This window comes from Streptomyces hazeniae, assembly GCF_031845485.1.
GTDB classification, from domain to species: domain Bacteria; phylum Actinomycetota; class Actinomycetes; order Streptomycetales; family Streptomycetaceae; genus Streptomyces; species Streptomyces hazeniae.
This window is the reverse complement of record NZ_JAVREQ010000002.1, coordinates 114,766-230,108: the sequence shown is the minus strand read 5'-3', so window position 1 is coordinate 230,108 and position 115,343 is coordinate 114,766. Positions and strand designations below refer to the sequence as shown.

97 protein-coding genes, 1 tRNA gene, 1 pseudogene and 1 riboswitch (2 of these 100 only partly in view) are annotated in these 115,343 nt (G+C 73.9%); of the genes and pseudogenes, 43 read left to right on the top strand and 56 right to left on the bottom strand.

Going from position 1 to position 115,343, the window contains the following annotated elements; all coding sequences use genetic code 11:
* Together RM572_RS04790 and RM572_RS04785 are read left to right on the top strand one after the other, a co-directional pair.
* Positions 1-782 carry the 3' portion of a diacylglycerol/lipid kinase family protein gene (locus RM572_RS04790; protein WP_311672000.1) on the top strand. It extends 187 nt beyond the left edge of the window, so 782 of the gene's 969 nt are visible here — the last part of the coding sequence; its start codon lies beyond the left edge, outside the window; the stop codon is at positions 780-782.
* A 322-nt stretch (positions 783-1,104) separates the two neighbouring features.
* On the top strand, positions 1,105-1,368 hold the full coding sequence (locus tag RM572_RS04785; RefSeq protein ID WP_023528300.1) for a WhiB family transcriptional regulator: 264 nt from the start codon (positions 1,105-1,107) through the stop codon (positions 1,366-1,368).
* 221 nt (positions 1,369-1,589) lie between these two features.
* Here RM572_RS04785 and RM572_RS04780 read toward each other — a convergent pair whose 3' ends face one another.
* From RM572_RS04780 to RM572_RS04755, 6 genes are all read right to left on the bottom strand, one after another.
* Positions 1,590-3,065, bottom strand: a complete 1,476-nt coding sequence (locus RM572_RS04780; protein ID WP_311672085.1) for a PAS domain-containing sensor histidine kinase — start codon at positions 3,063-3,065, stop codon at positions 1,590-1,592.
* Between the two features lie 389 nt (positions 3,066-3,454).
* Positions 3,455-4,564: an SIS domain-containing protein gene (locus RM572_RS04775; RefSeq protein WP_311671999.1), complete on the bottom strand. Its 1,110-nt coding sequence runs from the start codon at positions 4,562-4,564 to the stop codon at positions 3,455-3,457.
* Positions 4,565-4,605: 41 nt separating this feature from the next.
* Complete coding sequence (locus RM572_RS04770) at positions 4,606-6,234, bottom strand: glycoside hydrolase family 3 protein (RefSeq protein ID WP_311671998.1); 1,629 nt, start codon at positions 6,232-6,234, stop codon at positions 4,606-4,608.
* Positions 6,235-6,242: 8 nt separating this feature from the next.
* A complete protein-coding gene (locus tag RM572_RS04765) occupies positions 6,243-7,115 on the bottom strand; it encodes a carbohydrate ABC transporter permease (RefSeq protein WP_311671997.1) in 873 nt (290 codons plus the stop codon).
* Entirely contained in the window at positions 7,112-8,131 is a 1,020-nt protein-coding gene (locus tag RM572_RS04760; protein ID WP_311671996.1) for a carbohydrate ABC transporter permease, read from the bottom strand. Before RM572_RS04760 ends, RM572_RS04765 begins: the two co-directional genes overlap by 4 nt.
* Before the next feature lie 105 nt (positions 8,132-8,236).
* Positions 8,237-9,514 (bottom strand): extracellular solute-binding protein, encoded by a 1,278-nt coding sequence (locus RM572_RS04755; protein WP_311671995.1) that lies wholly within the window; start codon positions 9,512-9,514, stop codon positions 8,237-8,239.
* A gap of 186 nt (positions 9,515-9,700) precedes the next feature.
* Here RM572_RS04755 and RM572_RS04750 point away from each other — a divergent pair, with 186 nt between their 5' ends.
* The 6 genes from RM572_RS04750 to RM572_RS04725 all read left to right on the top strand — a co-directional run bounded on the left by RM572_RS04750 (position 9,701) and on the right by RM572_RS04725 (position 16,863).
* Positions 9,701-10,468: a GntR family transcriptional regulator gene (locus RM572_RS04750; RefSeq protein WP_311671994.1), complete on the top strand. Its 768-nt coding sequence runs from the start codon at positions 9,701-9,703 to the stop codon at positions 10,466-10,468.
* Positions 10,469-10,659: 191 nt separating this feature from the next.
* Positions 10,660-10,938, top strand: a complete 279-nt coding sequence (locus tag RM572_RS04745; protein WP_311671993.1) for a DUF3311 domain-containing protein — start codon at positions 10,660-10,662, stop codon at positions 10,936-10,938.
* The gene (mctP, locus tag RM572_RS04740; protein WP_311671992.1) at positions 10,935-12,536 is read left to right on the top strand and encodes a monocarboxylate uptake permease MctP; all 1,602 of its coding nucleotides are present in this window, start codon (positions 10,935-10,937) and stop codon (positions 12,534-12,536) included. Before RM572_RS04745 ends, mctP begins: the two co-directional genes overlap by 4 nt.
* 62 nt (positions 12,537-12,598) lie before the next feature.
* The gene (locus tag RM572_RS04735; RefSeq protein WP_311671991.1) at positions 12,599-13,114 is read left to right on the top strand and encodes a GNAT family N-acetyltransferase; all 516 of its coding nucleotides are present in this window, start codon (positions 12,599-12,601) and stop codon (positions 13,112-13,114) included.
* A 65-nt stretch (positions 13,115-13,179) separates the two neighbouring features.
* Positions 13,180-13,329, top strand: a riboswitch (cobalamin riboswitch).
* Positions 13,330-13,447: 118 nt separating this feature from the next.
* A complete protein-coding gene (locus RM572_RS04730; protein ID WP_394813520.1) occupies positions 13,448-15,847 on the top strand; it encodes a ribonucleoside-diphosphate reductase subunit alpha in 2,400 nt (799 codons plus the stop codon).
* Positions 15,848-15,906: 59 nt separating this feature from the next.
* Positions 15,907-16,863 carry a ribonucleotide-diphosphate reductase subunit beta gene (locus RM572_RS04725; RefSeq protein WP_394813526.1) on the top strand — a complete coding sequence of 319 codons (957 nt, stop codon included), beginning with the start codon at positions 15,907-15,909 and terminating at the stop codon, positions 16,861-16,863.
* Between the two features lie 72 nt (positions 16,864-16,935).
* Here RM572_RS04725 and def read toward each other — a convergent pair whose 3' ends face one another.
* The 8 genes and pseudogenes from def to RM572_RS04685 form a co-directional block, all read right to left on the bottom strand.
* Positions 16,936-17,568 carry a peptide deformylase gene (gene def / locus RM572_RS04720; protein WP_311671989.1) on the bottom strand — a complete coding sequence of 211 codons (633 nt, stop codon included), beginning with the start codon at positions 17,566-17,568 and terminating at the stop codon, positions 16,936-16,938.
* A gap of 174 nt (positions 17,569-17,742) precedes the next feature.
* A complete protein-coding gene (locus RM572_RS04715) occupies positions 17,743-18,744 on the bottom strand; it encodes a tetratricopeptide repeat protein (protein WP_027766137.1) in 1,002 nt (333 codons plus the stop codon).
* A 118-nt stretch (positions 18,745-18,862) separates the two neighbouring features.
* Entirely contained in the window at positions 18,863-20,143 is a 1,281-nt protein-coding gene (locus RM572_RS04710) for an HD domain-containing protein (protein WP_311671988.1), read from the bottom strand.
* A gap of 449 nt (positions 20,144-20,592) precedes the next feature.
* Positions 20,593-22,032 (bottom strand): annotated as a pseudogene (locus tag RM572_RS04705) (HD-GYP domain-containing protein); the annotation flags it as partial.
* Between the two features lie 189 nt (positions 22,033-22,221).
* Positions 22,222-22,539 carry a mycothiol system anti-sigma-R factor gene (rsrA, locus tag RM572_RS04700; protein WP_136182471.1) on the bottom strand — a complete coding sequence of 106 codons (318 nt, stop codon included), beginning with the start codon at positions 22,537-22,539 and terminating at the stop codon, positions 22,222-22,224.
* A complete protein-coding gene (locus tag RM572_RS04695) occupies positions 22,536-23,207 on the bottom strand; it encodes a sigma-70 family RNA polymerase sigma factor (RefSeq protein WP_311671986.1) in 672 nt (223 codons plus the stop codon). Before RM572_RS04695 ends, rsrA begins: the two co-directional genes overlap by 4 nt.
* 237 nt (positions 23,208-23,444) lie before the next feature.
* Positions 23,445-24,098 carry an alpha/beta hydrolase family protein gene (locus RM572_RS04690; protein ID WP_311671985.1) on the bottom strand — a complete coding sequence of 218 codons (654 nt, stop codon included), beginning with the start codon at positions 24,096-24,098 and terminating at the stop codon, positions 23,445-23,447.
* 136 nt (positions 24,099-24,234) lie between these two features.
* The gene (locus tag RM572_RS04685; RefSeq protein WP_311671984.1) at positions 24,235-25,059 is read right to left on the bottom strand and encodes an SOS response-associated peptidase; all 825 of its coding nucleotides are present in this window, start codon (positions 25,057-25,059) and stop codon (positions 24,235-24,237) included.
* Between the two features lie 96 nt (positions 25,060-25,155).
* On the opposite strand from RM572_RS04685, the gene RM572_RS04680 reads away from it, so the two are divergent.
* The 3 genes from RM572_RS04680 (at position 25,156) to rsgA (ending at position 28,353) form a co-directional block, all read left to right on the top strand.
* The gene (locus RM572_RS04680; protein ID WP_311671983.1) at positions 25,156-25,869 is read left to right on the top strand and encodes a M50 family metallopeptidase; all 714 of its coding nucleotides are present in this window, start codon (positions 25,156-25,158) and stop codon (positions 25,867-25,869) included.
* A gap of 78 nt (positions 25,870-25,947) precedes the next feature.
* Positions 25,948-27,330 (top strand): 3-phosphoshikimate 1-carboxyvinyltransferase, encoded by a 1,383-nt coding sequence (gene aroA / locus RM572_RS04675; protein WP_311671982.1) that lies wholly within the window; start codon positions 25,948-25,950, stop codon positions 27,328-27,330.
* Positions 27,331-27,342: 12 nt separating this feature from the next.
* Entirely contained in the window at positions 27,343-28,353 is a 1,011-nt protein-coding gene (rsgA, locus tag RM572_RS04670) for a ribosome small subunit-dependent GTPase A (protein ID WP_311671981.1), read from the top strand.
* Between the two features lie 78 nt (positions 28,354-28,431).
* Here the strand turns inward: rsgA and RM572_RS04665 are convergent, their stop codons facing one another.
* On the bottom strand, positions 28,432-28,995 hold the full coding sequence (locus RM572_RS04665) for a TetR/AcrR family transcriptional regulator (protein ID WP_311671980.1): 564 nt from the start codon (positions 28,993-28,995) through the stop codon (positions 28,432-28,434).
* 158 nt (positions 28,996-29,153) lie between these two features.
* Between RM572_RS04665 and hisN the strand changes: the two genes are divergently transcribed.
* Positions 29,154-29,948, top strand: a complete 795-nt coding sequence (hisN, locus tag RM572_RS04660) for a histidinol-phosphatase (protein ID WP_027766146.1) — start codon at positions 29,154-29,156, stop codon at positions 29,946-29,948.
* 168 nt (positions 29,949-30,116) lie between these two features.
* A complete protein-coding gene (locus RM572_RS04655; RefSeq protein WP_311671979.1) occupies positions 30,117-30,530 on the top strand; it encodes a CBS domain-containing protein in 414 nt (137 codons plus the stop codon).
* Positions 30,531-30,762: 232 nt separating this feature from the next.
* Here RM572_RS04655 and RM572_RS04650 read toward each other — a convergent pair whose 3' ends face one another.
* On the bottom strand, positions 30,763-32,232 hold the full coding sequence (locus RM572_RS04650) for a catalase (protein ID WP_311671978.1): 1,470 nt from the start codon (positions 32,230-32,232) through the stop codon (positions 30,763-30,765).
* A 154-nt stretch (positions 32,233-32,386) separates the two neighbouring features.
* On the opposite strand from RM572_RS04650, the gene RM572_RS04645 reads away from it, so the two are divergent.
* A complete protein-coding gene (locus RM572_RS04645) occupies positions 32,387-32,803 on the top strand; it encodes a Fur family transcriptional regulator (RefSeq protein WP_311671977.1) in 417 nt (138 codons plus the stop codon).
* 110 nt (positions 32,804-32,913) lie between these two features.
* On the opposite strand, the gene RM572_RS04640 is transcribed toward RM572_RS04645, so the two are convergent.
* The 3 genes from RM572_RS04640 to RM572_RS04630 form a co-directional block, all read right to left on the bottom strand.
* Positions 32,914-32,987: transfer RNA gene (locus RM572_RS04640), tRNA-Met, on the bottom strand.
* A 152-nt stretch (positions 32,988-33,139) separates the two neighbouring features.
* A complete protein-coding gene (locus RM572_RS04635) occupies positions 33,140-34,843 on the bottom strand; it encodes a tetratricopeptide repeat protein (RefSeq protein ID WP_394813519.1) in 1,704 nt (567 codons plus the stop codon).
* 172 nt (positions 34,844-35,015) lie between these two features.
* The gene (locus tag RM572_RS04630; protein WP_394813518.1) at positions 35,016-37,931 is read right to left on the bottom strand and encodes a UPF0182 family membrane protein; all 2,916 of its coding nucleotides are present in this window, start codon (positions 37,929-37,931) and stop codon (positions 35,016-35,018) included.
* Positions 37,932-38,043: 112 nt separating this feature from the next.
* On the opposite strand from RM572_RS04630, the gene RM572_RS04625 reads away from it, so the two are divergent.
* Positions 38,044-38,619: a PPA1309 family protein gene (locus RM572_RS04625; RefSeq protein ID WP_311671975.1), complete on the top strand. Its 576-nt coding sequence runs from the start codon at positions 38,044-38,046 to the stop codon at positions 38,617-38,619.
* Positions 38,620-38,718: 99 nt separating this feature from the next.
* Here RM572_RS04625 and RM572_RS04620 read toward each other — a convergent pair whose 3' ends face one another.
* From RM572_RS04620 to RM572_RS04605, 4 genes are all read right to left on the bottom strand, one after another.
* Positions 38,719-39,819 carry a YlbL family protein gene (locus tag RM572_RS04620; RefSeq protein ID WP_311671974.1) on the bottom strand — a complete coding sequence of 367 codons (1,101 nt, stop codon included), beginning with the start codon at positions 39,817-39,819 and terminating at the stop codon, positions 38,719-38,721.
* A gap of 26 nt (positions 39,820-39,845) precedes the next feature.
* Entirely contained in the window at positions 39,846-40,115 is a 270-nt protein-coding gene (locus RM572_RS04615; protein WP_311671973.1) for a hypothetical protein, read from the bottom strand.
* Positions 40,116-40,310: 195 nt separating this feature from the next.
* Positions 40,311-40,769, bottom strand: a complete 459-nt coding sequence (locus tag RM572_RS04610; protein ID WP_394813517.1) for a molybdenum cofactor biosynthesis protein MoaE — start codon at positions 40,767-40,769, stop codon at positions 40,311-40,313.
* Positions 40,770-40,874: 105 nt separating this feature from the next.
* Positions 40,875-41,969: an SDR family oxidoreductase gene (locus RM572_RS04605; RefSeq protein WP_311671971.1), complete on the bottom strand. Its 1,095-nt coding sequence runs from the start codon at positions 41,967-41,969 to the stop codon at positions 40,875-40,877.
* 202 nt (positions 41,970-42,171) lie between these two features.
* Here RM572_RS04605 and RM572_RS04600 point away from each other — a divergent pair, with 202 nt between their 5' ends.
* Positions 42,172-43,665 (top strand): zinc-dependent metalloprotease, encoded by a 1,494-nt coding sequence (locus tag RM572_RS04600; protein WP_311671970.1) that lies wholly within the window; start codon positions 42,172-42,174, stop codon positions 43,663-43,665.
* Complete coding sequence (locus RM572_RS04595) at positions 43,662-44,192, top strand: NUDIX hydrolase (protein ID WP_311671969.1); 531 nt, start codon at positions 43,662-43,664, stop codon at positions 44,190-44,192. Before RM572_RS04600 ends, RM572_RS04595 begins: the two co-directional genes overlap by 4 nt.
* 78 nt (positions 44,193-44,270) lie before the next feature.
* Here the strand turns inward: RM572_RS04595 and RM572_RS04590 are convergent, their stop codons facing one another.
* The 4 genes from RM572_RS04590 to RM572_RS04575 form a co-directional block, all read right to left on the bottom strand.
* On the bottom strand, positions 44,271-45,026 hold the full coding sequence (locus RM572_RS04590; protein ID WP_311671968.1) for an AIM24 family protein: 756 nt from the start codon (positions 45,024-45,026) through the stop codon (positions 44,271-44,273).
* 17 nt (positions 45,027-45,043) lie between these two features.
* Positions 45,044-45,727: an AIM24 family protein gene (locus RM572_RS04585; RefSeq protein ID WP_027766157.1), complete on the bottom strand. Its 684-nt coding sequence runs from the start codon at positions 45,725-45,727 to the stop codon at positions 45,044-45,046.
* A gap of 11 nt (positions 45,728-45,738) precedes the next feature.
* A complete protein-coding gene (locus RM572_RS04580; protein WP_311671967.1) occupies positions 45,739-47,391 on the bottom strand; it encodes a TerD family protein in 1,653 nt (550 codons plus the stop codon).
* Between the two features lie 69 nt (positions 47,392-47,460).
* Positions 47,461-48,018, bottom strand: coding sequence for a M48 metallopeptidase family protein (locus tag RM572_RS04575; protein ID WP_311671966.1), 558 nt, complete (start codon positions 48,016-48,018; stop codon positions 47,461-47,463).
* 136 nt (positions 48,019-48,154) lie between these two features.
* Between RM572_RS04575 and RM572_RS04570 the strand changes: the two genes are divergently transcribed.
* Complete coding sequence (locus tag RM572_RS04570) at positions 48,155-49,276, top strand: ThiF family adenylyltransferase (protein WP_311671965.1); 1,122 nt, start codon at positions 48,155-48,157, stop codon at positions 49,274-49,276.
* Between the two features lie 30 nt (positions 49,277-49,306).
* Positions 49,307-50,695, top strand: a complete 1,389-nt coding sequence (locus RM572_RS04565; protein ID WP_311671963.1) for an ABC1 kinase family protein — start codon at positions 49,307-49,309, stop codon at positions 50,693-50,695.
* A 123-nt stretch (positions 50,696-50,818) separates the two neighbouring features.
* Here RM572_RS04565 and RM572_RS04560 read toward each other — a convergent pair whose 3' ends face one another.
* From RM572_RS04560 to RM572_RS04535, 6 genes are all read right to left on the bottom strand, one after another.
* Positions 50,819-51,145, bottom strand: coding sequence for a hypothetical protein (locus RM572_RS04560; protein ID WP_027766162.1), 327 nt, complete (start codon positions 51,143-51,145; stop codon positions 50,819-50,821).
* Complete coding sequence (locus RM572_RS04555) at positions 51,142-51,504, bottom strand: WhiB family transcriptional regulator (RefSeq protein WP_136182497.1); 363 nt, start codon at positions 51,502-51,504, stop codon at positions 51,142-51,144. Before RM572_RS04555 ends, RM572_RS04560 begins: the two co-directional genes overlap by 4 nt.
* Positions 51,505-51,642: 138 nt before the next feature.
* On the bottom strand, positions 51,643-51,966 hold the full coding sequence (locus RM572_RS04550; RefSeq protein WP_311671962.1) for a hypothetical protein: 324 nt from the start codon (positions 51,964-51,966) through the stop codon (positions 51,643-51,645).
* A 236-nt stretch (positions 51,967-52,202) separates the two neighbouring features.
* The gene (locus RM572_RS04545) at positions 52,203-53,318 is read right to left on the bottom strand and encodes an LCP family protein (protein WP_311671961.1); all 1,116 of its coding nucleotides are present in this window, start codon (positions 53,316-53,318) and stop codon (positions 52,203-52,205) included.
* Positions 53,315-55,423 carry a bifunctional polysaccharide deacetylase/glycosyltransferase family 2 protein gene (locus RM572_RS04540; RefSeq protein ID WP_311671960.1) on the bottom strand — a complete coding sequence of 703 codons (2,109 nt, stop codon included), beginning with the start codon at positions 55,421-55,423 and terminating at the stop codon, positions 53,315-53,317. The genes RM572_RS04545 and RM572_RS04540 overlap by 4 nt, the downstream gene beginning before the upstream one ends.
* A gap of 598 nt (positions 55,424-56,021) precedes the next feature.
* The gene (locus RM572_RS04535; protein ID WP_311672082.1) at positions 56,022-58,175 is read right to left on the bottom strand and encodes an ATP-dependent DNA helicase UvrD2; all 2,154 of its coding nucleotides are present in this window, start codon (positions 58,173-58,175) and stop codon (positions 56,022-56,024) included.
* Positions 58,176-58,525: 350 nt separating this feature from the next.
* On the opposite strand from RM572_RS04535, the gene RM572_RS04530 reads away from it, so the two are divergent.
* The 7 genes from RM572_RS04530 (at position 58,526) to RM572_RS04500 (ending at position 68,097) form a co-directional block, all read left to right on the top strand.
* Positions 58,526-58,780 (top strand): mycoredoxin, encoded by a 255-nt coding sequence (locus tag RM572_RS04530; protein WP_027766167.1) that lies wholly within the window; start codon positions 58,526-58,528, stop codon positions 58,778-58,780.
* Positions 58,781-59,017: 237 nt separating this feature from the next.
* On the top strand, positions 59,018-60,436 hold the full coding sequence (locus RM572_RS04525; protein WP_311671959.1) for a Gfo/Idh/MocA family protein: 1,419 nt from the start codon (positions 59,018-59,020) through the stop codon (positions 60,434-60,436).
* Between the two features lie 122 nt (positions 60,437-60,558).
* Positions 60,559-61,443 carry an SIS domain-containing protein gene (locus tag RM572_RS04520; protein WP_311671958.1) on the top strand — a complete coding sequence of 295 codons (885 nt, stop codon included), beginning with the start codon at positions 60,559-60,561 and terminating at the stop codon, positions 61,441-61,443.
* 5 nt (positions 61,444-61,448) lie between these two features.
* Positions 61,449-62,315, top strand: coding sequence for a class II fructose-bisphosphate aldolase (locus RM572_RS04515; protein ID WP_311671957.1), 867 nt, complete (start codon positions 61,449-61,451; stop codon positions 62,313-62,315).
* A 151-nt stretch (positions 62,316-62,466) separates the two neighbouring features.
* Entirely contained in the window at positions 62,467-63,252 is a 786-nt protein-coding gene (locus tag RM572_RS04510) for a DeoR/GlpR family DNA-binding transcription regulator (protein ID WP_311671956.1), read from the top strand.
* 168 nt (positions 63,253-63,420) lie between these two features.
* Positions 63,421-66,369: an ATP-binding protein gene (locus RM572_RS04505; protein ID WP_311671955.1), complete on the top strand. Its 2,949-nt coding sequence runs from the start codon at positions 63,421-63,423 to the stop codon at positions 66,367-66,369.
* A gap of 204 nt (positions 66,370-66,573) precedes the next feature.
* The gene (locus RM572_RS04500; RefSeq protein ID WP_311671954.1) at positions 66,574-68,097 is read left to right on the top strand and encodes a S8 family serine peptidase; all 1,524 of its coding nucleotides are present in this window, start codon (positions 66,574-66,576) and stop codon (positions 68,095-68,097) included.
* Positions 68,098-68,246: 149 nt separating this feature from the next.
* Here the strand turns inward: RM572_RS04500 and nudC are convergent, their stop codons facing one another.
* The 5 genes from nudC to RM572_RS04475 form a co-directional block, all read right to left on the bottom strand.
* Positions 68,247-69,206, bottom strand: coding sequence for an NAD(+) diphosphatase (nudC, locus tag RM572_RS04495; RefSeq protein WP_394813516.1), 960 nt, complete (start codon positions 69,204-69,206; stop codon positions 68,247-68,249).
* Between the two features lie 6 nt (positions 69,207-69,212).
* Positions 69,213-70,631, bottom strand: coding sequence for a dipeptidase (locus tag RM572_RS04490; protein ID WP_311671953.1), 1,419 nt, complete (start codon positions 70,629-70,631; stop codon positions 69,213-69,215).
* A 100-nt stretch (positions 70,632-70,731) separates the two neighbouring features.
* Entirely contained in the window at positions 70,732-74,151 is a 3,420-nt protein-coding gene (locus RM572_RS04485) for an ATP-dependent DNA helicase (protein ID WP_311671952.1), read from the bottom strand.
* Between the two features lie 69 nt (positions 74,152-74,220).
* Complete coding sequence (locus RM572_RS04480; protein ID WP_394813515.1) at positions 74,221-77,844, bottom strand: ATP-dependent helicase; 3,624 nt, start codon at positions 77,842-77,844, stop codon at positions 74,221-74,223.
* A gap of 282 nt (positions 77,845-78,126) precedes the next feature.
* Positions 78,127-78,495, bottom strand: a complete 369-nt coding sequence (locus RM572_RS04475) for an MGMT family protein (RefSeq protein ID WP_394813514.1) — start codon at positions 78,493-78,495, stop codon at positions 78,127-78,129.
* Between the two features lie 263 nt (positions 78,496-78,758).
* On the opposite strand from RM572_RS04475, the gene RM572_RS04470 reads away from it, so the two are divergent.
* Positions 78,759-81,533 (top strand): lysylphosphatidylglycerol synthase domain-containing protein, encoded by a 2,775-nt coding sequence (locus RM572_RS04470; protein WP_311671950.1) that lies wholly within the window; start codon positions 78,759-78,761, stop codon positions 81,531-81,533.
* Between the two features lie 123 nt (positions 81,534-81,656).
* On the opposite strand, the gene moeZ is transcribed toward RM572_RS04470, so the two are convergent.
* The 7 genes from moeZ to RM572_RS04435 all read right to left on the bottom strand — a co-directional run bounded on the left by moeZ (position 81,657) and on the right by RM572_RS04435 (position 91,268).
* Positions 81,657-82,835 (bottom strand): adenylyltransferase/sulfurtransferase MoeZ, encoded by a 1,179-nt coding sequence (gene moeZ, locus RM572_RS04465; protein ID WP_311671949.1) that lies wholly within the window; start codon positions 82,833-82,835, stop codon positions 81,657-81,659.
* Positions 82,836-82,931: 96 nt separating this feature from the next.
* Positions 82,932-83,687 (bottom strand): spherulation-specific family 4 protein, encoded by a 756-nt coding sequence (locus tag RM572_RS04460; protein ID WP_311671948.1) that lies wholly within the window; start codon positions 83,685-83,687, stop codon positions 82,932-82,934.
* Entirely contained in the window at positions 83,675-84,598 is a 924-nt protein-coding gene (locus RM572_RS04455; protein ID WP_136182511.1) for an NAD-dependent epimerase/dehydratase family protein, read from the bottom strand. Before RM572_RS04455 ends, RM572_RS04460 begins: the two co-directional genes overlap by 13 nt.
* Before the next feature lie 133 nt (positions 84,599-84,731).
* Positions 84,732-86,627 (bottom strand): hypothetical protein, encoded by a 1,896-nt coding sequence (locus tag RM572_RS04450; protein WP_311671947.1) that lies wholly within the window; start codon positions 86,625-86,627, stop codon positions 84,732-84,734.
* The gene (locus RM572_RS04445) at positions 86,624-88,579 is read right to left on the bottom strand and encodes a DUF3492 domain-containing protein (protein WP_311671946.1); all 1,956 of its coding nucleotides are present in this window, start codon (positions 88,577-88,579) and stop codon (positions 86,624-86,626) included. Before RM572_RS04445 ends, RM572_RS04450 begins: the two co-directional genes overlap by 4 nt.
* Before the next feature lie 191 nt (positions 88,580-88,770).
* Entirely contained in the window at positions 88,771-90,279 is a 1,509-nt protein-coding gene (locus RM572_RS04440) for a DUF3152 domain-containing protein (protein WP_311671945.1), read from the bottom strand.
* Positions 90,279-91,268, bottom strand: coding sequence for an alpha/beta fold hydrolase (locus RM572_RS04435; protein ID WP_311671944.1), 990 nt, complete (start codon positions 91,266-91,268; stop codon positions 90,279-90,281). Before RM572_RS04435 ends, RM572_RS04440 begins: the two co-directional genes overlap by 1 nt.
* 168 nt (positions 91,269-91,436) lie before the next feature.
* Between RM572_RS04435 and RM572_RS04430 the strand changes: the two genes are divergently transcribed.
* The 4 genes from RM572_RS04430 (at position 91,437) to RM572_RS04415 (ending at position 93,374) form a co-directional block, all read left to right on the top strand.
* Positions 91,437-91,661 carry a hypothetical protein gene (locus RM572_RS04430; RefSeq protein ID WP_311671943.1) on the top strand — a complete coding sequence of 75 codons (225 nt, stop codon included), beginning with the start codon at positions 91,437-91,439 and terminating at the stop codon, positions 91,659-91,661.
* Between the two features lie 240 nt (positions 91,662-91,901).
* Positions 91,902-92,522: a TetR/AcrR family transcriptional regulator gene (locus RM572_RS04425; RefSeq protein WP_027764450.1), complete on the top strand. Its 621-nt coding sequence runs from the start codon at positions 91,902-91,904 to the stop codon at positions 92,520-92,522.
* Between the two features lie 152 nt (positions 92,523-92,674).
* Complete coding sequence (locus tag RM572_RS04420; protein WP_210732912.1) at positions 92,675-92,902, top strand: DUF3107 domain-containing protein; 228 nt, start codon at positions 92,675-92,677, stop codon at positions 92,900-92,902.
* Between the two features lie 193 nt (positions 92,903-93,095).
* Complete coding sequence (locus RM572_RS04415) at positions 93,096-93,374, top strand: hypothetical protein (protein WP_311671942.1); 279 nt, start codon at positions 93,096-93,098, stop codon at positions 93,372-93,374.
* Positions 93,375-93,417: 43 nt separating this feature from the next.
* Here RM572_RS04415 and RM572_RS04410 read toward each other — a convergent pair whose 3' ends face one another.
* The gene (locus tag RM572_RS04410; RefSeq protein WP_311671941.1) at positions 93,418-94,164 is read right to left on the bottom strand and encodes a ferritin-like fold-containing protein; all 747 of its coding nucleotides are present in this window, start codon (positions 94,162-94,164) and stop codon (positions 93,418-93,420) included.
* 517 nt (positions 94,165-94,681) lie between these two features.
* On the opposite strand from RM572_RS04410, the gene RM572_RS04405 reads away from it, so the two are divergent.
* Together RM572_RS04405 and RM572_RS04400 are read left to right on the top strand one after the other, a co-directional pair.
* Positions 94,682-96,250: a DEAD/DEAH box helicase gene (locus RM572_RS04405; protein WP_311671940.1), complete on the top strand. Its 1,569-nt coding sequence runs from the start codon at positions 94,682-94,684 to the stop codon at positions 96,248-96,250.
* A 266-nt stretch (positions 96,251-96,516) separates the two neighbouring features.
* Positions 96,517-97,383, top strand: a complete 867-nt coding sequence (locus RM572_RS04400) for an alpha/beta fold hydrolase (protein WP_311671939.1) — start codon at positions 96,517-96,519, stop codon at positions 97,381-97,383.
* A 52-nt stretch (positions 97,384-97,435) separates the two neighbouring features.
* Here the strand turns inward: RM572_RS04400 and RM572_RS04395 are convergent, their stop codons facing one another.
* On the bottom strand, positions 97,436-98,053 hold the full coding sequence (locus tag RM572_RS04395) for a TetR/AcrR family transcriptional regulator (RefSeq protein WP_311671938.1): 618 nt from the start codon (positions 98,051-98,053) through the stop codon (positions 97,436-97,438).
* A 117-nt stretch (positions 98,054-98,170) separates the two neighbouring features.
* On the opposite strand from RM572_RS04395, the gene RM572_RS04390 reads away from it, so the two are divergent.
* Positions 98,171-99,676 carry an FAD-dependent oxidoreductase gene (locus RM572_RS04390; RefSeq protein WP_311671937.1) on the top strand — a complete coding sequence of 502 codons (1,506 nt, stop codon included), beginning with the start codon at positions 98,171-98,173 and terminating at the stop codon, positions 99,674-99,676.
* Positions 99,677-99,761: 85 nt separating this feature from the next.
* Here the strand turns inward: RM572_RS04390 and RM572_RS04385 are convergent, their stop codons facing one another.
* The 4 genes from RM572_RS04385 to RM572_RS04370 all read right to left on the bottom strand — a co-directional run bounded on the left by RM572_RS04385 (position 99,762) and on the right by RM572_RS04370 (position 102,986).
* On the bottom strand, positions 99,762-100,370 hold the full coding sequence (locus tag RM572_RS04385) for a MarC family protein (protein WP_311671936.1): 609 nt from the start codon (positions 100,368-100,370) through the stop codon (positions 99,762-99,764).
* 250 nt (positions 100,371-100,620) lie between these two features.
* Positions 100,621-101,466 (bottom strand): PHP domain-containing protein, encoded by an 846-nt coding sequence (locus RM572_RS04380; protein ID WP_027764457.1) that lies wholly within the window; start codon positions 101,464-101,466, stop codon positions 100,621-100,623.
* A 159-nt stretch (positions 101,467-101,625) separates the two neighbouring features.
* Positions 101,626-102,264, bottom strand: coding sequence for a DUF6758 family protein (locus RM572_RS04375; RefSeq protein ID WP_136182522.1), 639 nt, complete (start codon positions 102,262-102,264; stop codon positions 101,626-101,628).
* Positions 102,265-102,398: 134 nt separating this feature from the next.
* Complete coding sequence (locus RM572_RS04370) at positions 102,399-102,986, bottom strand: suppressor of fused domain protein (protein WP_311671935.1); 588 nt, start codon at positions 102,984-102,986, stop codon at positions 102,399-102,401.
* A 551-nt stretch (positions 102,987-103,537) separates the two neighbouring features.
* On the opposite strand from RM572_RS04370, the gene RM572_RS04365 reads away from it, so the two are divergent.
* Together RM572_RS04365 and RM572_RS04360 are read left to right on the top strand one after the other, a co-directional pair.
* Entirely contained in the window at positions 103,538-104,680 is a 1,143-nt protein-coding gene (locus RM572_RS04365; RefSeq protein WP_311671934.1) for a magnesium and cobalt transport protein CorA, read from the top strand.
* Between the two features lie 82 nt (positions 104,681-104,762).
* A complete protein-coding gene (locus RM572_RS04360) occupies positions 104,763-105,326 on the top strand; it encodes a hypothetical protein (RefSeq protein WP_311671933.1) in 564 nt (187 codons plus the stop codon).
* A gap of 22 nt (positions 105,327-105,348) precedes the next feature.
* On the opposite strand, the gene RM572_RS04355 is transcribed toward RM572_RS04360, so the two are convergent.
* Complete coding sequence (locus RM572_RS04355; RefSeq protein ID WP_311671932.1) at positions 105,349-105,813, bottom strand: GNAT family N-acetyltransferase; 465 nt, start codon at positions 105,811-105,813, stop codon at positions 105,349-105,351.
* Positions 105,814-105,968: 155 nt separating this feature from the next.
* Between RM572_RS04355 and RM572_RS04350 the strand changes: the two genes are divergently transcribed.
* From RM572_RS04350 to RM572_RS04335, 4 genes are all read left to right on the top strand, one after another.
* Positions 105,969-106,409 carry a hypothetical protein gene (locus RM572_RS04350; RefSeq protein WP_311671931.1) on the top strand — a complete coding sequence of 147 codons (441 nt, stop codon included), beginning with the start codon at positions 105,969-105,971 and terminating at the stop codon, positions 106,407-106,409.
* An 87-nt stretch (positions 106,410-106,496) separates the two neighbouring features.
* Positions 106,497-106,928, top strand: coding sequence for a protein-tyrosine phosphatase family protein (locus RM572_RS04345; RefSeq protein ID WP_311671930.1), 432 nt, complete (start codon positions 106,497-106,499; stop codon positions 106,926-106,928).
* A gap of 89 nt (positions 106,929-107,017) precedes the next feature.
* Positions 107,018-107,932, top strand: coding sequence for a hypothetical protein (locus RM572_RS04340; RefSeq protein WP_311671929.1), 915 nt, complete (start codon positions 107,018-107,020; stop codon positions 107,930-107,932).
* Positions 107,932-108,153, top strand: a complete 222-nt coding sequence (locus RM572_RS04335) for a hypothetical protein (protein ID WP_311671928.1) — start codon at positions 107,932-107,934, stop codon at positions 108,151-108,153. The genes RM572_RS04340 and RM572_RS04335 overlap by 1 nt, the downstream gene beginning before the upstream one ends.
* A 9-nt stretch (positions 108,154-108,162) precedes the next feature.
* Here the strand turns inward: RM572_RS04335 and RM572_RS04330 are convergent, their stop codons facing one another.
* Positions 108,163-108,930 carry a hypothetical protein gene (locus RM572_RS04330; protein ID WP_311671927.1) on the bottom strand — a complete coding sequence of 256 codons (768 nt, stop codon included), beginning with the start codon at positions 108,928-108,930 and terminating at the stop codon, positions 108,163-108,165.
* A gap of 261 nt (positions 108,931-109,191) precedes the next feature.
* Here RM572_RS04330 and RM572_RS04325 point away from each other — a divergent pair, with 261 nt between their 5' ends.
* The 3 genes from RM572_RS04325 to RM572_RS04315 are packed head-to-tail and all read left to right on the top strand — an operon-like array spanning position 109,192 to position 112,468.
* Positions 109,192-110,553: a magnesium transporter MgtE N-terminal domain-containing protein gene (locus RM572_RS04325; protein ID WP_311671926.1), complete on the top strand. Its 1,362-nt coding sequence runs from the start codon at positions 109,192-109,194 to the stop codon at positions 110,551-110,553.
* A complete protein-coding gene (locus tag RM572_RS04320) occupies positions 110,546-111,262 on the top strand; it encodes a DUF1003 domain-containing protein (RefSeq protein WP_311671925.1) in 717 nt (238 codons plus the stop codon). The genes RM572_RS04325 and RM572_RS04320 overlap by 8 nt, the downstream gene beginning before the upstream one ends.
* 45 nt (positions 111,263-111,307) lie before the next feature.
* The gene (locus RM572_RS04315; RefSeq protein WP_311671924.1) at positions 111,308-112,468 is read left to right on the top strand and encodes an Mrp/NBP35 family ATP-binding protein; all 1,161 of its coding nucleotides are present in this window, start codon (positions 111,308-111,310) and stop codon (positions 112,466-112,468) included.
* A gap of 122 nt (positions 112,469-112,590) precedes the next feature.
* On the opposite strand, the gene RM572_RS04310 is transcribed toward RM572_RS04315, so the two are convergent.
* From RM572_RS04310 to RM572_RS04300, 3 genes are all read right to left on the bottom strand, one after another.
* On the bottom strand, positions 112,591-113,283 hold the full coding sequence (locus RM572_RS04310; RefSeq protein ID WP_311671923.1) for a hypothetical protein: 693 nt from the start codon (positions 113,281-113,283) through the stop codon (positions 112,591-112,593).
* A gap of 322 nt (positions 113,284-113,605) precedes the next feature.
* Positions 113,606-114,082 (bottom strand): sec-independent translocase, encoded by a 477-nt coding sequence (locus RM572_RS04305; RefSeq protein ID WP_311671922.1) that lies wholly within the window; start codon positions 114,080-114,082, stop codon positions 113,606-113,608.
* 174 nt (positions 114,083-114,256) lie between these two features.
* Positions 114,257-115,343, bottom strand: partial view of a S1C family serine protease gene (locus RM572_RS04300; protein WP_311671921.1) — the 3' portion only. 584 nt of this gene lie beyond the right edge of the window; 1,087 of the gene's 1,671 nt are visible here — the last part of the coding sequence; its start codon lies off the right edge, out of view; its stop codon occupies positions 114,257-114,259.

Sequence of the window (115,343 nt, the reverse complement as noted above, 5' to 3'; positions counted from 1 at the left end):
GCGGCGACGGCACGGTCAACGAGGTGGTGAACGGCCTGCTGCACGGGGGACCCGACCCCGAGCGCCTGCCCCGGCTCGCCGTGGTGCCCGGCGGCTCGACCAACGTCTTCGCGCGCGCCCTCGGGCTGCCCAACGACGCGGTCGAGGCCACGGGCGCCCTGCTGGACGCGCTGCACACCGGGACCGAGCGCACGGTCGGTCTGGGCCGTGCCGACGGCGTGCCGGGGACGGACGACGCGGGCGCTCCCCCGCGCTGGTTCACCTTCTGCGCCGGCTTCGGATTCGACGCCGGCGTGGTGGGCCGGGTGGAACGGCAGCGTGAGCGGGGCAGACGTTCGACGCATCCCCTGTACGTGCGGCAGGTGCTGCGGCAGTTCCTCCGGGAACCGCATCGCCGTCACGGAACCATCACTCTCGAACGGCCGGGCGAGAAGAGCACCGAAGGGCTGGTGCTGTCCATAGTCTGCAATACCGCGCCCTGGACCTACCTGGGGAACAAACCGGTCTACGCGGCCCCGCACGCATCCTTCGACACCGGCCTCGACCTGCTCGGACTCTCCCGTCTGACCTCGGCGGCGGTGGGCCGGTACGGCACCCAGCTGCTCACCTCGTCGCCCGAGCGCGGGCCTCGCGGCAAGCACGCTCTGTCGTTGCACGATCTGACATCCTTCACCTTGCATTCGCAGGTTCCACTGCCCTTCCAGATGGACGGTGACCACCTGGGACTCCGTACGAGCGTGGGGTTCGCAGGCGTACGCCGAGCACTGCGTGTGATTGCGTAAGTCGAAGGCCAGAAAGTCCTTCCACTCGAACGTTTAAACCAGCTTCCACCCCCTGGAAGTACGGCTGTGAGCCAAGCGACACCAAGGAATCAAAAAAAACTTTCCTGAAGGGGTTGTATCCGCCGCCGAGGTTTGCGAGTCTCTTCATGGCGATCGGGACAGCCCCTCACCGGGCCCCCTTGAGAGCCCCGAATCCCCCTCATCCGGTCCGGTGGGACCCGCATCACATCGACGTGGTACCCCTTCCGCCGCAAAGGGATTCGTGAAAGCGTTCACATTCACAAGCATACTCACGCCCGTAATACGAGGAGAGGTAGCAGCCATGGACTGGCGTCACAACGCCGTTTGCCGCGAGGAAGACCCCGAGCTGTTCTTCCCCATCGGCAACACCGGTCCTGCGCTGCTGCAGATCGAGGAAGCCAAGGCCGTCTGCCGCCGCTGCCCCGTCATGGAGCAGTGCCTGCAGTGGGCCCTGGAGTCCGGTCAGGACTCCGGTGTCTGGGGTGGCCTCAGCGAGGACGAGCGCCGCGCGATGAAGCGCCGCGCCGCCCGCAACCGGGCGCGGAACAACGCCGCGTCCGCCTGACGGCCCCCACCCACCGGCTGCAATCCCGAGCCGCAGCGCGCAGTGCTCTCGTCAAGCACCGCACCACGCATGGCTACGAGCCCCGGAAGCGACTGACATCCGTCGCACTCCGGGGCTCTGTGCTGTCCGGAGCCCTTCCCGCAGCGCGGTGAGGGTCCTGAGGTGAGAGGCCGGGGGGCGTGCGGCGGGGACACCACCACCCCGGCCGCATCACTGCGCCGTCACTGCTTCTCGGACGCGACCGGCAGGTCGAGGATCACCCTCGTCCCCCGCTCCGGGGCCGGCACCATGTCGAACGTGCCGCCCAACTCACCCTCCACCAGGGTGCGGACGATCTGGAGGCCGAGATTGCCGGCGCGCTGCGCGTCGAAGTCCTCGGGCAGCCCCCGCCCGTCGTCGGAGACGGTGACCCGCAACCGCCCCTCCTCGCGGCCGACCCCCGGCGTACGGACCGCACCGACCTCCACCGTGCCGTGCTCCGCCGGCCCGAAGGCGTGCTCCAGCGCGTTCTGCAGGACCTCGGTGAGCACCATCGACAGCGGCGTGGCGACCTCGGCGTCCAGGATGCCGAACCGCCCGGTGGTGCGCCCCGTCACCCGTCCCGGGGAAAGCTCGGCGACCATCGCCAGCACCCGGTCGGCGATCGCGTCGAACTCCACGCGCTCGTCGAGGTTCTGCGACAGCGTCTCGTGCACGATGGCGATGGAACCCACCCGGCGCACCGCCTCGTTGAGCGCGTCCCGGCCACGGTCGGAGTCCATCCGGCGGGCCTGCAGCCGCAGCAGTGCCGCGACGGTCTGGAGGTTGTTCTTCACCCGGTGGTGGATCTCCCGGATGGTGGCGTCCTTGGTGAGCAGCTCGCGTTCACGGTGCCGCACCTCGGTGATGTCGCGCAGCAGCACCAGGGAACCGATCCGGGTGCCCTTGGGCTTGAGCGGGATGGCGCGGAGCTGGACCACGCAGTCGTTGCCCTCGACCTCGGCGGTGCGCGGGGCCCAGCCGCTCGCGAGCTTGACCATCGCCTCGTCCACCGGCGCGCGGGAGGGGGCCAGTTCGGCGGTGGCCTCGCCGAGGTGCAGGCCGACCAGGTCGGCGGCGAGGCCCAGCCGGTGGTAGGCGGAGAGGGCGTTGGGGCTGGCGTACTGGACGAGGCCGTCGGCGTCCAGGCGGATCAGACCGTCGCCGACCCGCGGCGAGAGGTCGGAGTCCCCCTGCCGTCCGGGGTAGGGAAACGATCCGGCGGCGATCATCTGTGCCAGGTCGGACGCGCTCTGGAGATAGGTCAGCTCCAGCCGGCTCGGGGTGCGGACGGTCAGCAGGTTGGTGTTCCGCGCGATGACGCCCAGCACCCTGCCCTCCCGGCGCACCGGGATGGACTCGACCCGGACCGGCACCTCCTCGCGCCATTCCGGGTCGCCCTCGCGGACGATCCGCCCCTCGTCCAGGGCCGCGTCCAGCAGCGGCCGCCGGCCGCGCGGCACCAGGTGGCCCACCATGTCGTCCTGGTAGGAGGTGGGGCCGGTGTTGGGCCGCATCTGGGCGACGGAGACGTAGCGGCTGCCGTCCAGGGTCGGCACCCACAGCACCAGGTCGGCGAAGGAGAGGTCGGAGAGCAGCTGCCACTCGGAGACCAGCAGGTGCAGCCACTCGAGGTCCGCGGGGCCGAGTGCGGTGTGCTGGCGGACGAGGTCGTTCATGGAGGGCACGGACCGAGCCTACCGGCGGGCCCGCGGAGGCCGCCGTGCAGGCGCCCCCGGGCTCGGCGCTGCGGACGGAGCGCGGACGAGGGCCAGGCGCGGGCCAGGCGCGCGGCGGGCTCGGGGCTCGGGACACGGCCCGTGACGGGGCCGGGAAGCACTTCGGGCCGCGGCGCCGGTACGGGACCCTCAACCCGTCCGGCACCGCAGCCCGGAGTTCCAAGACCCCGGCGCGGTCAGGGCAGATCACGCCGCGAGTCCCGTTCCGTCCTCCTGTGCGGGGAGAACGGACGCTTCCTCCGCCCCATTGTGGACTAGACCTGTACGGGTGTCCATGGGTCTGCGGCGAACGATCGATCAGACCGCCCGCCGCGCGCTGCCGCGCCCGCTCAGTGGGTCTGGGTGACCTTGGCGAGGGCGCGGGGGGCGTCGGGGTCCTGGCCGCGGGCGAGGGTGACCTCGTAGGCCAGCATCTGGAGCGGCATGATCTCCAGGATGGGCTGGAGTTCCTCGGGCAGTCCTGCGGTGGGCAGGACGAAGCCGGCGGAGGCGGCGTCCACCTGTGGTTTCGGGCCGATCACCACGAGGTCGGCGCCACGGTCGCGGAGCCGGTCCAGCACGGGCTGGAGCGCCTCGCCGCCGCGGCCGTCGGTGACGACGGCGATCACCGGGGAGATGTTGTCGACCATGGCCAGCGGGCCGTGCAGCAGGTCGGCGCCGGAGTAGGACAGGGCGGGGATGTAGCTGGTCTCCATCAGCTTCAGCGCCGCCTCCTTGGCCGTGGGGTAGCCGTAGCCGCGTGAGGTGATGACCATGCGGTCGGCGAAGCGGTAGCGGCCGGCCAGGGCCCGTACCTCCTCGCGGCGGGCGAGGACGGATTCGGCGAGTTCGGGCAGGGCCGCGGCCTGCTCCGGCCCGTCGGCGCCGCGCATGCCCGCCACCAGCAGGTACAGGGCGAGGAGTTCGGCGGTGTAGGTCTTGGTGGCGGGCAGGGCCTCCTCCGGGCCGGCCAGCACGTCGATGTGGAACTCGCTGACCTGGGCCAGCGGCGAGGCGGCGTTGTTGGTGACCGCCAGGGTGATCGCGCCCGCTTCCCGGGCGGCGCGGGTGGAGGCGACCAGGTCCGGGGAGCCCCCGGACTGGCTGACGGTGATCACCAGGCAGTCGGTGAGGTCCGCCTTCGCCTGGTAGGCGGTTGTGGTGGACATCGAGGTGAGTCCGCACGGCCTGCCCAGCAGCACCTCGATGAGGTACTTGGCGTACAGCGCCGCGTTGTCCGAGGTGCCGCGGGCGGTGAGCAGCACGAAACGCGGGGCGCGGGCGGCGATCGCCTGAGCGGTCTCCCGGATCGTCGGGGCGCCGCCCGCGCCCCGCTCCCGCTCCAGCAGCCGGCGCAGCACCTCGGGCTGCTCGGCCATCTCGGCCGCCATCAGCCGCCCGGGCACGACGGGCTCCCCGGCGGTCTCGGGAACGGACGAGGACGGCGTCGGGACGGACATGCGGAGTGCCTCCAGGTGGCGTGACAGTCGGTCTGCGGCGGTCAGCGGCCGGCGTCCGCGCCGGTCAGGACCTCCGCGGCGGCTCGGGCGCAGACGCGGGCGGCGCCGTGGGTGGCGATGTGCAGCGCGCCGGCCGGCGGAGCCTGCGGGACGCCCATCTCCACCACGACGGTGTCGGGGCGGGCGGCGAGCAGGGAGTCCAGCACTCCGGCCATCCAGGCGTGCCGGTGGACGTCGCGTACCACGGCGACGATCCTACGGTTCGCCGCGGCGCCGAGCACCTCGGCGAGCGCGGCGTCGAGGCCCCCGTCGTCGATCCGGTCCCGGCCGTAGGTGGCGGTGGTGGTGCCGGGGAGCAGCCGGGCGAGTTCGGCGGCCAGGCCCCAGGGCGTCTCGCTGCCCACGGCGATGTTGGCGACCGGGGTGAGTGCGGCGACGAACGGCGGCTCGGTCAGCGGCCGGTGGTCCGCGAGCCCGGTGACGCGCAGCGCCCGGCGCGCGGCCAGCAGGCCCACGCCCTCGTCGTGCGCGGGGGTGAGTGCGGGGCCAGACGTGCTCCCCTCCTGGGCTCCGTGCGCGCGGGGACTGCGCACGGCGCCGGGTACGCCTGACCCCGCTGCCCGCTCCCCCGCCGCCGCCCGCTCCCCCGCCGTCCAGCGGGCGAGAGCCCGGACCCGCGCCGCGGCGTCCGCGAGCCGGTCGAGCGGCAGGTCGCCGTCCCGTACGGCCCGCAGCAGCGCGTCGCGCAGCCGCAGCACGGTGTCCTCGTCGGCGAGGCCGCCGCCGACGCAGATGGCGTCGGCGCCGGCGGCGAGGGCGAGCACGCTGCCCCGTTCGATACCGAAGGAGGCGGAGATGGCCTCCATCTCCATCCCGTCGGTGACGATCAGGCCCTGGTGTCCCAGGCCGCCGCGGTCCACGGGGGCGCGCAGCAGGCCGGTGAGCGCCGCAGGGCTGAGCGTGCCCGGGAGCGCGGCGTCCAGGGCTGGCAGCAGGATGTGCGCGCTCATCACGCACTTGCTGCCGGCGGCGACGGCGGCGCGGAACGGCACGAGTTCCCGCGTCCGCAGGGTGCCGAGGTCGGCGTCGATGCGGGGCAGCGCGTGATGGGAGTCGACCGCGGTGTCGCCGTGGCCGGGGAAGTGCTTGACGCAGGCGGCGACGCCGGCGGACTGGAGGCCCTCGACGTAGGCGACGGTGTGCCGGGCGACGAGGTGCGGATCGTCGCCGAAGGAGCGGACGCCGATGACGGGGTTGTCCGGATTGGAGTTGACGTCGGCGGAGGGTGCCCAGTTGAGGTTGACGCCGCAGGCGGCCAGCCGGCGGCCGAGTTCGCGGGCGACCGCGCGGGTCAGTCCGGGGTCGTCGACGGCGCCGAGGGCGAGGTTCCCGGGGAAGGAGGAGCCGGCGCGGGCCTCCAGGCGCGTGACGTCCCCGCCCTCCTCGTCGATGGCGACCAGCACGTCCGGCCGCACCTCCCGCAGTTCGGCGGTGAGCGCGGCGAGCTGGTCCGGGGAGGAGATGTTGCGGCCGAAGAGGCCCACGGAGCCCAGGCCCTCACGGAGCTGCCGGAGCAGCCAGCCGGGGGCGGTGGTGCCGGCGAAACCCGGTTGCAGGACGGTGAGGGCGTCCCGGGTGACGGCGGAAGTGTCCCGTACGAGGGTCGTCATGGTGGGCGTCACCCCTTCACGGCGCCGGCGCTGAGGCCGCCGACGGCGCGTCGTTGCAGGAACAGGAAGAGCAGCAGGACCGGGACGGCGAAGAGCGAGGACGCGGCCATGGTCGCACCCCAGTCGTTGCCGAACGCCGACTGGAACTGCGTGAGCCACAGCGGCAGCGTGTACGCCTCGGACTCCTTGTTGAGCACCAGCACCATGGCGAACTCGTTCCAGGCGGTGATGAAGCCGAAGAGCGAGGTGGACATCAGGCCGGGCGCCAGCAGCGGGAAGATCACCCGGAAGAAGGCCTGGGTGCGGCCGCAGCCGTCGATCAGCGCCGCCTCCTCGAGCTCCTTCGGCACGGCGGCGATGAAGCCGCGCAGCGTCCAGACGGTGAAGGGCAGCACCATCACGAAGTAGATCAGCGTGAGGGTGCCGATGCTGTTGAGCATCTGCGCGTCGCGGGCGATCAGGTACATCACGATGACCATGACCTCCCAGGGGGCCATCTGCGCCATCATCACGGCCAGCACCAGCCCCTTGCGCCCCCGGAAGCGCATCCGCACGATCGCGAAGCTCGCCGCCAGCGCGACCAGCAGGGCCAGCAGCACGGCGCCGACGGTGACGGTGAGGCTGTTGGCGACGTACGTCCAGAACAGCTCCACGCCGGTGGCCGTCGTGTAGTGCTCGACGGTGGGGGTGAAGAGGAACGTCGGGTCCTTGGTGAGCACCTCGGACGCGGGTTTGAAGGACGTGGAGAACATCCAGTAGACGGGGAAGACGAAGAACAGCGCCAGCGGCAGGGCCACCAGGTTGGGCCAGAGGCGGCCGAACGCCTTCCGGCGCCGGGCGCGTTCCGCGCTGCGGTCGGTCACGGCGGTGAGTGCGCTCACTGCTCCTCCTCCTGCTTGAGGATCAGGCGGAAGTAGAAGGACATGGCCACCAGCAGGATGAGGATGGTCAGCACGGAGGCGGCCGCCGCCACGCCGAAGTTCATCTGCGACATGCCCTCGACGTAGGCGAAGACCGGGAGGGTCTCGGAGGCGCGGTCCGGGCCGCCGCCGTTCAGGGCGACGATCTGCGCGAACGCCTTGAAGACCCAGATGATCTCCAGGAAGGTCGTGATCAGGAAGAACGGCTTCATGATCGGGAACACCACGGAGCGGAAGATGCGGGAGTTCGAGGCTCCGTCCATCCGCGCGGCCTCGTACAGCTCGCCGCTGATGGTGGTGAGGCCGGCGTAGAGGTTGAGCGCGACGAACGGGACGGACGCCCAGACGATCATCAGGGTGACGATGGCGAGGGTGGAGAAGCCGGAGTCGAACCAGTTGTGCTGCTCGTAGCCGGCGAAGCCGAGGCCCCGCATCACCCAGTTCATCACGCCGAACTGGGTGTCGAAGAGCCAGCGGAAGACGGTGGCGGAGGCGACGATGGGCATCGCCCAGGCCATGACCAGGGCGAGCGAGAGCACCAGCCGCATCCGGGAGCCGAGCCGGTTGAGCAGCAGCCCGACCAGGGTGCCGAGGACCATGATCAGCACCACGTTGACGGCCATGAACACGAACGTGCGGACCACCACGGTCCAGAACATGTCGTCGGCCAGCAGCTCGGTGTAGTTGCTCAGCCCCGTCCACACCGTCTCGCGCGAGATCATCTCGATGCGGCCGAGCTGCTGCAGCGAGATCAGGACGTTGCGGACCAGCGGATAGCCGAGGAAGACCAGCAGGGAGAGCACCGCCGGTGCGACGAGCGCGTACGGCAGCCAGGCATGGGTCCGCGGGCGGCGCGGACGTCGTGGCGCGGCCCCGGCGGCCGGCGGGGCGGGCTCGGGCACCTCGGGCGGCGGCTCCTCGGCGCGGGGCGCCGCCTGCGGCGTTCCGGGGGTCGCTCCCTGGGTGTGCAGGGTCATGTCCTCATTCCTCGGGGTGAGGGGGCGGGCATCAGGGCCGTGGAGTGCCCCGGCGGCCGGGGGAGGCCGGCCGCCGGGGACGGGTGCGCTGCGGACGCGCCGACGTCAGCTGCCGTTGATGCGCTCGGTGATGACCTCGTCGGCCTCCTTGCCGGCCTGCTTCGGGTCGGTCCCCTCCAGCACCTTGGTCATGTACGTCTTGATCGGGTTGGGGTCGGTCTCGACGTTGGCCCAGCCCGGGGTGACCGGGGTGATGCGGCCGACCTCCGCGGAGGCGACCATCGCCTCGGCGAACGAGCCCTCGGCCGGGTCGACCTGTGCGGCGGGGCTGTTGGGCAGCAGGCCGCCCTCGGTGGCCTCGGCGTACTTCGTCATCCACTCCTCGGAGGTGGCCATCTGCAGCCACTCCTGGGCGAGTTCCTTGTTGGGGGACCGCTCGGAGACGGAGAGGTTGGAGCCGCCGAAGAAGACGTGACCGGGCTGGTCGGCGGTCTTGCCGGGGATCGGGAAGTAGCCGAAGTCGGCCTCGTCGCCCGCCTCCTCGATGGCGGCGACGGCGCCGCCGGCCTCCCAGCCGAGCCCGATCCAGGACGCCACGTCCCCCTTGGGCACGACGTCGGTGGACTGCTGCGGGGTGGCCTCGTCCGCGTCCTTGGGGGCGGTGGAGTGGGACTGGAGCTCCTTGTAGAAGTCCATGGCGGCCGCCGCCTCGTCGCTCGCGAGGGCGCCCTCCCACGTGTCGCCGCCCTTCTCCACGGCGAGGTTGCCGCCCTCGTCCCAGAGGAAACCGGCGAAGACGTACCAGCTCTGGCCGGGCAGGTAGAGAGGCTGCTTGTCGGTCTTCTCGCCGATCTTCTCCAGGCCGGCGAGCCACTCCTCACGCGTCTCCGGCGGCTTGACGCCCGCCTCCTCGTAGACGCTCTTGTCGTAGATGACCGCGCGGTTGGCGGCGTACCAGGGAGCGGCGAAGAGCTTGCCGTCGAGTTCGGCGGAGCTCAGCATGCCCTCGTTCCACTGGTCGTAGCCCAGTTCGCCCTTCATCGGGGTGAGGTCGGCGAGGCCGCCGGTGACCGCGTATCCGGCGGTCTGGGTGTTGCCCAGTTCCAGCACGTCCGGCGGCGAGTCCTCGGAGAGCGCGGTGGTGATCCGCTCCTGGATGCCGTTCCACTGCTGGACCTTCATCTCGACCTCGACGCCCTTGTGTTCGGCCTCGAACGCCTTGTTCAGCTCCTTGGACCACGGCTCGGGCGCCGATCCGTCCATGACCCACACGGTCAGGGTCTTCTTGCCGCCGTCCCCCGCGCTGCCGCCCTCGGTGCCGCAGGCGGTGGCGCCGGCCACCAGTGCAGCGGCCCCCACCGCCGCTATGAGCTTGCGCCTCACGCCGTCCTCCTCGATGGTGTACGCAATGGTGTAGACCAGTGCCCGCAGCTTGGCCTAGACCTATAGGGGTGTCAACGGTCCGCGGACCCGCCGACCGTTCCGTTACCGGAACGACACCTGGCCTGGTACGTCCCACCGGGCCGGGCCCGTGCCACGATGTGAACCGCAACGAAGACGGAGGAGCCGGTGACGAACGCCGCGAAGAACGGAAACGGCGGGAACGGGAACGGAAGCACGCGCACCGCGCGGGTGCCGAAGTACTACCGACTCAAGCGCCACCTGCTCGAGATGACCGAGACCCTGCCCCCCGGCACGCCCGTTCCCCCGGAGCGCACGCTGGCCGGGGAGTTCGACACCTCGCGCACCACCGTGCGCCAGGCCCTCCAGGAACTCGTCGTCGAAGGCCGGCTGGAGCGCATCCAGGGCAAGGGCACCTTCGTCGCCAAGCCCAAGGTCTCGCAGGCCCTCCAACTCACCTCGTACACCGAGGACATGCGTGCCCAGGGCCTCGAACCCACCTCGCAACTGCTGGACATCGGCTACGTCACCGCCGACGACCGGCTCGCCGGACTGCTGGACATCCCGGCCGGCGGACGGGTGCTCCGCATCGAGCGCCTGCGGCTGGCCAGCGGCGAGCCGATGGCCATCGAGACCACCCACCTGTCGCAGAAGCGCTTCCCCGCCCTGCGGCGCAGCCTGGTGAAGTACTCCTCGCTCTACACCGCGCTCGCAGAGGTCTACGACGTCCACCTCGCGGAGGCCGAGGAGACCATCGAGACCTCGCTCGCCACCCCCCGCGAGGCGGGCCTGCTCGCCACCGACGTGGGGCTGCCGATGCTGATGCTCTCCCGGCACTCCAAGGACACCGACGGGGAGCCCGTGGAGTGGGTGCGGTCGGTCTACCGCGGCGACCGCTACAAGTTCGTCGCCAACCTCCACCGCCCCGTCCGCTGACCTTCACCACGCCCCCGCCCCGGACGAACAGCCATCACCGCGCGCCTCCGACCAGCCACGACGCGTACCGGACGACCTGCGGGTTGTCCGGTCCGTTATGCGGAAGGGGGGTGACGGGGGCCGCTCCCGCTGACTAGATTCCTGCGCACCGATCAGGAGATCACTTCAGTACTTGGACGGGAGCACCACCCATGCCACCACCCACGAGCACGGGGACGATCCCCACCGTCACCCCCGCGCGCGCGCTGGCCGCCGTCTGCCTGTTCATTCCGTTCGTCGCGATGCTCTGGGTCGGCAGCTACGACTCGGTGGAGCCCACCTTCATCGGCATCCCGTTCTTCTACTGGTACCAGATGCTGTGGGTGCCCCTGGCCACCCTGCTCACGGTGATCGCCTACGTGCTGGTGCGGCGGGACAACGCCGCCCGCCGCGACGCCCGCGCGGCCGCCGAGGGGGGTGAGCGCGCATGAACGAGGACATCAACGTCGTGGCGCTCGTGGTCTTCGTCTTCTTCTTCGCGCTGGTGACGGTCATGGGCTTCCTCGCCGCCCGCTGGCGGAAGGCGGCCCATGCCGACAACCTGGACGAATGGGGCCTGGGCGGCCGGAGCTTCGGCACCTGGATCACCTGGTTCCTGCTCGGCGGCGACCTCTACACCGCGTACACCTTCGTGGCCGTGCCCGCGCTGATCTACTCGGCCGGCGCGGTGGGCTTCTTCGCGGTGCCGTACACGATCCTCGTCTACCCGCTGATCTTCCTCTTCCTGCCGCGTCTGTGGTCGGTGTCCCACCGGCACGGCTACGTGACGACCTCGGACTTCGTGAAGGGCCGCTTCGGCTCGCGCGGCCTGTCCCTGGCCGTGGCGCTGACCGGCATCCTCGCCACCATGCCCTACATCGCGCTGCAGCTCGTCGGCATCCAGGCGGTGCTGGACGTGATGGGCATCGGCGGCGGCGCGTCGACGCACTGGTTCATCAAGGACCTGCCGCTGCTCATCGCCTTCGGCGTGCTCGCGGCCTACACCTACTCCTCGGGACTGCGGGCCCCGGCCCTGATCGCGTTCGTCAAGGACTCGCTGATCTACATCGTGATCGCCGTCGCGATCATCTACATCCCGATCAAGCTCGGCGGCTTCGACGACATCTTCTCCAGCGCGGGCGAGAAGCTCTCCGAGACCGGCGGAGCACTGGTCACCGGGCCCGAGGGCCACTGGGCGTACGCGACGCTGGCACTCGGCTCCGCGCTGGCGCTGTTCATGTACCCGCACGCGATCACCGCGACGCTGTCCAGCCGCAGCCGCGAGGTGATCCGCCGCAACACCACCATCCTGCCCCTGTACTCGCTGATGCTGGGCCTGCTGGCACTGCTCGGCTTCATGGGCATCGCGGCCGGAATCTCGCTGGACAACCCGCAGCTGGTGGTGCCGCAGCTGTTCGAGAACATGTTCCCGGCCTGGTTCGCGGGCGTCGCGTTTGCCGCCATCGGCATCGGCGCCCTGGTCCCGGCGGCCATCATGTCGATCGCCGCGGCGAACCTGTTCACCCGGAACGTCTACCGCGACTTCCTCAAGCCGAACGCCACCCCGGAGCAGGAGACCAAGGTCTCCAAGGTCACCTCGCTCCTGGTGAAGGTCGGCGCCCTGGTCTTCGTCCTCACCCTGGACAAGACGGCGGCGCTCAACTTCCAGCTGCTGGGCGGCATCTGGATCGCGCAGACCTTCCCGTCCCTGGTCGGCGGCCTGTTCACGCGCTGGTTCCACCGGTGGGCGCTGCTCGCCGGCTGGGCGGTCGGCATGGTGTACGGCACCATCGCGGCGTACAACGTGTCCAGCCCGAAGCAGGATCACTTCGGCGGCAGCACGGCGGAGATCCCGATGATCGGTGAGATCGGTTACATCGGCCTCACCGCCTTCGTGCTGAACGCCGTGGTCACGGTCGTCCTGACGGTGATCCTGCGGGCCGCCAAGGTCCCGGACGGGCGGGACGAGACCACGCCCTCCGACTACCGCGCGGACGCCGGAGACCGGGGCGTCAAGGAGGAGCTGCCGGCTCCCACCGCCGCTCCCTGATCCCCGGAACCCACCCGAGCACCCCACCGGCGGCCGCCGGTGGGGTGCTGCATGCTGGGGGCATGGACGTGACGATCAGGGCGGCGCACGAGGCGGAGTACGGCGAGGTCGGAGACCTGACGGCCGACGCGTACCTGGAGGACGGGCTGCTCACCCACGGCGCGCGGGACCCGTACCTGGAGGTGCTGCGGAACGTGCCGCACCGCGCCGGGCACGCGCAGGTCCTGGTCGCCGTGGACGCGGGCACCGGCGATCTGCTGGGCACCGTGACCTTCGTCGGGGACGGCGGGGAGTACGCGAACATCGCCCGGCCCGGCGAGGCCGAGTTCCGCATGCTGGCCGTGCACCGGACGGGGCGGGGGCGCGGCGTGGGCGAGGCGCTGGTGCGCGAATGCCTGGCGCGTGCGCGGGCACTCGGCCGGGAACGCGTGGTGCTCTCCACCGAGTCGAAGATGACGACCGCTCACCGCCTGTACGGGCGGCTGCGGTTCGTGCGCACCCCCGCCCGCGACTGGGAGCCGATCCCCGGTCTGCCACTGTGGACCTTCGCGTTGGAGCTCGCCGACGCCGAGGACTGACGGGCACGGCAACCCTACCAGCGACACAAGATGTTGGGGTGCTCGCGCGGAGCACCCCAACATGTATGCTCGTCCTCGCTGTCGCCGCAGGGGAACCCGGTGCGAATCCGGGACTGTCCCGCAACGGTGTGCGGCGTGCCGTGCCCTGCCTCCACGCGTCGAACGGGCCCCGGAACGCCGCGAGTCCGAGCACCTGCCGACGGCGTCGTACACGTCCGGGCCCCGTGGGATGGGCCGGCGGACGCGAGGTGGCGCCTGCCCGCAACGGGTCGCCGTCTGCGCCCCGCCACGCCTCCCCACCGGCCCCCGCCGAGCGAGGGAGAGCACGTCACCGTGACCATCGCACCCGAGGCCGCAGCCGTCCCGTCGCCGTACCCGGCGCGTTCCGGGCCGGACGCCGACAGCGCCCTGCTGGAGCGGCTGTTGACGGAGCTGACCGCCGACCTGCCCGCGACCGACGCCGCCCGGATCGCCGCGGCCGTACGGCGCGGACGGCACCCCGGATCGACCCACGCGGACCTGCGGTCGCTGGCCGTCGAAGCGGCGGCCGGACTCATCGGCGACGAACCGGAGTACGGGCGCCTGGCGGCCCGGCTGCTGACCCGCGCCGTGCGCGAGGAGGCCGCCGGTCAGGGCGCGACCTCGTTCTCCGCCTCGGTCGCCGTCGGCCACCGCGAAGGTCTGATCGCGGACTCCACCGCCGCGTTCGTCACCGCGCACGCCGCACGCCTGGACGCCCTGGTCGACGCCGCCGTGGCGGACGGCAGCGACGACCGGTTCGGCTACTTCGGGCTGCGCACGGTGCACTCCCGCTACCTCCTGCGCCACCCCACGACCCGCCGGGTGGTGGAGACCCCGCAGCACTTCCTCCTGCGCGTCGCCTGCGGGCTGGCGGCGGACGACAGCGCGCGGGCCGTCGACGAGGTCGCCGAGCTGTACCGGCTGACCAGCTCGCTGTCCTACCTGCCGTCCTCCCCGACGCTCTTCAACTCCGGCACCCGGCACCCGCAGATGTCGTCGTGCTACCTGCTGGACTCGCCGCTGGACGAACTGGACTCGATCTACGAGCGCTACCACCAGGTCGCCCGGCTCTCCAAGCACGCCGGCGGCATCGGCCTGTCCTGGTCCCGCGTCCGTGCCCGCGGCTCGCTCATCCGCGGCACGAACGGTCACTCCAACGGCATCGTCCCGTTCCTGCGCACGCTGGACGCCTCGGTCGCCGCGGTGAACCAGGGCGGCCGGCGCAAGGGCGCCGCCTGCGTCTACCTGGAGACCTGGCACGCCGACCTGGAGGAGTTCCTGGAGCTGCGGGACAACACCGGCGAGGAGGCCCGCCGCACCCACAACCTCAACCTCGCGCACTGGATCCCGGACGAGTTCATGCGCCGCGTCGAGGCCGACGCAGACTGGTCGCTGTTCTCCCCCGCCGAGGTGCCCGAGCTGGTGGACCTGTGGGGCGACGACTTCGACGCCGCCTACCGCCGCGCCGAGGCGGACGGGAAGGCCGTGAAGTCCGTTCCGGCCCGGCAGCTGTACGCGCGGATGATGCGCACCCTCGCGCAGACCGGCAACGGCTGGATGACCTTCAAGGACGCCGCCAACCGCACGGCCAACCAGACCGCCGAGCCGGGCCGCGTCGTCCACTCCTCCAACCTGTGCACCGAGATCCTGGAGGTGACCGACGACGACGAGACCGCCGTGTGCAACCTCGGCTCGGTCAACGTCGCCGCCCACCTCGGTGACGACGGCGGGATGGACTGGGAGCGCCTGGACGCCACCGTGCGCACCGCCGTGACCTTCCTGGACCGCGTGGTCGACGTCAACTACTACCCCACCGAGCAGGCAGGCGGCTCCAACGCACGCTGGCGTCCGGTCGGTCTGGGCCTGATGGGCCTCCAGGACGTCTTCTTCCGGCTGAGGCTGCCGTTCGACTCCCCCGCGGCGCAGCAGCTGTCCACCCGCATCTCGGAACGCATCATGCTCGCCGCCTACGAGGCGTCGGCCGACCTCGCCGAGCGGCACGGCCCGCTCCCGGCCTGGGAGGCGACCCGCACCGCGCGCGGCGTACTCCACCCGGACCACTACCCGGAGGCCGAACAGACCTGGCCGGAGCGCTGGTCGGCGCTGCGGACCCGGATCGCCGCCACCGGCATGCGGAACTCGCTGCTGCTGGCCATCGCCCCCACGGCGACCATCGCCTCCATCGCCGGCGCTTACGAATGCATCGAGCCGCAGGTGTCCAACCTGTTCAAGCGCGAGACGCTGAGCGGGGAGTTCCTCCAGGTCAACGGCTACCTGGTGGAGGAGCTGAAGCGGCTGGGCCGCTGGGACGACGCCACCCGGGAGGCGCTGCGCGACGCCAACGGCAGCGTGCAGGACCTCCCGGGACTGCCCGCGGAGGTACGCGAGCTGTACCGGACGGCGTGGGAGATCCCGCAGCGCGCGCTCATCGACATGGCGGCCGCCCGCACCCCGTACCTGGACCAGAGCCAGTCGCTGAACCTGTTCATGGCGTCCCCGACCATCGGGAAGCTCAGCTCGATGTACGCCTACGCCTGGAAGCGCGGCATCAAGACGACGTACTACCTGCGGTCACGGCCGGCCACCCGGATCGCGCGGGCGGCCGGGTCGGCCACCGCTCAGGCCGCCGTACCCGCCCAGCAGAGCGCCGCGCCGGACGAGGCCGTCGCCTGCTCCCTGGAGAACCCCGAGTCCTGCGAGGCATGCCAGTGACCACCCCCAAGACGCACAAGAACCTGCTCGACCCGGGCTTCGAACTGACCCTGCGTCCGATGCGGTACCCGGAGTTCTACGAGCGCTACCGGGACGCGATCAAGAACACCTGGACCGTGGAGGAGGTCGACCTCCACTCCGACGTCGCCGACCTCGCCAAGCTCTCCCCCGGCGAACAGCACATGATCGGCCGCCTGGTGGCGTTCTTCGCCACCGGCGACTCCATCGTGGCGAACAACCTGGTGCTCACCCTCTACAAGCACATCAACTCGCCCGAGGCCCGGCTGTACCTGTCGCGGCAGCTGTTCGAGGAGGCCGTGCACGTCCAGTTCTACCTGACGCTGCTGGACACCTACCTGCCCGATCCGGACGAACGCGCCGAGGCGTTCGCGGCGGTGGAGAACATCCCGTCCATCCGGGAGAAGGCGCAGTTCTGCTTCCGCTGGATGGACTCGGTCGAGAAGGTGGAACGGCTGGAGACGCGCGAGGACCGGCGCCGCTTCCTGCTCAACCTGATCTGCTTCGCGGCCTGCATCGAGGGCCTCTTCTTCTACGGCGCCTTCGCCTACGTGTACTGGTTCCGCTCGCGCGGCCTCCTGCACGGCCTGGCGACCGGCACCAACTGGGTGTTCCGCGACGAGTCGATGCACATGTCGTTCGCCTTCGACGTGGTCGACACCGTCCGCCACGAGGAGCCCGACCTCTTCGACGACGCGCTGGAGAAGCAGGTCACCGCGATGCTGGAGGAGGCGGTGGAGGCCGAGCTGCAGTTCGCCCGCGACCTGTGCGGCGAAGGGCTGCCGGGCATGAACACCGACTCGATGCGGGAGTACCTGGAGGCCGTCGCGGACCAGCGGCTCGCCCGGCTCGGATTCCCCGTCCGGTACGGCTCGGCGAACCCGTTCTCCTTCATGGAGCTGCAGAACGTGCAGGAGCTGACGAACTTCTTCGAGCGGCGCGCCTCGGCGTACCAGGTCGCCGTCGAGGGCTCGGTGTCCTTCGACGACGACTTCTGAACACGCCGGAGTCACGCGCGGACGGGCCGGCCGGGGAGACCCGGCCGGCCCGTCCGCGCGTGACGTGAACGGTCAGTCGTTGGGGACGGTCTCGTAGCGGGGGGTGCCCTCGGCCATCTGCTTCAGGGCGTCCTTGCGCTCGCGCTTGGAGAGCCGGTCGATGTACAGGTAACCGTTCAGGTGGTCGGTCTCGTGCTGAAGGCAGCGGGCGAAGTAGCCGGTGCCGCGCACCCGGATCGGCTTGCCGTCGGCGTCCTGGCCGCGGACCACGGCGAAGTCCGGGCGGGCCAGCTCGGCGTACGCGGTGGGTACCGAGAGGCAACCCTCGCCCGAGTCGTCCAGCGACCGCCGGTCGGCCGGCAGCTCCTCCAGCACCGGGTTGACCACGACGCCGACGTGCCGGACGCCGTCGTCGTCGGGGCAGTCGTAGACGAAGACCTTGGCGTCGACGCCGATCTGGTTGGCGGCGAGCCCGACGCCCTCGGCCGCGCGCTGGCTGGCGAACATGTCGTCGATCAGCTTCGCGAGATCGTCGTCGAACGCGGTGACGTCCTTGCACTCCTTGTGCAGGACCGGATTGCCGACGACGGTGATCGGGCGAGCGGTCCCCCGCGCCCGGTACGCCTGCTCGCGCTCCTCGCAGTCCTCGGTGTCGACCACGAACTCCCCAGCCGACTCCGACCGGGTCTCCTGCTGCTGCGACATTCCGCCGTACGCCTTCCTCACGTCCTCGGGGCACCCGCCCCGGGACCTCCGCCTGGGCCGTCACCGCGCGTCCCGCGCGGGATACGCCCTACAGGGTACGGGGCGCGCCGCGACGGCGGGCCGGATACCGGTGGCCGGGCGGACCGCCGGGACGCCGCGGCCGTCGCTCCGGCCTCAGCAGACCTCTTCCAGGTCCCGCCACTCGCGGGTGTCCGGGCTGTCGGCGACCCAGCCGTCCAGCAGACCCCGCACCAGCCCGGAGGGGGCGGCGATGCCGCACTCGCGCTCCGGCACCCACAGATCGCCGGGCCCGCCCGCCGTCATGTGGCCGAGGGGCCCGGGATGACCGGGGGAACTGTGGTCGTGCGGGTCCAGGTGGACGGTGCCGTCGCCCTCGTCGCTCGGCATGCTGCTCTCGGAGCAGGACCGGCACAGCAGCCGCACGGACGAGGACCAGTCCTCCGCGGCGAATCCGGCGTCGGCCGCCAGCCGCTCCAGGGCGTCGCGGTCCTCCTCGGCGGCCGCGTCGAGCAGCACCACCCAGGTGGGCACCGGCGAGGGGGCCCACAGCTCGATCTCGTCGAAGACGGGGTAGGCCGGACCGGCCGCCGTGGTCCGCTCGCCGTGCGGCACGCCGTCGTGCAGGATCACCTCGCCCCAGCGGCGCCCGGAGGACGGCAGCGGGATGCTCTGGATCTCCAGCCGGGCCGGATCGATGCGGCGGCCCCACACCACCTCGGCCTCGCCCTCCGGGGAGAGCCGGACGGCGGCGCTCCCCAGCTGCATGCCGGTGGGCTCGCCCGCCGCGGCCGAACTGTGCGCCTCTCCGGGGACCCGCAGCCCGTACGCCTGCCAGGCGCGGCGGGCCAGCGGCCAGTCCTGGAGCGCGGTGGCGGCGATGCCGACGTTCCACCAGTCGGGGGCGCCCGCGTCACGGTCCAGCAGCGCGACGGCGCGCAGACCCGCGGCGCGCGCCTGCTCCCAGTCGTGCCGGAACTTGTGCAGCAGCGCGAGATTGAACCAGGACTCGGAGAGCCACGGCTCCAGGTCTGCGGCGCGGGTGAGCAGAGCGCCGGCGTCCTCGTAGCGCCCGTCCCCGATGAGCGTGAACGCGCGGTCGGTCGCCTGCCGCCAGGAGGCGGAGGGACGGTGCCGCACCTTGCCGAAGATCCTCACGATGTGCCGCCTGACTCCCGCCTGTCGCTGCGTGTTCGCGTCGTCGATGACGTGGGGCGCACCACTGGTCGTGGTTTCCCCTCTCGCATCCAACCATGCCCACTCGCCCTCGCGCTCACTACCCGAAAGGCGAACCCGTGGCCGCGGACGCCGACCCCGGCGCGGGCGCGGCCGGTCCGGGGAGGTCCGGGGCCACGACGCGGGCGAGGGCGTCGACCACCCGCGGGTCGTAGTCGCGGGCGGCGCCCAGCCGCAGCCGTTCCAGGGCCCGCAGGGGCGCCGCCACCGGGTCCTGCCCGGCGGTCAGCTCCTCGAAGGCGTTGGCGACCCGTACGAGACGCGCCGTGAGCGGCTGTTCACGCCACGGATCGGCCTGCCGTTCGACCACCAGGGCGACGTCCGCGCGCACACCGGTCTGCCGCACCACGGCGCCGCCGAGGAGCGCGATCCGCCGCCGTTCGGATTCCTCCAGCGGCTCGGTCGCCCCGCCGACCAGCGGGTCCACCAGGGACAGCTGGCCGATGTCGTGCATCAGGGCGGCGTACTCCAGCACGGTGAGATCCGGCTCGGCCAGCCCGAGTTCGCGGGCCATCGCCCGGCTCAGCGCGGCGACGCGGCGGGCGTGGCCCTGTGGCGTGCAGCCGGCCACCTCGGTCGCCCGGGCGAGGGAGGCGATGGTCTGCCGGTAGGTGGCCCGTACGGCGGCGTGCCTGCGTACCGCGAACTGCACCAGCAGCAGCGGCACCCAGCACACCGGGAGCGCCCACAGCCCGCCCGCGCCCACCGCGAGCGCCAGCACCGCCCCGGTGGCGGTCAGCGCCTGCACGAGTCCGAACGCGCCGCGCAGCGCGTCGTGCAGCGACGGCGGGAACGCCCGCGAGCGGCGGCCGGAGCTCACCACGGCGGCCAGCACCGCGTCCCAGCCGGCGGTGAGCAGGAGGACGAGCAGGACCAGCGGGGCGTGCCACGGCCCGCCCAGTCCGGTCGCCTCCGCCCACGTGTGCAGGGGCTGGTAGCAGGCGGCGGCGAAGGCGGCCGTCAGCAACCGTCCGGCCTCCCGGTCCGGACGGACGGGGCGCGGGGCGCGGACCAGGTGCGGGAGGGAGCCGGCGAGGGTGCCGGCCGCCGTGACGGCGACCACCTGCAGCACGCCGTGACCGGCGGGACGGCCCTCGACCTCGCCCAGCAGCGCGTAGCCGAGCGCGGCGGCGGTGGCCAGCGGTGCGACCGGGTGCGCGCCGCCGGGCAGCCGGACGCGTACGGCCTCGCCGGCGGCGACGAGCAGCGCGAACGCCAGCGCGGCGGCCGGCTGACGCACGCCGTCGCGGACGGTGACGAGCAGCCCGGCGAGTGCGAGTGCGGCCGCGGCGGCGTGCACGGCCGCGACCCGTCGCCTCACGTCGGCTCTCCGGGACCGGGAGGGGATGCGGACGTCGGCGGGCCGGAGGAGCCGGCGCCTGCGGGCGAACGTTCCTGCACGCCGTCGCGGGGGCGCGCGCCGCCCGAGCCGTCCGGCAGAGCACCGGGCCGACCCGGCGGAGCGGCCCCGGGGCCGGGATGCCCCGGACGCGCAGGAGCGGCGTGGCGCCCGCGGGCCCCGGGAGGTGCCCCGGCGGCGGACGGCGGTGTGGACTGGTCCGGCCCGGCGCCCGCCGGGCCGTCGAACGCCCGCGCCGCGTCGCGGCCCGGAGCGCCGCCGGACGCTCCGAGGCGGGCGGCGCCCGTGGTGTGGGTGGTCGGGCCGGACGGGAACGGCCGGGCCTCGGCGCCGTGGTCCCGCGCTGCGGCGGAGGCACGCCCCGCACGGTGACGGCCGTGCGCGGGGCGGCATACGGCCGTGCGCGGCGACGGTACGGCCCGGTGGGAGCGGGAGCGTGCGGCGGGCGGGGCCGCGGGTTCGGCGCGGGCGCCGTCCCGGGCGGGGTCGGCGGTGACCTCTGCGGACCACCCGTGGCGGTCCAGCGCCCGGGTGAGGGCGTCGACCATGCAGGGGTCGAAATGGGTGCCGGCGCAGCGGTGGAGTTCGGCGACGGCGTCGCCGACCGGCCGTCCGCGGCGGTAGCTGCGGTGGGAGGTCATCGCATCGAACGCGTCGGCCACGGCGACCAGCCGGGCGGGTTCGGGGATCTCGTCGCCCGCGAGGCCGTACGGGTAGCCGGTGCCGTCCAGGCGCTCGTGGTGGTGCAGGATCGCGGAGCGCGCCTCGCCGAGGAAGCGGACGCCGCGCACCATCTCGTGCCCGTACTCCGGATGCAGTTCCAGCACGCTGCGCTCCAGCGGGCTGAGCGGTCCGGCCTTGCGCAGCAGCCGGGTGGGCACGCCGAGCTTGCCGACGTCGTGCAGGATGCCCGCGAACCGCAGCGCCTCGGTCCGGCCGTCGTCCATGCCGAGTTCACGGGCGATCAGCGCGGAGGCCCGGCCCACCCGTTCGCTGTGGCCGCGGGTGTAGCGGTCCTTGATGTCCACGGCCTGCACCAGCGCCCGTACGGTCGCCCGGTGGGCGGCCCGTTCCCGCTGGTACTCGGCGAAGACCCAGCAGCACAGCGCCATGGGCAGCAGCACGGACAGGGCGGCTGCCGGGCCGTACGGGCTGCGCCACAGCACGGCCATCAGCAGCCCGGCGAGCGCGTGGACGGCGTGCGGCGGCAGCAGGGGAACGAACCGGCCACGCCACGCGGCGCGCGGGGCGCACCGTTCGGCGGCTACCAGGACGGCGCCGTCCAGGGCGGTCAGCACCGCGCAGTAGACGACCACGACCAGGGCCGCCGGGAGCAGCGCCTCCGGGAGCCCCAACGCGGCCGCCGCCTCCGCGCCGCCCGGTCCCGGTGCCGCTCCGTCGCCGGCCGCCGGGAGCAGCCGGGCCGCGGCGCCGGCGGCGTACGCGGCCAGGGACAGCCGGGCCGCACGCCACACGCGGCGGGCGCCGGCGTGCCGCGCGGGGACCCGGCCGGCGAGGGCCCCCACGACCGGGACCAGCGCCGCGCCCTCCGGCCGGAGCAGCAGGACGGCGGTGAGCAGCAGCGGCCCGCACACCTCCGGCGGCGCGCCCTCCTCGCCGCCCCACGCGCGGGCCAGGCGCGGGACCCGGCGCCCTGCCTGCGGAAGGAGCTGCGGCAGGCGGGGCAGGGTCTCGGCCCCGGCATACAGGCCGGCAAGCAGCGAGAGCGCCGCCCAGTCGATACGGGCGGGATGCAGGGGTGCGGGGAGGGCGCAGACGAGGGCGGCCAGCGCGACGGCGAGGACGAGCGCCCGCGCGCTCGCGGCGAGCCCGGCGGCCCGTGCTCCCATCGCGCCTCCTCCCCGTCCGGCACAGGGCAGGGAGAATAGGGGCGGTGGCGGGAGGCGCGGCGGGCGTGTCGGGAAATCCGCCCGGCGGAAGCCCGCGGATGTCAGCCTTTCGAGTGCTTCATGCCCGCACGGAGGTACGAGTCCTGGAGGTACGGGCGGACGCGAGCGGCAGCGCCGGTCGCGCCGGGCTCAGCGCCCGGCCCCGCCCTCGTCACCGGCGCGCGAAGCGGCGCCCGCGTCCGGGCCGATCTCCCCGGCGCGGATCTTCTCGATCCGCCCCATCACCTTGGACCGCAGGTCGGTCGGTACGTCGTCGTGCCCGCAGCATCGCTTGACGAGCTTCTTGACCTCCTGCTCCAGTCCGTACTTCTCCAGGCACGGGGAGCACTCGTCGAAGTGCACCTGGAACTTGGCGCAGTCGCTCTCGGGCATCTCCTGATCGAGGTACTCGTAGAGGTGGTCCAGGATCTCGGAGCAGTCCGTCTCGTGCGGCTCTCCGCAACTCATGAGCCCGAGCCTTTCCCGTCGTGCGACGCGTCCGTACCGGCACCGGCGGGGACGAGTCCGCGGTCGCGCGCGTAGTCCTCGAGCATGCCGCGCAGCTGGCGGCGGCCGCGGTGCAGCCGGGACATCACGGTGCCGATGGGTGTCCCCATGATGTCCGCGATCTCCTTGTACGCAAACCCCTCGACGTCCGCCAGGTACACGGCGATCCGGAACTCCTCCGGAATGTCCTGGAGGGCCTGCTTCACGTCCGAGTCGGGCAGGTGGTCCAGCGCCTGGGCCTCCGCGGAACGGAGCCCCGTCGACATGTGCGACTCGGCGCGGGCGAGCTGCCAGTCCTCGATCTCCTCGGCCGCGCTGCGCTGCGGTTCGCGCTGCTTCTTGCGGTAGGAGTTGATGAAGGTGTTGGTGAGGATCCGGTAGAGCCACGCCTTGAGGTTGGTGCCCTCCCGGAACTGGTGGAACGACGCGTACGCCTTGGCATAGGTCTCCTGCACCAGGTCCTCCGCGTCGGCGGGATTCCGGGTCATACGGAGGCCGGCGGAGTACATCTGGTCCAGGAACTGCAGGGCGTCGCGCTCGAAGCGCGCGCTGCGCTCCTCCGCGCTCTCCTGCTGCTCCGCGTCGCGCGCGCTGTTCGTGCCGTCGCCGGTGCCGGTGACCGGACCCACCTCCTCCGTAGCTCCTGCGGGCAGAAACGAGTACCCGCTCGCCCCGGAGAATAGACGACGATCCGCAGCCTCTGCCGCCGGATTCCCGGCGCCACCGGCCAACGCGAGCGTGGCCCAGTCCAGGTCAGCGGCCTGGGGACGCTGCGGGCAAGCGACAGAACCCATGGGGGCGGCTTCCTTTCGCATAGGGCGTAGACGTTCGGGCGGTGTGGTCACCGCCGCAGCCCGTACAACACCTCAGGGGGCCGCCGGCATTCCCGCGGCGATCCACGACTGCACGGCCTCGGTGAGTGTCCGCAGCGCTTCGTCCTGTGACACCGCGGCGGTCTTCGGCACGGCGAAGCCGTGGTCCCCGCCGGGGACGGCGGCGAGCCGCGTACCGGCCGGGAACTCGGCGGGCCGCCCGAAGGGGTCCCGCTCGCCCTGGACGACCAGAGTGGGCAGGCCGGCGTCGGTCAGTTCACCCGCCCGCGACTTCTCCGGGCGGCCGGGCGGGTGCAGCGGGAACGACAGCGCGAGCACGGCGGCCGCGCCGAGCGCGCCCGCCGTGCGGCAGGCGACGCGCGCCCCGGCGCTGCGTCCGCCGGCGACGAGGGGGAGCTCGCCGCCTTCCGTACGGGCCTCGAGTGCGGGCCAGAGCGCGGTCCACGCCGCGTCCAGGGTCTTCGGGGCGGGGGCGACCTTCTTCCCGGCGACCCGCCAGGGCTGCTCGACCAGGGCGACGGTGGTGCCGTGCGGTGGCAGGGCCTCGGCGAGCGCCCGGAGGTCGCGGGCCTCGATGCCGCCCCCGGCGCCGTGGCCGAGGGCGAGCACCCGGCGGGGCCGGTCTGCCGGGTACCAGGTGAGGCGGGCGTCCCCGGTGGGGGTGGCGACGGTTTCGCGTGCGGGCATGCGGCGATTCTCCACCGCGCCGGCCGCTGACCCGCGCACCGCAGGAGGCGCGCCGCCGGAACACGCGTACGGCCGCCCAACGCGCCGCGGCCCGTTCGCCGCGGGCCGTCCGCCGCAGGCCGTCCGCCGCGGGCCGTCAGAAGAGCGTCGGCTCTTCGGGGGCCGCGATCTCCTCGACCAGCTCCGGCCCGTTGTTCCGCACGTTGCTCACCTCCGTCGACACCGGGTAGGCGCGCAGCAGGCCCGCGGGCGGCGGGGCGAGCAGGGCCCGGATCTCGTCCGGGTCGGTCTTCGCCGGGTCCAGCCACGCGTCCCACCTGTCGGGGGTCAGCACCAGCGGCATCCGGGGGTGGATGTCGGCCAGCGACTGCGGACCGGCGCCCGCCTCTCCCGTCGCCCCGGCCAGCAGGCCCGTCTCGGCGGCGGTCGTCACCACCGTGCACGTCACCCACCAGGAGCGCGGGTCGTCGTCGGCCCGGGTGCGGTCGCGCCAGAACTCGTACAGCCCGGCCATCGCCATCACGCCGCCGTCGGCCGGCGTCACGAAGTACGGCTGCTTCCGCGGACGCTTCCGCTTCCCCTCCTGCTCCAGGTCCAGCTCCTTGTTCCCGGTGACCCATTCGAAGTAGCCGTCGGCGGGGAGCAGGCAGCGGCGGGCCGCGAACGGCTTGCGGTAGGCGGACTTCTCGTGGACCGTCTCCGCCCGCGCGTTGATCATCTTCACGCCCATGTCCGGCGACTTGGCCCACCCCGGGACCAGCCCCCAGCGCAGCGTCCGCAGCTGACGCACGGGGCCGGGGTCGTCCGACCCCTTCTCCGGCCTGTCGAGCACCGCGTACACGTCCTTGGTCGGCGCGACGTTCCAGTCCGCCGCGAGCGCCTCCTCCGGCTCCCACTTCTGCACGTCGAACAGCCCGACGAGGTCCTCGGGCTTCCTGCTGGCCGCGTACCGTCCGCACATGAGTGCAAGACTGCCACGGCACACCGACAACGCGGCCGTGCGCGGAGGCGGGGACCGCGTCCGGACCGCCGGGGGCCAGGGGAGGCACGTCGCAGCATGGACACCAGGGGCATCACCGACCTGTGGGACCGGGTCCTGGGCACCCAGCCCGACCCCGACCTGTGGGTCGTACTCACCACCGCCGCCGTCGCGTTCGCCGCGATCGCCCCGCACCGCGTGTGGCGGCTGTCCCGGAACGCGGTGACCATCGCGCACGAGGGCGGGCACGGCCTGACCGCGCTGCTCACCGGCCGCCGCCTGGACGGCATCCGGCTGCACTCGGACACCTCCGGCCTCACCGTCTCGCGCGGGAAGCCGCACGGCATCGGCATGGTGCTCACCGCCGCGGCCGGCTACACCGCTCCCCCGCTGCTCGGCCTCGGCGGGGCCTGGCTGCTGGCCGCCGACCACATCACCCTGCTGCTGTGGGGCGCCACCCTGCTGCTCCTGGCGATGCTGGTGATGGTCCGCAACGCGTACGGCGTGCTCACCGTGGTCCTCACCGGCGGCGCCTTCCTCCTGGTGTCGTGGCTGACCGGCCCGCAGGTCCAGGCCGCCTTCGCCTACGGCGTGGTGTGGTTCCTGCTGCTGGGCGGCGTACGGCCGGTGTTCGAGCTCCAGGCCAAACGGCGGCGCGGCGGGGCCCCCGACTCCGACGTCGACCAGCTGTCCCGGCTGACGCACGTGCCGCCGTTCCTGTGGCTGCTGCTGTTCCACGCGGTGTCGCTGTGCTCCCTCGCGGGCGGCGGGCGCTGGCTGCTCGACCTCTGAGGGCCGGCCGCCCCGTACCGGCGCCGCCCGGGCCCGTCCGGGCGCCGTGCGCAGGGGCGCAGCCTCTAGAGTTGAGCCATGACCGAGACCACCGGCCGCCCCGTCGCGGACCCCGCCCTCTGGCCCGCCCCGCTCGCCGCGGACCCCGTGGACGCGACCGTGACCGTGCCCGGGTCCAAGTCGGTCACCAACCGCGCCCTGGTGCTCGCCTCCCTGGCCGCCGAACCCGGGTGGCTGCGGCGCCCGTTGCGGTCCCGCGACACACTGCTGATGGCCTCCGCGCTCCGGACGATGGGCGTCGAGATCGAGGAGACCGCTTCCTCCAGCACCGCGCCGGTCAGCGGGACGGCCGGGAGCGGAGAGGTGTGGCGGGTCATCCCGGCCGGTCTGCACGGCCCCGCGACCGTCGACGTCGGCAACGCCGGCACCGTGATGCGCTTCCTGCCGCCCGTCGCCACCCTCGCCGACGGGCCCGTCCGCTTCGACGGCGACCCGCGGTCGTACGAACGGCCGCTGCACGGCGTGATCGACGCGCTGCGCGCCCTCGGCGCCCGCGTCGACGACGACCGGCGCGGCGCGCTCCCGCTCACCGTGCACGGCGCGGGCTCCCTGGAGGGCGGCGCCGTCGAGATCGACGCCTCCTCCTCCAGCCAGTTCGTCAGCGCGCTGCTGCTGTCCGGGGCGCGCTTCAACCAGGGCGTCGAGGTCCGGCACGTCGGCGGCAGGCTGCCGTCGATGCCGCACATCCGGATGACCGTGGAGATGCTGCGCGCCGCCGGCGCCCGGGTCGACACCCCCGAGGACGGCGGGGAGGCCGACGTCTGGCGGGTGACGCCGGGCGCGCTGCTGGGACGCGACGTGGTCGTCGAGCCGGACCTGTCCAACGCGCAGCCGTTCCTCGCCGCGGCGCTGGTCACCGGTGGCCGCGTGACCGTCCCGGACTGGCCGCGGTACACCACGCAGGCCGGCGACGCGCTGCGCGACATCCTCACCGCCATGGGCGGCTCCTGCGAACTGGACGAGCACGGTCTCACGTGCACCGGCTCGGGCCGCGTCCGGGGCGTGGACATCGACCTCGGCGAGGTCGGCGAACTGACGCCGGGCATCGCCGCCGTCGCCGCGCTCGCCGACGGCGAGTCCGTGCTGCGCGGCGTCGCGCACCTCCGGCTGCACGAGACCGACAGGCTGGCCGCACTCGCCCAGGAGATCAACGGGCTCGGCGGCGACGTCACCGAGACCGAGGACGGCCTGCGCATCCGGCCCCGGCCGCTGCATGCCGGGGTCTTCCACACCTACGACGACCACCGGCTGGCCACCGCAGGCGCGGTGCTCGGGCTGGCCGTCGACGGCGTGCGGGTGGAGAACATCGCCACCACCGGCAAGACCCTCCCGGACTTCCCGGAGCTGTGGCACGGCATGCTCGGCACCTCCGCCGCGTCCCCCGCCGGAGCACGGGCGTAGAGGGCGGCCGGGATGCGCCGCTACGGCAAGCACACCGACGAGGACGACATCCGCGTACGCCCCGGCCGCCGCGGCAGCCGGCCCCGCACCCACCGGCGGCCCAAGCACGAGGACGCGGCCGAGGGCTTCGTCGTCACCGTCGACCGCGGCCGCCTCACCTGCCTGGTCGACGGCCGCACGGTCACCGCGATGAAGGCCCGCGAACTGGGCCGCAAGGGCGTGGTCGTCGGCGACCGGGTCGCCGTGGTCGGGGACCTGTCCGGCGCGAAGGACACCCTCGCCCGCATCGTGCGGGTCGAGAAGCGGGCCTCGGTGCTGCGGCGCACGGCGGACGACGACGACCCGTACGAGCGCGTCGTCGTCGCCAACGCCGACCAGCTCGCCATCGTCACCGCCCTCGCCGACCCGGAGCCGCGGCCGCGGCTGATCGACCGCTGCCTCGTCGCGGCGTACGACGCCGGACTCGACCCGCTGCTGGTGCTCACCAAGTCCGACCTCGCGGCGGCCGACCCGCTGCTGGAGACCTACGCGCCCCTCGGCGTGCGGTACGTCGTCTGCAACCGGGAGGAACTGGCGAACGGCGACGCGGCGGAGCGGGTGCGCGAGCGCCTGTACGGCCGCACCACCGCGTTCGTCGGCCACAGTGGGGTCGGCAAGACGACACTGGTGAACGCGCTGGTGCCGCCCGCCCGGCGACGGGCCACCGGTCACGTCAACGCGGTCACGGGGCGGGGCCGGCACACGACCACCTCGGCGCTGGCGCTGCCCCTGGCCGGCGACTCCGGATGGGTGATCGACACCCCCGGGGTGCGGTCGTTCGGACTGCACCACGTGGACGCGGGGCGCGTCATCCACGCCTTCCCGGACCTGGAGCCCGGCACGGAGGGCTGCCCCCGGGCATGCAGCCACGACGAGCCGGACTGCGCGCTGGACGCGTGGGTCGCCGACGGCCGTGCGGAGCCGGCCCGCCTCCACTCCCTGCGACGCCTCCTCGCCACCCGCGAACCCCACGAGGGCGACTGACGCCGCGTCGCACCGCGGGTGCCGGAGGAGCGCGCGGGCATCGGAGGGGCGCGCGGGCATCGGAGGACGGCGCGGGCCTCAGAGGAGGGCGCGGGTGACGTCGTGGATACGGGTGCACGCCTCGTCCTCCGCGCCGGGCACGGGTACGACGACGTAGGAGAGCGCGAGGCGGAGTCCCGCGTCGCACGCGAGGTGCAGCGGCTCGGCCCGCGCCGCGTCGGCGGCGAGCGCCGCGACCAGCCGCCGCAGCAAGTCGTCCGCGAGTTCCTGCGGTGTCCCCGGCTCGCCGCGCGCCGCCGGCGGCATCCGCCCGGTCCAGCACCCGGTGAGCGCACACCGCACGATCGGCTCGCCGCCGATCGTGCGGAGCATCCACCCGGCGGCGACCGCCAACCCCTTCGGCGGGTCCGCGCCGCCCCGGACGGCCTGCGCCGCGACCGCCGCGGCACCGCGCAGGAAGCCCTCGACGCGGTGGTGCACCAGCGCCCGGCCGAGCCCGTCCTTGTTGCCGAACTCGTTGTAGAGGGTCTGCCGGGAGACACCTGCGCTCGCGGCCAGTTCGACCATGCGGACGCCCGTCCACGGCCGGGTGGACACGGCCTCGTGCGCGGCATCGAGCAGGCTTTCGCGTGCGGTCGGCATCCCCACCTCCGTGCGGCGTGCACGCGCAGCGCGCGCACGTGGCGCGGGCACAGAATCGACGCGTCCGCAGGGGCTGTCAATACGCGCCGCAGCGGGCGGCGCACCCGGACGGCTATGCTCGTGTGGCCGCCCGGGGAGACGGTCGATACTGTTCGCACATGCCGGACTACCACGATGATCTGCGCCTCGCCCATGTCCTGGCCGACGCCGCCGACGCCACGACCATGGAACGGTTCAAGGCCCTCGACCTCAAGGTGGAGACCAAGCCGGACATGACGCCCGTCAGCGAGGCGGACAAGGCCGCCGAGGAGCTGATCCGTACGTCCCTGCGGCGGGCGCGCCCGCGCGACGGCGTGCTGGGCGAGGAGTTCGGCACCGAGGGGAACGGCCCGCGCCGCTGGATCATCGACCCGATCGACGGCACCAAGAACTACGTCCGGGGCGTACCCGTGTGGGCGACCCTGATCGCGCTCACCGAGACGACGGAGGGGGGCGACCGTCCGGTGGTGGGGCTGGTCTCCGCGCCCGCGCTGCACCGCCGGTGGTGGGCCGTGCAGGGCGGCGGCGCGTACACCGGACGCAGCCTCTCGCAGGCCACCCGGATGCACGTGTCGCGCGTCGGCCGGTTCGCGGACGCCTCGTTCGCCTACTCGTCGCTCTCGGGCTGGGAGGAGCGCGGGATGCTCGGCGGCTTCCTCGACCTGACCCGGTCCTGCTGGCGTACGCGCGCGTACGGCGACTTCTGGCCGTACATGATGGTCGCCGAGGGCTCGGTGGACATGTGCGCGGAGCCGGAGCTGTCGCTGTGGGACATGGCGGCGAGCGCTGTGATCATCGAGGAGGCGGGCGGCCGTTTCACCGGACTGGACGGCAGGCCGGGTCCGCACAGCGGGAACGCGGCGGCCTCGAACGGCCTGCTCCACGACGAGCTGCTGGGGCGGCTGACGGCCTGACCGGGCCGGTTCCCTGAGCTAGTGCCGTGGCCGGGGGCGCGCGCCGACGGGCGCGCGCCCTCTTGTTGTGTCCGGGGCAGCGTGTGAGCATGAAGACTCGAACCGCTTGTGACCTTGTGAAACGCTTCGCAAGGCCCGCGACAGCTACCCGAGAGGGGCTCACACGCCATGCCCACCCTCGTACAGGACGCCATGAGCACCGTGGTTCTGACCATCGGCCCGACCCACTCGCTGCGGCAGGCCGCCGAGCTGATGTCCGCCCGGCGCGTCGGCGCCGCCGTGGTCCTCGATCCCGACGCCGGCGGCATCGGCATCCTCACCGAGCGGGACATCCTCAACTCGGTCGGCGCCGGCCAGAACCCGGAACAGGAGACCGCCCAGGGGCACACCACCACGGACGTGGTCTTCGCCGGCCCGCGGTGGACGCTGCACGAGGCCGCCCAGGCCATGGCGCACGGCGGCTTCCGCCACCTGATCGTGCTGGACGAACAGGAGCCCGTGGGCGTGGTGTCCGTCCGCGACATCGTCCGATGCTGGTCGGGCATCCCGGACGCCTACGACGCCACGGTGTCCGCGGGCTGACCCCGCCCGCAGGCACTTCCGGCCCCGACGGACCGGAGGGACCGGAGGGACCGGAGGGACCGGAGGGACCGGAGGGACCGGAGGGACCGGAGGGACCGGAGGGACCGGAGGGACCGGAGGGACCGGAGGGACCGGAGGGACCGGAGGGACCGGAGGGACCGGAGCCCCATGGCGTCCGGTCCCTCCGGCTCCTTACGGCGAGCGGATGCCCACCGGGGTGCACGACCCCGGCTCAGCCGCGAAGGGCCTGTACCGCGGCCTCCAGCCGCTTGCCGTAGTCGGGGTCCGCCTTGCGGAAGTTCTCGATGGCGCGCTCCGCGATGTGGTCGTGGGTGATGCCCGCCATGGCGCCGGCCAGATTGTCGATCAGCCGGCCCTTCTCCTCCTCCGTCATCAGCCGGTAGAGGTCGCCGGCCTGGACGAAGTCGTCGTCCTCGGCGTGGGAGGGGGCCTCGGTGTCGCCCGTCCACCCGGAGACCGCGACCGGCTCCCACAGCGGGCGGTCGGTCTGGGGCGGCCCGCCGAAGCTGTTGGGCTCGTAGTTCTTCCGCCCGCCGTGCCGTCCGTCGTACAGGAAGCCGTCCCGGCCGTGGGTGCGCGCCTCGGTGGCGTGCGGGCGGTTCACCGGGAGGTGGTCGGCGTTGATGCCGACGCGGTAGCGGTGTGCGTCGCCGTACGCGAAGAGGCGGCCCTGGAGCATCTTGTCCGGGGACGGGCCGATGCCCGGCACGAAGTGGTGCGGGGAGAAGATCGACTGCTCGACCTCGGCGAAGATGTTCTCCGGGTTGCGGTTGAGCTCCATCCGGCCGATCTCGTGCAGCGGGTAGTCCGCGTGCGGCCAGACCTTCGTCAGGTCGAACGGGTTGAAGCGGTAGGCCGCCGCGTCCTGCACCGGCATGACCTGGACGTAGACCGTCCAGCTCGGGAACTCACCCCGCTCGATGGACTCGCGCAGGTCGCGCTGATGACTGTCCGGGTCCTTGCCGGCCAGCTCGTCCGCCTCGGCCTGGGTGAGGCTCTTGACGCCCTGGTCGGTCTTGAAGTGGTACTTGACCCAGAAGGCCTCGCCGTCGGCGTTGCTCCACTGGAAGGTGTGCGAGCCGAATCCGTGCATGTGGCGGTAGGAGGCGGGGATCCCGCGGTCGCCGAAGAGCCAGGTCACCTGATGCGTGGACTCGGGCGACAGCCCCCAGAAGTCGAAGACGTTGTCCGCCTCCTGCGAGCCGGTGTACGGGTCGCGCTTCTGCGTGTGGATGAAGTCCGGGAACTTCACGGCGTCCTTGATGAAGAACACCGGGGTGTTGTTGCCGACGAGGTCGTAGTTGCCCTCCTCGGTGTAGAACTTCAGCGCGAAGCCGCGGGGGTCGCGGACCGCGTCCGCCGCACCCAGGTTGCCGGCCACGGTCGAGAAGCGGGCGAAGACCTCCGTCTCCTTGCCCACCTCGGAGAGGAACGCGGCGCGGGTGTAGGGGGTCACGTCGCGCGTGACGGTGAAGGTGCCGTACGCGCCCGCGCCGCGGGCGTGCACGATGCGCTCCGGGATGCGCTCGCGGTTGAAGTGGGCGAGCTTCTCCAGCAGGTGCTGGTCCTGGACCAGGACCGGGCCGCCGGGACCGGCGGTCTGGCTGTTCCGGTCGTCCGCGACGGGTGCGCCGGACTCGGTCGTCAGCGGGCCGGTGGTCTCGTACTGCTGCGCGGTCACATCCGCCTCCTCGGTGCTCGGGGACCCGTCCTGCGGGAAACCGTTCCCCTCGTGATCTGCACTCGATCCTACATTGGACATTGTCCAAGTCAAGAAGACTCCGAAAGCCGTACGGGGTCTGGCCATGGAACGCCCGGCTGCTAGGCTTGGGGGCATGAGCGACCTTCTGCAACGACTGAGAGAGCGCGGCTGGCGGCTCACCGCACAGCGGCGCGTCGTCGCCGAAGTGCTCGACGGCGATCACGTGCACTACACGGCCGACGAGGTCCACACGCGCGCCACGGACCGGCTCCCGGAGATCGCGCGGGCCACGGTCTACAACACGCTGAGCGAACTGGTCACACTGGGCGAGGTGCGAGAGGTCAGCACCGACGGGCGCGCCAAGCGGTACGACCCCAACGCCCGGCACAGCCACCAGCACCTGGTCTGCTCGCAGTGCGGGACGATCCGTGACGTGCACCCGACCGGCGACCCGCTCGCCTCACTGCCCGACGGGGAGCGCTACGGCTTCTCCGTGGCGGGCGCGACGATCACCTACCGGGGGCTGTGCCCCGACTGCGCCGCGACCTGACACCCGACGGCACCGTCGTCGCCGCCCTCGCGCGCGGCCCACGCAGCCACTGCGCAACACGCACACACGACGAAGGGCCCGGAACACCGTTCCGGGCCCTTCGCCTTCAGTAGCGGGGACAGGATTTGAACCTGCGACCTCTGGGTTATGAGCCCAGCGAGCTACCGAGCTGCTCCACCCCGCGTCGTTGTGTGATCACTGTAGCGGACCACACGACGCCGGTGCAAATCGCTTACCCGCTGCACCCCCGAGCACCGGACACGGGACCCCACCGACCCGGCCGACGCCCGCCCGGAGCGGCGACGCCGCCGTGAGGCGGGCCACCCCGCCCCACGGTCACGCCGAGAGCTCATCGGCAAGGGCGTCGGCCAGCCGCGCCGCGCGCTCCGCGACCTCCTCGGGCCCCAGCTCGACGGCACGGGCACACCAGCGCCGGCCCTCGGCCAGCTCACCGCGCCGGGCGGCGACCAGCGCCAGCCGGAGGGCCGCACGGCCGTGACCGGCCTCCGCCGCCCGGGTCCACCACAGCGCGGCCTCGGGCTCGCCGCCCTCACGGGCCAGCAGCAGTCCGAGGTTGAACGCGCCGTTCGGGCTGCCGCCCTCGGCCGCCGCGCGGTACCAGCGGGCGGCGTCCACGACGTCGCCGCGCGCGGAGGCGCACATCCCCAGCCGCACCTGCGCGCGCCGGTGGCCCTGCTCGGCCGCCCGCTCGTACCACTCCTCGTACTCGTCACGGCCGGGCAGCACGTCGGCGCTGCCCTCCCGCGGCTCCTGCGCCTGCTGCTCCAGCAGCACGCCCAGCCGGAAGGCGCCCTCGATGCTGCCGCCGCCCGCGGCACGCCGCAGGTAGCGCTCGGCGGCGTGGTCGTCGCCGTCCCGCTGGAGGGCGAGGCCGACCTGGAGAGCCGCCTCCGCGTGCCCGTCGTCCGCCGCGCGCCCGTACCAGATGCGCGCGCCCTGATCGTCGCCCCGGCCCACGTGGAGGATGCCGAGGTTGAAGGCGGCGTCCACACTGCCCGCCTCGGCGGCCTTCGAGAACCACGGCTCGGCACCGTCCGCGTCACCCCGCTGGAGCAGCAGGACGGCCAGCGCGTTCGCCGCCTCGTGGTGTCCGGCGTACGCGGCACGCCGGTACCACTGTTCGGCCTGGGCCGTACGGCCCTGCGCGGAGCAGAGCAGGCCGAGGTTGAACGCGCCGTTGTCGTCACCGGCGTCCAGTGCCGCGCGGTACCAGCGCTCGGCGGTCTGCCGCTCGCCACGGGAGGCGTGCAGGGCGCCGAGGGCGTTGGCGGCGTTGCCGTCCCCGCCCTCGGCGGCGCGGCGCCACCACTCGGCGGCGCCGTCCTCGTCGCCGGCGTCGCGGAGCAGGAAGCCCAGGGCGCAGGCGGCACGGGACTCGCCGTCCTTGGCGGAGGTGAGGTACCAGCGGCCGGCCTCCCGCAGCTCACCGCGGCGTTCCAGGATGGTGCCCAGGCGCAGCGCGGCGCGGCGGTGGCCGCGTGCGGCGGCCTGCCGGTACCACTGCTCGGCCTCCTTGCGGCCGCCCTCGTCCCCCCGGTCCTCGGTGATCTTCGCAAGCCGGTACGCCGCCTCGCGGTGACCCTGTTCCGCGGCGGCCCGGAACCAGTCCCGGGCGCCCTCCTCGCCGCGGTGGGCGAGCAGGTCGGCGAGAGCGTACGCCCCGAGGGCGTGGCCGGACTCGGCGGACTGCACCAGCCAGTAGTGCGCGGCCGGTTCGTCGCCCCGCTCCCGGTGATGGCGGCCCAGCGCGTGGGCCGCTGCGGCGGAGCCGGCCACGGCGGCGACCCGCCACCACCCGGCAGCCTCGTCGGGGTAACCGCGCTGGTGCAGCAGCACGCCCAGGTTGTTGGCCGCCGCGCGGTCGCCCGCGGCCGTCGCGGCGCGCAGCTTCGGCTCGGCGGCGTCGAGATCCCCCCGACGCAGCAGTTGCGCACCCAGCACACTCATCGTGTTGATGTCCGGCGTGCCACCCCCGACATCCCGATCGTCAAGTCTGACCTTGTCCCCCATAAGCCCCATCGTCGCATCACCCGCAACCCGCGTACACCTCAATACCGCTCCCCATGAGGTCACTTCAGCGTTTTGTCGACTTCCCGACACGGAGATCACTCAAACACCGAACACCGGACATCCCCCGGACAAGCGAAGGGCCCGGAGTCATTGACCCCGGGCCCTTCGTCCGATTTTCCCGTCAGGAACCGCCGCCCGCACGGGCGTCGGCCGCGTCCTGGATGGCCTCCTTCAGGTCTTCCTGGGCTCGCCCGTAGGCACCCCAGTCACCCTCGCGGAAAGCCTCCTCGCTGCGCTCGTAGGCGTCCTCGATGTCCTGGAGGGCCTGCTGGAGGTCCGGGTCGCCGGGCGGGTCGCCGCCCGGGTCCTGACCCTGGTCCTCGCCCGGGTCCTGACCCGGATCCTGACCGGGATCCTCACCCGTGTCGCCGGTCCCGTCGGCCTGGAAGACGTTGTTCAACGCCTCCTCCAGCGTGTTCTCGAACGCGACCCGTTCGCCGTAGACCGCGACGACCTTCCGCATGCGCGGATAGCTGGTGTTCGCGCCCTCGATGTAGACCGGCTCGACGTAGAGCAGACCGCCCCGGAGCGGCACCGTCAGCAGGTTGCCGTACTCGATCTCGGAGTCGCCGCGTTTGAGGATGTTGAGGTCGTCGGCGATCTCCGGATCGGAGTTGATCTTGCTCTGCACCTGCTGCGGTCCGGCCACCGTGGTGTTGGACGGCAGTCTCAGCAGGTCGATCCGCCCGTAGTTCGGACTCGTCGCGTTCGCGTCCACCGCCATGAAGGCGCCGAGCGTCTCACGCTCCACCGGGTTGAAGGTGGTGGTCAGCGAGAACGTCTGCTCCTTCTCCCCCGGCAGCTTCATGCTCAGGTAGTACGGCGGAACGGCCGTGCTGCCCTCGCGCGTGGGGTCGTCCGGGATCTGCCAGCGCTCGCTGCCGCTGTAGAACTGCGAGGCGGACGTGACGTGGTAGCGGGTGAGCAGCTCGCGCTGGACCTTGAACAGGTCCTGCGGATACCGCAGGTGCTCCTTGAGGTCCTTGCTGATCGCGCTCTTCGGCTCCACGGTGCCGGGGAAGGCCTTCATCCAGGTCTTCAGCACCGGGTCCTTCTTGTCCCACTGGTAGAGCTCGACCTCGCCGGTGTAGGCGTCGACGGTGGCCTTCACCGAGTTGCGGATGTAGTTGACCCGGTTCTGCTGGGCGACGACCGAGCGCTGGCTGTCGGTCAGGGCGTCGGTGGTGGTGTCGCCCAGCGTGGTGCGCGAGGAGTACGGGTAGTTGTTGGTCGTCGTGTAGGCGTCGACGATCCACTGGACCTTGCCGTCCACGATCGCCGGGTAGGGGTCGCCGTCGATCGTCAGCCACGGGGCGACCGCCTCGACCCGCTCCTTCGGCGTCCGGTTGTAGAGGATCTGCGAGCCCTCGCCGATGGCACCCGAGTAGAGGATGCGCGGCTCGCCGAAGCTCATCGCGTACGCGGCCCGGTTGAACGGGTTGGACAGCTCGACGCCGCCGTCGCCGGTGTAGGAGTAGGTGACCTCCTCACCGTCCCCGACGTAGTCGATCTCCTTCTGCGGGCCGTCGACGATGGAGTAGTTCGTCGTCTGCTCGCCGTAGTAGATCCGCGGCTGGTACTCGCCCAGCTCGCCCCGCGGCGGCAGGTTCTTCTCCAGGAAGACCGGCTCACCGTCCTTGTCGACCTCGGTGCCCTTCGCCGCCACCATGCCGTAGCCGTGGGTGTACTTGAAGTGCTCGTTGATCCATCCCTTCTTCGGGATGCCGTCGGGGTCGATCTCACGGAGACCGACCACCGAGTCGACCTCCTCGCCGTCCTCCGTGGTGTAGCGGTCCACGTCCAGCGTCGCGGGGAACTCGTAGTACCCGCGCACCTGCTGCTTCTGCTGGAAGGTCGGCGAGACGACGTTCGGGTCGAGGAGGCGGAGGGCGGCGGTGGTGTCCGCCGCGTTCCGCAGCTCCTGGTCGCCGGCCTTGCTGGTGCCCGAGTAGTTGGTCGCCCGCGAGTCGTTGATGTTGTACGCGTCGCGCGTCGCCTTGATGTTCTTCTTGATGTACGGCGTTTCCTTGGCCTGCTCGTTCGGCTCGACCTGGAACTTCTGCACGATCGCCGGGTAGAGCCCGCCGATGAGGATGGCCGAGAGCACCATCAGGCCGAAGCCGATGACGGGGAGCTGCCAGGTGCGCCGCCACAGGGTCGCGAAGAACAGCACGGCGCAGATGATCGCGATGATGAAGAGGATGGTCTTCGCCGGCAGGTACGCGTTGGCGTCGACGTACTTCAGGCCGGTCCAGTTCTCCGTGGCCTTGAAGTCGCTGCCCTTCACCGCGAGGCCGTACCGGTCCAGCCAGTACGCCACGGCCTTCAGAGCGACGAAGACGCCCAGCAGCACCGAGAGGTGGCCGGTCGCCTGCGCGGTGGCGCGGGCCCCGGGACTGGTGACGCGCAGCCCGCCGTACAGGTAGTGCACCAGGCCGGCGGCGATCAGCGAGAGCACCGTCGCGGCGAACCCGAAGCCGAGCAGAAAGCGGTACCAGGGCAGGTCGAACGCGTAGAAGGCGACGTCCATGCCGAACTGCGGGTCGGTGGTGCCGAAGTCCACGCCGTTCACCCACAGCAGCCACTTGCGCCACTGCCCGGCGGCGGACGCGCCGGACACGAGGCCGACCAGCGCGGCGATGCCGAGCAGGATCCACCTCTTGTACGGCGCGATGCCCATGCGGTAGCGGTCCAGGCTCTGCTGCTCCAGCGACATGGCGCTCAGCGGCGGTCGCAGCCGGTGCGCGAGCCAGATGTTCAGCCCGACGACGGCGGCCATCAACAGGCCGAAAACGGCGAACAGCCCGACCTTGGTCACCAGGGTGGTGGTGAAGACCGAGCTGTAGTCCAGCGAGCGGTACCACAGCCAGTCCGTCCAGAACCCGGCGAACATGACGAAGAGCATGGCGAGGACCGCGAGCACGCCCGCGGTCATGAGCAAGGTCCGGGCGCGCCGCGAGGGTCGGCCCACTCTGATCCGTGGCCCGGTGGGACCTCCGGAGCCCCGGTCCGGCATCTGGAAAGCCAAGGTGCGCACCTCGAAGATTCGCAGTGGATGATGCAGGGCCCGCATCGTAGGCCCACCTAGGCAACTTACCGAAGCTTTACCCGGTTCCCGAGTCCGGGGGCCGGACCGGCAGGATGGAGCGATGAACAGCAACGCGACAGGCGGCACCCCGATGGCCACGAGCCCCCTGACCAGGGCGGTTCTCGAAATCGACGAATACGCGGCGGGTCTGGGATGGGATCAGCCCGCACGGCTCTTCGCCCTGGTCGACACCGCGAGGCTGCGCGCCGAGGAGCCCGGGCTCGCCGAGCAGCTCGGTGTGCAGGGCGGCGACGAGGAACAGCCGGGCGTCCTCGCACTCACCCCCGTCGAGCAGGACGAACTGCCGCCCGGCACTCCGCTCGACGAGTTCCTGGGCACGATCGGCTGGCCGGACGCCGTGGCCGGCTGCGCGCTCACCGTCGAGCGGCTGATGCTGCCGCCCTCCGCCGAGGACTCGGCACCCGAGGACATGGACGAGGCCGGGCTGTCGCGGTGGGTCGCCGAACACCCGGAGCGGCAGGAGGTCCGGATGACCGTGGGCGTGCTGCGCGACGGCGCCCGCGAGTCGGCACTGCGGCTGCGGGAGAAGGACGCCTCGACGGAGGTCCTCACCGGCGCCGGGCTGGTGCCGGGGCTGGCGGACGCCCTCGCCTCGACCTTCGACGAGGCCGGCTGAAAGACGAGACGGGCTGAGGGACGGGTCCGTGCCACGGGGCACGCCCGGGGCTCCGGGCGCCCGGAGCCCCGGGCGGCCCCGGGCTCCGGGTGACCGGTCTCAGTCGCCGCAGCGGGGAAGGTCGGCGGTCTCGCCCGCGCGGATCTTCTCCAGCGCGCCGAGCGCGTCGTCGAGCGTCTCCACCTCGACCAGGGTGAGGCCGTCGGGCTTGTGCGCGAGGGCGGAGGAGCAGTTCTTGGCCGGGGTGAGGAAGTACTCCGCACCCTTGTCGTGGGCGGCGATCGTCTTCATGCCGATGCCGCCGATCGCGCCCACCCGGCCGGTCGCGTCTATGGTGCCGGTGCCCGCCACGAAGGCGCCGCCGGTGAGCTTGTCCTCGGGTGTCAGCTTGTCGATGATGCCCAGCGCGAACATCATCCCGGCGCTCGGGCCGCCGACGTCCGCGAGCGAGATGTCGATCCGGAACGGGAAGGTGTGGGTGAGGCCGGGCTGGATGCCGACGATGGCGCGGCCGTCCTCCGGCGCCTTCTCGGTGCGGACGGTGACCTGTTCGCCGTCGAGGGAGCCGATGCCGCGGCCGTCCTTCTGCGCGTCCTCCACCTCGTCCGCGGGGACCACCGTGAAGCGGACCTTCTCGCCCGGCTGGTGGCGGGTGACGATGTCGGCGACCTCCGTCGGCTTCCGCACCTGCTCGCCGTCCACCGACCGGATGATGTCGCCCGCGTGCAGCGTGCCCTGCGAAGGGCCGCCCTCGATGACCGCCTGCACCACCACCCGGGCGGTGACCGGCTCGCCGATCGCCTTGAGCGCGGCCGCCTTGGCGCTCTCCTGGGACTGGCTGAACTCCTCCGCGTTCTGCTGGTCGACCTCCTCGGCCGACTTGTCCTCCGGGTAGAGGATCTCGTGCGGCACCACCGCGTCGTCCTCGCTGAGCCAGCCGTGCAGGGCCGTGAACAGGTCCATCCGGTACTCGGAACCCGTGACGCGGACGGTCGTCATGTTGAGGTGCCCGCCGTAGGCGTTCTCCGGGATGTCCTTGTCCGGGAAGCTCAGCACCTGCTCGCCGTCCACTTCGCCCAGCGTGTTGTACGTCGGCCCCGGGGACATCTCCGCATACGGCACCTTGATCAGCACGACCCCGCACAGCAGAGCTATGAGAAGCAGCGTGGACGCAAGCATGGTCGCGGTGCGGCGTGGCATGCGTACGACAGTACGGGACCGGGGTGTCAGTGCGCTTCCCGGCCCGCACCGCTCCCGGCGGGCGGCATGGTGCCGTGGTTCGCCGGTACCCGCGGCGTCGAGGCGGCCGGAGCGGCGGGCTCGAGGGAACCGGCCTCGCCACCGTGCGTGCGCGCCATGACGGCGCGGAACCGTTCGTACCCGGCCACGCCTGCCGCGTCCGGGACGACCGACTTGCGCCGGGCGGCCCAGCCGCCCCAGACGCTCGCCACGACTCCGGCGGCGACCGGGATCAGCAACCAGAGGAGAGCCGCCATCGAGACCTCCCGACGTGGAAATGCGCTGGTCGACCGGACCTCCGGCCGACTGATGAGCAGATTAGCTCTCGGCGCTTCCAACGCTCGGGGCGGGTGCGGAGTTACGCAACGCCGACACGCACACCGGTCACAAGGTGTTTGAAACCCGCACTCCGCCCGCGCCCCCGAATGGGGGCCTACGCGTCATCGCGGGCGCTACGCGCCCACCCATTCCTGGGTGCCGTCGTGGAAGGTCTGGTGTTTCCAGATGGGGACTTCGGACTTCAGGTCGTCGATGAGACGACGGGACGCCGCGAAGGCCTCCGCGCGGTGCGGGCAGGAGACCGCGACCACCACCGCCAGGTCGCCGATCTCCAGGTCGCCCACCCGGTGCACGGCCGCCAGCGCCCGCACGGGGAAGTCCGCGGCGACCTTCTCCGCGACCCGGCGCAGCTCGGCCTCCGCTGTCGGATGGGACGAATAGCCCAGTCGGGCGACATCCGCGCCGCCGTCGTGGTCGCGGACCGTTCCGACGAAGAGCGCCGTCCCGCCCGCAGCCGAGTCGCCGACCGCGGCGAACACCTCGTCGACCGACAGCGGGGTGTCGCGGATGCCCAGCAGCCGGATCGGGTCGGGTGCGGGCTGCTCGCCGGGGTGCTCGTGCGTCTGTGCCATGCGGCTCATGCTGCCCCACCGAGCCCCGCAGCGGAACCGCCGTCTGCTCCGTGGACGACGTCGCGACGGAGGCGACGGGGGCGACGGACGGGAGCGACCGCGAGGTCAGACGCCCCGGCGCTTGCGTGCCCGGCGCACCACCGCCGCGGCGCCCAGCAGGGCGACCGTGGCGCCGGCGGCGCCGGCCGCGGTGGCGTCCTTGCGGCCGAGGCGGCGGCCCGCGACCGTGTGCCGGCCGGCGACCTCCTCCAGCAGCTCGGCCAGCACCTCCTCGTTCGTCCAGGCCGGGCGCCAGCCCGCGTCGTGCAGCCTGCTGCCACTGACCACCCAGGGGTGCATGGTGTACGCCAGGTCGCCTGCCGGGGAGGGCGTTATGCCGAGCCGGTGGAGCCGGGAGGCGGCGCCGAGCGCGACCGACGACGGCAGCTCCATGCGCCGGATGCCGGTCAGCTCCTCCACCTCCTCCTGCTCCAGCCAGCCGTCGCAGCCCACGGCCAGCTCACCGTCGACCTTCCCCAGCACCGCGTACTCCAGGGCGCTGACCAGGTCGTCCACGTGACAGAACTGCCAGCACGGCCGCGAGCCGGCGACCACCAGCAGGCGCGGCGACTCGAAGTAGCGGGTCAGCGCGGTGTCCGTGCCGCCGACCAGCACGGCCGGCCGGAGCACGGTGACGTTCAGGCCCGGGTGGGCGCGGGGTGCGCGGTGCGCCAGACGTTCGATCTCCAGCAGGTCGCCCATGCCCGTGGCCTCCGCGGTGGCCCGCAGCTCGGCGTCCTCCGCCAGCGGCACGTCGTTGTCCGGGAGGGCTCCGTAGACCATCGCCGAGGTGCAGACCACGACGCGCGGCACCCCGGCCGCGGCCGCCGCCGTGAGCACGGTCTGCGCGCCGCGCACGTTGTAGGCGGTACGGGCCGCCGGGTCGGCTTCCAGGTCCAGGTCGAGCGCCAGGTGGACCACCACGTCGACGGGGCGGGTGTCGCCGCGCAGCCGGTCGGCGATGGCCGGGTCCCGCACGTCGAGGGTGTGCCACTCGACGCCGTCCACCTCCCCGCGACGCTCGTCCAGGGCGATGACCTGCTTGATCTCCGGCGAGGCGGCGAGCCGCTCGGTGAGCAGGGCACCCACTCCCGAGGCCGCGCCGGTGACGGCGACGACGGGGGTTCGCGCTGCGCGAACGTCGGACGGGGAGGAACTCACCGGGCGTCTCCAGTGGTTGTTTCTGGTACGAGGTGGGCTGGACCCATCCTGCCTGACGGGTGTCTAGGCTGGAGGCAGAGCCCACCGGATCGGTCAGATCCACACCCGCGACCGTACGCGGGGTCCGGGCCCGGCCGTGCACGCCACACGCGACAGCGCACGCAGCAGCGAACCGTCCGACGAGACAGAGCCGAGGAAACCCGTGAGTGACATTCCGTTCGGATTCGGCGTACCTCCCGAGGAGCCCGAGGACGGGGACGAGGGCAAGAAGAAGCGGAGCGGCGACGAGGGACAGGGCGGCCGGAGCGACGGCCCGAGCCCGAACCCGTTCGGCTTCGGCGGAGGCCAGGGCAGTGCGGACAACCCGCTGGCCGCCATGTTCGGCTCGCTGGGCGGAGCCGGCGGTGCGGGCGGCTTCGACCCCAACGACCTCGGTGCGGCGTTCCAGCGGCTGGGCCAGATGCTGTCGTACGAGGGCGGCCCGGTGAACTGGGACATGGCCAAGGACATCGCCCGGCAGACCGTCGCCCGCAGCGGCGAGAACAGCGGCGACAAGGACGTCAGCGTCGGCCCCACCGAGCGCGGCGCGGTCGAGGAGGCCGTACGGCTGGCGGACCTGTGGCTCGACGGCGCGACGTCGCTGCCCTCCGGGTCCGCCTCGGCGGTGGCGTGGAGCCGCGCCGAATGGGTCGAAGCGACCCTGCCGGTCTGGAAGGACCTGGTGGACCCAGTCGCGGAGCGGGTCGGCGCGGCGATGGGCGACGTGCTGCCCGAGGAGATGCAGGCGATGGCCGGGCCCCTGCTCGGCATGATGCGCTCCATGGGCGGCGCGATGTTCGGCACCCAGATCGGCCAGGCACTCGGCGTGCTCGCCGGGGAGGTCGTCGGCTCCACCGACGTCGGCCTGCCCCTGGGCCCCTCGGGCAAGGCCGCGCTGCTGCCGCACAACATCGAGAAGTTCGGTGAGGGCCTGGGCGTGCCGCTGGAGGAGGTGCGGCTCTACCTGGCGCTGCGCGAGGCGGCTCACCAGCGGCTCTTCCAGCACGTGCCGTGGCTGCGCTCGCACCTGTTCGGCGCCGTCGAGGGCTACGCCCGCGGCATCAAGGTGGACACGAGCAAGCTGGAGGACGTGGTCGGCCAGTTCGACCCGCAGAACCCGGAGGAGCTCCAGCAGGCGCTGCAGCAGGGCATGTTCCAGCCGGAGGACACCCCCGAGCAGAAGGCCGCCCTGGCCCGGCTCGAGACCGCCCTCGCCCTGGTCGAGGGCTGGGTCGACGCGGTGGTGCACGCCGCCGCGGAGCCCCACCTGCCGTCGGCGGGGGCGCTGCGCGAGACGCTGCGGCGGCGCCGCGCGTCCGGCGGCCCCGCGGAGCAGACGTTCGCCACCCTGATCGGGCTGGAGCTGCGGCCGCGACGGTTGCGGGACGCCGCCCGGCTGTGGGCGTCGCTGACCGACGCGCGGGGCGCCGAGGGCCGCGACGGCCTGTGGTCCCACCCGGACATGCTGCCCACCGCGGACGACCTCGACGACCCGGACGGCTTCGTGCACCGCGAGCAGCCGGACTTCTCCGAGTTGGACAAGATGCTGGGCGACGCGGCGGAACGCCGCACCGACGGCGGGCCCGGGGCGGACGGCGGGGACGCCGGTGCCGGCGGTCCGGACTCCGGAGCCGGCGGTCCGGACGAGCAGAAGTGAGCCTGCACGCCGACGCGGGCCGCGTACTGAAGGAGTGGGGCGCCCCGGACGCCGAGCAGGAGCGGCTGCGGCTGGCCTACCTCGACCACCTCGCCGCCCATCCGGACGGCGTCTGGAAGGCGTGTGCCGACGCGCACGTGACGGCGAGCGCGCTGGTGGTCGACGCCGACGGCGGGCGGGTGCTGCTGACCCTGCACCGCAAGCTGCGGATGTGGCTCCAGACCGGCGGCCACTGCGAGCCGGAGGACACGACGCTGGCGCAGGCGGCGCTGCGGGAGGCGACGGAGGAGTCCGGGATCACGGGGCTGTCGCTGCTCGGCGACGCGCCGGTACGGCTGGACCGGCACCTGACGCCGTGCGCGTGGCACCTGGACGTGCAGTACGCGGTGCGGGCGCCTCGCGGGGCGGTGGCGGAGGTCAGCGAGGAGTCGCTGGACCTGCGCTGGTTCCGCTTCGCGGAACTCGCCGACGTCACGGACGCCTCCGTCCAGCGCCTCGCCACCGCGACGAGCCGCCTGCTCGACTGACGGTGACGGGCGCCGTACGAGCCTGCCGCCCCCGGTCGCCGGGCGCGCGCTGCGCCCGGCGACCGGGGTCACGCGGCGTCAGCCCCAGATGTTGCCCTGGTTGGCACCGCGGGCGCCCTGGGCCCCCACACCGAACTGGGCACCGAGGCCCTGCCCGATCTGGGCGTTCTGCGGCGGCAGCAGCTCGGCGGGCTGCACCAGCGCGTGGCCCTCGCCCATGAAGCTGAGCTCCCACCCCTCGCCGGTGTTGCCGCGCCGCCGCCACACACTGGAAGCGCTGGTCTGCGCCTGCATCTGCACGCGCAGGGAGGAGGACCAGGCCACGACCGCGTCGGAGTCGGCGTTCGCGTAGGCGTCCGGACTGACCGTGAGCAGCAGCGGCTGGCCCGACGTCATCAGCGCGACCTTGCCCTGGCCGGTGATGTTGAGGTTGTACTTGCCGGAGCCGGACACCCCGTACTGGCTGTCGACGGAGACGACCTCCCAGTGCAGCTGGGAGTCGAGGGCGAGGACGTACTGGCTGTCGACGGTCAGCCCTTCGTGGCCGACGTCGAGGAGGTGGACGTACTGCGCGAGGTTCGCGAGGAACACCGTGCCCTGCCCGGAGACGCGCATCAGGTCCAGGCCCTCGCCGGTGCGCCGCCGGGCGCGCCGCTGGCCCTGCGTCTGGTACTCGCCGTCGAACTCCAGCATGCCCTGATAGGCGACCATGCTGCCCTGGCGGGCGAGCACGTCGTCGTGGCCGGTGAGCCCGACCCGCAGCAGGCGCGGGTTCTGGAGGGCGTAGCGGTCCGTTGACTGGACCTCGGTGTAGCCGAAAAGCGGACTCTGCATGATCTCTTCGCTCCCCCTCAGCCCCGCGCCCGCAGGCGGTCGGCGCTGTCCTCGCTGGGCTGGACGACGACGAAGCCCTGGCCGGAGAAGCCCAGCTGGTAGGCCTCTCCGCTGCCGCGGCCGATCATCGACGACGCCTTGAAGCTGCGCTTGCCCTTCATCTTCAGGTGCGTCGACCAGGCGACGAGCGCGTCCGGGTCGACGTAGGTCTCGTCGGCGCCCTTGCCGCAGTCGACGACGACGGGCGTGCCGCGGGTGGTGAGCGCGACCCATCCGGTGCCGGAGATCGCGACGTTGAACAGGCCCTGGCCGGAGAACTTCGCCATGCCCTTGACCCGCTGCACGCCCCAGTTCAGGTGGGCGTCGAAGGCGAGGAGGTTGGTGCCGTTGACGGACAGGTTGTCGTCGTTCAGGCCGACCACGACGACGTCCGCGCCGTAGTCGGCGAGGTAGAGCAGGCCGTCGCCGTGGCAGCGCATCAGCGGCGCGCCTTCGCCCGTCAGCCACTGCGAGGCCATCTGGCGTACGGCCGGCGGGTTGGGCTCGTACTGGACGAACCCCTCGTAGGCGATCATCGATCCGGTGCGGGCGAGGAGGTCCTGCCCGCTCTGCATGGCGACCTTCAGCATGCTGCGGCCGTGATTCTCCATGCGTGCGGCGGGGCGGGTCGGGGCGTGGCCCGAAACGAGTTGCTGATCCATGACGGGCTCCCTCAGACCTCGCACGGCTGGACGACGATGAAGTTGCCGGGAGCGCCCCGGAACTGGAGGTTGACGGTCTCGCCGCTCTGGCCGCCGTACACCTGGCGGCGCAGCCGGACCTGGCTGGAGACGATCACCTGTGCGCCCGCGGACCAGGCGACGACCGCGTCGGCGTCGGCGAAGGTCGTCGGCGTGACGGGCAGCACCACGGGCGTGCCCTGCGTCCTGACGACGACCGTGCCGGTGCCCTGGAACTGCATGGTGAACAGCGCGCCGCCGGGGATGCCGTGGCCCTCGATGCGCCGCACCTCGTGGTGCAGCGACTCGTCGAAGGCGAGCACGTTCTCCGCGGAGACGCAGATCGCGTCGCCCTGGAGTTCGATGGGGTGCAGGTGGGACGCGCTCTCGGCGAAGAAGACCTGCCCGCCGCCGGTGCAGCGCATGAGCTGCATCTCCTGGCCGGTGGCGTTGCCGACGACGCGGCCCTTGAAGCCGGCGCCCTTGTAGGAGAAGTCGACCTTGCCCTGGTACAGCACCATGCTGCCCTGACGTGCGAGCACGGGCTGTCCGTCGACGCCGAGGTCGACGCGGGCCAGTTCCTCGTTCTGCAGGGTCCAGCGCCGGCCGGTGGCGGCCTCGCGGTACTTCTCCAGGGCCGTGCCGAGGCCGGGGGGCGGCGTCTGCGGCACCGGCTGGGCGGCTGCGGCGGGCGGCTGAGCCGCGGCGAACGGGTTGCCCATGGTCTGGCCGGGCACGGTGGGCTGCCCGGGCGGGCCCGGGGGATGCTGACCGAACGGCGGCGGGGCGGGTGCCGGTACGCCCTGGGCGGGCGGGGCGGCGGCCGGTGGCGGGGCGGCGGGCGCCGCGAAGGACTCGCCGGGCTGCCAGCCGGGACCGCCGGGCGGGCCGGGCTGCGCCGGAGGAGCCGGAGGTTGCTGGCCGAACGGCGGCTGGGCGGGCGTCTGCGGGGCACCGAAGGCCGGCTCGGGCTGGGCCGGCGGAGGCGCCGGTGCCGGTGCCGGCGGGGCGGCCTGCCCCGGAGGCGGCGCGAAGCCGGGCGCGGCCTGCGCCGGGGCGCCCGGAGGCGCGAAGCCCGGCGCGGTGCCGGGAGCCGCGCCGGTCCCGGCGGGCTCCTCCTCCAGCACCTCGCCGCCGAAGTGCCGCAGCAGCGCGTCCAGCCCGCCGTCGAAGCCCTGCCCGACGGCGGCGAAGCGCCACACGTCCTTGAGGTAGAAGTCCCCGAGCATCACGGCGCGTTCCGTGGTGAACTCCGAACCGTCGAAGGCGTAGCGGGCGACCTCCTCGCCTCCTGCGACGATCCGCAGGTAGCCCGGGGCGATCTGGGACATCTGCCCGGCCCCGTCGACGGTCGCGGTGAAGGAGAGCTTCTGGATCTGGGCGGGAATCCTGTCCAGCGTGACCCGGAACGACTCGGTGTCGCCCGCCTGCGCGCCGAGCAGCTGCACGGACTCCTCGGGCGACTTGGGCTGGTTGAAGAAGACGAAGTAGCGGTCGTCGGCGAGCCTCTCCTGGGCGTCGAGACCGAAGCAGCTGATGTCGAACCCGAGGCCCGGTCCGGTGATCTGCACGCCCACGTACAGGTCCGTGCCCGCCGTCAGATCACTGATCCTGGCCTTGTGGCCGCGTTGGAATTGCCTGGACATACGTAACGACCGTCCCCCATCCGGTGGCGATTGGTGCGTCGCGCCAGGCTAGCGGGTGAAGGCGGCGTATCACTCACCCTGTGCGGAAGGAGTGTGCGGCAGACGCCCGGCGGCGGCGACGCCCTCCAGGAAGCCGCGGGCCCGCTCGGTACGCGGGTAGGTGTCCAACAGCCGCCAGAAATCCGGCCCGTGGCCCGGCACCAGCAGGTGCGCGAGCTCGTGCAGCAGCACGTAGTCGACGACGAAGGACGGCATGCCCTGAAGCCGGTGCGAGAGCCGGATGCTGCCTTCGGCGGGGGTGCAGGAGCCCCACCGGGTGTGCTGGTTGGTGACCCAGCGCACGGAGGAGGGGCGGGCCCGGCCCTGGAGGTACTGCTCGGAGAGTTCGGTGGCGCGGCGGGCGAGTTCGCTGCCGTCGAGCATCCGCCGGTTCTCCTGGGCGGCCAGGCGGTCCAGCATCACCCCGATCCAGCGTTCCTCCTCCGCCGCGGTCATCCGGTCGGGGATGAGCACCACGGTGCGGTCGCCGTCCCGGTAGGCCGAGACCGTGCGACGGCGACGGGTGCTCCGGCGCACCTCGACCGCGCCCCTGCCGGTTCCGGTGCTGTTCAGCGGCTCGACGGTCACGTCTTGAAGTTACCCTCCCCACGGCCCGCGATGCGTGTCACCCGGCCGTGGACGGCGCGGAGGAGTGATCGGACAATCGGCCACAGCCTGTGGACAGCCGGCTACGCCGTTTTCGCGCAGCACGCATCCTGGCCCCATGCATCCCATGATCAAGCCGGCCTTGCGCCGGGGCTGGCGTGACCGCCACACGCTCCAGTACGGCGTGGCTCCCGCGCACGCGGTGCTGCTCGGTCCGGTGGACGACGCGTCGGCGGCGTTCCTGGACCGGCTGGACGGCACCCGCAGTATGGAGCTGCTGCGACAGGAGGCGGTGCGTGCCGGCCTGCCGCCGGGCGCGGCCGACACCCTCGTGGCCCGGCTGACCGCCGCCGGGCTGCTGGACGACGCCGAGACGCACCGGCGGGCGGCCGGGCGGACGGGGGACGGGCTGCGGGCTGACCTGGCGTCGCTGTCCACCGTGCACCCCGAGCCGGGCGGCGGGCCGGCACGGCTGGCCGCCCGCCGCAGGGCACGGGTCCGGGTGCGCGGTGCGGGCAGGGTCGGCGCGGCGGTGGCGGCCCTGCTGTCGGCCGCCGGGGTGGGGCGGGTGGAGGTGCTGGACGGCGGAGACGTCGAGCCGTGGGACACCCTGCCCGGCGGGATCGGCAGGGGCCGGATCGGTGAGCGGCGGGACGTGGCGGCGCGCCGCGTGGTGTGCGAGGCGGCGCCGTGGCCGCGCCGGCCCCCGCCCGAGGCCACCCGTGACGGCGACGGCATCGCCCTGGTGGTCGTGGCGCCGCGCGACGGGCTGGACGCCTACGCCCCGGATCCGGCCGCGGCCGCCGCACATCTGCGGGCGGGCGCTCCGCATCTCTTCGCGGGGGTCCTGGAGGGCACCGGCTTCGTCGGTCCGCTCGTGCTGCCGGGCGTGACGGCGTGCGCGGAGTGCCTGCACCGTGCGCGGGCGGAGCGGGAACCTGCGTGGCCGCTGGTCCTGGCGCAGTGGCGCAGCTCGGGCCGCAGACGGGCGGGCGTCCCCGCCTGCGACGCGGCCCTGGCGACGGTGGTGGCGGGGATCACGGCGTCGTACGCACTGAGTTTCCTGGACGGCGACGGGCTGCCGGCCGCAGGCTTCCGCACCCGCTGGGTGCTGCCCCATCTGAGTGCGGAGACGGAGCGGGTGACGCCGCACGCGGACTGCCCGTGCGGGGCGGCTTCCGGTCCGGGTGACCCTCCGCCCTCGGCAGGCGTCCCGGTGCAGTCCACAATGGCCCGGTAGGGCTGGACAGTCCGGGAGTTGGAGGGGCGCATGTCTGATCTTCCCCGCAGGGCGGTCACCCGCACCGCGAAACTGGCCGCACTCCCCCTGGGTTTCGCGGGGCGCGCGACCTGGGGCCTCGGCAAGCGGATCGGGGGGTACTCCGCGGAGCTCGTCGGCAACGAGCTGCAACAGCGCACCGCGGAGCAGCTGTTCCGGGTGCTGGGCGAGCTGAAGGGGGGCGCGATGAAGTTCGGGCAGGCGCTCTCCGTTTTCGAGTCGGCGCTTCCCGAGGAGATCGCCGGCCCTTACCGGGCGACGCTGACCAAGCTCCAGGAGGCGGCGCCCCCGATGCCCGCCGGCACGGTGCACGGGGTGCTGGCCGAGAGCCTGGGCGAGGACTGGCGTGAACTCTTCGAGGAGTTCGAGGACAAGCCGTCGGCCGCCGCCTCGATCGGCCAGGTGCACAGGGGTGTGTGGCACGACGGCCGGGAGGTCGCGGTGAAGGTGCAGTACCCGGGCGCCGGGGACGCGCTGATCTCCGACCTGGCACAGCTCGGCCGGTTCGCCCGGCTGCTCGGCCCGCTGGTGCCCGGCATGGACGTGAAGCCGCTGATCACCGAGCTGCGCGAGCGCGTCACCGAGGAGCTGGACTACGCGCTGGAGGCCGAGGCGCAGCGCGGGTACGCCGACCAGTTCGCGGACGACCCCGACGTGTGGGTGCCGGACGTCGTGCACCAGGGCGACTGCGTGCTGGTGACCGAGTGGATGACCGGCGTGCCGCTGTCGGAGGTGATCGCCGAGGGCGGGGAGGAGGCGCGCGACCGGGCGGGGCAGCTGCTCGCACGCTTCCTGTTCTCCGGCACGGCCCGCACCGGGCTGCTGCACGCCGACCCGCACCCGGGGAACTTCCGGCTGATACCGGGCGAGGACCCGGACAGCCCGCCGGCGGAGTGGAAGCTGGGAGTGCTGGACTTCGGCACCGTCGACCGGCTGCCCGACGGGCTGCCGCCGACGATCGGCACCGCGCTGCGCCTCGCTCTGGACGGCGACGGGGACGCGGTGTACGCGATGCTGCGGGAGGAGGGCTTCGTCAAGGACTCCGTCGACCTGGAGCCGGACGCGGTGCTGGACTACCTGCTGCCGATCATCGAGCCGGCGCGGGTGGAGGCGTTCACCTTCAGCCGGGGCTGGATGCGGGAGCAGGCCGCCCGGATCGCCGATCCGCGCTCGCCGGCGCACCAGTTGGGCAAGCAGCTGAATCTGCCCCCGTCGTACCTGCTGATCCACCGGGTCACGCTCAGCACGATCGGGGTGCTGTGCCAGCTGGGCGCCACGGTGGCGCTGCGGGACGAGATGGCCGACTGGGTGCCGGGCTTCGACCCGTCGCCGCCGGAGGAGACCGGGGCACCCCTCGACGACACGGCCCCGGAGGCGTGACCGGATCAGCCCGGCACGCCGAGGGGCCGGGGCGTGGAACGCCCCGGCCCCTCGGCTCGGAAGTCACCGCATCACGGTGGAGGTCGCCCCGTGACGGCGGGGTTCAGCCCGTGACGGCCCGGGTCACTGCATGACCGCCATCGCGACGGCCCGGCGGGCCCGCAGCGAGACGCGCTCGGCACGGCGCTGAAGGCGTCGGGCGCGGACGACCCGCAGCGCCGTCTGTTCGGATTCGGCCTCGTAGAGGCGTGACTGGAGTTGGGCTCGGGCCAGGGATTCTGGCATGAGTTGCATCTGTCGGGTCCTGTTCTGCGAAGAGTGCGGGGTACCGGCCTCGGGCCGGCGGAATGCGCGGTGGGGGGAGTCGTTCATCGTGAGGTCCTGCTTCGGAAGGTGACGCAGCTGCGGATCGCGCGTCGACGGGTGATTGAGCGTTCCCTGGACGTTCATGCCACGACCGGGTTCTTCCGCGGACGGCCACGCGGCCGCTTGCGGGGAACGACGACGCCCTGGACGAACAGCTCGCCGCCCCAGACGCCCCAGGGCTCACGCCGGTCCTTGGCGCCGGCCAGGCAGGCCTCGCGCAGCGGGCAGGTCTGGCAGAGCGACTTGGCGTACTCGACGTCCGCGGGGGCCTCGGCGAAGAAGACCTCCGGGTCGTAGGAGCGGCAGGGGACGGCGACGCCGAGCCTGTCGATGGCGTCGTCGAGCTCGGTGAGGGTGATGAGCGGGGCGGTCAAGGAGTCCTCCGTGGGGCCGGGCGGGATCAGGTCGGTGGTCGGTGACGGCGCGTGCGCTTCGAGATGCACTGTCGGTGTCTTCCTCGTCGGTGGTGTCTGTTGTCTGTTCGGCCCGGCTGGTGGCCGGGCGGCTGGGGCAAACAGAAGGGCCGCGGATCCCGGTGAGGGTTCCGCGGCCCTGGAAGGTGCCGACCTGATCACTGCCGATCAGGCTGGATCTCTCCAGGGTTCGTGGCCACGGAAGGCCCACATCAGGTGCTGCTTCTTCTGGCGACCCACGCCGGCACCGTTGGCCGCGAAGCCGAGGGCATAGGCCGCTGCCTGTGCCTCTGCTGCCACCGCGGGTGCCTTGGTCGGTCGCTCGGCGCCGAGCCGCTCGTTGCCGCCGGCGATCTCGACGACGCCCGGACCGAACGGGGCGAAGGCGGAGACGGGGGCGCCGGACAGACCGGTGCCGCGCAGGCGGGAGCCGAGCAGGCACGTGGAGACGGCCGAGCGGTCGGTCGTCGTGGTGTTGATGAAGCTGATCACTGGGCTCGCCTCCTCTCGGCGTCTCGGGGACCGGGGCTCCGGCCCACGGGCCGGAGCTGATCCGAAGATGTTCAGGGTTCAGTACAGCATGAACGGGGTGGAGCGAGAAGCCCCCGCCCTGTCCACGTCTGGAAGGCTATGAGGCCGCACTGCGGCTGCGCAAACTATTTTCCGGCTTCTTCTGTAACAGCTTCTGTGACGGACCGGCCGGCCCGCTTCCCGGGCCGTCCACCGGGTCAGCCGGGCGGCAGGTCCGCCGGCACCGCCCGGTCCTGCCGCAGCAGGCGGAAGAGCCTGCCCGCCTCGGACCGGTCCCAGGTCACGGCACTGCCCTTGGACGTGGGCACGCCGACGCCCGACACGGGCACGTTCATGCGGCGGCCGTCGCCGCCCGCCACGTCCCGCACCGCGCGCGCCATCGCCGCCAGGTCCCGCAGGCTCATCCCCCGGTCGACGACGAGCGCGTCCAGTCCGGCGCTCAGCGCCCCGTAGGACTCGGCGGGGTCCAGCAGCGAGTCGGGCCTGGCGGCCTGGTGGGCCAGGGCGCTGAGAAGCCGCTGCTGGTTCCGGGTGCGCCCCAGATCGCCGCGCGCCTCCTGGTGCCGCTGGCGGACGAAGGCGAGGGCGTCGGCGCCGTCCAGGTCCTGGCAGCCCTTCCGCAGGTCGGCACCCGACTTCTCGTCCCGGATGTCGCGGCGCAGGCACATCCGGACCCCGCCCAGGGAGTCGACCACGTCCACGAATCCCCCGAAGCCGATCTCCGCGTAGTGGTCCACGCGCAGCCCGGTGTTGTGCTCGACGGTGCGCAGCAGGAGTTCCGGTCCGCCGTGCGAGAACGCCGCGTTGAGTTTGTCCCCGCCCGCCGGTACGTGTTTGCCGGTCTCGGGCCGGGTGTGCGCCGGGACGGTGACCCAGGAGTCCCGCGGCAGGCTGACCATGGTGGTGCCGGAGGAACCGGTGTGCAGCAGGATCATCACGTCCGCGCGGCGGCCTCCGCCCCCGCCGGCGTGCAGGTCGGCCCGCTCCTGCGCGGACAGCCCGCCGCGGCTGTCGGAACCCACGATCAGGTAGGTGGTGCCCGCGCCCGCCGGCGGCCGCGGACCGTACGCGCCGAGGTCGACCGCCTGGTCCAGCCGGTGGTCGGCCCACGCGTAGCCGCCGAGGCCGGCGGCGAGCACGGTCACCAGGAGCATGACGCACGCCCGCCGCAGCCGGCGCAGACCGGTGCGGCGGCGCGCGTGCCTGCTGCGCGGGCCGTAGCGGTACGCCGTGCCGCGCAGCGCCGCGGACACGCCGCGTGGCCGGGGCTGCTCGAAGGGCTCGTCGTGGGCCTGCGGGGGCGGGTTCGTCATCGCTCGGCTCCCTCGGGGACCTTCCGTACCGGCATCGGCTGCGGAAGCGTGTCCTCCGCCTCCAGGTAGGGGTCGGCGGTGCCCGCGCGGCGCAGGCGCTGCCACTTCAGCCGGCTGCCGGCCAGTGCGGTCATCACGGACTGGATCACCACCAGGTAGAGCAGCTGGCGGTAGACGAAGAGCTGGAGCGGCAGCGTCCACAGCGCGCGGAGCCGTTCCCGGTCGAGGCGCAGCGCGTACGCGGCGGTGACCATCTGGACGCCGAGGAAGCCCAGCCAGACCGCGACGGCCGTCCCCCGGTCGGCGATGCACACCCCGTACAGCGCGAAGACGTCGACCACCGGGGCGAAGAGCGGCAGGAGCACCTGGAACAGCATCAGGTAGCTCAGGCCGCGTCGCCCGAACCGGCCGGCCGCGCCCCGTTCCCCCAGAGAACTGCGGTGCTTCCACATCGCCTGCAGCGTGCCGTAGCACCAGCGGTAGCGCTGCCGCCACAACTGGCGGAGCGACGTGGGCACCTCGGTCCACGCCACGGCCGACTCCTCGTACACGATCCGCCAGCCGGCCCGCCCCATCGACATCGTCAGGTCGGTGTCCTCGGCGAGCGTGTCGTCGCTGACCCCGCCGGCGTGCGCCAGCGCCTCCCTGCGGAACGCGCCGATGGCGCCCGGCACCGTCGGCATGCACTGGAGGACTTCGAACATGCGCCGGTCCAGGTTGAAGCCGACGACGTACTCGAGATGCTGCCACCGGCCGAGCAGCCGTCGCCGGTTGCCCACCTTGGTGTTGCCGCTGACCGCGCCGACCCGGGGGTCGGCGAGCGGCTGGACGAGCCGGTGCAGCGCCTCCGGTTCGAAGACGGTGTCCGCGTCGACCATCACCACGATGTCGTACCGGGCGTGCGCGAGACCGGTGTTGAGGGCGCCGGGCTTGCCACGGTTGGGCTGCCGGACCAGGGTGACGCGCGGGTCGTCGATCCGCTCGACGATCGCCGCGGTGTCGTCCGTCGACCCGTCGTCGACGACGACGATCTCCAGTCGCGGGTGGGTGGATTCGAGGAGCGAGTACACGGTGGACGCGATCCCCGCCTGCTCGTTGTGCGCGGGCACCAGCACGGTGACCGGCGCGGTCACCCCACCCGGGCCGTGCGAGCGAGCGGGGTCGCGGTACCGGCGGCGCACGTGGGCGCGGGCGAAGAGGAGGAGCAGCAGCAGGCGCAGCACGCCCAGTGCCCCGGCGACGCCCAGGGCCCAGGCCGTCAGGCGGGTGAAGGCGCCGCCGGCGGCCTGCATCCACATCAGGCCCTCGCCCTCGACCCGTTGCAGACCGCTCGCGGGAGTGGTGAACGTGGGCGTGCCGAGTCCGGCCGAGACGGTGGGGAAGTCGTCGATCCGTGGATTGCGCAGCAGGGCGCGTGCCTCGCGGTGACCCAGGTCGGTGTGGCTGTACTGCCGCACGACCCCCTTCCTCGCCTTGCGCGACGAGCGGTCGGCGGCGACCAGCAGGTACCCCTTCTCCGCGGCGCGCCGGGCGGCCGACCATTCGGGTCCGCACATCGTGTCGGCGGCCGTGGTGTGCGGCAGGCGCAGGAGCCGGGTCCGCACGCCGGCCGAACCGGCCAGCGCCGTCTGGGTCAGCGACAACTCCATGCGGAACCGCAGGTCGGAGGCTTTGCCCAGGGCGCCGCCCGTGTAGGTGTAGGACCCGACTTCGTGCCCCTCCTCGACGATCCGTCGCATCAGTCCCGGATTCCGGGCCGCCTGCGCGCCGGTGACGAAGAAGGTGGCGTGTGCGTCGTGCCGGCGCAGCAGCTCCAGGATGCGCGGCGTCCAGACCGGGTCGGGACCGCCGTCGAAGGTGAGCGCGGCGGTGCGGGGCGGCATGGAAGCCGTCTCGATCCGGCCTTCGGCGAGGCGCAGCACCGGGTCACCGTCGTCGGCGGCCTCGGGTATCGGGCTGGTGCACGGCTCCTTCGTCCGTGCCGCGTCGATCTCGTGGGTGGACCAGCCTTCGAAGAGCAGGGCTGCGGCGATCACCGGGAGGACGAGCAGCAGCAGGATCCAGTGACCGCGTGGCGGCCGGCGCAGCGCGTGTCGCGGGCTCACCCGCCCGCAGGGTCGGGGACACCGGCCGGAGCCGAGGGCGCCGAGGGCGAGGGCGGAGTGTCCGGGACCGGGTCCGCCGGGCGGGAATCCGGAGCGCCATCGGGCGTGGGGGTCCCCGACGGTGCCTCGGACTCGTGCATGGCGGGGGCGCTGGGCAGCGGCCGGTCCGTGCGCGGTGGATGGTTCCCTACGGAATCCTGCATTCCGCCGAACAGCACGCCGACGAAGAGGAGATAGCCGGCACACGAGCATCCCAGCGTGAATGCGGTGTACCGGAGGAATGTTCTACGACGTCCAGAACTTTCCATGAATATCGGACGGTTCCGCCGCCCTCGGTGTGTACTGGTGTGGGGGGTAGTACGCATGGCGGAGGAGTGTACTCACGGCGCCGCGGAAATGAACAGGAGCCCCTGACCGGCAGCGCAGCGGTCCGGCCGGCGGGGCCGTCCTCTACCGCTCCCCGGGACCACAGGTTCCCCGCGCCGGGGAATTTCACAGAACCAGCAGGGGATTCCCACAAGCCGATTCAGCCCAGCCCGAATCCGGTACGCATTGTCGCCCGGCCGCTACTGACGCGTAGGAAAGCACGGGGTGTGGTTTATCGTTCGACTTCTTCATTCGCCGTGCCGTCGCCCGTGTGTTCCTCGCCACTCCCGGGGAGTTCCGCGCCGGCGCAGAGGGCGAGCACGTCGGCCCCGAAACGCTGGAGCTTGCGGGTGCCCACGCCGGAGATCGTCGCCAGCGCGGCCTCGTCGTCCGGCACGGCTTCGGCGATGGCCATCAGCGTCTTGTCGGTGAAGACGCAGTAGGCCGGCTGGCCGAGCTGCTTCGCCTGGCCCGAACGCCAGTCGCGCAGCCGCTCGTACAGCTCCTCGTCCAGGTCGGAGGGGCAGCCGTCGCAGCGCATCAGCTTCACCTCGCCGGGGTCGGTGAGCGTGCGGCCGCAGACCCGGCAGCGCACCGGTCCTCGGCGCCGACGGGACCGGCCCGCGCCGCGTTCCACGCCGCCCGCGCCACCGGCCGTACGGGTCCCCGCGGCGGAGGAGCCGGGCCGCAGGCCCGCCAGGAAGCGGCTGGGGCGCCGGGTCGCCCGGCCCCCGGGCGACCGGGACAGCGCCCAGGAGAGGGACAGGTGGCGGCGGGCCCGGGTCACGCCGACGTAGAGCAGCCGCCGCTCCTCCTCGACCTGCGCGTCGGTCTTCGCGTAGGTGATCGGCACCATGCCCTCGGTGAGTCCGACGAGGAAGACCGCGTCCCACTCCAGGCCCTTGGCCGAGTGCAGCGAGGCAAGGGTGACGCCCTCGACGGTGGGCGCGTGCTGGGCGTTGGCACGTTCGTCGATCTCGGCGACCAGGTCGGCGAGGGTGCTCTGCGGACGGGCGCGGGCGAAGTCCTCGGCGAGGCGCACCAGGGCGGCCAGCGACTCCCAGCGGTCGCGCACCGCGCCGGAGCCGGCGGGAGGTTCGTTCGCCCAGCCGCGGGAGGTGAGCACGGCACGCACCTGGGACGGCACGTCGACCGCGTCCTCCAGCAGCGGATCGTTGCCCGCCGCGCGGGCGGCGCCGCGCAGGGCGACGCCGGCTTCGCGCACCTCGGGGCGTTCGAAGAAGCGCTCGGCGCCGCGCAGCTGGTAGGGCACGCCGACGTCCGCGAGAGCCTGCTCGTAGACCTCGGACTGGGCGTTGATGCGGTAGAGGACGGCGATGCCGCCGGCGTTGACCCCGGCGTCGATCAGCTCCCGGATGCGTCGGGCGGTGCCCTCGGCCTCGGCGGGCTCGTCGGCGTACTCCGTGTAGACCGGATCGGGGCCGGCCTCGCGCTGGGAGACCAGCTCCAGCCGGTGGTCCGCGGCGCGGCCGCGGGCCTGCGCCAGCAGGCCGTTGGCCAGGTGGACGACCTGCGGGGTGGAGCGGTAGTCCCGGACCAGTTTCACCACGGTGGCGTTCGGGTGGCGGGTGCGGAAGTCGAGCAGGTGGTCGGGGGTGGCGCCGGTGAAGGAGTAGATCGTCTGGCTGGCGTCACCGACGACGCACAGGCTCTCCCGGTCGCCGACCCACAGTTCGAGCAGCCGCTGCTGGAGCGGGCTCACGTCCTGGTACTCGTCGACCACGAAGTGCTGGTACTGGGCGCGGACCGTCTCGGCGATGTCGGGCCGGTCCTGGAGAACGCCGACGGTCAGCAGCAGCACGTCCTCGAAGTCGATCACCGAGCGGTCGCGCTTGAGCTGTTCGTAGAGCGCGAAGATCCGGGCGACCTCGGCCGGGTCGCGCGGCGCCTCACGGCCGGACTTCGCGATCATCGCCGGGTAGTCCTCCGGGACGGTGCGCGTCACCTTCGACCACTCGATCTCTCCGGTGACGTCCCGCAGTTCGTTGCGGTCCAGCCGGATGCGACAGCGGGCGGCGGCGTCGGCCACCAGCTGGATCTTCCGCTCCAGCAACTGCGGCAGCTCGCCGCCGACCGCGCGCGGCCAGAAGTACTGGAGCTGGCGCAGCGCCGCCGAGTGGAACGTGCGGGCCTGGACGCCGGTGGCGCCGAGCTGGCGCAGCCTGCCGCGCATCTCACCGGCCGCACGCTGGGTGAAGGTGACCGCGAGGACACCGGCCGGGGGCAGGACGCCGGCGCGCACGCCGTACGCGATCCGGTGCGTGATCGCGCGGGTCTTGCCCGTCCCCGCGCCCGCCAGCACGCACACCGGGCCGTGCAGCGCCGTCGCCACCTCGCGCTGCTCCGGGTCGAGCCCTTCCAGCACGGCGTCGGCGTCCCGCGGCGGCTCGACGTGCTCCGGTCGCGGGGCGGCGGGCGCCGGGACCGGGGGCGGCGCGCTCGCGGAGGTGCCGGGCGCGGAGGACCCGGAGCCGGCGGGGAAGAGGGTGGCGTCGCTTGCTGCACTACTCACCCCGCCCATGCTGCCAGCTTCGCCGCCGCCTCTCGGTACGTTGTCCACAGCCCGACTCTGCGGTGTGACGAACGCCGCCGGGAAGCGCCGCCGCTGACGGGAATGTCCGGGTCTCCCCCGGACGTTCCCCTCGCGGCGCCCCGGCCCTGCGCTCGGCGCCCGCGCCGCAGGCACCGTCCGCACACGAAGGAGATTCCGCGCCCATGATGGGAACCGTGACGATGTACAGCACCACCTGGTGCGGCTACTGCCGCCGCCTGAAGAGCCAGATGGAGCGCGAGGGCATCGCCTACACCGAGATCAACATCGAGCAGGACCCCGCGTCGGCGGCATTCGTGGAGAAGGCCAACGACGGCAACCAGACGGTGCCCACGGTCCTCGTCGTCGGGCCCGAGGGCACCGAGACGACCATGACCAACCCCTCGCTCGCCCAGGTGAAGGCCGCCCTGGCCGCCTGAAGCCGGCCACGCGGGCCGTCCACCGCCGCCCGCCGCCAGGCCGACCGCGGACGGCACCCCGAGCCCCCCGGCCCCGCAGGGCCGGGGGCTTCCGCATGCCTCCGGGTCCGCACGCGCACACCACCCGCACGCGCTGCACGTAGTTGCGCGAAAACGCGCGCAACCCTTGACCTGTGAGCAGATTCGGGCGGAAACTGCTGCGCGATCGCACCCTCACCGCGTGTCAGGAGGCTTCGCATGTCCGGACCCGAAGACGTCGGCGGGCTGTCCCGCAGAGCGGCGCTGCGCGCCGGTGCACTCGCCGGAGCCGGGATGGCCGCGGTCGGCGCGGGCGGCGGCACCGCCGCGGCCGCCGACGCGGGGCCGCGGATTCCCGGAGCCGACGAGAGCACCTGGCCGAAGCGGCGCGGCCGGTCGATGATGGGCGTGCCGTTCGACCGGCACCGCACGGTGCGCGTCGGCATCATCGGGCTGGGCAACCGCGGTGCGGCCATGCTGCCGCTGTTCCTCGCGCTGGAGGGCGTCCGGGTCACCGCGCTGTGCGACGTGGACCGGGAGAAGGTCGCCGAGGCCGTGAAGACGGTCACCGACGCCGGGCAGCCCGAACCGGCCACGTTCACGACCGGCGAGGACGCGTACGAGCAGCTCTGCGCCTACCGGAAGCTCGACTTCGTCTACGTCGTCACGCCCTGGGAGTGGCACACCGAGATGGCCCTCACCGCGATGCGGGCCGGCAAGCACGTGGGCGTGGAGTGCCCGATCGCCACCAGCGTCCGCGACCTGTGGCGGCTGGTGGACACCTCGGAGGAGACCCGGCGGCACTGCATCCAGCTCGAGAACTGCTGCTACGGGCAGAACGAACTGCGCGTGCTGCGCATGGCGCACGAGGGACTGTTCGGCGAACTGCTGCACGGCTCCGGCGCCTACCTGCACGACCTGCGCGAACTGCTGTTCTCCGACACGTACTACGAGGACGAGTGGCGCCGCGCCTGGCACACCCGGCGGGACGGCGACCTCTACCCCACGCACGGGCTCGGGCCGGTGGCCGCCTACATGGACATCAACCGGGGCGACCGGCTGGTGCGCATGACGTCCATGAGCACCCCCGCGCTGGGGCTGGCCGACTACCGCGACCGGCACGTGCCACGCGACGACCCGAAGTGGGACGAGCGCTACGTCAACGGCGACGTGACGATGAGCCTGCTGCAGACCGAGCGCGGCCGGGTGATCCACCTCGTGCACGGCGTCTCCAACCCGCATCCGTACAGCCGGCTCAACTACCTCGCAGGCACCCGCGGCGCCTTCGAGGACTACCCGGAGCGCATCTACCTGGAGCCCGACGCGAGCGGCCACGAGTGGCAGGACTTCGGCCGGTACGCCGAGTACGACCACTGGCTGTGGAAGGACGTCGGACCGGGGCCGGGAGGCCACGGCGGCATGGACTACCTCATGCTGTACCGCCTCGCGCAGACGATGCGGCTCGGCCTCGCGCCGGACATGGACGTCTACGACGCCGCCGCCTGGAACGCGCCCTTCGCGCTCAGCATCCACTCGGTGCGCCACGACGGCGCGACGGTCCCCTTCCCGGACTTCACCCGGGGCGAGTGGAAGACCCCGCACCCGGGAACCGACTCCTCCAAGCCGTCCGGGGGCTGACCCGCAGGCACCACGGCACGCACGGCGCCCCACGGCCACGAGCGGGGCGCCGTGCGCGCATATGCTTGAATGGCCTGCATAACACTCAGAAAACGTCAAGCGATTCACGCCGAGGAGGGCCCGTGACGCACCTCGAAGCGGAGACGGCCGACCAGCCCGAGTGCTGGGGCCGTGCCGCCGCACTGGCCGCGGCCCGCGGCGACCTGCTTCCCGTGAACGGCGAGCGGGTCGCCGTGGTCGGCTGCGGCACCTCTCTGTTCATGGCCCAGGCGTACGCCGCGCTGCGCGAGTCCCACGGACTCGGGGAGACCGACGCCTTCGCGGCCTCCGAGTTCCCGCGCGGCCGCCGCTACGACCAGGTGGTCGCCCTGACCCGGTCCGGCACCACCACCGAGGTGCTCGACCTGCTCGCCGGGCTCCGCGGCGCGGTGCGCACGCTCGCCGTCACGGCCGACCCGCGCACCCCGGTGGCGTCCGCTGCCGACGCGCTCGCCGTGCTGGACTTCGCCGACGAACGCTCGGTGGTGCAGACCCGGTTCGCGACCAGCGCCCTGACCTTCCTGCGCGCGGGCCTCGGCCTGCACGACGCGGGAGTGGAGCGGGACGCCCGGCGGGCCCTGGCCGAGCCGCTCCCCGAAGGCCTCGCCCCGGCCTCGCAGTTCACCTTCCTCGGCAGCGGCTGGACGGTGGGGCTCGCCCACGAGGCCGCGCTGAAGATGCGCGAGGCGACCCGGTCCTGGACCGAGTCCTATCCCGCCATGGAGTACCGGCACGGACCGATCAGCATCGCCGACCGGTCCACCGTCACCTGGATGTTCGGACCGGCGCCCGCCGGGCTCCCCGAGCAGGTCACGGCGACCGGCGCACGGTGGATCGAGAGCACGCTGGACCCGCTGGCCTCGCTGGTCTCCGTGCACCGGCTGGCCGCCGCGGTCGCCGCGGAGCGCGGGCTGGACCCGGACCGGCCCCGCAATCTGACCCGCTCCGTGATCCTCGCCGACGGCTGAGCGCCGTGCCCCTCGTCCCCACCGGAACGCTGGTCGCCGATGCGGCCGCCCGCGGCGCGGCCGTGGCCGCCTTCAACGTCATCACGCTGGAGCACGTGGAGGCCGTGGTCGCCGGCGCCGAGCGCGCGGGCCTGCCGGTGATCCTCCAGGTCAGCGAGAACGCCGTGCGTTTCCACGGCGGCCGGCCCGGGCCGCTGGCGGCGGCCGCCGCGGAGTGCGCCCGGCAGGGCACGGCGCCGCTCGCACTGCACCTGGACCACGTGAAGGACCGCGCGCTGCTGGAGCAGGCGCCCGGCTGCGGCTTCGGGTCGGTCATGTTCGACGCCGCGCACCTGCCGTACGCGCAGAACGTCGCCGCCACCCGGAAGGCGGCCGCGTGGGCGCACGCGCACGGCCTGTGGCTGGAGGCCGAACTCGGCGAGGTCGGCGGCAAGGACGGCCGCGGCCCGCTCGACGCGCACGCGCCGGGCGCGCGTACCGATCCGGACGAGGCCCGCCGGTTCACCGAGGCCACCGGCGTGGACGCGCTCGCCGTCGCCGTCGGCAGCTCGCACGCCATGACCACCCGCGACGCCCGGCTCGACCACGCCCTGCTCGGAGCCCTGCACCGGGCGCTCGACGTGCCGCTGGTGCTGCACGGCTCGTCCGGCGTGCCCGACGCCGAGCTCGCCCGGGCGGTCGCCGGCGGCATCGCCAAGGTCAACATCGGCACCGCCCTCAACATCGCCATGACCGGGGCCGTACGGGCCGCCCTGGCGGCGGAGCCGGAACGCGTCGACCCCCGCGCGTACCTGCGCGAGGGCCGCGAGGCGATGACCGACGCCGTGGTGCGCATGCTCGCCGCCGTCTCCGGCGAGGGCCGACCGCACTGAGCCCGGCACGCCACCCCCGCACACCCCGCCCCAAGACTTCCGCGCAAACGTGCGCAGTACCGCGCACCGGACGGTTGCACACAGCGCCCCGGAACGCGCAGCGCCGTGCGCGGTACGCTCGGCACCTGCACGGACGAGTGAGGAGAAGCGGGTGGCGGCACACGAGCGATGGACCCGGCTGTTGGAGATCCTGGGCGAAGAGGGCCGGATCGACGTCGCCCAGGCCGCCGAACGGCTCGGGGTCTCCGCCGCCACCGTCCGCCGCGACATGAACGAGCTCGCCGGGCAGCAGATGCTCACCCGCACCCGAGGGGGCGCGGTCCTGAGCGCCGTCGCCTACGACCTGCCGCTGCGCTACAAGACCGCGCGCCGTGCGGACGAGAAGCACCGCATCGCGCGTGCGGCGGCCGCCCTGGTCGCCCCCGGCAGCGTGGTCGGTCTCAACGGAGGCACCACCACCTCGGAAGTGGCGCGCGAACTGGCCACCCGCACCGACCTGATGAGCGAGACCAGCACCCCGGCGCTCACCCTCGTCACCAACGCCATCAACATCGCCAACGAACTCGCCGTCCGCCCCCACGTGAAGACCGTGGTCACCGGTGGCGTGACCCGCCCCAACTCCTACGAGCTCACCGGCCCGCTCGCCACCGAGGGGCTCCGGGGACTGGCGTTGGACCGCGCCGTCCTCGGGGTCGACGCGGTGCACCCGGAGTTCGGCGCCGCCACCCACGACGAGGGCGAGGCGGGGGCGAACCGGGCCCTCGCGGAGCGGGCCGAGACGGTCGTCGTGGTCGCCGACTCCACCAAGCTGGGACGCCGGGCCTTCGCCCAGGTCTGCCCGGTGCACGTGATCTCCGTGCTGATCACCGACTCCGAAGCCCCTGACGAGATGGTGGAACGCTTCATCGCGGCGGGCGTCGACGTCCGCCGCGTCTGACGCGAGAGCGCCGAGCGCCCCGCGGGCACACCCCGCGCACGTGGCACGCACGTGGCACGCACGTCTTGTCGCGCGCTCGACCGTGCACGAGACTGCCGCTGTCGCCGCCGTACGCGCCAGCCGCCGCCCGTGCGGGCCGCCCGGACCCCACAGCGGCCCGGAGTCGCCATGACCGAACCGCTGCTCCGCTCCGCGGAGGCTCCCGTGCTGGTCGGGCGCACCGGCGAACTGCACGCACTGCTCGACGCGGTGACGCACCCGCCGTCGGTGGCCTTCGTGGAGGGCGAGGCCGGCATCGGCAAGACCCGGCTGATCCGCGAGGCCCTGGGACACCCGTCGGTGCGCGGCCGCCGCGTGCTCCTCGGCACCTGCCAGCCGCTGCGCGAGCCCTTTCCCTACGGCCCGGTCTTCGACCTGCTGCGCCGGCTGGCGAAAAGACTGCCCACCGGGCTGGACCCGGTATGCGGCGCGCTGCGCCCCTACCTGCCGGAACTGGCCGGCAGTCTGCCGCCCGGGCCCGAGCCGCTGCGGGACCTGCGGGCCGGCCGGCACCAGCTCTTCCGTGCGGTGCGCGCCCTGCTGGAGGCGCTGGGCGGGGTCGTGATCGTCGTGGAGGACCTGCACTGGGCCGACGACGGCACCCGCGACCTGCTGCGGTTCCTCGTGGACGACCCGCCGGACGGGCTCGCGGTCGTACTCGGCTACCGGCGCGAGGACCTGCCGGGCGCGGGCCTCCCCCTGGGACGCGCCTACCGGCACCCGCCGGGCACCACGTCCGTGCTGATCCCGCTGGGCCCGCTGGACGTTCCCTCGGTGCGCAGCCTCTACGCCTCGCTCACCGCCTCCGCGGAGGCCTCCGGCGAGTTCGCCGCCGAACTGCACCGGCGCACCGCGGGCATCCCCCTGGTGCTGGAGGAGGTGATCCGCGCGCTGCCCGGCGACGTGCGGCAGCGGTGGCGCGACGTCGAGGCGGGCCGGGACGCGCTGGACGAGATGGAGGTGCCGGCGCTGCTCCGGGACGCCATCGCCGACCGGATGGCCGGGCTCTCCCCCGCCGCAGCCGACGCCGTGCGCGCGGCCGCGGTGCTCCAGGTGCCGGCCGGAGAACGGCTGATCGCCGCCGTCATGGACGGCCCCGGCACCCCGGCCCTCTCCCCGAACGGCGCGACGCGCGGCACGAGCGGCCCCCCGAACGGCACCGCGGACGGCACGGCGGACGGCGCCGCGGCGGCACTGCGCGAGGCGCTGCGCGCCGGGGTGCTCCACGAGTCGGGAGCCGACCGGTACGGCTTCCGCCACTCGCTGGCCCGGCAGGCCGTGTACGCCGCGCTGCCCGGCCCGGACCGGCACCGGCTGCACCGGAGGGCGAGGGAGGTGCTGGCCGCCGAGCAGCCGCAGCCCCTGGTCCAGTTGGCCCACCACGCGCGGCAGGCGGGCCCGGTCTCCGAGTGGCAGCGCTACGCCGAGGCCGCCGCGGCGTCCGCCCGGGAGATGGGCGACGTGGCGCTCGCCGTGCAGGTGCTGGAGGAACTGCTGTCCGACGCGCGGCTGGAGAGGCTGGAGTGCGCACGGATCGCCGCCGAGCTGAGCCGCGACGCGGTGGTCGGCCTGGCGCACCGGCGCGCCACCCGGCTGCTGAGCCGCGTCGTGCGGGACGACCGGATTCCGGAAGGACTGCGCGGCGAGATCCGGCTCAACCTGGGGCTCCTGCTCTACAACCAGGCCGGCAACTACACCGAGGGCCGGGTCGCCACCGAACTCGCCGTGGAGGAGCTGCGCGACCGCCCGGCGCTCGCCGCCCGCGGCATGGCCGCCCTGGCGTTCCCCAGCTGGGACGTGCACCCGCTGGCCACCTGCGAACGGTGGATCGAGCGCGCCGAGGAACTGGTCGCCGGCGAGGGGGATCCGGCACTCCGCACCGCGGTCCGCGGCAACCACCTGGCGCTGCGGATGTCGACCGGCGATCCGGAGGCCGCCGCCGCGGCCGAGCGGCTCATCCGTGAGGCCGGCGCGGACAGCGACGTCCGTCAGGTGGCGCGCGCCTGCGGCAACTTCGCCGAGGCGGCGACCTCGCTGGGGCACTACGCGGCGGCCTGGCGGTACCGGGCGGAGGGCCGTCGGCTGGCCGCGCAGTGCGGGGCGGCGTTCTTCGAGGGCATCGTGGAGGGCACGGCGCTGCGCCTGGAGTGGTACGCGGGACGGTGGACGGGCCTTGCCGAACGCGCCCGGCACACCCTGGAGGTGGTGCAGGGGGTGTCCGGGATCGCCGCGGACGCGCGGCTGGTGCTGGGCCTGCTGGCGTCCGCGCGGGGCGAATGGGACGAGGCGGTGGAGCAGCTGGAGGCGGCCGGGCTCGCCGACCCGGGCAACGCTCCCGCTCCCATCCTGGCCTGCGCCTCCGCTGCCACGGCCCGGCTGCACCTGGCGCGCGGGGAGCCGGAGGCGGGCTGCGCGGAGGCCGAGAGCGGTGTGGCACGGATCCGGCGGAAGGGCGTGTGGGTGTGGGCGGGCGACCTGGCGCCGATGGCGGTCGCCGCCCTGGTGCGCGCGGGGCGCCCGGAGAACGGGGCCCGGATCGCCGACGAGTTCGCGGCCGGGATCGAGGGACGCGACGCGCCCCTGGCCCGCGCGGCCCTGCGGGCGTGCCGGGGCGTACTCGCGGCGGCCTCCGGCCGCCAGGACGAGGCGGCGGAGGTGTTCGGCGCGGCCCGGGAGGCGTACGCGGCGCTGCCGCAGCCGTACTCGGCCGCCCGTACGGGGGAGGCGGCCGCACGCTGCCGGCTCGCGGCGGGCCTGCCCGACGCGTCGGAGGAACTCGCCGCGGTGGCGGAGGAGTTCGCCGCCCTCGGGGCGACGCGGGACGCGGCACGCTGCCGCCGGGTGCTGCGCGGCAGCGGCGTCGTCCTGCCCTCGCGGCGTGGCCGTCGCGGGTACGGCGACGCGCTGTCGCCGCGCGAGACGGAGGTGGCCCGGCTTGTGGCGCTGGGCCGCACCAACCGGGAGATCGCCGACGTGCTGTTCCTGTCGCCGCGCACCGTCGAGCAGCACGTCGCCCGGGTGCTGCGGAAGCTGAACGTCTCCTCCCGCGAAGAGATCGCGCTGCCCGGCACGGCGTGACACGGCGCACGGCGTGAACCGGCGCCGTCCGGCACTGTGCAACAGCGCCTCCGGCACGGTGTGCAACGGCGCCTCCGGCGCCGACTTTGCGTAGCCCTACGTACCGCATCCCGGATTGTTCCGCGCCGGGCCCACCCCGAAGGTGAGGTCGCGTTCGGCCGGCGCTCCCCCGCCGGCCGGAGACCCCACCGAAGGAGCAGAAGCATGCAGATGGGAACGAGGCGCTTCAGAGCGCTCGCGTGCGGGGCCGTGGCCACGGCCGCCCTGCTGGCCGCGGGCCACACCGCGTCGGCCGGCGAACCGGGCGCGGACGCACCGCGCGAGGTGATCCGGAACGCGGACGCCCCCGGGGCGGTCGAGGGCCGGTACATCGTGGCGCTGAAGGGCGAGGCGTCGGTGCAGGCCGACGCGCGGACACAGGTGCGCTCCGCGGCACGGAGCCTGGCGGCGGACCACGGCGGCGAGGTGGAGCGGGTGTACTCCGCGGCCTTCCGCGGGTTCGCGGTGTCGGCCACCGCGGCGCAGGCCCGGGAGCTGGCGGCCGACGACGCCGTCCGGTACGTCGAGGCGGACGGCGTAGCGCGGGCCACCGGCACCCAGCCGAACCCGCCCTCCTGGGGCCTGGACCGCGTCGACGGCGCCCTGGACCAGAGCTACACCTACCCGAACGAGGGCGACGGCGTCACCGCGTACATCGTGGACACCGGCATGGACCTGGACCACCCGCAGTTCGAGGGCCGGGCACGCAGCGGCTACGACTTCATCGACGACGACACGGACGCGAGCGACTGCCAGGGGCACGGCACGCACGTCGGAGGTACCGTCGGCAGCCGGGACCACGGCGTGGCGAAGAACGTCGACCTCGTCTCCGTCCGCGTCCTGAACTGCCAGGGCACCGGGCAGTGGTCGCAGATCATCGGCGGCATCGACTGGGTCGCCCGGAACGCGGACGGCCCGTCCATCGCAAACATGAGCCTCGGCGGCGGAGCCAGCTCCTCCGTGGACGACGCGGTGCGGGGCGCGCTGGACGCGGGCGTGCAGTTCGCGGTCGCCGCGGGCAACGCGAGCGAGAACGCCTGCAACACCAGCCCCGCCCGGGTACCGGGCGTCCTCACGCTCGGCGCCACCACCCGCAGCGACGCCCGCGCGAGCTACTCCAACTACGGCTCCTGCCTGGACCTGTTCGCGCCGGGCAGCGACATCACCTCCACCCGCAACGGCGGCGGCTCGCACAACCTGAGCGGCACCTCGATGGCCACCCCGCACGCGGCCGGCGCGGCGGCGCTGTACCTGTCGGAGAACCCCGGGGCCTCGCCGCAGCAGGTGCACCAGGCGCTCGTCGGCGCCACCGACTCCGGCGAGGTGTCCAACCCGGGCGGCGGTTCGCCGAACCTGCTGCTGAACGTCTCCCGGCTGGGCGACGGAGGCGGGGAGCCGCCGAACGGCGAGGCGCCGCGGGCGGCGTTCGACGTGCAGTGCGGCTTCGACTCCGGCTGCACCTTCGACGCGGGCCGGTCCACGGACGACGCCGGGATCGTCTCCTACGCCTGGGACTTCGGGGACGGCACCGCCGGCGAGGGCGAGACCGCCCGGCACGGGTACTCCGGTGCCGGCACGCCGACGGTCAGCCTGACCGTCGCGGACGAGGAGGGGCGGACGGACACCGCCACCCGCAGCCTCCAGTGCTTCGACTTCGGCAGCGGCTCCGCGTTCTGCTTCCCGCAGTGACGCGGCGGCGGAGGAGGGGCCGCCGAACCTGCACCGGAGCATGAACGAGGGCCCCGGCACGCGCGACCGCGTGCCGGGGCTCTCCGCCTGCGAGGTCGGCGTGATCCGTGCAGCGCGTTCCCGTGGAGCGGCGCCGTTCGGCAACCGGCTCAGCGACCGGGCCGGGGCAGGGGTTCGCCGTACCAGCGTTCGACGAGACGCGCGGCGATGGAGATGCCCGACGGCGGCAGCACCTCGCCGGAGGCGAACGCGGCGCGCAGGTCGTCGCGGGAGAACCAGCGGGCCTCCCCGATCTCGTGACCGTCCACCTGGATGCGGGAGGAGGAGGCGCGCGCGGTGAACCCGAGCATCAGGCTGGACGGGAACGGCCACGGCTGGCTGCCCACGTACGCGACGCCCTCCACGGGCACCTCGACGCCGACCTCCTCGCCGACCTCACGGACCACCGCCTGCTCGATGGACTCGCCCGGCTCCACGAAGCCGGCCAGGGTCGAGAAGCGGCCCTCCGGCCAGTGCACCTGGCGGCCCAGCAGGGCGCGGTCGTGCGCGTCGGTGACCAGCATGATGACCGCCGGGTCGGTGCGCGGGTAGTGCTCGGCGCCGCAGGCGGGGCAGCGGCGCACGTGGCCGGCGGCGGCGATCACGGTGCGTTCGCCGCAGCGGGAGCAGAACCGGTGCAGACGCTGCCAGTTCTCCAGCGCGACGGCGTGCACCAGGAGTTCCGCGTCCCGCTCCGGCAGCAGCACGCCGGCCTCGCGCAGCCCGGCCGGGCGGGCGATGTCGTCCATCCGGCCGGGGAGGGCGTCCTTCTGCAGCGCGAAGTAGGCGACTCCCTCCGGGTCCACGCCGAGGAAGTAGCGGTGCGACTCGGTGACGGGCGCGTCGAACGACGGCATGGTGACCAGCTCGGTGCACCCGTCCCCGGTGTCCTCGATCAGCGCCTGCCCGCCGGACACCACGAAGACGCGCGTCGTCGGATGGCTCCACGCTGCCGCGAGCCACGCCTCGTCGAGGCGGCGGTGTGCGGCGCGGTCGATGCCGCCGGTCCCGGTCAGGGTGATGGCGGGGGCGGCTTCGGAGCTGTCGGCGTCGGGTGTCCAGATGGTCACGGCTGCTTACCGGTTCCCCTCGTCGGCGGCGTGCGTCCAGTTCAGGCCCAGATCCTCCCAGAGGTAGGCGGCGGTCTCGACGCCCTTCGCGAGAAGGTCCAGTTCGACCTTCTCGTTCGGCGCGTGCCAGCCGTCGGACGGGACGGAGATGCCGAGGAACAGCACGGGGGCGCCCAGCACGTCCTGGAGGTCGGCGGCGGGCCCGGATCCGCCCTCGCGGGTGAACCGGACGGTGCGGCCGAAGGCGCGGCTCATCGCGCGGACGGTGGACTGCAGGGCCGGGTGGTCGAGGGGCGTCAGGCAGGGGCGGGTGGCGCCCCAGAAGGTGATCTCGTGCCCGATCCCGGCGGGCACCGACCGCGCCACCCAGTCCCGTACGGCCTGCTGGACCTTCTCCGGGTCCTGCCCGGCGACCATCCGGAAGGAGAGCTTCAGCTGGGCCGCGGAGGGGACGATCGTCTTGCCGCCGGGGCCCTGGTAGCCGCCGCCGATGCCGTTGACCTCGGCGGTGGGGCGGGCCCATATGCGTTCCAGGGTGGTGTACCCGCGCTCGCCGCTCGCGGCGTGCGAGTGCGCGGTGCGCAGCCAGGCCGCCTCGTCGAACGGCAGCTCGGCGAAGAGCGCGCGCTCGTGGTCGGACAGTTCGATCACGCCGTCGTAGAAGCCGGGGATCGCGACCCGGCGGTCGTCGTCGTGCAGGGAGGCGGCCAGCCGCGCCGCCTCGGTCGCCGGGTTGGGGACCGCCCCGCCGAAGGAACCGGAGTGGATGTCCTGGTCCGGCCCGTACAGGTCGATCTGGCAGTCGGTGAGCCCGCGCATGCCGGTGCAGACGGTGGGGGTGTCGGCCGCCCACATGCCCGTGTCGGAGACGACGACCGCGTCGCAGGCGAGCCGGTCCGCGTGGGCACGCACCAGATCGGGGAAGTGCGGGGAGCCGGACTCCTCCTCGCCCTCGATCACCAGCTTGAGGTTCACGGCGGGCGCGCTGCGGCCGGTGGCGGCGAGGTGCGCGCGGACGCCGAGCGTGTGGAAGAACACCTGCCCCTTGTCGTCGGCGGCGCCCCGGGCGTACAGCCGGCCGTCCCGGCGGACCGGCTCGAACGGGTCCGTGTGCCAGCCGTCGGCACGCTGCGCGGGCTGCACGTCGTGGTGGCCGTAGACCAGCACGGTGGGCGCACCGGGGTCGCCGGAGGGCCACTCGGCGAACACGGCGGGGTGGCCGGGGGTCTGCCACACCTCGACCGTCGGGAATCCGGTCGCGCGCAGGGCGTCCGCCAGCCAGCCGGCGCTGCGCCGCACGTCGGCGGCGTACGCCGGATCGGCGGAGACGGAGGGGATGCGGAGCCAGTCCTCCAGGGCGGCGAGGAAGTCCTCACGGTGGGTGTCGACGTAACTGCGGACCGCGCTGTCCGGGGTGGTGCTCATGCCCCGACCCTATCCGGCCCCTCCCCCGGTCCTTCCCCGCCGTCGGGGTGCCCCCGGCGGGCGCCGGGGCGGGGAGCCGCGGCAGGCGGGCGCCCGGGCTTCACGGCAGGAGCAGCCGCTCCAGCGCCGCGCGGTCGGGAAGGTCCGGCGGCCGCACGACACGGCCGGAGCGCACGTAGAGGAACGCCGCCGTCACCGCCTCCGGCGGGACGCCGCACTGCTCGGCCCACGCCACCCGGTACACCGCGAGCTGCAACGGGTCCGCGTCCTGCCGGCGTCCCGTCTTCCAGTCGACGATCTCGTACGCCGGGCCGCCGTCGGGCCCGGCGCCGTCCTCCCGGTAGACGGCGTCGATCCGGCCCCGCACGGTGCGCCCCGCGAGGGCGAGCTGGAACGGCGCCTCGACCCGGTACGGCGTCCGGTGCGCGTACGCGGTGCGGGCGAAGGCCGCCTTCAGCGCGGCGAGATCCCGTTCGTCCTCGATGCCCGCCGCTTCGTCGGCGCCGGGCAGCTCGTCCGGGCCGAGCATCGGCAGCGTCAGCTCCTCGAAGCGGGACTCCACCCAGGCGTGGAAGCGGGTGCCCCGGCGGGCCGCGGCCGGCTGGGGCGGGCGGGGCATGGGGCGGGCCAGTTCGCGGGCGAACCCGTCGGGGTCGGCGGCCAGCCGCAGCAGCTGGGAGGCGGACAGCGACCCGGGCAGCGGCACGTCGTGCACGGTGGCGCGGGAGCGGCGCAGTTCGCCCTCCAGCGCGTCGAGGTCGCGGTCCCACCCCTCCACCAGCCGTGCGTCCTCGGGCGCGAGCCCGGCGGGGGCGTCCGCGCCCCCGTCACGCGGGCCGGGCAGGGCGGTGGCCGGCGGCACCGCGTCGGCGTCGCTCCCGCCGGGGTTGCCGCCACCGTCCTCGCCGCGGTGGCCCCGGTCGCCGCCACCGTCCTTGCCGCGGTGGCCCCGGTCGCCGCCACCGTCCTCGCCGCGTGCCGCGCCGTCGCCGTGCAGGTGGGCCAGCACGCGCGCGGCGGCGGTCCGGCGGCGGCGCAGCGCGACCGGGTCGAGCGGCAGCGGCCAGGCCGCGTCGTCGCCGTCACCGGACAGGGCGGGGTTCTCCGCGCCGTGTTCCGGCGCGTCGGCCCACGCCTCGACCTCGCCGTACGCCGGGCCGGCCGCGCAGTGGTCGCGCAGCGCCTCCAGGAAGGCGGACGGCCCGCGCGGGCGCTTCTGCGTCGGTCCCCACCAGTGTCCGGAGCCCAGCAGCAGCGACCGGGGGCGGGTGAAGGTGACGTAGCCGAGCCGCAGTTCCTCGGTGGCCTGGTGGTCGCGCTGCCGGACGTCGTACGCCTTGAGGGCCTTGGCGTTCCATCCTTCGACGCGGGGCAGGGTGTCGGCGTCGCCGCGCAGGTCGTGCGGCAGGACGCCGGGGCGGGTGAGCCAGGACTCGCGGGGCTGAGTGCTGGGGAACTGCTTGGCCACCAGGCCGGGTACGGCGACCACGTCCCATTCCAGGCCCTTGGACTTGTGCGCGGTGAGCACCTTCACGGTGTTCTCCCCGCCGGGCAGCGAACCGTCCAGGCCCTTCTCGTACTGGGTGGCCGTGCGCAGGAATCCGAGGAAGGCGAGCAGCGTGGTCTCGCCGTCGAGCGACGCGAACCCGGCGGCGATGTCCAGGAAGGCGCCGAGGGTTTCGCGGCGGCGGGCGGCCAGCGCGTGCGGGGAGGCGGAGAGTTCGACCTCCAGCCCGGTGACGGCGAGGACGCGGTGCAGCACGTCCATCAGCGGGTCGCCCAGGGACCGGCGCAGGTCGCGGATCTCGGCGGCCAGCCGGGCGAAGCGGACGCGGGCCTCGGCGGAGAAGGGGAGTTCGTCGTCGGCGTCGCCCTCGAGGAAGGTGTCCAGCGCGTCCGCGAGGGAGGTCACCTCGGCCGGGTCGACGCCCTCCACGGCTGCCGCGAGGCGCAGGTCGGCGTCGTCGCCGGCCGCCGCGTCGTCCCGCCGGACCAGCAGCCGGGCCCGCCGGCCCAGCAGTGCCAGGTCCCGCGGGCCGATGCGCCAGCGGGGCCCGCTCAGCAGCCGTACCAGGGGTGCGTTGGCCGTCGGGTCCTGGAGCACTTCGCACACGGCGACCAGGTCGGCGACCTCCGGCAGGTGGACGAGCCCGGAGAGGCCGACGACCTCGACCGGCACGTCCCGCTCCACCAGGGCGCCCTGGACCGCGGCGAAGTCGCCGCCGGTGCGGCACAGGACGGCGATCTCGCCGGGCGGGGTGCCGGTGCGCACCAGGTGCGCGAGGGAGTCGGCGAGCCAGTCCAGCTCCTCGGCGTGCGTGGCGTGCAGGGCGCAGCGCACCAGGCCGTCGTGTTCGGCGCCGGGTGCGGGACGCAGCGCCTCGACACCTTCGTGCCGCTCCCGCAGCGGCGCGGCGAGCGCGTTGGCGAGACGGAGCAGGCGACCGCCGCTGCGACGGTTCTCGCTCAGCGCGAAACGGGGGGCGGGTGTGCCGTCCCGGAGGGGGAAGTGGCGCGGGAAGTCGTCCAGGTTGGCGACGGACGCGCCGCGCCATCCGTAGATGGCCTGGCAGGGGTCGCCGACGGCGGTCACCGGGTGTCCGGCGCCGGCGCTGGCGCCGCCGCCCGCGCCCGCGCCGAACAGGCCGGCGAGCAGGATGCGCTGGGCGACGGAGGTGTCCTGGTACTCGTCGAGGAGGACGACCCGGCATGCGTCGCGCAGGATGCGGCCGACCTCCGGGACGTCGCGGGCCAGGGCGGCGGAGAGCGCGATCTGGTCGCCGAAGTCCAGCAGGTCGCGGTCACGTTTCCGGGCCCGGTACTCCTCGACCAGGCCGAGGAGTTCGGCACGGCCGATCGCGGTCTCGGGGACGCGCCGCAGGTCCTTGTTGGTGAGCTCGGTGGCGGCGAGCTCGGCGCGCAGCCGGGCGTCGTACGCGCGCAGGCGAGCGGGCGGCACCAGGTGTTCGGACAGTTCGGCGTCGAGGGACAGCAGGTCCTGCACGTGAGTGCTGAGGCTGTTGCGCAGCCCTTCGAAGGGGCCGCTCGCGGCGGCGAGCACGCGGGCGGCGAGCTGGAACCGGGTCGCGTCGGCGAGCAGCCGGGCGCCGGGCTCGACGCCGAGGCGGAGGCCGTGGTCCTTGAGGAGCCTCCCGGCGAACGCGTGGTAGGTGAGGATCTGCGGTTCGCCGGGCGGGTCCTCGTCCGCCGTCTGTGCGGGGGCGGGATCGGGGTCGGTGACCCCGGCCCGCACGAGGGCGGCGCGCACGCGTTCGGCGAGTTCTCCGGCGGCCTTGTTGGTGAAGGTCAGCCCGAGCACCTGCTCGGGGGCGACCTGACCGGTGCCCACCAGCCACACGACGCGCGCGGCCATCACGGTGGTCTTCCCCGACCCGGCGCCCGCGACGATGACCTGCGGCGCGAGCGGCGCGGTGATGCAGCGGAGCTGTTCGGGGGTGAACGGGATGCCGAGCAGCGCCTTGAGCTGTCCGGGGTCGGTGAGCGGAGGTGGTGCGGGCACGCTGCAAGACGGTATCCGCCGGGTCCGACAACGGGCCGCGGTGGGGCTCCGCGCCGCGCCCGCCGGTCCTCACTCGACGACGTGGCGCCCTTCGGGCTGCGCCGAACACGCGGACCGGAACGCGCAGTTGCCGCAGTGCGCGCCCGTCGACGGCGCGAAGCGCTCGTCCAGGACGCGGCCCGCGGCCTCCGCCAGCAGCTCGCCGACCCATTCCCCGTCCGGCGGTTCCTGCCGCTGCACGGCCGGCAGCGCGTCGCCGCCGTCGCGCCGTGTCGCGCCGATCCGCAGGTGCACCAGTTCACCCCCGCCCGGCTCGGCGCCGTCCGCGTGCAGCGCGAGCTGGTAGACGGCGAGCTGCGGGTGCCGTTCGACGTCGGCGCCGCTGGGCTTGGCCTTCCCGGTCTTGAAGTCGACGACGTACGCCCGCCCCTGCGCGTCGCGTTCGACGCGGTCCATGCTGCCGCGGATGCGGATCTCGTGCGCCCCGGCGTCCAGCGTGACGTCGAACGTCTGCTCGCTGCCGAGGACTTCGCGTCCGGCGTCCTGGCCCGAGACGTGCCAGCGCAGGAACCGTTCCAGCGCGGCGCGGGCGTTGTCCTTCTCCTGGCGGGACTTCCACGGCGCGTCGAAGGCGAGCCCGTCCCACACGCTCTCCAGACGTTCCATCAGCGTCGCCAGGTCGGCCGGGGTGCCGCCGGAGGCGACCTCGTCGGCCAGGACGTGCACCACGTTGCCGAAGCCCTGCGCGGTGCTCGCCGGGGCGTCCGCCTTCACCTCGCGGCCCAGGAACCACTGGAGGGAGCAGGTGCGCGCGAGCTGGTCCAGGGCGCTGCCCGACAGCGCCACCGGCTGGTCGCGGTCGCGCAGCGGGACCTCGGCACGGGTCGGCTCGTACAGCCCCCACCAGCGGTGCGGGTGCGCGGCGGGCACGAGGGAATGGCCCTCGTCGTCCCGCAGGGCGGCGAGCCGGGCCAGGCGCCGGGCCGCGGCCTCGCGGAGCGCGGGGGACGCGTCCGGGTCGACCGTCGTCGCGCGCAGTTCGGCGACCAGCGCGGGCACGGACAGCGGACGGCGCGGGCGGCCGGCCACCGCACGCGGCTCGACGCCGAGTTCGGCGAGGAAACGGGACGGCTGGTCGCCGTCCTCGGCCTGCGCGCGGACGGCGGTGACGACGAGGCGTTCGCGGGCGCGGGTCGCCGCCACGTAGAACAGCCGCCGCTCCTCGGACAGCAACGCGCCCGGCGGCAGCGGCTCGGCGAGGCCGTCCCGGCCGATGCGGTCCGCCTCCAGCAGCGACCCGCGCCGCCGCAGGTCGGGCCACAGGCCCTCCTGCACGCCCGCCACCACCACGGTGTGCCACTCCAGGCCCTTGGCGCGGTGCGCGGTCATCAGGCGCACGGCGTCCGGGCGTGACACGCGGGCGGTGAGGGTGTCGGCGGCGATGTCCTGGGCGTCGATCTCCTCCAGGAAGTTGAGCGCGCCGCGGCCGCCGATGCGTTCCTCGGCCCGGGCGGCGGCGGCGAACAGGGCGCACACGGCGTCGAGGTCGCGGTCGGCGTTCCGCCCGGCGGGACCGCCGCGCAGCGCCGCGCGCTCCAGCCGGTCGGGCCAGGGGGTGCCGTTCCACAGCTCCCACAGGGCCTCCTCGGCGGTCCCGCCGCCGGCGAGGAGTTCCCGGGCCTTGCGCAGCAGCAGCCCGAGACGCTGGGCTCCGCGCGCGTACGCGGTGTCGTGGGCGACGAGGCGTTCGGGCTCGGCGAGGGCCTCGGCGAGCAGCGTGTCGGACGGGCGCGGCACGGCACGGCCCGCCGCGCGTTCCTCGTCCCGCAGGGCCCGGCCCAGCCGCCGCAGGTCGGCGGCGTCCATGCCGCCCAGCGGCGACGCGAGGAGCGTCAGCGCGGTCTCCACGTCCCACCCGGCGCCCGTCCCCGGCGCGGCGGGTGCCGCCGCGGCCGGCGCGGTGTTCCCGTCGTCCGGCGCGGTGTTCTCGTCCCGGTCCGGTGCGGCGTCACCCGGCACCTGAGGGGTGCCGGAGTCCGCCTGATCCGGCCCGGGTACGGCCGCAGCCGGGGGCGGCGCGGCGGCGGGCCCGTCGGTTCCGGGGGCACCTGCGGGGGACGCGGGCCCGGACGACGCGGGCGCCGGTGCCGTGGGCACGGGCGCGCCCGGACCCGGAAGGACGCCCGGACGGGCCGGAGGCAACGGCCCCGAGCCCTCCCCCGCTTCCGGCAGGGCGTCGGCACCGCGCTCCGCAGGGAGGCGCGCGCCGTCGGTCACAGCCTGTGCGGCCGCGCGCAGGGCCGTGAGGAGCGGGGCGACGGCGGGTTCCTGGCGGAGGGGAACGTCGTCGCCGTCCGTCTCGACGGGGACGCCCGCCGAGGTGAGGACACGCCGCACCACGGGCAGGGTGCGCCCGCCCGCGCGGACCAGGACGGCCATCTCGCCCCACGGCACGCCGTCCTCGAGGTGGGCACGGCGCAGCAGGTCGGCGACGGTGTCGAGTTCCGCACCGGGCGTGGGGCAGGTGAGCACCTGCACGCGTCCGTCCCCCCGGGCCTCGCCCTGGCCGCCGCCCGTGTCGCGTCCCGGCTGCAGCGCCCGGTGGGCGCGCACGGCGTCCGCGGGGAGGCGGTGCAGCGGCATGCGACGGGCGAGTTCCCGCGTCGCGGCCAGCAGGTGCGCGCCGGAGCGTCGCGAGGTGCCGAGCACCCGCACGGGCGCCGGTGCGCCGCCGGGCTGCGGGAAGGTCGCCGGGAAGTCGAGGATGCCGCCGACGTCCGCGCCCCGGAAGGCGTAGATGGACTGGTCCGGGTCGCCGAAGGCGACCAGCGTCGGCGCGCCGAGCGCGCGCAGCAGCCGCACCTGGGAGGGGTCGGTGTCCTGGTACTCGTCGACGTACACCGCGTCGTAGCGGGCGCGCAGCTGCGCCGCGACGTGGTCGCGCTCGGCCAGCAGCACGGCCCGGTGGACGAGTTCGGCGTAGTCGAGGACGCCCTGCATGTCGAGCACGTCCAGGTATTCGGCGAGGAAGGCGGAGGCGGCGCCCCAGTCGGGGCGGCCGGTGCGGCGGGCGAACGTGCCCAGCGCCTCCGGGGCCAGGCCGATTTCCCGGCTGCGGGCGAGGACGGCCCGCACCTCGTCGGCGAAGCCCCGGGTGGTCAGGCAGGCGCGCAGTTCGTCGGGCCAGGCCGTGCGGCCGCGTCCCTCCGCTTCGAGGTCGAGCTGCCCGGCGAGGAGTTCGCGGATGTAGAGGTCCTGTTCGGGGCCGGACAGCAACCGCAGCGGCTCCGCGAACAGGTCGGCGTCCTGGTACGCCCGCACCAGCGCGTAGCAGTAGGAGTGGAAGGTGGTGGCCTGCGGGGCACCCGTGCCGCCGAGGCGCGCGGTCATCCGGTCGCGCAGCTCGACGGCGGCCTTGCGGCTGAAGGTGAGCACGAGGAGACGTTCCGGGTCGGCGCCGCGGCGCACGCGCTCGGCGACCGCCTCGACCAGCGTCGTGGTCTTACCGGTGCCGGGTCCGGCCAGCACCAGCAGCGGACCGGTGGGGTGGTCAACCACGGCGCGCTGCCGTGCGTCCAAGGCAGGGACGTCGGCCGGCACCGGCGGCGTGCGCAGCAGCCGGTATGCGCCGGCCGCCGCCGGAGCGGACGGCGCGTACCGGTGCGACGCGGACGACGGAAGGGAGGTGCTCACGTGGATCGCCTTGCGGAAGGTGGCTGGGCCGGCGGGGGCTACGAAGAGCCGACGATACGCGGTGGGCACACGCCGTGCGGGGTTCCCCGCCGGCCCGGGGTGCGCGGCGGACGCGGCGCGCACCGTGGGTCGCCGGGTCTGCTCCCCGGCCCGGCCCTCCGTCCTCCCCCGCCGTGCCGCGCGCCGGGGACGCCCCGCCCGGGGCCGCCTCCCGGGCCCGGGGTCGTGCCGGAAGGGCCCGTCCGGCACGGGGCCCTCACCCGGCGGGCGAGGGCGCGCGGATCAGGGGGCACCGGGGTCGTCGGCCCGGCGCGCCGCGGGCGCACCGCGGGCACGGCGCATGTCGAGGCGGAGGCCGTGGTCGCCGGACGAGCGGCCGGCCTCGCGCAGCGGGGTGCCCTCCTCCCGGTAGTGGCCGAGGGCGCGCAGCTCGGAGCCGGGCAGCGGCCTGCCGTCCGCCCGGACGACGCGCCACCAGGGGACGGCCCCGCCGTAGAGCGCCATCACCCGGCCGACCTGACGCGGTCCGCCCTCGCCCAGCCACTCCGCGACGTCGCCGTACGTCATCACCCGGCCGGGCGGAATGCGCTCGGTCACCTCGAGCACACGCTCCGCGTAGTCCGGCAGCTCCGGCGGTTCGCTCACTGGCATGCGAGCCATGGTGCCGTACGGCACCGACAGCTCACCGCGCGCAGTGTTACGCATCTCGCGCCCCACGAATACGCCCTCATACCCCCGGGCACCATTCCGACGTGTCACCATCTTCGTCCGGGCGGTAACAAGTGATGCGAGACCAGGACGAGACGGCGGCCTACATGCGACGGGGGAACGGGCTTCGGGCGGAGCCACCGAGAGCGGAGCCACCGGAACGGCCGGCGCCCCCCGCCGACGGTTCCTCGCAGGACGGCGCACAGATGCGGGACGAGCACGGCAGCCCCGGCGACGCACCGCGCGACGGCGGCGGCCAGGACCGCGGCGGACGCGAGGAGGACCGCCGCGACGCCGCCGCGCGTCCGGACCGCGAGCCGGACGACGACGCCGGAACGACCCAGGCCCCGCCGGGCGGTTCCGCGTCCGCCGACGCCACCGGGCCGGCCGACGCGGCACAGTGGGACGGCGGCATCGACGAGGACGTGCCGCTGCTGCCCGCCCGCGTGCACCGCCCCTCCGACCTGCTGCGCCTGGGCCTGGGCATCCTGGGCATCGTCGCGGTGCTGACGATCGCCGCGTTCGCGCACGGCACGACCAGCGGCCTGGAGAGCGACGTCGAGAAGGGCACCCAGCAGGCGCCGGCGCTGCTCATCAGCGTGACCGGGCTGGCGGCGAGCGTCGCGGTGCTGCTGGTGCCGGTGGCCTTCGCCATCGAGCGGCTGATCAAGCGGGACGGCCTGCGGATCGCGGACGGCGTGCTGGCGGCCGTGCTGGCGCACGGCGTGTCGCTGGCCACCGACCTGTGGGTGACCGAGGCGGCACCGGGTTCCGTCGAGGACGCCCTGACCAAGCAGCTGGGCGACGGCGTCGTCAGTACGCCGGTGCACAGCTACCTCGCCCCGGTGATCGCCTACATGACGGCCGTGGGCATGGCGCGGCGCCCGCGGTGGCGGGTGCTGCTGTGGGCGGTGCTGCTGCTGGACGCCTTCGCGGTGCTGATCGCGGGCTACTCCACCCCGTTCTCCCTCGCGGTCACCGTGCTCGTCGGCTGGAGCGTCGCCTACGGCACCCTGTACGCCGTCGGTTCCCCGAACGTCCGCCCGACCGCCCAGACACTGCTCGCCGGCCTGCGCCGGGTCGGGTTCCGGCCGGAGGGAGCGGTAGGGATCGAGGAACCCGCCCCCGAGGGCGAGCACCCGGACCACGAGCGCGGCCGCCGCTACCGCGTGCGGCTGGAGGACGGCTCGTCCCTCGACGTCACCGTCGTGGACCGCGAGCAGCAGGCGCACGGCTACTTCTACCGGGTGTGGCGCCGCCTCGCGCTGCGCGGCCTCACCCAGCCGCGCAGCACGCAGTCGCTCCGGCAGGCGCTGGAGCAGGAGGCGCTCATCGCCTACGCCGCCATCGCGGCGGGGGCCAACGCGCCGCGGCTGATCGCCACCTCCGAGCTGGGCCCCGACGCGGTGATGCTGGTCTACGAGCACATCGACGGCCGCAGCATCGAGGCGCTGCCCGACGAGGAGGTCGACGACGACCTGATGCGGGCGACCTGGCGACAGGTGCAGGCGCTCCAGTCGCGGCGCATCGCGCACCGGCGGCTGATCGGCGAGTCGCTGCTGGTGGATCGTTCCGGCGCGGTGTTCCTCACCGACCTGCGAGGGGGCGAGATCGCCGCCGGGGACCTGGTGCTGCGTATGGACGTGGCCCAGCTGCTGACGACGTTCGGCCTGCGGGTGGGGGCGGAACGTTCGGTCGCCGCGGCGGTGGCCGTGCTCGGGCCGGACGTGGTCGCGGACAGCCTGCCGCTGCTCCAGCCGATCGCGCTGAGCCGCAGCACCCGCACCACCCTGCGCCGGCTCGCGAAAGAACGCGCGCAGCGGGAGCGGGAGGCGGTGCTGGAGGCCTCCCGGCTGCGCAAGGAGGCGCGGGAGGCCGCCGAGGAGACGTACGCGATCGCGCACGACCGCAAGGCGCTCAAGGCGGAGAAGAACGCCGAGAAGAAGGCGCTGGACGAAGCCCTGGAGGAGGCGCGTGAGGAGGACCTGCTGGCGCAGATCCGCAGCCACGTGCTGCTGATCCGGCCGCAGGCCCCGGTCGAGCCGGCCCGGCTGGAGCGGATCAGACCGCGCACGCTGATCAGTTTCATCGCCGGTGCGCTCGCCGCGTACTTCCTCTTCAGCCAGCTCAGCCACGTCGAGATCGGCCAGGCCGTGGCCGGCGCCGACTACAGCTGGGTCGCCATCGCGCTGGGCTTCTCCGCGCTGACCTACCTGGCGGCGGCGATCGCGCTGCTCGGCTTCGTACCGGAGAAGGTGCCGTTCCCGCGCACCGTGCTGGCGCAGATCGCCGGATCGTTCGTGAAGCTGGTGGCACCGGCGGCGATCGGCGGCGTGGCCCTCAACACCCGGTTCCTCCAGAAGGCGGGCGTACGGCCGGGACACGCGGTGGCCAGCGTGGGCGCGTCGCAGCTGTTCGGCCTGGGCGCGAACATCCTGCTGCTGCTCGCCTTCGGCTACCTGACCGGCACCGAGCACACGCCGACGCTGTCACCGTCCCGCGCGGTGATCGCCGGACTGCTCGCCGCGGCCGTGCTGGTGCTGATCGTCACCGCGATCCCGGGGCTGCGGAAGTTCGTCTCGGAGCGGCTGCGGTCGCTGTTCGCCGGGGTGGTACCGCGCATGCTGGACGTCGTGCAGCGGCCGAAGCTGCTGCTCACCGGTGTGGGCGGCACGCTGCTGCTGCCCTTCGCGTTCCTGATGTGCCTGGACGCGTCGCTGCGCGCGTTCGGCTACGACGACATGAGCTACGCGACGCTCGCCGTGGTCTTCCTGGCGGGCAACGCGCTGGGCTCGGCGGCACCGACTCCGGGCGGTCTGGGCGCGGTCGAGGCCGCGCTGATCGCCGGCCTCATCACCTTCGGCGTGCCGAAGGAGATCGCGACCCCGGCGGTCCTGCTCTTCCGTCTGATGACCTTCTGGCTGCCGGTGCTGCCGGGCTGGCTGTCCTTCACCCAGCTCACCCGCAAGGGCGCGCTGTAACGCCGGGCCGGACAGGCGAACGCCGGGCGGCCCGCGTACGGGTCCGCCCGGCGCCGTTCCGCTGCGAGGCCGGTCTGCCGGGGCCGGGGGTGGGGCCGATGCCGGCGCCGGTGCCGGGCCCGGTCAGTAGACGGGCTTGTCCGGCTCGATCTGGTTGACCCAGCCGATGACGCCGCCGCCGACGTGCACGGCGTCGGAGAAACCGGCGCTCTGCAGCACGGCCAGGACCTCCGCGGAGCGGACACCCGTCTTGCAGTGCAGGACGATCCGCTTGTCCTGCGGCATCTCGCCGAGCGCGTCGCCCATCAGGAACTCGTTCTTCGGGATCAGCTTGGCGCCGGGGATGGAGACGATCTCGTACTCGTTCGGCTCGCGGACGTCGATGATCTCGAGGTTCTCCCCGTCGTCGATCCACTCCTTGAGCTGCTTCGGGGTGATCGTCGCCCCGGCGGCGGCCTGCTGCGCCTCGTCGGAGACGGCGCCGCAGAACGCCTCGTAGTCGATCAGCTCGGTGACCGTCGCGTTCGGGCCGCAGACGGCGCAGTCCGGGTCCTTGCGGACCTTGACCTGGCGGTAGGTCATCTCCAGGGCGTCGTAGATCATCAGCCGGCCGACGAGCGGGTCGCCGATGCCGGCGAGCAGCTTGATGGCCTCGTTGACCTGGATGGAGCCGATCGACGCGCACAGCACGCCGAGCACGCCGCCCTCGGCGCAGCTCGGCACCATGCCCGGCGGCGGGGGCTCGGGGTAGAGGCAGCGGTAGCACGGACCGTGCGCGCTCCAGAACACCGACGCCTGGCCGTCGAAGCGGTAGATCGAGCCCCACACGTACGGCTTGTTCAGCAGCACGCAGGCGTCGTTGACCAGGTAGCGGGTGGCGAAGTTGTCCGTGCCGTCCACGATCAGGTCGTAGTCGGCGAAGATCTCCTTCACGTTCGAGGAGTCCAGGCGCTCCTCGTGGATGTTCACCCTGGTGTGCGGGTTGATGCCCAGCACGGTGTCCTTGGCGGACTCGGCCTTGGGACGGCCGATGTCGGCCTGGCTGTGGATGATCTGGCGCTGCAGGTTCGACTCGTCGACCTCGTCGAACTCGACGATGCCGAGCGTGCCGACGCCCGCCGCGGCGAGGTACATCAGTGCGGGCGAGCCCAGGCCGCCCGCACCGACGCACAGGACCCGGGCGTTCTTGAGCCGCTTCTGACCCTCCATCCCGACGTCCGGGATGATCAGATGACGGGAGTACCGGCGGACCTCGTCGACGGTGAGCTCGGCAGCCGGCTCGACCAGTGGTGGCAGCGACACGAAGACCTCAGCAAAGGTGGTCGGTGGATGGTGACCGCCCGGGCGCCGGGCGCCGGACGGACGTTCGTTCCTCCGGTAACACTGCCACGCGCTGTCTCATTCCGAGACACCCGTACCGAGGCGCGAGACGATCTCGTCCCAGTAGCCGGGCAGCGACTCCCAGGGGCTGACGCCGCCGCCGGTGCCGCGGTCGGTGAAGCAGACGGTGCCTGCGCCCTGCCAGCGGGCGATGCGCAGCGCCTCCTCCAGATGCGTGCCCGGCACGCCGTGCACCAGGTGGCAGAAGCGCTCCGGCGGATGGTCCGCCGTCCACTCCGCGACCTGCGACCAGCGGTAGTCCGGCCAGCCGCCCTCGAAGGTGACGAGCTGGTCCGCGAGCTTGGCGTACCCGGGGTAGGGGTGCGTGCCGTGGCCGAGGACCAGGAGCCCGCCGTCGCTGAGGGCCCGCAGCGTGCGGGTGGTGCGGCGGGTCTCGTGCAGATGGGCGGGGTCGGACGGGCAGCGCGCCAGGTAGAAGCCGCTGACGCCGTACCAGTCCAGGAAGCGGCGCGCGTCCGCGACCAGCTCGGCGAACGGCCGGAACCCCTGCCGCAGCTCCAGGTGGCCGAGCACCGGCGTGCCGGCCTCGCGCAGCCGCGCCGCCGCGGCCAGGCAGTACGGGTCCGGGCGGGCGCCGGGCCCGCGTCCCACGTTCAGCACGGCCCAGTGCAGCGGCGGCACCTCGGCACGGGCCGGCTCCCGCCACTCGCGCGGCGCCAGCATCGGATGGGCCCAGCCGGGCGCGGCGAGGCCGATCCGTGCCGCCGGGGCCCCCGTCGCGGCGGGGGTTCCCGGGGTGGTCAGATGCGGCATGCCGCCTCCATCCAGATGTCGGCGAGCGACTCCTCCAGGCCGATGCGGGGCCGCCAGCCGAGCCGGTCGCGGGCGGTGCGGACGTCGGCCTGCTGCCACAGCCCGCACCCGTCGGGGTAGGGGAAGGCGGCCGGAGCGCCGTTCGGGCCGGGCACCGTCGGTTCCAGGTCGTGCACGGCGCCGGCGTAGCCGGCGACCCGCGCCAGCACGGACACGGCGTCCCGCATCCGCACCGCGCGGCCCGTGCCGATGTTGACCACGCCCTGTGCGGCGGACAGCGAGGCGGCGTGCACGGCACGGGCCACGTCCCGGACGTCGACGAAGTCGCGCTGCACGGCGAGGCCGGGCAGCTTGAGCTCGCTGTCTCCCTGCTGCAGGGCGCGGCGCATGCCCTCGGCGAGCCGCCCGAGCGGCGAACCGGCCGGCGTGCCCGGCCCGGCCGGGGAGAACACCCGCAGCACCACGGCGTCCAGGCCGGAGCCCAGCACCAGTTCGGTGGCGGCCAGCTTGCTCACCCCGTACGGGCCGCCGGGGCGCGGCAGCGCGTCCTCACCCGTGGAGCTGCCGGGCTGCGCCGGACCGTACTCGGCGGCGCAGCCGATGTGCACCAGCCGGGCACTGCAACTGCTGCGGCGCAGCGCCTCGCACACGGTGGCGGCGCCGACGGTGTTGTGCCGGGTCAGCTCCCGCGCGCCGCCGCGCACGGCGCCGGCGCAGTTGATGACGACGCCGGGGTGGACGGCGTCGAGGAAGCGGGTGAGCGCTCCCGGGCTTCCGGAGGACAGGTCGAAGCGCACGTCCGCTTCGTCGCCCCGGCCCAGCGCCGTCAGCTGCACGGCGGGGTCCGCGAGCAGCCGGTCGGCGACGTAGCGCCCGAGGTAGCCGTGCGCACCGATCAGCAGCACTCTCATCGTGCGACCTCCTCGTGGCGGGTCGTTCCGGGGGACTCGGATGCGGTCATCGGTGGTGCTCCTGTCGGTGTCGTGCACGTGCGTGCGCAGTGGGGTGGTCGGGAGGGCCGCCGGAGGCGGGGCGGGACGGCGGTCACCGGGCCTGCCGGGCGAGGCGGTCGCCGGGCGGACCCGGCTCCACGCCCGTCGGAGCCGGCCCCGGCGCAGGCCCCTGGCGGGGGAGGCGACCGGACGCCTCCCGGGCGGCGGGCCGCTGGTGCGCGGACGCGCCGGTCAGGGCACGCAGCCCGTACGCCAGCAGCGCCAGGGCCGCCAGCGCGCAGGCGGCCGCCGGAACGACGGTCGGGCCGTACGCCGCGACGGCCTGCTCCACCGGCCGTCCGACGGCCGCGGCGCCGGGCAGCCGTGCCGCCAGCACGGTGCCCAGCGCGGCGGCGATCAGCAGGCAGGCGGCGGCCAGCCCGCCCGAAGCGGCGCGGGGGAAGCCGTGGCGGCTCAGCAGCAGCGCCACGAACAGCAGCACGCCGAGCGCCGCCGTCGCCGCTTGGGTGGCGTGCGGGGCCGCCGCGCCGCGCACCAGCAGGTGAGCGGCGACCTGCACGGCCGACAGCGCGACGGCGAAGAGGCCGACGGTCAGCAGCAGCAACGGCCGTACGCCCGCGGCGAAGTCGCCGAGGCTGCGACTGCCCGTCAGCCTCCGCCGGGCCCGCGTCGCGAACAGGTGCGCGGACCAGGCCGCCGGCGCGACGCCGAACGCCAGTGCCAGGGGAACGCACAGACACGCGAACGCCGGCAGGAGACGCCCGACGCCCGCCCCACCCGCGAGCAGCTCGGTCAGCAGCCAGTCGCCGTACAGCACGTAGCCGAGCAGCCAGCAGGCCCACAGCGCGGCGGTGCGCGTCCGCGGCACGCCGCGCAGCGACAGCCGTACGGCGGCGAGCACCGCGAGTCCGCCGAGCGTCCCCACGGCGGGCCGGGCGTACGGCGGCTCCAGCGGCACGTAGGTCAGGCCCACGACGGTGGCGGCGCAGAGCACACCGGGCAGCAGGTGGCTGAGCCCGCGGCCCGCGGCCCGGGCCCGGCGCGGCTTGTGCGGCCCGGAGCCGTCGGCCGACGGCTCCGCGGCGGCCCCGTCCTCGGCACGGGGCACCCGCACGTACAGCTCCTCGGCGAGGGAGAACACGTCGCGGTGCCGGTAGCGGGCGGCGGTGCGGTCGGTGATGCCGTGCGCCTCCAGCCCGGCGGCGATCTCCAACGGGTCGACGGCCCGCTCGCACAGGGCCCGGTGGCGGTGCATCAGCTCCCGCACGGGATCCGCCGACGCCCCGCGCCGCCCGCCGTCCGCGCGGGACGTCCCGCCGCCGGACGGTGCTGCCGCGTCGGCGGCCGGCGCCGCCCCTGCACGGTCGGGACGGCCCGGCTCGCCAGCGAACGGCGGGCGGGCGCCGACGTCCGGGGCGGGTGCACGGCGGCCCGTGACCCGTACGCCGGGTGCGGGCCCTCCCGGCTCCGGGGGCGCGTCGGAGGGGGGCCGGGGGGCGGCGGGTTCGTCGGGCGCGGGCGGCTGGGCGGGCCCGACGGAACCGGTGTGGAGGCGGGTTTCGGGGGCGGGCGGCGCGGGGCTGGGGGCCCGGGTGGGTGTCGCGGCCGCACGACGACGGGGCGGCGGGCCGTCCAGGGCGTGCAGCGGCCCCGTGGGCGGTTCGGCGAGCGGCACGCCCTCCGCGTCCAGCGCGGCCGACGAGGGATGCCCCGCCTCCGGCCAGACCACCTGGACTCCCGATTCCGGGGTGGCCCCCGCGCCCGCCTCGGAACGCCAGGAGTCGAGGGGCTCGGGGCCGGATTCGGCGGGCGGACCGTCGACGTCGTCGACCAGGGTCCACGAACGGGTGTCCCACGCCCCCGGGTTGACGGGGGCGACGGGCTCCGCGGGCTCGGCCTGCCCCGGCGGGCCGGCGGGCTTCCGGTCGGGCCCGGACGGTGGAGGCGTGCCCTCGGGGGCGCGCCGGTGCGGATGGCGGGACGTCATGCGGGATCCTCCTGGCCGGGCCGGACACCGACGGCCGGGGTACCGGACGCGGCGTGCCGGGCCCAGCTCGGGCCGTGAACGGTGGCGGTCTGCGCCGACCGGGCGTGCGCGGGCGAGCGCACTCCGGCCGGGCGGGGCGAGGCGGTCGCGGACGCGAGCGCCGCCGGGGGTCTGGCGGTGCTGGCCCAGCGGCCGGGGACGTGCGACTCGGCGGGCTGCGCGAACGGCACCGGCGCGCCGTCGGTGTCGAGGGCGGCGGGGGCGCGCGTGCTGCGCGACATCAGTTCGAGGTAGATCCCGCGGAACGCCTCGACGTTCTGCTCGACGGTGAACAGTTCCAGCGCCCGGGCACGCGCCGCCGCGCCCAGGCGCGTGCGGCGGGCGGGGTCGCGGAGCAGCGCGAGACACGCGTCGGCGAGGGCGCGGGGGTTGCGGGGCGGCACCACCAGGCCGGTGCCGCCGATGACCTCGCACACCGCGCCGACGTCGGTGGAGACCGTGGCGCGGGCGCAGAACATCGCCTCCACCAGCGAGACGGGGAAGCCTTCGACGACGCTGGAGAGGACGGCGACGGTGCCGCCGGCGTAGGCGTCGGCGAGAGTGGGGGCGGCGGGACCGCCGATCTCCTCGAAGGCCACCGGACTCTCCCCGACGCTGTGCGTGTCGGCGGCCTCGTCCGGGAACAGGTGCGCGGCGAGCGCGCGCAGGTGCGCCGCGTAGGCGGCGGCGTCGGGTGCGGTGCCGAGCCCGGTGGAGACGATGCGCAGGCGGGCGCCGGGCAGCGCGTGGCGCACCTCGGAGAAGGCGTGCAGCAGAGCGACGAGGTCCTTGGCGGGCTCGACCCGTCCGACCCAGAGCAGGGTGGGCCCGGAGCGGCCACCGCGGCCCGGCGTGTCTCCGTCGCTGCCGCCCGCCGGGACGTCCATCACGGCCTCGCCGACCTCGGTGAACGGCTCGGCGTCCATGCCGGGGTAGACGGTGCGGAGCCGTTCGCGGCGGGCGCCGCAGCGTTCCTGCCAGCGGCGCGCGTGGGTGTTGCCGGGGGTGATGAGCTGAGCGCGGGCGTACGCCTCGTGCGCCAGCCGGCCCTGGAACGAGGCGAGCAGCGCCCGCACGGGCTGCCGCGCGGCGTCCGGCCGGACGCCGGGCGCCGCGCCGCCGGGCCCGACGCCGCCCGCCTGCGCGGGGAGGGGGGTGCTCGCGAGGTAGTGCTCGCGGAGCCGGACCCCGTACTCGGTGATCAGCAGGGGCGTGCCGTAGGCACGGGCGGCGAGGAGCCCGGCGAGTGCGGCGGGGCCGCCGCCGACGGCGTGGCACAGGTCGACGTCGCCCAGGCCGGCGCTGCCGGGGCCCTCGTCGAGCCAGTCCAGGGAGAGCGGGCGCAGGGCACGTTCCAGCCGGTCGACGACGGCGAGCAGGTCGGAGACCTGGGCGGCGTGCGCGGCGCGCAGCGCGCCCGGCGCGCGGCACGCGGACTCCAGGACGCGGACGGCGAGTTCGGAGCGGATCGCGTCCGGCAGGCCGCCGTGGTCGCGGGCGAGGTCCGCGAGCCCGTGGAGGCCCGCGGCGAAGCGTTCCGCCGCCGTGGGGCCGGTGCGGTCCGCCCGGTCGGGCTCGTCTCCGTCGGCGGCGGGGGTGCAGATCGCCGCGGCGAGCTCCGCGAAGCACTCGGCGAAGCGGCGGCGTTCGCGGCGCCCGGTGACGCCGCGGGCGGCGGCGCCCTCTGCGCAGGGGGCGTGCGCCGGGGGCTCGCCCCACAGCGGGGCGGTGCGGACGTGCCGCACGTTCTGCGGCAGGTCGCACCAGCCGGCCTGTTCCTGGCGCAGGCTGCGGCTGAGCGCGTAGAGCTCGAACTCGTGTCCGCCCAGCCCTCGCACCAGCCGGTCGCACCACAGCACCGACTCACCACGCGCGAAGGGGTAACCACCCTCCGTAAGCAGTGCAACGCGCACGAACGCACCCCCGGCCGATCGACGAGTGGGCCACCGCGTCGGATGCGGTGGATGTGACGCCGACGACGGTATGCGCGATGCGGGGGGCTACGACGGACGGTTGTCCGTCGCACCACCGGAAGGGGTGAACGGCCGTGACTTTCCGGACGTTTACGCGTTCAACGGTCTCGCCGCGGTACGCGGTGCGCCGGTCAGCCGTCCTTCTCCGGGTGCGGCCAGGCGTTCGGGCGGCAGGTGGCGGCACCGGTGGTGAGGGTCTTGGTCTGCTGCATCATCACCGGCGCGAGGGCTCCGTCGGACCCGCAGAAGCGGTGTCCGAGCCCGAGCCGGTGTCCGACCTCGTGGTTGATCAGCATCTCGCGGTACTCGCGGACACGGTCGTCGCCGAAGGTCTCCGAACCCTGCGCCCAGCGCCAGGCGTTGATCATGATGCGGTCGGTTGCCGCGGAGTCGCACGACACGTTCTGCACCGTGGTGTCCAGGCCGGACTTGGCGCACCATGCGCCGGTGGTGCCGGGGCTGGCCAGGGTGATGACGAAGTCGGCGTCGTCGGAGGCGACCCGCTGGAAGCTGCGCGCGCCGTCGTGCGCCCAGCTGCGGTCGTCGTTCAGGGTGCGGTGCACGGCTTCGGCGAACAGTTCGGCGTCGAGCGGGAGTTCCTTCTCCACCTCGACGCGGTAGCGGACGACCTCGCCCCGGCCCTCGCCCTCCTCCCGGCCCTTCACGGTGCTGAACTCACCGGTGCCGTGCAGATCCGGGTCCAGAGGGAGGACGGTGGCGATCCGCTCCGCGTAGGTCAGCGGACGGGCCGCCTGCGTGTCGGACGGCGTGGGGCGCGGCGCGCGGCGGGAGGACTCGCCGTCGTCGCCGCGCGCCTCGCCCGCTCCGGCGGCCGCGGCACGATTGTCCCCCCGCTGTTCCAAGCCGGTGACCTGGCCGGCCACCACGATCGCCAGCACGGTCGTGACCGCGGCGGCGGCCACGCCGGTGAACGTGCGGCCCTTGGTGCGGGCGCGCTGCGGCCCGGTCTCCGGGTCGTCGTCGTGGTCGTGGCCGTGGCCGTGCTCGCCGTCACCTCTGGGGTCGCCGTCGGGGCCCGGCAACGCGCTGTCCCACGGGTCCTCGGCGCGGGGCGGCGGGGCGCCGTGGCCACCGCCGGCGGCACCGGAGGCCCGACGACCCGGCATCTCGGGCGGCGGTGCGGAGCGCGACGCGGGGCCGGCGGCGAACACGTCGTCGTCGAAGGCGTCCAGATAGTCCTGGCGCGGGCCGTACCGCGGGCCGGGCGCCGCTCCGCTGCGCGGGGCACCGGGCGGGGGACCGCCGGAGCGCGGCGCCGCGACCGTAGGGGTGGGGCCGGTGGCGGGGCCGTCGCCCCAGCCGCCGCCGGGTTCGCGGTGCTGCGGGTGACCGCCGCGCGCCTGCGGCGTCCCGCCGGGGGGCGTGCCGTACGCAGCGGGGCCCGGATAGGGGGCTCCCGCCGGGCGCTCGCCCGGGTAGGGCCGGGGCACGGCCGGACGGCGCACGGAGCCGGACGCGAACGGCCCCGAGGAGCCGGGTGGCGGCGCGGGCCGGGCGGCTGCGGCACCGTCCGGACCACCGGTCGCCCAGGGCTGGGCACCCACCACGGGTCCGGCCTCGGGCACGGTCCGGGCCGGGGTCTCCGGCGGAGCGTTCCGCTTGCGGCTGTGGCGTCCCACTACGCTCCCTTCACTGCCTGCTCGCTCCGTTCGGATGTCTCCGCCAGCAGCTCGCGGAAGGCCCGCGCGACCACGTCGGGGTACTCCATCATCGCCACGTGCCCGGCCTCCGGCAGCGCGACCAGCCGGGAGGAACGGAAGGCGGCACTCGCCCGGCGCGCCATGCGGAACGAGACCAGCTGGTCGCGGCCGCCGTAGACGAGCAGCGTCGGGGCGAGCACCCGCTCGGCCTGGCGCCACAGGGAGTGCTGACCGCCGAGAGTGTAGGCGTTCACGAGGCCGCGCGCAGAACGGGTCAGCGCGTCCCAGAAGTACGGGAGTTCGAGCCGGCGTGCGTACTCCCGCACCGCGACGTGGAAGTCCTCGGGCGCCACCCGGCCGGGATCGCCGTAGCACAGGGCCAGAACCTCGCGGGTGCGGCGCTCCGGCGTCCAGTCCTTCGTCAACCTGCCGAAGAGCGACGTCACCCCCGGGAGGGCGAGCAGCGCGGTCGGTACGGCGGTGCGCTGCGGGCGCAGCTCGGGCAGCGCCGGGGAGACCAGGGTGAGCGTGCGCACCAGGTCGGGACGCATCGCGGCGACGCGGGTGGTGACCGCGCCGCCGAGGGAGTTGCCGAACAGATGGACCGGGCCGCGCTCGGACGCGTCGAGGAGTCTGACCACGGCGCGGGCGTGCGCGGACACGGAGTAGTCACCGTCGTCCGGCGGCGGCGACCCTCCGAAGCCGGGCAGGTCCACGGCCTCGCCGTCGAGGTGCCCGGCCAGCTCCCGCATCAGCGCGGACCAGTTCTGCGACGACCCGCCGAGACCGTGCACGTACAGCGCGGGCGGCAGCCCGCGACGGGCCGGCGGCCGGGCGCGCACGGAGAGCGTGAGACCCGCGAGGGAGACGTCGTGCAGCGTCTCCCCGTCGTGGACGTGCGGCCCGGTCAGGTCGGGGATCGCGTGCGGGACGGCGGTACGCAGATCCGGCTGCTCGGTCGACGACATGGAGCAATGTTACGAGACGATCACGCGGGTACCCATGTGTTCGCCGTCACTGCTGCGGGGACCCGCACGACATACCGCGGGGAACCGGCCGGAACCGGTCGCGTCCCGCAGCGGTTGCACCCGCCTGGAGCAGATTGCGGGACGCCCGCACCGGAAAGGGGAGCCCACATGTCTGTCGACCCGACCGATCCCGAAACGTTCGACGACGCCTACGAGGAGGAGCCGGAGGGAGCCGAGTTCGAGGCCCCCGAGGCGGACGCCGCGGAGCAGCAGGCCGAACTGCTGCGGCAGCGCAGCGAGCCGATGACCGGCCGCGGCTCCGACGAGGTGGACCCGGCGGACGCCGCCGAGCAGGCCCGTGTGGTGGAGGTGAACGAGGACGAGTACCGCTGAGGCGCTTCCGCGGCGCGCCCCGGGCCGGGCCACCGGGGCGGGGCGGTCGCTGTGCGGGCGCCTCTCGCCCCGCCCTGCGGCCGGAGGGTGTCCCGATAGCCTGCGCTGAGCGAGAATGTGCGCTTGCGGAGCGCGGACCCGGGTTACCCGAAAGTACGATGGCGGTCTCGGCGCGCACCGCGCGGAGAAGCAGCAGTCCCCTGGCCCGGCCGGGGAGGCACCAGGGAGGCGAGCGTGACGATCGAGCAGACAGCAGCAGAGGCGCGCCCCCGCGGCACGCGCCTGCCGCGCAGGGCCCGACGCAACCAGCTCCTGGGCGCCGCCCAGGAGGTGTTCGTCGCACAGGGCTACCACTCCGCGGCGATGGACGACATCGCGGACCGCGCGGGCGTCAGCAAACCGGTGCTCTACCAGCACTTCCCCGGAAAGCTCGACCTCTACCTCGCGCTGCTCGACCAGCACTGCGACGCGCTCCTCCAGCAGGTGCGCAACGCGCTGGAGTCGACCCACGACAACAAGCAGCGGGTCGCGGCCACGATGGACGCCTACTTCGGCTTCGTCGAGGACGAGGGCGGCGCGTTCCGGCTGGTCTTCGAGTCCGACCTGACCAACGAGCCGGCCGTGCGCGAGCGCGTGGACCGGGTGAGCCTGGACTGCGCGAAGGCCGTCTGCGGGATCATCGCCGAGGACACCAAGCTGCCCTCCGACCAGGCGATGCTGCTGGCGGTGGGCCTGTGCGGGATGGCGCAGATCACCGCCCGGTACTGGCTGGGCGCCGGCCAGCGCATCCCGCGCGACGCGGCGGCCCGCCTGATCTCGTCGCTGTCCTGGCGCGGCATCGCCGGTTTCCCCATGCAGTGAGCCCGCCGCGGGCCCACCGCTCGGGCCGGGCCGCGCCCCGGTGTTCGCTGTCGGCATGCGGGCGGGGCCCTCGGCGGGATGCCCGGGGGAGCTAATCTGTGCTGCGTACGGCGCGGCTGTCCGCGCACCCCGACCGTCGGAGGGACATGGCCGTGGAGGTCAAGATCGGCGTGCAGCACGCGCCCCGCGAGATCGTCATCGAGAGCCGGCAGAGCGCCGAGGAGGTCCAGGCCGCCGTGGAGGCCGCGCTGGGCAAGAACAGCGCGTTGCTCTCCCTCGAGGACGAGCACGGCCGCCGGGTCCTGGTGCCGTCCGACAAGGTGGCCTACGTCGAGATCGGCGAGCAGGCCGGACGGAAGGTCGGCTTCGGCGCGCTCTGACGACGCGTCCGGGGCACACTCCGAACACCCTGTGGGGTACGGGAGTCAACTCCCGTACCCCACACGTGTGTACGCGGGCGCCGGTTCTCCGCCCGTACGCCCGATGTTCACCTTCACAGCAGTTTCACGTTCTGCGCGGCGAGGGTAGGACCGGATCGACCGACTCCGCACCAACGGCTCGGGAGGTCCCGTGGTGGCGTACGCACTCGGCTCGGCGATCGTCGGACTGGCCCTGGCATGGGCCGCGGCACACCGGCTCTCCGGGCGGCTGCCGCAACGCAGCCTGGTGCTGCCGACCGGTGCCGGCGGCGGACTGGTGGGCGGGCTGGTGGCCTACGCGGTGATGGGCCCGGGGAACCTCGGCCTCGCCCTGGTGATCTCGGCGGCCGTGAGCGTGGCGATGCTCTCGCTCCTCCACGGGCGCTCCGCCCGCCCCGCCCCGCGCGCGACGGCCGCACCCCGCATCCCCTGAACTCCGGTGTCCGGGGCGGCGGGCCGCCCCGGACAGGCGAGCGCTACGCGGCGAGACCGAGGGCGGCCATCCGCTTGGTGTGGGCCTCGGTGATGCGGGAGAACATGCGCCCGACCTCCGCGAGGTCGAATCCGTCGGCCAGCCCGCCCACGAGCATCGTCGACAGCGCGTCCCGGTCGGCGACGACCCGCTGCGCCTGCGCCAGCGCCTCGCCCATCAGGCGCCGCGCCCACAGCGCGAGCCGGCCGCCCACCCGGGCGTCGGCGTCGATCGCGGCGCGCACCTTCTCGACCGCGAAGCCGGAGTGGCCCGTGTCGTCCAGCACCGCGAGCATCAGCGCGCGGGTGTCCGCGTCCAGCCGGGCCGCGACCTCGCGGTAGAAGTCGGAGGCGATGGAGTCGCCGACGTACGCCTTGATCAGGCCCTCCAGCCAGTCGGACGGCGCGGTGAGCCGGTGGAACTCGTCGAGCGGCGCGGCGAACGGCTCCATGGCCTGCGTCGGGTCCGCGTCGATCTCCGCCAGCCGCTGCCGCAGCCGCTCGAAGTGCTGGAACTCCGCGGACGCCATCGCCGCGAGCTGCGCCTTGTCCGCCAGGGTCGGCGCGAGCTTCGCATCCTCCGCGAGCCGTTCGAAGGCGGCCAGCTCCCCGTAGGCCAGGGCGCCGAGCAGGTCCACGACGGCGGCCCGGTACTGCGGGTCGGCGGCGGCCTGCTCCCAGCTCTGCGCGGCGATGCCGGTGGCCGCGGCGTCGCCGGCGGCGGCGTCGGTGTGTGTGTCGGGCGTCTCCATAGCCCAGCACGATAGCCCTCCCCACCAGGACCGGAACCCCGCAGCCCCGGTCCGGAGACCGCAGGTGTGAAGTCGTACACACCCGTCGCCCCGGTACACCTGCACGGATCCGGGGTACAGTGCTATAGGAGTCCCGCCGGACACGGTGGGCCCGACGCATATCGCGGATGCCCGGTCGGTGGCCCGATCGGCTCCGACCCGACAAGCCCTCCACGTGGCTGGGTGCACCGAGCACCGGCCATGTTCCATGAGGGACCGCTCGCGCGAGATGAGCGCCAGAGCGATGAGCTAGTGGTCCCGCGCCGACCGGTGGACCAGGCCGCAGGAAGGCCCCCGCCGCTACGGGCACGGTACTGACCCGCCTCGCTCCACCGGGCCCCACCGGTGCCGCCTCGCCTCGCGTCACACAGAAGAGGCAAGCATCCTGTCCACCACGTTCCGAGAGCTCGGAATCCTCTCCGAGACCGCCGAGGCACTCGAGGCCGTCGGCATCACGTCCCCCTTCCCCATCCAGGAGATGACCCTTCCGGTCGCGCTCGCCGGCGCCGACGTCATCGGCCAGGCGAAGACCGGTACCGGCAAGACGCTCGGTTTCGGGCTGCCGCTCCTGGAGACCGTGACCGTCCCCGCCGACGTCGAGCTGGGCCGGGCGAAGCCCGAGCAGCTGACGGAGGCGCCGCAGGCGCTGGTGGTCGTTCCCACCCGCGAGCTGTGCCAGCAGGTGACCAACGACCTGCTCACCGCGGGCAAGGTCCGCAACGTCCGCGTGCTGTCCATCTACGGCGGCCGGGCGTACGAGCCGCAGGTCGAGGCGCTGCGGAAGGGCGTCGACGTGGTCGTCGGCACCCCCGGCCGCCTGCTCGACCTGGCCGGCCAGCGCAAGCTCGACCTGTCGCACGTCAAGGCCCTCGTCCTCGACGAGGCCGACGAGATGCTGGACCTCGGCTTCCTGCCGGACGTCGAGAAGATCATCCAGCTGCTGCCGGCGAAGCGGCAGACGATGCTGTTCTCGGCCACCATGCCGGGCCAGGTCATCTCTCTCGCCCGCCGGTACATGAGCCAGCCCACGCACATCCGGGCCACCGCCCCCGACGACCACGGCCACACGGTCGCCAACACCGAGCAGCACGTCTTCCGCGCGCACTCGATGGACAAGCCGGAGATGGTCGCCCGCATCCTGCAGGCCGAGGGCCGTGGCCTGGCGATGATCTTCTGCCGCACCAAGCGCACCGCGGCCGACATCGCCGAGCAGCTCACCCGCCGCGGCTTCGCCGCCGGCGCCGTGCACGGCGACCTGGGCCAGGGCGCCCGCGAGCAGGCGCTGCGGGCCTTCCGCAACGGCAAGGTCGACGTGCTGGTCTGCACCGACGTCGCGGCCCGCGGCATCGACGTCGACAACGTCACGCACGTGATCAACTACCAGACGCCCGAGGACGAGAAGACGTACCTGCACCGCATCGGCCGTACCGGCCGCGCGGGCAACTCGGGTACCGCCGTCACGCTGGTCGACTGGGACGACATCCCGCGCTGGCAGCTGATCAACAAGGCGCTGGAGCTGTCCTTCCCGGACCCGGAGGAGACCTACTCCACCTCGCCTCACCTGTACGAGGCGCTCGGCATCCCCGAGGGCACCAAGGGCGTTCTGCCGCGCTCCGAGCGCACCCGGGCCGGCCTCGCCGCCGAGGAGATCGAGGACCTCGGCGAGACCGGGCCGCGCGGCGCGCGCGGCGGCCGCGGTGGACGCGGCGGTGCCCGCCCGGGTGGAGACGCCACCGAGCGTCCGAGCCGTGAGCGGAGGTCGCGGCCGCGTCGGCGCACGCGTGGGGGGCAGCCCCTCGACGCGGCGGCGGCCGAGGCCGCGGCTCCGGCGGCGGCAGCCGGCCAGGGTGCGCCGGAGGGCGCTGCCCGCAAGCCCCGGCGGCGGCGCCGCACCCGGAGCGGTGCGGCAGCGGCAGCCGGTGGCGCCGTCGCCGAAGCCCCGGCTCAGGCGCCGCAGGCGTCCGGCGGCGCGGAGGGCGGCGCGGCCGCCAAGCCCCGTCGTCGCCGCCGCACCCGCGGCGGATCCGCCTCCGCTGCGGAGAGCTGAACCCCCTGACCGGTCGGCCGGGCCCAGCCCGGCCGACCGGTCGGAGTCGCGGCCGGGCGGGCCCGCCCGCCCCCGCCCGGCGCGTGCGTCCGGTGCGGCACCGTGCCGGCCGGCTCTCCGCCGCGCAGGGCTGCGTGAACCCCCGGGCCGGGGCGCTGCTCGCTCCCTCGCGCCCTTCCACGCCTCGCGGGCCGGCGGCCCGGGGTCGGCGGGGCACGCGCCCCGCGGTTCTCGCCGCGGCACCGCGCACGCGGTAGCGTCACGGCATGAGCCGACCGCCCCTCCTCGAACTCCCCCACGGTGCCCGTGCGCACCGGCTCCCCACCGCGCGCGGCCCGTTCGCCGTCCACGAGATGGGCTCCGCGACCCGCGGCACCGCCCTGCTGATCCCCGGTTTCACGGGCAGCAAGGAGGACTTCATCGGCCTTCTGGAGCCGCTGGCTCACGAGGGATACCGCGTGGTCGCCGTGGACGGGCGCGGGCAGTACGAGACGGGCGGACCGCGCGACGAGAACGCCTACGCCCCGGAGGAGCTGGCGGCCGACGTCCTGGCGGTCGCCGAGACGCTGAAGGCAGAGCACCCGCTGCACCTGGTCGGGCATTCGCTCGGGGGCCTGGTCGCCCGCGCCGCCGTGTTCCGCGACCGCACGCCGTTCGCCTCGCTGACGCTGATGAGCAGCGGTCCGGGTGCCGTCTGCACGGCCCAGCAGTCGCGGCTGAAGATGCTGCTCGGCGCGCTGCCGGTGATGGAGATGGAGGACGTCTGGCGGGCGATGCGGGAGCTGGACCCGCCGGAGGCGGCGGACGACCTCACGCCCCCGGCGGTGGCGGAGTTCCTGCACCATCGCTGGCTGGCCAACGTGCCCGAGCAGCTGATCGCCACCGCGCAGCAGCTGCTCACCGAGCCGGACCGCACGGCGGAGCTGGCGGAACTGGCCGCGACCGGCATGCCGGTGCACGTGCTGTCCGGGGAGCTGGACTACGCGTGGCCGGTACCGCAGATCGACGCGCTGGCCACGGCGATCGGCGCGCGGCGGACCGTGATCACCGGCGCCGAGCACTCGCCGAACGCGGACCAGCCGCAGCAGACCGCGCAGGCCCTGCTGGCCGGCTGGGCGGTCCCCGCGCGCTGACGGGCGGCGGGACGGGCGACGGCAGAGCCGAGGGGAGTTCCCGCCGGCAGGCTCAGGGCGCGTCGGCGGTGAGGTACCGCTGCACGGTGGGCCCGAGCCAGGCGACGACCTCGTCCCGGCTCATCGCGGCGGCGGGCGGCAGCCGCAGCACGTAGCGGGCCAGCGCCATGCCGAGGATCTGCGCGGCGACGAGTGCGGCGCGCCGCGGCGCCTGCCCGGGCACCGGGCACACCCGGGCGACGACGGGTCCGAGCTGCTCACGGAAGATGTGCTGCATCCGGGCCGCGCCCGCTTCGTTGGTGACACCGACACGCAGCAGGGCGGTGAGCGTCCCGTCCTGTTCCCAGCGGGCGAGGAAGTGCCCGACGAGTGCCGCACCGACCTCTGCGCGCGGGACGGCGGCGAGGTCCGGGAGCCGCAGTTCGAATTCCGAGGCGGCCGCGAACAGGCCCTCCTTGTTGCCGTAGTACCGCATCACCATGGACGCGTCGATGCCCGCTTCCCGTGCGATGGCGCGGATGGTCGCGCGCTCGTAGCCGTCGGCCGCGAAACGGTCGCGGGCGGCGCGCAGGATCGCGGCGCGGGTGGCGTCGGAGCGCCGCGGAGCCGTGGTGGACGCCGTGGTGGACGCCGTGGTCGGGGCCGGTGTGCCGGCGGGCCTCTCAGTCATGCCAACAATCGTAGGCCAACACATGTTGACAACACCAGGACCGCGCGCTGTACTGACATCAACAAGCGTTGGCACACACTCGTTGGCACGCTCGACCGCCGCCCCCTGGAGGCGCACATGTCGCACGCCCAGCACCCCGCGCAGCACCCCGGCCCCACCGAGCGCACCGACGTCGTGGTGGTCGGCGCGGGCCCGACCGGCCTGCTCCTCGCCGGCGACCTGGCGGAAGCCGGCGTCGACGTCACGCTGGTCGAGCGGCGACCGCCCGGCCTCAGCAACCTCAGCCGCGCCTTCGGGGTCCACGCCCGGACCCTGGAGCAGCTCGACGCGCGGGGGCTGGCGGACGCACTCGTCGCCACCGGCTCCCGGCTCACCCGCCTGCGCCTCTTCCGGCGGCTCGACCTGGACCTGTCCCGGCTGCCCAGCCGGTTCCCGTTCCTGCTGATCACCCCGCAGTACCAGGTGGAACGGCTGCTGGAACGCCGCGCCGCGGCCGCGGGGGTGCGCTTCCGGTACGGGACCGAGGCCGGCGGGCTCACCCAGGACGCCGAGGGCGTGACCGTCTCCCTCGGCGCGGGCGGCCCGCTGCGCGCCGCGTACGCCGTCGGCACGGACGGCCACCGCAGTGCGGTACGGCGTGCGCTCGGCCTGCCGTTCCCCGGGCGGTCGGTGATCCGCTCCCTCGTGCTGGCCGACGTCCGGCTCGCCGAGGAGCCGGACGATGTGCTCACCATCCGGGGCGTCGGCGACACCTTCGCCGGGCTGGTGCCGTTCGGCGACGGCTGGTACCGGATCATGGGCTGGAGCCGCCACCGCCACGTCGACGACGACGTGCCCCTGGACCTGGAGGAGGTCAGGGAGATCGCGCGCCGCGCGCTGGGCACCGACCACGGCATGCACGACGCACGCTGGCTCTCCCGCTTCCACAGCGACGAACGGCAGGCCCCCGCCTACCGGGTGGGCCGGGTGCTGCTCGCCGGGGACGCCGCGCACGTGCACTCCCCCGCCGGCGGCCAGGGCATGAACACCGGCCTCCAGGACGCCGCCAACCTCGGCTGGAAGCTGGCCGCGGTGGTCCGCGGCCGCGCGCCGGAGGACCTCCTGGACACCTACCAGGCCGAGCGCCACCCCGTCGGCCGCACAGTGCTGCGCAGCAGCGGCGCGCTGGTGCGTCTCGCGATGGCGCACCGTCCGGCGACGCGGGCGCTGCGCGCCGCCGTGTCCCGGCTGGTGTCCGCGGCCGGTCCGCTGGCCGACCGGGCGATGGGCACGGTCTCCGGCGTCGGCATCGCCTACGGCCGGGAGCGCGGCACGCACCGCCTCACCGGCACCCGCGTGCCGGACCTGCCGCTGGCCACCGGCCGGCTCTACGAGGCCCTGCGCGGGGGCGGGTTCGTCCTCGTGAGCCCGGGGAGCGAGGGGTCGCCCGCGGCGGAGGAGCACGGCGTCACGGTCGTCCGCCGCGGCGACGGGGCGGCGTACGGGGTGTACGGACGCGGGCTGCGGCTGCTGGTCCGGCCGGACGGGTACGTCGCCTGGGCGGGCGGTGCTGCCGACGAGACGTCGCTGCGCGCGGCCCTGCACACCTGGACGGGTACGCCCGCCACCCAGACGGCCGCCTGAGCGCGCCGCCCCGGCACGGCCGGTCCCCAGCCCGTGAACCCGGGCGCGCACCCCCGGCCTCACGAGCGGGGGGACGCGGGCCGGGTCAGCCGTTGCCGGAGACGAAGCGCGTGACGCCGTTGGCGATCTGCTGGACGGCGATGGCGGACAGCAGCATCCCGGAGAGCCGGGTCACCAGCACCACACCGCCGTCCTTGATGACGCGGATGACCAGCAGCGAGTAGCGCATCACCAGCCACAGCACGAGGTGCATGGCGACGATCGCGCTCCACACCGCGAGCTGGCCGCCCCAGCCGTCGGCGCGCTGCACGGCGAGGATCACCGACACGATGGCTCCCGGCCCCGCGAGCAGCGGCATGCCGAGCGGGACCAGGGCCGCGTTGACGTCCTTGGTCTGCGAGGGCTCGTCCGCCTTGCCGGTGAGCAGGTCCAGCGCGACCAGCAGGAGGAGGAGTCCCCCCGCCACCATCAGGGCCGGCACCGAGACGTGCAGGTAGTCGAGGATCTGCCGGCCGCAGATGCCGAAGACGGTGATCACGCCGAACGCGACGGCCGTGGCCTGGAGCGCCATCCGGCGCTGCACCTTGGCGGGACGCCCGGAGGTGAGGCCGAGGAACACCGGGGTGATCCCCGGCGGGTCCATGATCACGAAAAGGGTGAGAAAGACGGATCCGAAGAGAGCGACGTCGAACACGAGAGGGCCTTGCCGGGGTGGGGAGGGTGGACGGGGTGAGGGCGGGGACGCACGGGCGCACGGCGCCCGCCGCGCGCACCTCGCGCGTGCGGGTGGCCGGGACGCGACGCGCGCGTGGTGCCGCCCTCGGGGCGCCGCCGCGTGGGGCAGAGGCGCGGGCGGGCGGACGCGTGGGCGGAGCAGCCCGGGCGGACAGTGCGCGGGCAGATCGCCGCCCGTAGGCGGCCGGGCGGGGCGGGAGGACCGTACGTCAGCCGGTGACGGGCTTCGCGCCTGACGCGCGGGCGGCGATCTCGGCGTACACGTCCGGATCGGTGGTGTGCTCGCCGAGCACGCAGGTCTTGCGGGCGCCGTGGTAGTCGCTGGAACCGGTGGCCAGCAGACCGAGGTCCGCGGCCATGCCGTGCAGGCGGGTGCGGGTGGCCGGTTCGTGGTCCATGTGGTCCGCCTCCAGGCCGTCGAGGCCGGCGCCGGCGAGCTCCGCGACGGCGGACTCGGGCAGCACCTCGCCGCGCTTGACGGCGAGCGGATGGGCGAAGACGGCGACACCGCCGGCGTTCTTGATCAGCCGGACGGCGTCGAACGGGTTCAGCTCGTGCTTGTCGACGTACGCGCGGCCGTCGTTGGCGATCCACTCGGAGGTGAACGCGTCGGTCACCGTCTCCACGACGCCGAGCTCGACCATGGCGCTGGCGATGTGCGGCCGGCCCACGGCGCCGTCACCGGCGATCTCGGCCACCCGCTCCCAGGTGACGGGGACGCCCAGCTCGCGCAGCTTGCCGACCATCGCCCGGGCACGCGGCACCCGGTCGTCGCGCACGAGTTCGCGTTCGCGGGCCAGCTCCGGCTCCTCCGGGTCGAACAGGTAGCCGAGCATGTGCAGCGGGATGCCGTCCAGACGGCAGGACAGCTCGATGCCGGTGACCACCGTGAGACCGGCGGGCACCGCGGCCAGCGCCTCCTCGTATCCGGCGACCGTGTCGTGGTCGGTCAGCGCGACGACGTCCAGACCGGCCGCGGCGGCGTTGCGCACCAGCTCGGCGGGCGCGTCGGTGCCGTCCGACGCGGCGGAGTGGGTGTGCAGGTCGATGCGCACGGCGGGGGGCTCCAACTACGGACGGCGGACGGCGGGCGCCCTCACTCTACCGGCAGCGCGCCGCACGGCCGGACGGTGCGGCCCGTGCCCGCCCGGCACGCACCGGCATCCTCGGATACGCCCCCGCACCGGCGGGCACCGCGCCGGGCACCCGGCCGCTCAGCCGACGAGACGCGGCGAGAGCGCCCCGATCGGCAGCAGGTCGACCTCCGCACCGGCGTCGCGCAGGTCGGTGAGGACGAGTTCGTCGTAGAGGAGCAGGCCGGACTGCTCCGGCCAGACGACGGCCCACAGCCACAGCCCGCGCGCCTCACCGGCGAAGACGGCGCGATCGGACGGAGTGCCGTGCAGCAACCAGAGCGGAGTGGGGCGGCCCGCCGCGAGCACCTTGCCGTCCGGAGGCTTCTCCACCTGGAGGTACGGGCCGGGGTCGGGCCCGTCGATACCGGCGTACCGCGCGCCGAGGCCGACACCGAGTTCCTCCGCGATCAGCAGCAGCTCACCGGGCCCGCCGAGGGGCCCCGGACCGGAGCAGGCGACGACGGTGGCCCGTCCGCCGCTGCGGTCGTCCCCCGCCCCCGCGACCCCCGTGAAGAGCCATCCGACGGGCAGCGGCCAGGGCATCCACACCGGCACCTCGGCGCGGCCGACCACGACGGCGAGCGCTTCGACACTGGGCGGCACCACGGGCTGCAACGGGTGCACCGCTCCGTGCATCCCGCACTGCCAGGTGTCGGCGAAGAGGCCGGGCGCCCGCACCCGGCCACCGCATTTCGGGCAACTGGGTTCGCCCCTCATGACCCACCACGGTCCTCCCCTCCCGGCACGCCGTCAAGGACGATCACCCGGCCGGGAAAGTGCATGCACGCTGAATTTGTGAGTCTGGCTAACGTTCTGCGTGCCGTGCCCGATGCCGCGGGACCGAAGCGACGTCACGGCTCCAGCGGCACGCCGGCCCGCAGCGGATCGCGGAGGTCCGTGCCGTGCGCCAGCCAGCGTTCCTCCAGGGCGTCGGCGCCCCGCACCCGCTTCCAGGCCGCCTCGTGCGGCGTCATCGGCAGCAGCGGCAGGAACCGCACCGGATCCAGCGGCGGGCCCAGCTCCAGGTCCGGGACCAGACCGCCGCCCTCCGCCACCAGTACGGAGGTGAACGGCGCCTGCGGCCACAGCGGTTCGCCGACGTCCAGCGACGCACCGGGCGCCACCACGACACCCTCCACCTGCGGCGAGGCGGCCAGCACGGCCAGCGGTCGCAGCACCTTGTCGGTGTCGGCCGCACCCGCGCGCACGGACAGCAGCAGCTCTGCGCGCGGCCCGCGTTCGGGGTCGGCCAGCGCGGCCGCCGGGTCCGTCATCGGCGCAGCGGACATTCCCAGCGTGGCGTAGCGCACCAGGCCCCCGTCGAGGAAGCGCAGCACCTCGATGCGTTCGGTGCCCAGGAAGGTCACCGCCGCCCGCGCTTCCGGCTCACCCAGCGCGGTGCGCAGCCGGGCCTCGACGAGTTGAGAGACGTCCACCATGCGCGCGAGCATAGGCGCGGCGGAAAACCGCCGGTGCCCGGCCCGCCGTGGGCGGCGGATCACCCTGCGGGTGTTACCGTTGACCGCTGGTCAAAGCTGCCGCTGCAGCACCGGGCAGGTTCGTACATCCCCCACGGGGGACCGGCCGGAGGAGGTGGGACTTCATGGATCCGAGTCGACCGTGCAGTACCAATCGTTCTTCCGCACGGCACCCGCGTTCCCACGCCTGAGGCCCGGTATCCCCCACCGCGGCGCGGTGAAACCCCCGGGCCGGCCCGCCACCCGGCCGGACCGGCCCACCCGGGCTCCGGGCCGCTCCCGGATGCCGCCGGAGCGCACACGCGGAAGAGCGACGGAACACAGTCCCCGACCGCCCGCTTCCGCCGTACCCTTACGTCCGCACACGGCGCCCGCGCGGTACCCGCTTTGCGGACCTCCGCCTGCCGCACGCTCCCCGCATCCGACGGGGCGTCGGCCACCGTAGGTCCCCATTCCGGGTAGCGCTGCGCCCGCCGCCGACGAGACGGCACGGCACCCGTGAGGAGCCCAGCATGTCCATGATCCGTGACCTGCGCGCCGCCGTCCGCCCCGCACTCCGCCGGGGCGACCGCCAGAGCTACAGCTACGACACCACCCGCGTCCGGTCCACCGCCGTCGTCGACTGCGCCGTCTACCGCGACGGCCACCGCATCACCAACCGCCTCGAGCCGGACGAGGCGCTGCGCGCCGCGCGCTCCGGGGAACCGGGCGACTTCGTGTGGATCGGCCTGCACGAGCCGACCGAGGAGGAGTTCTCCGGCATCGCCGAGGAGTACGGACTCCACCCGCTGGCCGTGGAGGACGCCGTCCACGCACACCAGCGCCCCAAGCTCGAGCGCTACGACGACTCGCTGTTCACGGTCTTCAAGACCATCCACTACGTCGAGCACGCCCAACTCACCGCCACCAGCGAGGTCGTGGAGACCGGTGAGGTGATGTGCTTCACCGGCCGGGACTACATCATCACCGTCCGGCACGGCGGCCAGGGCTCGCTGCGCGCCCTGCGGCACCGCATGCAGGAGGACCCGGAACTGCTCGCCAAGGGCCCCTCCTCCGTGCTGCACGCCATCGCCGACCAGACCGTCGACGGCTATCTCGCCGTCGCCGACGCCGTGCAGGACGACATCGACGAGGTCGAGATCGCCGTCTTCTCCGAGAGCACCGGCGGCGGGGGCGGCGCGGACGGCGGGTCCACGCCGGGCCGCCGGCGCGGCGGCGACGCCGGGCGCATCTACCAGCTCAAGCGCGAAGTACTGGAGTTCAAGCGCGCCGTGTCGCCGCTGATGCGTCCGATGCAGCAGCTCAGCGAGCGCCCGATGCGGCTGGTCGACGCCGAGGTGCAGAAGTACTTCCGCGACGTCGCCGACCACCTCGCCCGCGTCAACGAGCAGGTGCTCGGCTTCGACGACCTGCTCAACTCCATTCTCCAGGCCAACCTCGCGCAGGCGACCGTCGCGCAGAACGAGGACATGCGGAAGATCACCTCGTGGGCGGCGATCTTCGCCGTCCCGACGATGATCGCCGGCATCTACGGCATGAACTTCGAGTACATGCCGGAGCTCCAGTGGAAGGGGTCCTACCCGACGGTGCTCCTCGTCACGGTCGGCATCTGCATCGCCATCCACCGCGGCTTCAAGCGCAACGGCTGGCTGTAGCGGCGACGTGGGGGCGGGGGAACGCACGCGGGGTAGGTACGCGTCCGCCCGGCCGCACAGCGGGTCGCGTACGCTGCGGAGCATGACCGCCCTCGACCAGGCCCTCATCGAGGAGACCGCCAAGAAGTCCGCCCTGCTGTGGGTGCGCGGACCGCAGGGCCCCGCCCGCGCGCTGTGGCACGTGTGGCACGAGGGTGCGGTCTGCCTCGTGGGGCGCGGCTCGGACACCCCCGGCCCGGACGCGGACCCCGGCAGGACCGAACAGCCCCTGGTCGGCCTCGGCCTCACCGACGGCGGAACCGCCACCGTCACCGCCCGCAGCAAGGACAAGGGCGGTCGCCTCGTCGCGTGGCCCGCCCGCGTCGTGGAACTCCGCCCGGGCACGGAGGCATGGCAGGCGGCGACCGAGGAGTTGAAGGGCAAGCGCCTCAACGCCCCCGACTCCGGCACCCTGCTCGAGCGGTGGTCCCGCGACTGCCGGGTGCTCCGGCTGGAACCGGCCGGCGCCCCCGTCCAGGCACCGGACCGCATGCCGGACACCCCGCAGGCCGCCCCTCCGCTGCCCAGCCCCGCCACCACCCGGCGGCCCGCCCCGGCCGGCCTGCCGAAACTGCTGCTGCGCGGCCGCCGGGGGAAACGCCGCTAGGAACACCGCACGGGAGCGCCGGTCACAGCTCCAGCACGCCCACCGTCTCGCCGCCGCTGGTCTCCCCCGTGGGCCGGAAGCCGAGCCTGAGATAGAACGCCTCCGGCCCGCCGGCGCCCGGCTTCCACGTCACGTACGCCTGCGTGCCGCCGCGTCGCCGGATCTCCGCGCACACCGCCTCCACGGCGAACCGGCCGACTCCCCGCCCCTGGCTCCCGGCGGCGACGTTCAGCCGCCACAGGCCGCTGCGGAGCACGCCTTCCGGATCCCTTTCCGTGAAACGGATGTCGAGGAAGGCCATCAGGAACGCGACCGGTTCCTCGCCGTCGAAGACCAGCCGGGGCCAGGCGACGCCGGGCCACACGTACGCCTCGGCCAGCGAATGCGCGACCGGGTCGACGTACCTCTCCTGCTCGGGCCGCACCTTCAGCTCCATGGCGGCTTCCACGTTCTGAGGGGTGAGGCGCTCCAGCCGCAGCGAGGTCATGGCGCGACCCTGTCCGGGGCGATCGGCCCGGCATCGTGCGGCGTACGGGCGCGGGCCGACCCGGTGATCTCTGCACGAGGCAGGTGGTGGCGCTCCCGCGACGGGGGACACAGCCTCCCGTCTCCCCCGCACACTCCGAAAGGACAGGCCACACCATGCGCCTGACGACCCGTCTGCTCCCCACCGCCGCACTTGCCACAGCCCTCACCCTCGGCGCCGCCCCCGCCGCGACGGCCCACACGGTCCCGCTCCCGATGAGCGGCGGCCCGACCAAAGTCGTGCACGAGAGCGGGTACGGCGACGTGACCGCTCGCTGCCCGCTCGGATACCGGGCCACCGGCGGAGGCGTCGCCGTCGACCACAAGGACGAGGTCGCCACCCTCTACTCCCGCCCCACTCAGGACGGCCTCGGCTGGGAGGGCCGCGCCCTCGGCGAGGTCGAGCCCCCGGAGAAGAACGGCGAGCAGAAGGAGAGCAAGCAGAGCAAGGAGGGCAAGGCCGGAAAGAAGGCCGAGAAGAAGCAGGACGAGCTGAACCGCCCGGACGAGAAGCTCCACGGCCTCCCGCTCACGGTCTACGCCGTCTGCTCCCTCTGACGCCTGGGTCCTCCCCCGCTCTTCGAGCGGCCCGCCCTCTTCCGGGGCGGGCCGCGCTGCGTCCTCACCCCTCGCTAGGGTGCGAGGGTGACCGGCACCTGGGAACCCGGCGCCACCGGCGTCGTCCCCCTCCCCTCCGGACGCCTCGTCCGCGGGCGCGGCCTCCGCGCGCCGCTGCCCGACGGCCCGGCACCGGACTTCGCGCTCCACCTCCTCGGCACGCAGCCACCGCCGACCCCCTGGGAATCCCGCTGGCTCCGCTGGCCGGACTTCCGCCTCCCGGCCGACCGCGACCTCGCCCGCGCCCTGCTCGCCGAAGCGTGGACGCGCGCCGCCCGCGAACGCGTCGAGGTCGCCTGCGCAGGCGGCCGCGGCCGTACCGGCACCGCCCTCGCCTGCCTCGCCGTCCTCGACGGCGTCCCCGCCGCCGACGCCGTCGCCCACGTCCGGCGCCACTACCACCCCCGCGCGGTGGAGACCCCCTGGCAGCGCCGCTACGTCCGGCGCTTCCAGCCGTGACGTTCCTGCGGCACTCCCGTTCACCTGTTCGCGTGAACCGCAGGCTGTTCGGGTGATGCGGGGCGGTGGGCGGACCTAGCATCTGACGCATGGTCAGCTCTTCCCACGAGGCGATGCACCGGATCTTCCAGGAGGACCCCGGTGTGTTCGCGCGTACCTTCCGGGCCCTCGGCATCCCGTTCGACGAGCCCGTCACCGCGGCCCTGCTGCCCACGGACCTCACGGAGACGCGCCCCCTGGAGCGCCGCGTGGACACCCTCCTGCGGTTCGACACGGACGCCGGGCCGAGCTTCCTGCTGGCCGTCGAGGCACAGAGCCGGAGAGACCCGGGAAAGGCGTCCAGCTGGGCGTACTACCTCGCGCACCTCTACGCGAAGTACGGCATCCCGCCAGTCCTCCTCGTGGTCTGTCAGGACCAGCGGACCGCGACCTGGGCGAGCGCCCCGGTCCACATCGGGCCACCCCAGTGGAGCGCGCTGACGCTCCGCCCCCTGGTCCTCGGGCCCCACAACGTGCCCGTGATCACCGACCCCGCCCGCGCCGCCCGGGACATCCCCCTCGCCACCCTCTCCGCCGTCACGCACGCCCGCGACCCGGAGGTCGCTGACATACTGGAAGCGCTGGCCTCCGCCATGAAGACGCTCGACGACGACACCGCGAGCGTCTTCGCCGAACTCACCGAACTCGGCCTGGGCGACGCCCCGGCAGCCCAGACCTGGAGGAACCTGATGGCCGTCGACCTCTCCTTCTTCCGCTCCGAGACCTCCCAACGCCTCCGCGCCGAAGGCCGGGCGGAGGGTCATGCCGCCGGGCAGGCGGAGGGCCGCGCTCAGGACGTTCTGCTCCTGCTCGACGAGCGCTCCGTCGACGTCCCCGACGAGGCCCGCCGCCGCATCACCGCGTGCCACGACCTCGACCTCCTCGGCACCTGGCTCCGCCGCGCCATCACCGCCACCACGGCCGACGAGATCTTCGCGGAAACCCCGAGAACGTCAGGCACCTGATGGCCGTGGACCTTTCCTTCTTCCGCTCCGAGACCTCCCAACGCCTCCGCGCCGAAGGCCGGGCGGAGGACATCGTGCTCCTGCTCGAAGAGCGCGAGGTGCACATCCCCGACGAGGCCCGCCACCGCATCACCACATGCCACGACCCCAGCGTGCTGAAGACCTGGTTCCGCCGCGCCATCACCGCCACCACGGCCGACGAGGTCTTCGGCGGAGACTGAACCGGCCGGTCAGGCGTCGTCGGTGGAGGCGGAGATCTTCTTGCCGTAGTCGACGACGTTGCCGTCCTTGGGGGCGTGTATGGCGAAGCCCTGGTTCCACTCGTCGAGTTCGACGGTTCCCGCGCCGCCGGCGCGTTTGAGGCGGAGGGGGTAGGGCGTGCCCTCCAGGGAGACGGCTATGGAGCCGCCGGAGCCGTCGCCGGCGAGGACCTGGACGGCGCGGGTGCCGGCGACCTCCAGCCGGTCCCCGGTGGTGCGTTCGCCGTCGAGCACGAGCAGGCCCTCGAGCAGGACGTCCATCCGTGTGAAGCCGCTGAGCTGGTCGTACGCCGCGTCGCCGTCGGGGACCTTGACGTACTTGCCCTCGAGCTTCTGTGCCGCGGCGAGGTCGGCCTCGGAGGGTTCGCCCTTGTCACCCTTCTCCTGGTCGACCCAGAAGGCGGCGCCGGCCTTGAGGTAGAGGTCCTCCTCGACGCGCAGGAGGGAGAAGGTCTCGCCGCCCTTGGTGGCGACCTCGCCCACGGCGCCGGTGTCCTTGAGCCGCATCTCCAGGCGGTAGGTGTCGCCCTTGGCCACGATGGTGCCGGAGAGGCGGACGGACTCGGCGCCCTCGACCGCGGTGCGGGCCTTCTTCTCGATCTTCGCGGGCGGCAGCTCCTGGACGCCGTTGGTGCCCTGGTCCGGGTCGTCACCGCAGGCGGTGAGGGACACGGTGAGTCCCACGCAGATGGCCGCCGTCAGCGCGGCACTCCGTCGAGTGCGGACCCGTCGCGTCACTGGGGCTTCCTCCGGAGGAAGGGGGGAGAGGGGGACAGGGCCGCACCTTACCCGGCAGGTGTGGGGCCGTGATGAGGCAGTCGCCACCTGCCATGTCGCGGGGCGGGGGCGGGTGGGGGCACGTTAGTCTGAAGCGGACGAAACGCCGGGTCGCGGGGCGCCGCAAGGGGGCGGAACGCCCTCGTTCAGCCCCCGGCCCGCCCGCCGCCCGCCGCGCCCCGGCGACGGCGCGACCGGGCCGGGAGGAAGGGAGCACGTCCGATGGCAGGTTCCTCCCGGGTCTTCGTCTCGCATCTGTCCGGCGTCTCGGTCTTCGACCCGAACGGCGACCGCGTGGGCCGCGTCCGCGACGTGGTGACCCAGCTGCGGCCCGGCGGGCGGGCGCCCGGAGTTCTGGGACTGGTCGTGGAGGTCGTGAGCCGGCGTCGGGTGTTCCTGCCGATGACACGGGTGACGGGCGTCGAGTCGGGCCAGGTGATCACCACCGGCGTGCTGAACATGCGCCGGTTCGAGCAGCGCCCCACCGAGACGCTGGTGCTGGGCGAACTGCTGGACCGGCGGGTGACGCTGGTGGAGTCCGGCGAGGAGGCCACGGTGCTGGACGTCGGGATCGCGCAGCTCCCGGCCCGCCGTGACTGGCAGATCGACAAGGTCTTCGTGCGCCGGGGCCGGGGGGGCCGGTCCGCGACGCTGCGGCGCCGGGGCGAGACGCTGACCGTGGAGTGGTCGGCGGTGACGGGCTTCGCGCTGGAGGAGTCGGGCCAGGGCGCCGCTAACCTGCTGGCCACCTTCGAGCAGCTGCGGGCGCCGGACCTGGCGAACGTGCTGCACCACCTGTCGCCGAAGCGGCGTGCCGAGGTGGCGGCCGCACTGGACGACGACCGGCTGGCGGACGTGCTGGAGGAGCTGCCCGAGGACGACCAGGTGGAGATCCTGGGCAAGCTGAAGGACGAGCGAGCCGCTGACGTGCTGGAGGCGATGGACCCGGACGACGCGGCCGACCTGCTGTCGGAGCTGCCGGAGGAGGAGCAGGAACGTCTCCTCACTCTGATGCGGCCGCAGGACGCGGCACCCGTGCGGCGGTTGCTCACGTACGAGGAGGACACGGCCGGCGGCATGATGACCACCGAGCCGATCATCCTGCGGCCGGACGCGACGGTCGCGGAGGCCCTGGCCCGGGTGCGGAACGCGGACCTGTCGGCGCCGCTGGCCGCGCAGGTGTACGTGGTGCGGCCGCCGGACGAGACACCGACCGGGAAGTACCTGGGCGTGGTGCACTTCCAGCGGCTGCTGCGCGACCCGCCGTTCACGCTGGTGGGTTCGATCGTGGACAGCGACCTGCGGCCGCTGCCTCCCGACACCCGGCTTCCGGCACTGACCAGCTACCTGGCGACGTACAACATCGTCGCGGCGCCCGTCGTCGACGACGGCGAGCACCTGCTGGGCGCCGTGACGGTCGACGACGTCCTGGACCACCTGCTGCCGTCGGACTGGCGCGAGTCCCCGGCGGCGGCCCTGCCCGGCCTGTCGGGGGACGGCGCGCCGGGCCCCGCGGCCGACACCGGCGGCGCCGCGACCACCGAGGAGCTGCGCGAGGACGTACGAAGGGCCTTCGATGGCTGAGCGCGACGAGCAGCGCCCCTCCCGCGCGGGCGCGGGCGCCGCCGCGGCCGGCACGGGCACGCGGGTACGGCTGGACCAGCCGCGGGTGCCGCGGCGCAGCCTGCTGCCGGAGTACGACCCGGACGCCTTCGGGCGCCTGTCGGAGAAGATCGCCCGCTTCCTGGGCACCGGCCGCTTCATCGTCTGGATGACGGCGGTGGTGATCCTCTGGATCGGCTGGAACGTGGTGATGCCGCCGGCCGTGCGGTTCGACGAGTACCCGTTCATCCTGCTGACGCTGGCTCTGTCGCTCCAGGCGTCGTACGCCGCGCCGCTGATCCTGCTGGCGCAGAACCGGCAGGACGACCGGGACCGGGTGAACCTGGAGCAGGACCGGAAGCGCAACGACCGCAGCATCGCCGACACGGAGTTCCTGTCCCGGGAGGTCGCGTCGCTGCGGCTGGGGCTGGGCGAGGTGGCGACCCGCGACTGGATCCGCTCCGAGCTCCAGGACGTGGTCAAGGAGCTGCAGCACACGAACGGTCACGGCCCGGCGCCCGACGCCCCGCCGCACGACGGTCACGGCTACGAGCACCCGGGCGAGCATCGCCGGGCGGGGCGGGGCCGCGAAGGGGACGGGCGCGAACCGCACGGCCGCGACCGCCGGACGGACCCGGAGCCCGGCGCGCAGCGCGGCCCGCGGCGCCGCAGGGGTGACCAAGACCGCTGACGGCTCCCCTTCGGCACGGCGGTCCCGTCCCCTTACCATTTCCCCATGGCTACCGAACCGTACGAGACCACTCCCACCGAGGACGCGGTGCGCGCCGCACTGGCGACGGTGAACGACCCGGAGATCCACCGGCCGATCACCGACCTGGGGATGGTCAAATCCGTCGACGTCGCACCGGACGGCTCGGTCGCGGTCGGCGTCTACCTCACGGTCTCGGGCTGCCCGATGCGCGACACGATCACGGCGAACGTCACCGAGGCCGTGCAGAAGGTGCCGGGCGTCTCCGGCGTCAGCGTGGAGCTGGACGTGATGAGCGACGAGCAGCGCCGTGAGCTGCGCGACTCGCTGCGCGGCGGCAAGGCCGAGCGGGAGGTGCCCTTCGCGCAGCCGGGATCGCTGACCCGCGTGTACTGCGTGGCGTCCGGCAAGGGCGGCGTCGGCAAGTCCTCCGTCACGGTCAACCTCGCCGCGGCGATGGCGGCGGACGGGCTGAAGGTCGGCGTCGTGGACGCGGACATCTACGGCCACTCGGTGCCGCGCATGCTGGGCACGGACGACGCCCGGCCCACCCAGGTCGAGGACATGATCATGCCGCCGTCGGCGAACGGCGTGAAGGTCATCTCCATCGGCATGTTCACCCCGGGGAACGCGCCGGTCGTGTGGCGCGGCCCGATGCTGCACCGTGCGCTGCAGCAGTTCCTGGCGGACGTCTACTGGGGCGACCTGGACGTGCTGCTGCTGGACCTGCCGCCGGGCACCGGCGACATCGCGATCTCCGTCGCCCAGCTGATCCCGAACGCGGAGATCCTGGTGGTGACGACGCCGCAGCAGGCGGCCGCCGAGGTGGCCGAGCGGGCCGGGTCGATCGCGGTGCAGACGCACCAGAAGATCGTCGGCGTGATCGAGAACATGTCCGGTCTGCCCTGCCCGCACTGCGACGAGATGGTGGACGTGTTCGGCACTGGCGGCGGCCAGCGGGTGGCCGACGGACTGACCAGGACGACCGGCGCCCAGGTGCCGGTGCTCGGTTCCATCCCGATCGACGTCCGGCTGCGCGAGGGCGGCGACGAGGGCAGGCCCGTGGTGCTGACTGGCCCCGAGTCGCCGGCCGGCGCGGCCATCCGCGCGGTGGCGGGCAAGATCGGCGGACGCGAGCGTGGGCTGTCCGGCATGTCGCTGGGGCTGACGCCGAGCAACAAGTTCTGACGCCCCCGGGCGGGGCGCCGCAGCACGGTGAAGGGCCGCACCCTCGGGGTGCGGCCCTTCACCGTCGCGGGCTGCGGGGACGTCCGGCAGGGGTCGCGGGGGCGCCCGTCCGGTCCGCCGGCTCAGTCGGCGGGCGGCGCGTAGCCCGCGATGTCCTTCACCACGGAGAAGCCAAGGCCGTACGCGCTCATGCCGCGCCCGTAGGCGCCGATGTGCACGCCCTCCTGGGCGGGCCCGGCGAGCACCCAGCCGTACTCGGACTCGCGGTAGTGGAACTCGGTCGGCACCCCGTCCACCGGGAGGGTGAGCCGGGACCAGCCGGAACCGCCCAGGTCGTCGGCGAGCTCCCAGGAGAGGGCGGTCTGCTGGTCGAGCCAGTCCTGCCGCAGTGCCCGCTCCATCTCGGTCGGCCAGGTGCAGGACAGCAGCCCCGAGCCGGCCAGCCAGGCGGCGGTCGACACCGAGGTCGCCTCCAGCACGCCGGTGCCGTCGCCGCTGTGGCGCACCGGACGCCCCGCGACGGTCACCACCACGGCGAACCGCTGGACCTCCAGGCCCTGGTCCCCCTTCCAGGACGGCACCTCGCCGTGACCGGTCGAGCCGTGCTCGACGGTGCCGTCGGCGGCCGTGCCGACCCGCATCAGCCAGCGGGCCCCCGTGAACGCCTCGTCGAGGCCGTACCAGGGGAAGTCGGCCGTCAGGTATCCGTCGACCCCCCGTCTCGCTCCGGGCGCGTCCTGTGCGGCGGGCGCTTCTTCGCCGGCCGGCGTACCGCCGGGCACTGCCTGCGGTTCCACCCGACTCGTCGTCTCCATGTGCGCGACGCCTCCTCGTTGGCTTCCTCGGTCGGCCCGGCTCAGAGGCCCGGGACGCCCGACCACGGACACAGGGAGGATAGCCACCCGGAACGGCCGTGTCGGGCATGCCTGACGTTACGCGCCCCCCGAATGCTTCGCGCGCCGACGCGGAAATCCCCGCGGACGTGCGGAGTAACTGCTATCGCCCCAGGGTGACGCGAGTGGCGGGGGTGACGGAGGTCACGCGAGTGACCGGCGGGAGGGGCGGTCGCCGAAGCACCGGGACGGCGTACGGCGGCCGCCGGAGGAGGACGGACCGGAGGCGGCGCGAGCGGCGGTCTCAGGTGGCGTCGGCGTCGTACGGCGGCGCGTCGTCCGCCGCCGTACCGGGCTTCCCGCCGTCCTTGTCGAGCCGCACGCTGCCCGGCTCCTCGGCGGCGGACGCCGTGGAGCCGTTCGGGGAGGCGCTGACGGGGACCGTGCCGGAGTCGTCGTCCCGGCTGTTGACCGCGTCGGTGACCTCCGCGAGGTCCTTGCGCAGGTCGAAGCCGTTGCGGATCTCCTTGATGCCAAGATCGTCGTTGTCCAGCAGGTGCTTGCGGGCGAAGTTCTTCGGGTTGAGGTCCTCGAACTCGAAGTCCTTGAACTCCGGGCCCAGCTCGCTGCGGATGTCCTCCTTGGCGTTGTCGGAGAACGCCCGCACTTTGCGGACGAGCCCGGCCACGTCCTGGATCAGCTTCGGCAGCTTCTCCGGGCCGAAGACGAAGATGGCGAGGACGATGAGCGCGATCAGCTCGGGGACTCCTATGTCGAACACCTTCACTCCCTCAAGCGTCGTCCGCGACCGTCGTCTGCGTGGCCTTGCCGGTGTGTGACCGGGACGGGTGCGTGACCGCACGGCCCCGACAGCACGGTACCGCAGGCAGGCGGCCCTGTGGACGCCCCGGGCGCAGGTGCTGCGGCCTTCCCGCCGCCCCGCCGGCCGGGCGGGTCAGCCGCCCGCGGACGAGCCGAGGGTCAGCCGTACGACGCGCTCCTCCCCGTCCCGTTCGACGGTGAGGGAGAGACGGTCGCCGGGGCGGTGGCTGCGGATGCGCACGATCAGTTCCTCCGCGTCCTCCACGGGTGCGCCGTCGACCCGCGTCACCACGTCTCCGGCCCGGATGCCGGCCTCGTCGGCGGGACCGCCGGGGACCACCGAGGGGTCGCCGTCGTCGTCCGCGGCGACCCGTGCGCCGTCTCCGCGGTGGGCCAGGTCGAGCGAGACGCCGATCACGGGATGGGTGGCGCGGCCGGTGTTGATCAGTTCCTCGGCGACCCGCCGGGCCTGGTTGACCGGGATGGCGAAACCCAGCCCGATGCTGCCGCCCCCGGTGTCGCCGGGCATGTCGTAGGGGCTCTCGTCCGCGGACCGGATGGCGCTGTTGATGCCGATCACCCGGCCCTCGGCGTCGACGAGCGGGCCGCCCGAGTTGCCGGGGTTGATGGAGGCGTCGGTCTGCAGCGCGTTCACGTAGCTCACGTCGCCGCCCTCCGTCTCGCCGCCGGCGGTCACCGGGCGCTCCTTGGCGCTGATGATGCCCGTGGTGACGGTGCCCGCCAGGTCGTAGGGCGCGCCGACGGCGATGACCGGGTCGCCGACCCGGACGGAGTCGGAGTTGCCGAGCGGCAGCGGGTGCAGGCCGGACACGCCGTCCACGCGGAGCACGGCCAGGTCGTACCCGGCGTCGCTGCCGACCACCTCCGCGTCGGCGGTCTGGCCACTGTGGAAACGGACCTGCACCTCGCCCGACGCGCCGCCGTCCCCGGCGGGCTGGACGACGTGGTGATTGGTGAGGACGTGGCCCCGGTCGTCCAGCACGAAGCCCGTGCCGGTGCCCTGACCGCCCGGCCCGCTGACGTGGATGGTCACCACGCCGGGCAGCACGGCCTGCGCGATCGCCGCGACGCTGCCCTCGGCGCGGCGGCTGCTCTGCTCGGCGGGCGCCTGCGGGAGCCGGACGGTGCTGAAGCTGCCGTTCCGTTCGGCGTACGTGCCGACCACGCCGCCGCAGACGCCGGCGACCAGGGCGAGGAGC

What these genes read in the sequence shown, in the direction of transcription:
- RM572_RS04760 (WP_311671996.1), bottom strand. Translation starts at nt 8,131, where the DNA reads ATGACCCTGCACACCCAGGGAGCGACCCCCGGAACGCCGCAGGCGGCG.
- RM572_RS04320 (WP_311671925.1), top strand. Translation starts at nt 110,546, where the DNA reads ATGGCTGAGCGCGACGAGCAGCGCCCCTCCCGCGCGGGCGCGGGCGCC.
- RM572_RS04455 (WP_136182511.1), bottom strand. Translation starts at nt 84,598, where the DNA reads ATGAGAGTGCTGCTGATCGGTGCGCACGGCTACCTCGGGCGCTACGTC.
- RM572_RS04635 (WP_394813519.1), bottom strand. Translation starts at nt 34,843, where the DNA reads ATGGGGCTTATGGGGGACAAGGTCAGACTTGACGATCGGGATGTCGGG.
- RM572_RS04685 (WP_311671984.1), bottom strand. Translation starts at nt 25,059, where the DNA reads ATGTGCGGACGGTACGCGGCCAGCAGGAAGCCCGAGGACCTCGTCGGG.
- RM572_RS04745 (WP_311671993.1), top strand. Translation starts at nt 10,660, where the DNA reads ATGCCACCACCCACGAGCACGGGGACGATCCCCACCGTCACCCCCGCG.
- RM572_RS04430 (WP_311671943.1), top strand. Translation starts at nt 91,437, where the DNA reads ATGTCTGTCGACCCGACCGATCCCGAAACGTTCGACGACGCCTACGAG.
- RM572_RS04400 (WP_311671939.1), top strand. Translation starts at nt 96,517, where the DNA reads ATGAGCCGACCGCCCCTCCTCGAACTCCCCCACGGTGCCCGTGCGCAC.
- def (WP_311671989.1), bottom strand. Translation starts at nt 17,568, where the DNA reads ATGTCGCAGCAGCAGGAGACCCGGTCGGAGTCGGCTGGGGAGTTCGTG.
- RM572_RS04530 (WP_027766167.1), top strand. Translation starts at nt 58,526, where the DNA reads ATGATGGGAACCGTGACGATGTACAGCACCACCTGGTGCGGCTACTGC.
- RM572_RS04560 (WP_027766162.1), bottom strand. Translation starts at nt 51,145, where the DNA reads ATGAACGTCCAGGGAACGCTCAATCACCCGTCGACGCGCGATCCGCAG.
- RM572_RS04665 (WP_311671980.1), bottom strand. Translation starts at nt 28,995, where the DNA reads ATGCCGACCGCACGCGAAAGCCTGCTCGATGCCGCGCACGAGGCCGTG.
- RM572_RS04580 (WP_311671967.1), bottom strand. Translation starts at nt 47,391, where the DNA reads ATGTCCAGGCAATTCCAACGCGGCCACAAGGCCAGGATCAGTGATCTG.
- RM572_RS04360 (WP_311671933.1), top strand. Translation starts at nt 104,763, where the DNA reads ATGACCGCCCTCGACCAGGCCCTCATCGAGGAGACCGCCAAGAAGTCC.
- RM572_RS04390 (WP_311671937.1), top strand. Translation starts at nt 98,171, where the DNA reads ATGTCGCACGCCCAGCACCCCGCGCAGCACCCCGGCCCCACCGAGCGC.
- rsrA (WP_136182471.1), bottom strand. Translation starts at nt 22,539, where the DNA reads ATGAGTTGCGGAGAGCCGCACGAGACGGACTGCTCCGAGATCCTGGAC.
- RM572_RS04735 (WP_311671991.1), top strand. Translation starts at nt 12,599, where the DNA reads ATGGACGTGACGATCAGGGCGGCGCACGAGGCGGAGTACGGCGAGGTC.
- RM572_RS04780 (WP_311672085.1), bottom strand. Translation starts at nt 3,065, where the DNA reads ATGAACGACCTCGTCCGCCAGCACACCGCACTCGGCCCCGCGGACCTC.
- RM572_RS04620 (WP_311671974.1), bottom strand. Translation starts at nt 39,819, where the DNA reads ATGCCACGCCGCACCGCGACCATGCTTGCGTCCACGCTGCTTCTCATA.
- RM572_RS04785 (WP_023528300.1), top strand. Translation starts at nt 1,105, where the DNA reads ATGGACTGGCGTCACAACGCCGTTTGCCGCGAGGAAGACCCCGAGCTG.
- RM572_RS04545 (WP_311671961.1), bottom strand. Translation starts at nt 53,318, where the DNA reads ATGACGAACCCGCCCCCGCAGGCCCACGACGAGCCCTTCGAGCAGCCC.
- RM572_RS04350 (WP_311671931.1), top strand. Translation starts at nt 105,969, where the DNA reads ATGCGCCTGACGACCCGTCTGCTCCCCACCGCCGCACTTGCCACAGCC.
- RM572_RS04315 (WP_311671924.1), top strand. Translation starts at nt 111,308, where the DNA reads ATGGCTACCGAACCGTACGAGACCACTCCCACCGAGGACGCGGTGCGC.
- RM572_RS04490 (WP_311671953.1), bottom strand. Translation starts at nt 70,631, where the DNA reads ATGAGCACCACCCCGGACAGCGCGGTCCGCAGTTACGTCGACACCCAC.
- RM572_RS04340 (WP_311671929.1), top strand. Translation starts at nt 107,018, where the DNA reads ATGGTCAGCTCTTCCCACGAGGCGATGCACCGGATCTTCCAGGAGGAC.
- RM572_RS04500 (WP_311671954.1), top strand. Translation starts at nt 66,574, where the DNA reads ATGCAGATGGGAACGAGGCGCTTCAGAGCGCTCGCGTGCGGGGCCGTG.
- RM572_RS04645 (WP_311671977.1), top strand. Translation starts at nt 32,387, where the DNA reads ATGAGCGACCTTCTGCAACGACTGAGAGAGCGCGGCTGGCGGCTCACC.
- RM572_RS04610 (WP_394813517.1), bottom strand. Translation starts at nt 40,769, where the DNA reads ATGGCACAGACGCACGAGCACCCCGGCGAGCAGCCCGCACCCGACCCG.
- RM572_RS04325 (WP_311671926.1), top strand. Translation starts at nt 109,192, where the DNA reads ATGGCAGGTTCCTCCCGGGTCTTCGTCTCGCATCTGTCCGGCGTCTCG.
- RM572_RS04585 (WP_027766157.1), bottom strand. Translation starts at nt 45,727, where the DNA reads ATGGATCAGCAACTCGTTTCGGGCCACGCCCCGACCCGCCCCGCCGCA.
- RM572_RS04460 (WP_311671948.1), bottom strand. Translation starts at nt 83,687, where the DNA reads ATGCCGCATCTGACCACCCCGGGAACCCCCGCCGCGACGGGGGCCCCG.
- RM572_RS04725 (WP_394813526.1), top strand. Translation starts at nt 15,907, where the DNA reads ATGCGGTACCCGGAGTTCTACGAGCGCTACCGGGACGCGATCAAGAAC.
- RM572_RS04310 (WP_311671923.1), bottom strand. Translation starts at nt 113,283, where the DNA reads ATGGAGACGACGAGTCGGGTGGAACCGCAGGCAGTGCCCGGCGGTACG.
- RM572_RS04625 (WP_311671975.1), top strand. Translation starts at nt 38,044, where the DNA reads ATGAACAGCAACGCGACAGGCGGCACCCCGATGGCCACGAGCCCCCTG.
- RM572_RS04525 (WP_311671959.1), top strand. Translation starts at nt 59,018, where the DNA reads ATGTCCGGACCCGAAGACGTCGGCGGGCTGTCCCGCAGAGCGGCGCTG.
- RM572_RS04395 (WP_311671938.1), bottom strand. Translation starts at nt 98,053, where the DNA reads ATGACTGAGAGGCCCGCCGGCACACCGGCCCCGACCACGGCGTCCACC.
- RM572_RS04370 (WP_311671935.1), bottom strand. Translation starts at nt 102,986, where the DNA reads ATGGTGGACGTCTCTCAACTCGTCGAGGCCCGGCTGCGCACCGCGCTG.
- hisN (WP_027766146.1), top strand. Translation starts at nt 29,154, where the DNA reads ATGCCGGACTACCACGATGATCTGCGCCTCGCCCATGTCCTGGCCGAC.
- RM572_RS04405 (WP_311671940.1), top strand. Translation starts at nt 94,682, where the DNA reads ATGACCCTTCCGGTCGCGCTCGCCGGCGCCGACGTCATCGGCCAGGCG.
- RM572_RS04590 (WP_311671968.1), bottom strand. Translation starts at nt 45,026, where the DNA reads ATGCAGAGTCCGCTTTTCGGCTACACCGAGGTCCAGTCAACGGACCGC.
- RM572_RS04365 (WP_311671934.1), top strand. Translation starts at nt 103,538, where the DNA reads ATGTCCATGATCCGTGACCTGCGCGCCGCCGTCCGCCCCGCACTCCGC.
- aroA (WP_311671982.1), top strand. Translation starts at nt 25,948, where the DNA reads ATGACCGAGACCACCGGCCGCCCCGTCGCGGACCCCGCCCTCTGGCCC.
- RM572_RS04355 (WP_311671932.1), bottom strand. Translation starts at nt 105,813, where the DNA reads ATGACCTCGCTGCGGCTGGAGCGCCTCACCCCTCAGAACGTGGAAGCC.
- RM572_RS04775 (WP_311671999.1), bottom strand. Translation starts at nt 4,564, where the DNA reads ATGTCCGTCCCGACGCCGTCCTCGTCCGTTCCCGAGACCGCCGGGGAG.
- RM572_RS04690 (WP_311671985.1), bottom strand. Translation starts at nt 24,098, where the DNA reads ATGCCCGCACGCGAAACCGTCGCCACCCCCACCGGGGACGCCCGCCTC.
- RM572_RS04565 (WP_311671963.1), top strand. Translation starts at nt 49,307, where the DNA reads ATGTCTGATCTTCCCCGCAGGGCGGTCACCCGCACCGCGAAACTGGCC.
- RM572_RS04615 (WP_311671973.1), bottom strand. Translation starts at nt 40,115, where the DNA reads ATGGCGGCTCTCCTCTGGTTGCTGATCCCGGTCGCCGCCGGAGTCGTG.
- RM572_RS04410 (WP_311671941.1), bottom strand. Translation starts at nt 94,164, where the DNA reads ATGGAGACGCCCGACACACACACCGACGCCGCCGCCGGCGACGCCGCG.
- rsgA (WP_311671981.1), top strand. Translation starts at nt 27,343, where the DNA reads ATGCGCCGCTACGGCAAGCACACCGACGAGGACGACATCCGCGTACGC.
- mctP (WP_311671992.1), top strand. Translation starts at nt 10,935, where the DNA reads ATGAACGAGGACATCAACGTCGTGGCGCTCGTGGTCTTCGTCTTCTTC.
- RM572_RS04375 (WP_136182522.1), bottom strand. Translation starts at nt 102,264, where the DNA reads ATGAGGGGCGAACCCAGTTGCCCGAAATGCGGTGGCCGGGTGCGGGCG.
- RM572_RS04505 (WP_311671955.1), top strand. Translation starts at nt 63,421, where the DNA reads ATGACCGAACCGCTGCTCCGCTCCGCGGAGGCTCCCGTGCTGGTCGGG.
- RM572_RS04655 (WP_311671979.1), top strand. Translation starts at nt 30,117, where the DNA reads ATGCCCACCCTCGTACAGGACGCCATGAGCACCGTGGTTCTGACCATC.
- RM572_RS04770 (WP_311671998.1), bottom strand. Translation starts at nt 6,234, where the DNA reads ATGACGACCCTCGTACGGGACACTTCCGCCGTCACCCGGGACGCCCTC.
- RM572_RS04475 (WP_394813514.1), bottom strand. Translation starts at nt 78,495, where the DNA reads ATGCCAGTGAGCGAACCGCCGGAGCTGCCGGACTACGCGGAGCGTGTG.
- RM572_RS04335 (WP_311671928.1), top strand. Translation starts at nt 107,932, where the DNA reads ATGGCCGTGGACCTTTCCTTCTTCCGCTCCGAGACCTCCCAACGCCTC.
- RM572_RS04450 (WP_311671947.1), bottom strand. Translation starts at nt 86,627, where the DNA reads ATGACGTCCCGCCATCCGCACCGGCGCGCCCCCGAGGGCACGCCTCCA.
- RM572_RS04470 (WP_311671950.1), top strand. Translation starts at nt 78,759, where the DNA reads ATGCGGGACGAGCACGGCAGCCCCGGCGACGCACCGCGCGACGGCGGC.
- RM572_RS04570 (WP_311671965.1), top strand. Translation starts at nt 48,155, where the DNA reads ATGCATCCCATGATCAAGCCGGCCTTGCGCCGGGGCTGGCGTGACCGC.
- RM572_RS04680 (WP_311671983.1), top strand. Translation starts at nt 25,156, where the DNA reads ATGGACACCAGGGGCATCACCGACCTGTGGGACCGGGTCCTGGGCACC.
- RM572_RS04435 (WP_311671944.1), bottom strand. Translation starts at nt 91,268, where the DNA reads ATGTCGTCGACCGAGCAGCCGGATCTGCGTACCGCCGTCCCGCACGCG.